Genomic DNA, 115,343 nt, shown 5'->3' on the forward strand with positions numbered 1-115,343 from the left:
GCGGCGCTGCGCACGGCGGCCGGCGACCCCTCCGTCCGGGCCGTCGCCTCGATCGCCGGGTTCGACCTGGGGATCGCGGCCGGGGAGTGCGCGGCGGACCCGGCGGCGCGCGCGGGATACGTGGAGGCGTTCGGCGATGAGCTGCTGCCGCTCGCGGGCACCAGCGGCGAGGCCCTGATCGCCGAACTGGAGGCCGCCGGGGACGAGTGGCGGCTGCGCCGGCTGGCCCCGCGGCTGGCCGACCGCCCGGTGCTGCTGGTGGCCGGCGAACGCGACGACGTGGCCAGGCCCGAGATCCACCACCACCCGCTCGTGGCCGAGTACGCCGCCCATCCGGTGCCCCTCCTGGAGCACCGCCTCCTCTCCTCCGACCACGCCCTCTCCGGCGACCGCGTCACCCTCGCCCGCACCCTCCTGACCTTCCTGACCCCCCACCTCAACCCCACCCCCTGACCCCGCGTCGCCTTGGGCTCTCCCCGAAACGTGACCAAGGGGAGAGCCCAAGGCTCGTCCCGCCGCCCATCGTTCTCGCCGCCGCGTCCCGAGACCCCCACCTCATGACGCGCTCGCGCAAGCCGCGGGCCGAGCGAGAACACGCCTGAGGGGCCTCCCCGAAGAAGAGGCGGAGGCCGGAGAAGAGCCGCCCATGACACTCCCCGTCCTCGCACCGGCCCCCGCCGACCCCGTCAGAAGCTGACTCTGGAAGGTGTCCGGCGCTCTTCCGGCGCCGCCGATGGCCTATACCTCGAATTCCCCCCGGTGCACTCCATTGACGAACGCGACCCATTCCTCCTTGGTGAAACGGAGCATGGCGCCCTCCGGATGGCGTGAGTTGCGAACCAGCACATGATTCGATGAGATCGCGACCTCGACGCAGGCCGAGGGGCCGCTTGCGCTGCTCTTGCGCCAGGCGGTGTTGGACTGCCTCTTACGAGTTGTGGTCACGATGGCCTCCTACGTAGGAGGATCGCCCGGGCATGTCTTCGGAGCAAGGGTGAATACGGTGATGCCGATCCGGATCGGCTTCAGCCTTTGATTTCGGGTCGGGTCACCGTATCGAATCAGCGATCTCCTGGATCATTTCGACCGACCGTTCGGGTGCTAACGCCTGTTCTCCGAGTGCGTCGAAAGCCTCGCCGTAGTCTCGGATACTCGGATCATCGCCGGTGATCGTGAGATCCGCGAAGAGGCCCGGGCGTTGATTCTCCAGAAAGAGCACCTCGTCGAAGCCGGACCGGAATCCCAGCAGGGTGAATGGGCCCCGCATGCCGAAATGCACTCCGGCCGCGAAGGGAATGACCTTGATCGTCACCCTCCTGCTCCGCGAAGCCAATCGGACGAGGTGGTGAAGTTGGCGCTTCATGACCCCGGGGTCGTGCGGGCCCCCCACGTGCCGTCGTATCACGGCTTCGTCGAGTATGTACGTGGCGTGCGGTGGGGTGGGTCTGTCGAGGATCGACTGGCGGCGCATGCGGATGCGCACGGCCTTGTCGATTTCGTGATCCTGCCCGGCGTACTGCCCGGCGACGCAGCGGGCGTACTCGCTGGTCTGGAGCAGGCCGGGAACGAACATGGATTCGAACTGCCGGATCCGCGACGCCGACCATTCGTAGCCGATGTACGTCAGATACGCGGCGTCGATGTCGTTTCTGTAGTCGTCCCACCATTCTCGCGATCGAGAGCCCCGGGCGAGATCCAGGAGGTGCTTCACCTGCCGCTGATCGGTGACCTTGTAGAGCGCCAGGAGGGCCTTGAGGTCGTTGGAGGAGATGCCGACGCTTCCGCGTTCGATGCGAATGATCTTGGAGATGGACCACTCCATCTCCTCTGCGACCTGTTCCTGGGTCAGTTCGGCTGCCCGCCGCGCGCTCCGTAACTCGGACAGGAGGCGTTGGCGAAGCAGGACGGGGGCTGTGTCGACCATGAGGTTCCCGCTCACTCACACTGTGTGATCAAGGATGTGACTGCCAGGTGGCGTCTTGCCGCCTGGCCATCCTATTTACACGGTCCGAGTGATCTTGATCAAGAGGGGAGAACGCTGAGTAGCTATGCCCGCTCTGTTGGGGAAAGTGTGGTTGGAGTCGATCGTGTGTGTTGGGGGGCGGCGGTACACTATGGGCCAGATAGCAGACTGCCACCTGGCGGATCTGGCGGCGGTGGAGGGTGGTGGAGCGTGGGCGTCCCGAAGATCGATTCGCGGCGTGGCGGGGCGGCCTCCTGGTGAGGTCCGCCGTCGGCGGATCACAGACCGTGGAAGAACAGAGACGTTCCGCTTCGCGTGGAGCGATCCAGGGTGATCGGGAATGAATCCCCGCCTGCCGCATCGCTCCTAATGGGCGGATCTGGCCAGGATGTCCAAGGACGACCATGAGTCCGGCCATCTCGAGCCGTCGTTCGTGGAGCCGCCTCCCGGGATCCCCGATCCCACCTGGCAGTGACTGTCGGAGCCTCGAGAGGCGGCTCCCTCGGAAACCCACTCGGGAGTTCCCGTGTGTTCCTTTTCGACTTTGGTCGTGCCTATGCCCTTTGGCAAGGGCGGTCGTCGATTTCGCGGGTCACAAATACTCATAGCGCATCGATCGCCTCGTGCCTCTCCCGCCTCTGCCGGGTGCGTCCTGGGGGGCGAGTGACGTGGCCGGCAAGCTGTCCCTGGCGGCGAAAGGCGGGCTCGGCGTCGCCGTCTTGACGCCGATCGGTTATCTCCTCCAACGCCACTCGCACCTCGGGCTGAGCGGCAACGAATTCCTCATCGTCGTCGTGTTCCTCGGCGTGGTCGGCATGGTGTGCGTGTTCCTCGACCATCGGCTCAAGATGGAGCGTCAGCGGCAACAGCACTGCGCGGAGACCATGGGCGCGGATCGGGATCACCGCCTGGAGGTCATGCGCGCGGCACAGGCCCACTGCGAGACGATGGCGCGACTGGAGGAGCGGGAGAGGCTGGACATCGCGGTCATCGAGGGCAAACTCACGGCGGAGCAGGCCCAAGCCCTTCATCTCTCCCATGCGGTCCAGGACGCGATCATGGCCAAGCGCAGCGGGTTCGTGAAGGAGATGCGGCTTCTACGAGAAGCGCCCGCTGATCACCTGCAACCATCGCGTCTCCGGCCTCGGCTTGCCCGGGGCCGGGACGACGCGGGTTAGGCGCGGGGTGGGGTCAGGGGGTGGGGAGGGCGTGGGCGTGGGCCAGGAGTTCGATGGAGCGGAGCCAGGCTTTGCGGTCGGGGGCGGAGGAGACGACGATGAGCTCGTCGGCCCGGGCCTCCTGGGCGAAGCGGTGCAGGTGGTCGGAGACCTTGTCCGGGGTGCCCACGGCGGTGTGCTTCATCATGTGGGCGATCTGGCCGCCCGCGGGGGCGGCGAGGATGGCGTCGGCCTCCTCCGGGGTGAAGGTGCGGCCGCGGCCGAGGAAGAGGCTGACCCGCTTGCGCTTGGCGGCGAGGAGCTGCTCCTGGGCCTCCTCGTCGGTGTCGGCGGCGATCACGTTGATCCCCGCGATGACGTACGGCTCCGCGAGCTGCGCCGAGGGGCGGAACTCCCGCCGGTAGAGGGACACGGCGTCGTGGAGCTGGTCGGGCGCGAAGTGCGAGGCGAAGGCGTACGGCAGGCCCAGCGCGGCGGCGAGCTTGGCGCCGAACAGGGACGAGCCCAGGATGTACAGCGGGACGTTCGTGCCCTTGCCCGGGGTGGCGTCGACGCCCGGGATGCGGGTCTGGCCGGTCAGGTACCCCTGCAGCTCCAGGACGTCCTCGGGGAACGCGTCGGCGGAGGAGGGGTCGCGGCGCAGGGCGCGCATGGTCGGCTGGTCGCTGCCCGGGGCGCGGCCGAGGCCCAGGTCGATGCGGCCGGGGTGCAGCGTCTCCAGGGTGCCGAACTGCTCGGCGATGGTCAGCGGCGAGTGGTTCGGCAGCATCACGCCGCCCGCGCCCAGGCGGATCGTGCTCGTGTGGGCGGCGACGTGCGCGATCAGCACGCTCGTGGCGGAGGAGGCGATCGTCGGCATGTTGTGGTGCTCGGCGTACCAGATCCGCCGGTAACCCAGTTCCTCGGCCCGGCGGGCCAGGGTCACACTGGCGTTCAGACTGTCACGCGCGCTCTCCCCGTCGCCGATGTGGGCCAGATCGAGGATGGACAGCGGGAGGACCACGGCGGGCACACCTTTCACGGGGCGACATCGACGAGCCGGACGCTGAGTCGTCGACCGGACACAAGTTCTGCCAACACGGGGGAGGCCCCGGTTATTTCGGCCGCCGCCTCGCCCCGGACCCTTCGCGCCGGCCGGTGGCGGCGGCCCCCGGCGACGCCGGCGCGGGTGATCACAACCTGACCCGCCGGGAGGACCGCCCGCCGCCGCAAGCACAAGGAACGCCTGGCCCAGCTCGAACTGGAGCGCGAGCAGGAGATCACCCGCCGCCGCCAGATCGAGCTGGAACACGAGTACCGCGAGCGGGCCCTGACGGAACGCCTCTTCACCCACGCCCTGGAGGACCAGGACCGCCGGCTCGACGCCGGCCTCCCCACCCCCAAGAACGAGGACACCGCCTCCTGATCCCGCGGGCTCGGGCCCGGCGCCGCCTCGCCGCCGCTCCGGCACCGGGCCGGGTCGTCAGGGGCGGGGCGGGAAGCGGAGGGCGTTGGCCCACAGGCGGGTGAGGGTGGTGACGAGGGTGTCGAAGTCGATGGGATCGGCGTCCTCGTCCGCGAAGGCGGTGTAGGCGACGCGGCTGACCATGCCGGACAGGGCGCGGGAGGTCAGCAGGGGGTCGAGGGCGGGGTCGGCCGCGCCGCGGGCCTGGAGGTCGGCGATGCCGCGGGCGTTGCGGCGGATGAAGGCGTCGGCGCGGGCGCGGCGCAGGCGGCGGAACGCCGGGTCGATGTGGGAGACCTGTTCCAGGAGGGCCATCAGCCGGGCGTTGCGGCGGTAGGCCTCCAGGTAGGCGCGGTTGGCCGCCTCCAGCACGGCGTACGGGTCGCCGTCGCCGGGCACCCGGCCCATGCCCGGGTGCATCATGTCCTCCTGCGCCTCCCGCAGCACCGCGGCGAAGATCTCCTCCTTGTTCGTGAAATAGGTGTAGAAGGAGCCCGTCGAGCAGTTCGCCTCGCGCGTGATGTCGGTGAGCTTGGCGTCGAGGTACCCCTGCCGCTCGAACACCGCCCGCGCCGCCCGCACCAGCGCCTCCCTGGTCCGGACCCCGCGCTTGGTCACGGGCAGCTCCCGCGCCGGGACCTCCGGCGCCATCGACGGCGGGGGAGCGTCCCCCCATTCATCCTCGGCCATCCGCCACTTATAGGTGAACGTGGATTCGGATTCAAGTTGGCGCCGGTCCTCGCGCGCTCCTGCCCGATCCCCCCGCCCCGCCCACGGCCATCCCGCCCGGCCGTCGTGTCCAGAGGGTGGCCGGGTGGGGGATGGGTGTTCGAAATGGGGATTCTTACCCATAGGTACGGCATGGCCGCACGCCCGAGCCTGGTGGCATGTCCGAAGCCACCCCAGACCCCGGCGCGCGTCCAGAGGCGGACGCCGCGAGCGGCCCCCGCTCCGGTCCCGGTCCCGATACCAGCCCCGCTTGCGGCGAGAGCGGTCCCGGCTCGCCCATGAGCGCGGACGGCCCGGCCGAGGGCGATGACGGCTGGGTCGACGCCTGACGCGGCCGCCCCTTCGCGCGGGCCCTCCCGGCGTCAGCGCCGCGTGTCCCGCGCCAGCGAACCACCCCCGCCTCTCCCCGAGGAGTTCCATGCCACGCCCGAAGCGTCTGCCATCGCACGCCGCGGCCGCCGCGCTCGCGCTCGCGGCGATGATGCCCGGCGCCGCCTTCGCGGACCCCGCGGCCACGGCGTCCGCGGCGCCGACCCCGTCCGCGCCGGCCGCCCCGCCACCCGGCACCCCGACCTCGCCGAGCACCCCGACCCCGCCGAGCACGCCGGCCCTATCCGGCACGCTGACCCCATCCGGTACGCCGCCGGCCCCGCCCTCGGCAGCGCCGTCCCCGCCGGGCACGCCGCCTGCCCCGCCCGCGCCGTCCGCCCCCGGCCAGGGCCGGAAAGCGGCGCCCGATCCCGGCGAGCCCCGGGCCCAGGGCCGTACGCTGCTGGACGGCGCGCCCTCGGGCCGCCACGAGATCACCCTGATCACCGGTGACAAGGTGACGCTGACCGACCTGGGCGGACGGCACGCCGTCGACATCCGCCCCGGTCGCCGGCCGGACGGCACCCGCCCCACCTTCGTCAGCCGCGCGGATCCCCGCGGCCTGTACGTGTACCCGGCGGACGCGCTGCCCGCGGTGGACTCGGGCCTGGTGGACCGGGAGCTGTTCAACGTCCGGTACCTGGCCGCGAACGGCTACTCCGACAAACGCGCCAGGCGGATCCCGGTGCTGGTGCAGTACCCCGAGGGGCAGCGCGCGGCGCGCGCCACCGCCGAGAAGCTGCCGGCGAGCACGGCCACGGCGGACCTGCCGAGCATCCGCGGCGCCGGGCTGGGCGTGGACAAGGCCGGGGCCGGGGCGTTCTGGGCGGCGGTGCGCCCCGCCGAGGTCGCGCCGGGGCCGGCGGCGCGCGCCCTCGGCCAGGGCGTCTCGCGGCTCTGGCTGGACCGGAAGGTGCGCGCGAACCTGGCCGAGAGCGTGCCGCTGATCGGCGCGCCGCAGGCGTGGTCGGCGGGCCTGGACGGAAAGGGCGTCAAGGTCGCGGTGCTGGACACCGGCGCCGACCTGAAGCACCCCGACCTGGCCGGCAAGGTCGCCGAGGCGCGGTCGTTCGTCGCGGGTGAGGAGGTGCGTGACGGGCACGGGCACGGCACGCACGTCGCCGCGACGATCGCCGGCACCGGGGGTTCCTCCGGAGGCGGGCACAAGGGCGTCGCGCCCGGCGCCACGCTGCTCGTGGGCAAGGTGCTCGCCGACAACGGCTCGGGCAGTGAATCCGAGGTCATCGCGGGCATGCAGTGGGCCGCGTCCTCCGGCGCCAAGGTCGTGAGCATGAGCATCGGCGCGTCGCCCACCGACGGCGGCGACCCGATGAGCCAGGCGGTGAACACGCTGAGCGCGAGCACGGGCGCCCTGTTCGTGATCGCCGCGGGCAACGACGGCCCGGACCGGCACCGGATCAACTCCCCGGGGACGGCGGACGCGGCCCTGACGGTCGCCGCCACCACCAAGGCCGACGAGATGGCCGGCTTCTCCAGCCGCGGTCCCCGCCTGGACAGCGGCCTCAAACCGGACATCGCCGCGCCGGGCGTCGGCATCGTGGCGGCCCGGGCCGCGGGCACCTCCATGGGCACGCCGGTGGACGACCACCTCACCTCGGCCTCGGGCACCTCGATGGCCACCCCGCACGTGGCGGGCGTCGCGGCGATCCTGGCCCAGAAGTACCCGGACTGGAAGGCCCCGCAGTACAAGGCGGCCCTGATGAGCACGGCCAAGGACGCCGGGCACTCCCTCCAGGACCAGGGCGCGGGCCGCGTGGACACCGTCGCGGTCACCACGCGCACGGTGTTCGCCACCACGCCCGTCGTGGACTTCGGCACGGGGGACGAGGGGTCGCGCACGCGCGAGCTGACCTACGCCAACCTGGGCGACCGGCCCGTGACGCTCACGCTCACGCCCGCGCTGCGCCGTACCGGATCGGAGCCCGCGGAGGGGGCGCTGTCGGCCGACCGGACGCTGACGGTGCCCGCGCGCGGCACGGCCACCGCGCGGGTCACGCTGAACCCCGAGGGGCTGGCCAGGACGTGGTACTCCGGCTCGGTCGTCGCCGAGGCGGGCGGGGCGCGGCTCGTCACCCCGGTCGGGCTGAACAACGAGGGCCGCAAGTTCACGCTGACGGTGCGGAGCATCGGCAGGGACGGCGCTCCCATCGACCCGATCACCATGGAGACCATCGACGTGAGCGGCGAGAAGGGCTTCGTCGGCCCGGGCTTCCGCGTCGACACGGGCGTCGTCGCCGTGCGCGTGCCCGCCGGGACCTACAGCGTCTCCCAGATCGCCGACTGGGTGGACGAGGACGACAAGCACAACTGGGGCCGGCTGATCGACCCCGAGATCGAGGTCACGGGGGACACCGAGATCACGCTGGACCTGCGCGAGGCGGACCGCCCGCGCTACACCACGCCCGAGCCCGGGCAGCCGCTGAACAACACCCCCTACGACGGCTACCAGCGGACCACCGCGGGAGGCACTCGCCTGGCGTCCACGCACCTGGCCTGGAGCGCGTGGGACGTGAAGTGGGTCACCCGGACCGAGCGGGTGACCAAGGGCCGGTTCCGGTACATCCACCAGGCCGTCCTCGGCCGGGCCGAGACCGCCATGACCGTCCTCGGCGAGAAGCGGTGGGACCTGCTGCCCACCACCGGGTGGCACTACACCTACGTGGACGCCGACGGCCGGCTGGTCGAGGAGCAGGGCGGGCACCCGGGCTGGACGCCGTTCCGGGGCGTGCGGGACCTGCCGGTGGTGGACGTCGGCCGCGCGCTGCCCGCGGACCTGGCCGGGCGCGACCTCAAGGGCCGGCTGGCGCTGGTCGAGACCGGCCGGACCGAGGGGTCGAACCTGCCCGAGTGTTTCCTGTGGATCGACCGGGTGCGGGCGCTGCGCGACGCGGGCGCCGCGGGGATCGTGGGCTTCGCCCCGGCCCCCGGGAAGCCGGAGCAGCGCTGCGTCCTGCCGCTGGGGTACGGCCAGCCGCCGTTCACCGGCCCGCTCCGGGAGATCGGCGTCCCGGTCGTGTCGGTCTCCACGAAGGAGGGCCTGGCCCTGCGCGCCCAGGCCGCGGGGGGAACGCTGAAGGTCCGGGTCACCGGCACCCCCGACACCCCGTACGCCTACTTCATCAAGGAGTACGAGGAGGGCCGCGTCCCCGCGTCGCTGCGCCACTCCTACCGGCGCTCCCAGTTCGCCCGCGTCGACGTGGAGCACGTGACGTCCGATCCCGCGCTGCGGTTCGTGGACTTCCGGTACTCCTGGAAACAGGACGAGGAGATCCCGCACGGCGAGCCCGTCGAGGAAGGCGCGGCGGCCACCGGGCACAGCACGCGCCGCGACTACGTGATGGTGTCCAGGGACCGGCTGCAGACGAACACCAGCAAGCCGGTGGGCCTCGGCGACCGGCACCTGGGCGAGATGACCACCTCGATGAACGTCTACGACAGGCCCACGCACACCACCGAGCGCGTGTGGTCGGGCCCGCTCACGCCGGGCGGGTACGTGCCGCCGGACAAGGTGACCCGGATCATGGACCCGGACCGGCCGTGGCCCGCGACGCCGGGGCTCAACCTGGCGTGCGACCTGTGCCGCAGGGGCGACTCGCTGATGCCGTTCTTCTCGACGGTCCGGCAGAGCGACGGCGTCATGCAGCACGACTACGTGAACCGGCTGATCGGGGACTACTACGAGTACCGGCTGACCCGCGACGGGGTGGAGATCCCGCTGTCGAACCCGTACGCGGCCCCGGCCTGGCGGCTCCCGCCCGAGCGGGCCATCTACCAACTGCGCGCCAAGGACGACGCGAACGAGGTGACCTGGACGTTCGCCTCCGAGCGGCCGGCCGCGGACACCTCCGCGCCGGGCATGATCTGCCCCGCCATCGGCAGCGGCGCGTGCGGACCGGAGCCGCTGGTGTACGTCGCCTACGACCTCGGGGACACCCTGAGCAAGGGCGGCGGCGCGGTGCGGGCCGGGCGCCCGCACACGTTCACCGTCAACGTCCACCACGCGGCCTCGACGGAGCGGATGCCGCGCATCGCCGGGCTGAGGCTGTGGGCGAGCACCGACGGCGGCGAGCGGTGGACGCCGGTCCGGGTCGAGCGGGACCGGGACGGCCTGTTCCGGGCCACGGCCGTCCACGAGCTCCAGGGCCGCCCGGGCGGCGTGGTCAGCCTCAAGGCCGAGGCCTGGGACGCCGCGGGGAACCGGATCGAGCAGCGGACGTTCAGGGCGTTCGAGGTGCGCGCCCGCTGACGCCGGCCCGGCCGCCGGGCGCGTGAAGGCGATGCCCGGGCGGCGGGGGCGAGAAGGGAGCGGAGAGGCGGCGGGTTCCGGGAGGACCCGCCGCCAAGCCGCGCCCGGGTCCCGGCGTGATCAGGAGAACCCGGATTCCCGTGACAATCGGTGCGTCAGTGGCTTAAATGGTCTTCCTGACGCGGTGACGGCGCGGGATCGGGGGGCGTGGCCACGGAACGCATGACCTCTCCGGTGCTGGTCGGCCGGGACGAGGAGCTCGACCGCCTGGTGGCCGCGGCGACCTCCCCTCCCTCGGTGACCGTGGTCGAGGGCGAGGCCGGGATCGGCAAGACCCGGCTGGTGACCGAGCTGACCCGAAGGCCCGAACTGGCCGGGCGCCGCGTCCTCACCGGCGGGTGCGCCCGCATCCGCGAGCCGTTCCCGCTCGGCCCGCTGCTGGACGCGCTGCGCGCCGCCGGCGGGCATCTGCGGGCCGTGCCGTTGTCCCCGGTCGCCGGGGCGCTCAGGCCGCTGATGCCCGAGCTCGCCGACCTGCTGCCGCCCGCCCCCGACCGGCTCGACGACAAGATCGCCGAGCGGCACCGCGTGTTCCGCGGCCTGGCCTGCCTGATCGGCTCGCTCGGCCCCGCCGTCCTGGTCCTGGAGGACATGCACTGGGCCGACGAGCAGAGCGTCGAGTTCCTCGGCTACCTGCTGTCCGACCCGCCGCCGGGGCTCGGCGTGGTCCTGACGTTCCGCGGCGAGGAGGTCGGCCCCGCCGTACGCGCGCTCACGGCCCGGCTGCCCGGCGGGACCGCGCGCGAGCACCTGGTCCTGCGGCCGTTCGGCACCGCCGCGACCCGTGAGCTCGCGGCCTCGGTCCTGGACGCCGAGCGGGTGTCCGAGGACTTCGCGGCCTACCTGTGCGAGCGCACGTCGGGGCTGCCCTTCGCCATCCAGGAACTGCTGGCCCTGCTGCGGGCGCGGGGCACCCTGGTACGGCGGGGCGGCGGCTGGTCGCGCAAGGCCATCGACGAGCTCGACGTGCCCAGCGGGGTGCGCGACTCGGTCCTGGAACGGGTGAGCCGGCTATCGCCCGCGGCCCGGGAGGTCGCGGAGGCCGCGTCCGTGCTCCAGGTCATGGCGACGATCCCCGTGCTGACCGCCGTGTGCCGCGCCGGCGGGGAGGACGCCCTGCGGGGGCTGGACGAGGCGCTGGAGCGGGGGCTGCTGATCGAGCGCGCGGGCCGGGTCGGCTACCGGCACCTGCTGGCGGTGCAGGCCGTCTACGACGACGTCCCGCTGCCCCGCCGCCAGGAACTGCACCGGCGCGCGGCCTCGGCTTTGGAGGGGCTCGACCCGGTGCCGCTCGGCCAGGTGGCCCACCACCTGCGCCACGCCGGCCTGACGGGCGCGTGGGTGGACGCGGCCGAGCGGGCCGCCGACCGGGCCGCCGCGCTGGGCGACGACTCGGAGGTGATCAGGCTGCTGGCGGACGTGCTCCGCGACGCCCGCCTCGACCCCGCCCGCCGCGCCCGGCTCTCGGCGAAGCTGGGGTGGGCCTGCGTGGACACCCCGGGGAAGGTGGACGCGGCGGCGCTGCTCGACGCGGCGCTGGAGCACGACCTGCCCCGGCCGCTGCGCGGGGAACTGCTCTTCCTGCTCGCCCTCAACCTGGAGACGGCGGGCCGGGACCCGCACCGCCAGTGGCGCGCCTACGCCGAGGCGGTGGAGCACCTCGGCTCCCGGCCCGAGCTGGCCGTACGCGCGATGCTGGGCCTGAGCATGCCGCTGGCGCCCGGCGTGCCGCCGGCGGAGCACGTGGCGTGGCTGGACCGGGCGCTGCGGACGCTGCCCGAGGTCGGCGACCGCGCGCTGCGGACCCTGGTGTACGGCAAGGCCGCCATGGTGCTGACCACCATGGGAGACCCGCGCTGGGCGGAGCTGTCCGGGCGGATGCTGGAGCTGACCGGGGAACCCACCGTGTCGCAGGAGGTCAACGCCTTCCGCTCGGCCGGGGTGAACGCCTGCTACCCCGGCCACCACGCGCGGTCCGAACGCCTCCTGACCTCCGCGCTGCGGGCGGTGACAGAGCACGACCTCGGGCGCGTGCCCGAGATGACGTGCCGCGCCTGCCTCGCGGTGCTCTCCTACGCGCGCGGGCGATGGGACGGGCTGCCCGAGGAGACCGCCTTCCTCATCGGCCGGTTCGCCGACTCCCCGCGCCACCGCCTGCTCCCCGAGGCCGTCGCCGCCTGCCTGGCCCTCCACCGGGGCGAGCCGGACGCCGCCCGGCGCGCGCTCGACGAGGCGGTGGACGCCTGCCTGGACATGGGGGCCATCGACCTGCTGCCCCTGCCGCTCGGCGCCCTCGCCCGCCTCGCGGCGGCCCAGGGAGACGCCGGCGCGGTCCTGGAGAAGGCGGACCGGGCCCGCGCCGCGTGGGAGGCCAAGCGCCTGTGGCCCGCGGCGGTGCGCGCGCTCCCCGCCCTCGCCGCGGCCCTGATCGCCGGCGGCGGCGCCGGCGCGGCGGCGGCGCTGGCGGCTCGGGTGGAGGAACGCCTGCGCGGCCTGGACGCTCCGCTCGGCCCCGCCGCCCTGGCCCACGCCCGGGGCCTGATCGCCCTGGCCGCGGGGAGGCGCCACGCCGCGGCCGACCATCTCCTGGCCGCCGCCGACGCGTACGACGCCCTGCTCAGCCCGTACGAGGCCGCCCAGGCGAGGGAGGCCGCCGCCGACTGCCTGTCCCGCCTGGCCGGCCCCGCCGCCGCGGCCCACCTCCAGCGGGCCCTGGCGGCGTACGCCGGGCTGGGGGCCCGCTGGGACCTGGACCGCGCCTCCCGGCTGGCCCGCGCCCAAGGGGTCGCGCCCCCCGCGCGCCACAGGTCCGGTCCCCGGGGCTACGGATCGGCCCTCTCCCCTCGGGAGTCCGAGGTCGCCGGGCTCGCCGCCGGCGGTCTCACCAACAAGGAGATCGCCCGCGCCCTGTTCCTTTCGACCAAGACCGTGGACAAGCACCTCAGCGCCGCCCTCCGCAAGCTGGGCCTGCGCTCACGCACCGCCCTCGCCCGCCGCCTGCCGGACTGAGACCGCCGGGCTGCGCCCGAGACGGCCGGGATCGCCCTCGCGCACGTCCCCGATTCGTCCGGGCCACCCGGTCATGGCCCGCCATCCGAGGGAGCTGAACATGGATTCGGATTCAAGTTGTTGCTAGCATCGCCGCAACGCACCGGCGTCACCCGGAGGCCCGTATGCCGTCCCCCGCGTTCCGCTTCTTCCGTCTCGTTCCGGCTTTTCCCGGATGACGGCCGCGCACGGCCGGCGTCCCGCGCGGGCCGGGGAGGGCGAGGTGCGGGCGGAGCTGGCCGGGACGGTGGTGGAGATCGCCGAGCCCGGCGCCCGGGTGGCGGCGGGGGGCGAGCTCGCCGTGCTGGAGTCCATGAAGATGGAGCACGCGGTCACCGCCGCGGGCCCGGTCGTGGTGATCCGGGCGGCGCGGAAGGCCGGTGACACCGTGGCGGCGGGCGACCTGCTGCTGGTGACGGCCCCCGCCGACGCCGATGGCCACGTACGGCCGGAGGCCGCCGCGGCGGAGGCGCCGGGGGCGCGCGGTGTCCGGGCCGACCTCGCCGAGGTGCTCGAACGGCACCGGGTGACGACCGACGCGGCGCGGCCGGAGGCGATGGCGAAGCTGCGCGCCCGGGGGCGGCGGAGCGCGCGCGAGAACCTGGCCGACCTGGTGGACGAGGGGAGCCTGGCGGAGTACGCCCCACTGGCGATCGCGGCGCAGCGCCGGCGGCGCCCGCTGGCGGAGCTGATCGCCCAGACCCCGGCGGACGGGCTGGTCGGCGGCCTGGCCACGGTGAACGGGCACGAGACCGTGGTCATGTCCTACGACTACACCGTGCTCGCCGGGACGCAGGGGTACGTCAACCACGCCAAGACCGACCGCCTGATCGCCCTGGCCGCGCGCCGCCGCGTACCCCTGGTGATCTTCCCCGAGGGAGGCGGGGGGCGGCCCGGGGACACCGACCACCCGGTCACCGCCGGGCTCAGCGTGCCCACCTTCCGCGAGCTCGCCGCGCTGCGCGGCACGGTGCCGCTGGTCGCCGTGGTCTCCGGCCGCTGCTTCGCCGGGAACGCCGCCCTCGCCGGCACCTGCGACGTGATCATCGCGACCCCCGACGCCAACCTCGGCATGGGCGGCCCGGCCATGATCGAGGGCGGCGGCCTGGGGGTGGTCCGGCCCGAGGAGATCGGCCCGGCCGACGTGCAGACCCGCAACGGCGTCATCGACGTGCTCGCCGCCGACGAGGCCGAGGCCGTCGCGCTGGCCCGCCGCTACCTGTCGTACTTCCAGGGGCCGCGGGACGGCTGGCGCGCGCCCGACGCCGCGCGGGCCCGGGACGTGGTCCCCGAGAACCGGCTGCGCGCCTACGACGTCCACGACGCCATCGACGCGATCTTCGATGTCGGCTCGGTGCTCGAACTCCGCCCCCGGTACGGCCCCGGCGTGGTCACCGCGCTGGCCCGCGTCGAGGGCCGCCCCTGCGGCGTGATCGCCAACAACGCCCTGCACCTCGGCGGGGCGATCGACGCCGAGGCCGCCCAGAAGGCCCGCGAGTTCCTGCGGATCGTCGGCGACTTCGGGCTGCCCCTGGTCTCGCTGTGCGACACCCCCGGCTTCATGGTCGGCCCCGCGGCCGAGGAGCAGGCGTCCGTACGGCGGTTCGCCGAGCTGTTCGCCGCGGGCGCCGCGCTCCCCTCGCGCACCGGGGTGATCGTGCTCCGCAAGGCGTACGGCCTGGGCGCCATGGCGATGGCGACGGGCTCGTTCCGCGCGCCCGACTTCACCGTCTCCTGGCCCACCGGCGAGTTCGGCGGCATGGGGCTGGAGGGCGCCGTCAAGCTGGGCTTCCGGCGGGAGCTGGACGCCGAGCCGGATCCGGCGCGGCGGCGGGAGCTGTACGACGGGCTGCTCGCCGCGGCGTACGAGCAGGGCAGGGCGCTGAACGCCGCGAGCGCCTTCGAGATCGACGACGTCATCGATCCGGCGGACTCGCGGCGCTGGATCTCCCGGCTGTTCGCGCCGGAGTCCCGATGAGACCCGCGAACACTGTCGAAGTGGTGGAAAGGGAATCGTGTGAGTAGCGACGAACAGGACATAGCCGCCGGCCTGAGCGCCCGGGTGCGGGCGCTGCTCGCCGAGCACGACGTGGCGGACGAGCGCGCGTTCCTCGGGGCGCGGTTCGACGCCGGGCTCGCCTGGGTGCACTTCCCCGAAGGGCACGGCGGGCTGGGGCTGCCCCAGGTGTGGCAGCGGCAGGTGGAGGCCGAGCTGGCCGAGGCGGGCGCGCCGTACCCGGATCCGGGAAGGAACCCGATCGGGCTGGGGATGGCCGCGCCGACGATCGCCGCGTTCGGGACCGAGGAGCAGAAGCGGCGGTTCCTGCGCCCGCTGTGGACCGGCGAGGAGCTGTGGTGCCAGCTCTTCAGCGAGCCCGGCGCGGGGTCGGACCTGGCGGCCGTGGCGACCCGCGCGGTGCGGGACGGCGACTCCTGGATCGTCAACGGGCAGAAGGTGTGGACGTCCGGCGCGGAGAAGGCCCGGCTCGCGATCCTCGTCGCGCGGACCGACCCGGACGTGCCCAAGCACGCGGGCCTGACGTACTTCGTCTGCGACATGACCGCGCCCGGCGTCGAGGTGCGCCCGCTGCGGCAGATCACCGGGGAGGCGGAGTTCAACGAGGTCTTCCTCACCGACGTGCGCCTGCCCGACTTCTACCGCCTCGGCGAGGAGGGGCAGGGCTGGCGCGTCGCCACCGCCACCCTCAACAACGAGCGCGTCGCGATCGGCGGGGCCCCGTCGGCGCGCGAGACCGGCATGATCGCCAAGGTGGCGCGGGCCTGGCGCGACCACCCCGAACTGCGCGAGCCCGCGATGCACGACGAGCTGATGCGGCTGTGGGTGGAGGTCGAGGCCAACCGCCTGACGCGGGTACGGCTGCGCCAGCAGCTCGCGGCCGGGCAGCCGGGGCCGGAGGGCTCGGCGATGAAGCTGGCGTTCGCCCGGCTCGCGCAGCGGATCTCCGGCTTCGAGATCGAGCTGCGCGGCGAGGACGGCCTGCGGTACGACGACTGGACCATGCGCCAGCCCGACTACGTGGACATGACCGGGCGCGGCCCCGGCTACCGCTACCTGCGCGCCAAGGGCAACTCCATCGAGGGCGGCACCTCGGAGATCCTGCGCAACGTCATCGCCGAGCGGGTGCTGGGCCTGCCCCCCGAGCACCGCGTGGACAAGAGCATTCCGTGGAAGGACCTGCCCCGATGACCCTGCTGTACTCCGAGACCGAGGAGTTCCTCCGCGACAGCGTCCGCCGGCTGTTCGCCGACCGCTGCCCGCCCGGGGCCGTCGCCGCCGCCTACGACGGTGCGGCCGACTTCTCCGGCCTGTGGAAGTCCCTGGCCGGGGACCTCGGCGTCGCCGGGCTGATCGTCCCCGAGTCCCTCGGCGGGGCCGGCGCGAGCGCGCGGGAGGCCGCGGTGGTCCTGGAGGAGATCGGCCGCGCCGTCGCGCCCGTCCCGTTCCTGTCCAGCGCCGTGCTCGCCACCACCGCCCTGCTGGAGGCGGGCGACACCGCGCTGCTGCCCGCCCTCGCCTCGGGCGAGCGCACCGCCGCGCTCGCCGTGCCGCTGACCTCCGGGCCGCCGACCTCTGGGCCGCCGACCTCCGGCCCGGCCCGGCACGCGGCGGCCGTACGCCACGGGGACGGCGGCCTGACCGGCCGCGTGACCAGCGTCGCCGGGGCGGCCGAGGCGGACGTGCTGGTGGTGCCGGTGGCCGGGGACGACGGGCTGGAACTGCGCACGGTCGCGCGGGACGCGCCGGGGCTCACGGTCACGCCGGTCCTGGCCCTGGACATGACCCGGCCGCTGGCCGACGTCGAGTTCGCGGGCACGCCCTCCGCCCGCGTCGGCCCGGGGGAGGACGCCGTGGCGCGGGCGCTGCTCGCCGGGGCCGCGCTGCTCGCCTCCGAGCAGGTCGGCCTGGCGCGCTGGTGCCTGGAGACGACCCTCGCGTACGTCAAGGAGCGCCGCCAGTTCGGCCGCCAGATCGGGTCGTACCAGGCGATCAAGCACCGGCTCGCGGACCTGTGGCTGGAGGTCGGCCAGGCCACCGCCGCCGCCCGGTACGCCGCCGACACGATCGCCCGGGGCGACGAGGACGCGGAGATCGCCGCGGCGGTCGCCCAGGCGTACTGCTCCGACGTCGCCGTCCACGCGGCCGAGGAGTGCGTCCAGCTCCACGGCGGCATCGGCATGACGTGGGAGCACCCGGCCCACCTCTACCTCAAGCGCGCCAAGGCCGACCAGCTCGCCCTCGGCACGCCGTACCACCACCGCGCCCGCCTGGGCGACCTGGTGGACCTCCCCGCCTCCTGACCGCCCCGCCCGCCGTACGGCCAGGGTGGCGGCCCCGGCCGTACGACGGGAAAACCTGTTGGAGCGCGACCGGGGGGTCGCGCTTCAATGGGCGCCTATGACGGCGAAGCAGTACGACAAATCAGGTAAAACGGACAGAGTGGGTGAGGCGGATCGGGCGGTGCCCGGCGGCCCGCGAGGGAGGGTGTGACGGGCGTGGGCGATGCCCTCGCGTAAGCGAGTACGGCCCTCGGCCAGGCGCGACGAGGGGGACGACCTGAAGCTGCACCGGCGGGCGGTGCGCGCGGACGGCCGCGACCTCACGGTGGTGACGTTGCGCCCCGGCCACGCGGCGCGCTTCTCCACGAACCGGTACCACGGGACCTGGCACGTCCTGACCTGCCCGCGCGGCGCGCGGCTCCTCGGCCGGCTGCTGTGGGGGCTGTCGTTCCAGCGGGTCCCCGGCACGGTCGTCGTGATCGGCGCTCCGCACCTGGAGCCGAACCCCTTCGACGCCGAGCCGTCGGACCCGATCGTGCTCGTCCCGGCCGGGCTCACGATCCTGACCCCGAGGGCGGCCCGGGTGCTCCGGGCGAAGGCGTTCGCGCCCCCGCCCTCGGAGGGGACCGTGCGCTGGCGGACCTGGGGCCTGGACGCCGCCCTCGACCGCCGCCGCGAGGAGCAGTCCCGGCCGCGCTGGTGGACGACGCGCTGGGAGCGCCCCGCCGACGAACGCCTCACCGCCGTCGAGCGGGCGGGCGGCACGCTGGTCCTGCGCGGCTCCGCGGCCCAGTTGCGGACCTGGGCGACGTGGGTGTGGGAGCTCTCCGAGCGGATGTACGACGGCTCGAACCACGTCTACCTCGACGGCTGGAACCACGGGCACGAGGGCGAGGTGCAGGTCTTCACCGACTACCGGCGGCGGGCGGACGCCGCGGCCGTCGCCCGCCGCGAGATCCTCGCCCGGCACTCCGCCCCGCCGCTCCCCGCCGACCTCAACCCGCTGGTCTGGGAACACGGCGCCGCCGTGCGCGCCCGGGCCCGCCGGGGCGCGGGAGCGGTCCCGGCCGCGTCCGAGCCGGCGTAGACCGGGCCCGGCCCCCGAACGCGCCCCGGCCCGGAACACGCCCCGGCCCGGGAGCCCGCCCCGGCCCCCGGAGCCCGCCCCGGCCCGGGCGGGCTCCCGCCGTCCCGGTCAGGAGACCAGGGTCTCGACCGTGCGCGAGAAGCCGTCGGTGGCGTGGCCGGCGTCGATCGCGCGCTGGGCGACGGCGCGGAGGGCGCGCATGGCGCCGGAGTCGATGCCGTGGTGCTCCGCCGCGTGGATGATGTGGTCCATGGTCGCGACGTTGGAGGAGATGCCGGAGGTCTCGCCCGGGTAGTCGCGCTCGTCCACGTCCCTGGCCTCCTGCGGGATCAGGTCGCCCACCAGGGCGGCGATGCCCTGCGCGAACGGGGCCAGGTCGCGCGCGGTGACGCCCTCGGCGCGGGCCAGCGCGAACGCGTGGATCAGCCCGCCCATCGACGTCCAGAAGACGTCCAGGAGGGCCAGGTCGTACGCCGCCGCCCGGCCCGGGTCCTCGCCCAGGTGCGTGCCCGTGCCGCCCAGGCTCTCCAGGGCCCCGGCGACCCGGTCGTACACCTCCTTGGGGCCGCTGTAGAGGAAGACCGCGCCGGGGCCGCCGATGGTGATCGTGGGCGTCATGATCGCGCCGTCGAGGTAGCCGACGCCGTTGTCCGCGGCCCAGGAGGCCATCGCGCGCGACCGCTCGGGCACGTCCGCGGTGAGGTTCACCAGGGTGCGGCCCTTGAGCTCGGCGGCGGCCGGCCGGACGATCGCCTCGGCGGCGTCGTAGTCGAGGACGCAGAGGACCGTCAGCGGGCTCGCCGCGACCGCCTCGGCCGGGGTGGCCGCCAGGACCGCGCCCTGGGCGACGAGCTCGTCGGCGCGGCTCGCCGTACGGTTCCACACGGTGGTGGGGTGGCCGGCCCGCAGGAACGCGCCGGCGAGCGCCTGGCCCATCGGGCCGAGGCCGAGGACGGTCACGGGAGTGCGGTTGTCCGTCATGGTGGGCTCCAGAAGTCAGTCAGTGGTGGTCGGGGACGTCACCACTGTCGCCGGGCCCGCTCGCGGATCGCTGCGGATCCGCTGCGGGTCCCGGAGCCCGGGCCCGCGGGCCGTCAGGAGCCGAAGCGATCCCGCAGCGCGGGCAGGAACTCCCGCTTCGCCCAGTCGTGGAAGGCCCGCTGGCGGTCCGGCCCGATCTGGCAGAACGACATGTGCGTGAAGCCCATGTCCACCCACTGCTGGACCGTGTCCAGGTAGGTGCCGAGGTCCGGCCCGTGCGGCACCATCTGGGCGACGTCGTCCGGCCGCACGGTCTTGGCGCTGGCCTCGAAGTTCACCGGGCCCGGCAGCTCGGACATGACCTTCCAGCCCGCGGTGCCCCAGTTCCACATCTTGTACGCGAACTGCTTGCACTCCTCGGCGTCCGGGCCGTACGACACCGGGATCTGCCCGTACACCGGCTTGGACGCGCCGCCGTTCGCCTTGAACCTGGCCACGACCTCGCCCACCGGCTGGTCGGAGACCAGGCCGTCGCCGTACTTGATGGCCAGGTCACAGGCGCGCGGCCCGGACGCGGCGACGCCGATCGGGACCCCCTGCTCGGGCATCTCGTAGAGGCGGGCGGAGTCCACGGTGAAGTACTGGCCCTGGTAGTTGAAGTAGTTCCCGGCGAAGAGCTCCCGGATGATCTCCAGGGCCTCGGCGAGCATCTCGTGCCGGACGTCCACCGAGGGCCAGCCCTGCCCGACGATGTGCTCGTTGAGCCGCTCGCCCGCCCCGACGCCCAGCGTGAACCGCCCGTCCGACATCAGCCCCACGGTCGCCGCCTTCTGCGCGACCACGGCCGGGTGGTACCGGAACGTCGGGCAGGTCACGAACGTCATGAGGCCGATCCGCTCGGTGGCCTGCGCGATCCCGCCGAGCACCGACCACGCGTACGCCGAGTGCCCCAGCGTCTCGGTCCACGGGAAGTAGTGGTCGGAGATCACCGCGAAGTCGAACCCGGCCTCCTCGATCCCCACGGCGTCCCCGACGAGCTGCTTGGTCGGCGTCTGCTCGCACAACAAACTGCATCCGAACTTGGTCATGCCTCCCCGCTAACCCCCCGGCCCCCGCCGAAACCCCCGCGAGCCGCCTCCAGACCGAACGCATACGCCCTCTTAGCGGCCGATCGTGTACGGCCTGAGCCCGGCCGGACCCCGGAGTCTCTGGTGCCCGCGCGGACCCCTTCGGGCAGTCCGCGCCGACGTGGAGCGGCCCCGGCCCGCCGGGCTCCGTGGCTCCGGCGCCGGCCGGAGACCTCGGGACCGGTGCCACCCGCGGCCCCCTCCGGAAGGTCAGCGGCTGACGAGGCGCCCGGCGGGCGAGGCGCCCAGGCCGCCGGGAGACGTGCCCAGATCGCCGGGGGAGGCGGCGAGGTCGCCGAGGTCGCCGAGGTCGGCGAGGTCGGCGGGGGCGGTGGCGAGGCCGGCGGGCACGAGGTCCTCGTGCGGGGTCCGGCCGCCGCGCCGGTGGGCCGCCGCGAACTCCTCCTCCGTCATGCGGGTCAGCAGGCCCGCCGTGATGCGGTCGACGTCGCCGCGCTCGCCGGAGGGCAGGGGCGCGAGCACGGAGGCGCGGGCCGCCGCGGCGGCGCCGAGCAGCGCGGCCGCGCGGGCGTCGTCGCCCAGGAGCGCCGTCGCCCCGGCCAGGCCCTCCAGCGCCAGGGCGATGGCGCGGGGGTCGCCGGTGCGGCGGGCCGCGGTGTATCCCTCCAGGTGGAGCGTGAGGGCGCGGGCGGAGTCGCCGCGGAGCTGCGCGACGAAGCCGAGCTCGGCGAGGAACAGCGCCATGCCGGGGCTCCCCTTGATCCGGCGGAGCCAGTCGAGCCAGCGGCGCAGGTAGCGCTCGGCCTCGTCCAGGCGGCCCTGCCGGCGGGCCAGCATCGCCAGGCCGAGCTCGGCGAACTCTTGGGTGGGCAGGTGGGACTGCTCCACGGCCACCCGCCTGCCGCGCTCGTGGAGCTCCTCGGCCTCGGCGTAGTCGCCGGTCAGCATGGCGATGCGGCCGAGGCCGGTCAGCTCCCGCGACACCTCCAGCCACAGCCCGAGGTCCTCGGCGATCGACAGGCCCTCGGCGTGCAGGGCGCGGGCGCGCGGGTAGTCGCCCCGGACCTGCGCCAGCATGGCCAGCGGCTCCAGCGCCCGCAGCCTGCCCCACCGGTCGCCCAGGTCGGCGAACAGCGCGGCCGCGCGCTCGCCGTCGCGCTCGGCCGAGGCGAAGTCGCTGCGCATCATCGCGTGGATCATGACGGTGGTGAGCGCGGCCGCCTCGCCCCAGGCGTCGCCGAGCGCGCGGAAGGTCGCGAGCGCGCGGGCCGCCAGCGCCTCGACGGCGGCCAGGTCGTCCAGGCCGTACTGCGCGAACGCCAGGAACCACTCGGCGTGCGCCCGCCGCGCCGGGTCCTCCACCCCGTCGAACATCGCCAGCGCCTCCCGGGCCCGTGCCACCGGGTCGCCGTGCCCCTCGCCGGCCAGCAGGCCCAGCCCGGCGCGCCACGCCGCCGCCTCCGCCCGGTCGGCCGCGGGCGCGTCGCCTGGGATGCCCAGCGCCAGGTCCAGCAGGCGGCAGCCCTCGTCGAGCCGCCCGCGCAGCATCCAGTACCACGCCAGGCCGTTCACCAGCCGCAGGGCCGGCCCCGCCGCGCGCAGTCCGGCGGCGCCCTCGACGGCGGCGCGCGCGTTGGCGCTCTCGGCGTCCAGCAGCCGCAGCCAGCGCCGCTGCTCCGGCCCGCGCAGCCGCGCCCGCGAGGCCAGGTCCGCGTAGTAGTCCAGGTGGCGCAGGCGCACCCGGTCCAGCTCGCCGGCCTCGGCCAGCCGTTCGTCGCAGTAGGCCGCCACCGACTCCAGCAGCCGGTATCGCGGGCCCTCCGCGCCGTCACCGCCGTCCGAGCGCAGCACCAGCGATCGGTCCACCAGCCGCGCGAGCAGGTCCAGCACCTGGCCGGGGGCCACGCCGCCGCCCGCGCACACCGCCTCGGCGGCCTCCAGCGTGCAGCCGTCGGCGTGCACGGCCAGGCGGCGCAGGACGACGCGCTCCTCCTCGGAGCACAGCTCCCAGCTCCAGTCGATCATCGCGCGCAGCGTCTGCTGCCGGGCCGGCGCGCCCCGCGTGCCCCCGGCCAGCAGCGCGAACCGGTCGTCCAGCCGCGCCGCGAGCTGCCGCGGGGTCAGCGCGCGCATCCGGGTCGCGGCCAGCTCCAGCGCCAGCGGCAGCCCGTCCAGCCGCCGGCAGATGGCGGCGATCGCCTCGGCGTTGTCCGGGCCGAGCGCGAACCCGCGCGACACCGCCGCCGCCCGCTCGGTGAACAGCCGCACCGCGCTCGCCCGCCGCGACTCGGCGAGGCCGGCGCCCTCCGGGGGCAGCTCCAGCGGGGGCACCGCCCAGGAGACCTCGCCCGGCACGTTCAGCGGCTCCTGGCTGGTCGCCAGGATGGTGAGCCCCGGCGCGGCCTGCAGCAGCGATCCGGCCAGCCGCGCGACCGGCTCCACCAGGTGCTCGCAGTTGTCCAGCACGAGCAGCGTGCGCCGGGGGCGCAGCATGTCGGCCAGGGTCGCGCCCGTCTCCCCGCGCAGTCCCAGCGTGCTCGTCACCATGTCGGAGACGCTGTCCTCGCACGGCCACTCGACCGCGCCCAGCTCCACCAGCCACACCCCGTCGGGGTACGGCTCGCGCAGCCCGGCGGCCGTCTCGCGGGCGAGCCGCGTCTTGCCGACCCCGCCCGGGCCGGTGAGCGTGACGAGCCGGTGGGCGCCGAGCAGCGCGCGCACCTCGGCCACCGCCTCCTCGCGCCCGATCAGCCGGGTCAGCGGGACGGGCAGGTTGGTGCGGGCGGGCGGCGCGGGCTCCTCGGCGAGCAGGTCCCGGTGGACGGCGGTCAGCTCCGGCCCCGGGTCCACCCCCAGCTCCTCGCGCAGCCGCTCGCGGACCTCGGCGTAGGCGCTCAGCGCCTCGCCCCGGCGGCCCGACCCGCGCAGCGCCCGCAGGTGGGCGGCGCGCAGCCGCTCGCGCAGCGGATGCTCGGCGACGGGCCCGGCCAGCTCGGACGCGACGAGGGCGTGCTCGCCCAGCTCCAGCCGCGCCTCCGCGAGATCCTCCAGCGCGGTCAGCCGCCGCTCCTCCAGCCGTGTCGTCACCGCCCGCGCGAAGCCCTCGTCGGCGAACTCGGCGAACGCCGGGCCCCGCCACAGCCCGAGCGCCTCGGCGAGCACGGCCGCCCGCTCCCGCGCGCCCGGAGCCCGCCGCGCGAGGTCGAGCAGCTCCTCGAACCGCGCCACGTCGGTGCCCGCGCCTACCAGGGCGTATCCGGGCGCGCGGTGGACGACCAGCTCGCGCCCGCCCGGCTCGGCCTCCTCCAGCACCCGCCGCAGTTGTGAGATCTTGCCGCGCAGCGTGCCCAGCGCCCGCGCGGGCGGGTCGCCGTCCCACAGGTCCTCGATCAGCCGGTCGGCCGGCACGACCGAGCCGGCGTTCGCGAGCAGCATCGCCAGCACCGCGCGCACCTTGACCTCGGGCACCCGGACGTCCTCGCCCTCCTCCGTCCACACGGCCAGTGGCCCGAGCACGCCGAATCTCATGCGGCCACGGTAGCGACCCCCACCGACAATCCGCCCCGCCCCTCCCTCCCGCCCGCCGGGCCGCGCCCCGCCGCCGCCCGCGCCGTACGGCTCGCGCGGCGTCCCCCGCGGCGCCGTACCCGCCCCGCGCCCCGCCGTACGGCTCTCGCCGGGCCCGGGGCGGGTGCGGCGGCGGCGGGGCGGGAGCCGCCGGTTGGGCCGGGGGAAAGGGGGCGAAGCGGACCGGGCGGGAGGCTCTAGGCGAGGGGGATTTTTAGGGTTACCTTCAAGGGCGCGTACTACGGGGGATCTTGTCACCTTTGGTCCCGCTGGAGGAACCATGCGTGTCTCCATCCGGCGGGCGTGGGCGCGAGGCGTCACCCTCGCCGCGGCCCTCGTCCTGCCGATCGCCCTGGCCGTACCCGCCGACGCCGGGCCCGCCGACGACCTCTTCGCCCGGCTCCTGGTGAAGAAGGTCAAGGGCGAGAACGTCAAGAAGCACCTGGAAGCCTTCCAGGCCATCGCCACCGCCAACGGGGGCAACCGCGCGGCCGGGACCCCCGGCTACGACGCGTCCCGCGACTACGTCGCCGGCAAGCTGCGGAAGGCGGGCTACAAGGTCACCCTGCAGCCGATCAACTTCGTGGAGGGCTGGAGCGAGAAGAGCCCGCCGGTCCTGAGCGTCACCGCCCCCACGCCCAAGACGTACGTCCCGAACGAGGACTTCCTCACCTTCAGGCCCTCCCCGCCCGGAGACGTGACGGCCCAGGTCCAGGCCGTGGACCTGGTGCTGCCGCCCACGCCCACGCCGACCTCCACCAGCGGCTGCGAGGCGTCGGACTTCGCCGGGTTCGTGGCCGGCCGTATCGCGCTGATCCAGCGCGGGACCTGCGGCTTCGCCACCAAGATCCGTAACGCGGGCCGGGCCGGGGCCTCCGGCGTCATCGTCTTCAACGAGGGCCAGCCGGGCCGCACCGACGCGTACCCGCTGGACATCGGCGAGTGGCGGGCCGGGATCCCGATGGTGTTCGCCGACTTCGCCGTGGGCAACGAGCTGGCGAGCACGCCCGGCGCGACCGTCCGCCTGAAGGTGGACAGCGACCTGGTCCTCGGCGTCAACCACAACGTGATCGCCGAGACCCGCGCCGGCGACCCGCGCAACGTCGTCATGGTCGGCGCGCACCTGGACAGCGTCCCGGCAGGCCCCGGCATCAACGACAACGCCTCGGGCAGCGCCGCGATCCTGGAGACCGCGATCCAGCTCGGCCGCCTCCCGGTCAAGAACAAGGTCCGCTTCGCGTTCTGGGCCGCCGAGGAGATCGGGCTGCTCGGCTCCGACCAGTACGTCGACAAGCTCTCCGCGGCCGACCGCGCCCGCATCCGGGTCTACCTCAACTTCGACATGGTCGCCTCGCCCAACTACGCCTACAAGCTGTACGACGGCGACAACTCCGACGGCGTCGGCTCCCCGGCCGGCCCGCCCGGCTCCGCCGAGATCGAGCAGCAGCTCGAACGCTTCTACAAGAGCCGGAACCTGCCCACGGTCGGCACCGACTTCGACGGCCGCAGCGACTACGGCCCCTTCATCGCGGTCGGCATCCCGGCCGGCGGCATCTTCACCGGCGCCGAGGGCATCAAGACGCCCGCCGAGGCCGCGCTGTTCGGCGGCCAGGCCGGCGTCGCCTACGACGTCTGCTACCACCAGGCCTGCGACACGATGGCCAACGTCAACCTCACCGCCCTGGACGTCGACAGCGACGCCATCGCCGACTCCACGGCCCGATTCGCGCTGAACCTGCGCGCCATCCCGCCCCGCCCCGCCGCCACCGCCAAGACGGCGGCGGCCCCCGCGGAGCACGACCACGCGGCCCGCTGACCCACCGGAGTCGGCCCGCCGGCACCACGGGAAGGGGCGGCCCCGCGCCGCCCCTTCCCCCTGTCCGCCCCTGTCCGCCCCTGCCGGCCCCGTCCCGGGCCGCGCCCGCCGTACGGCGTGAGCGCGGCCGGGGTCAGGCGGGGTGGATGCGGCGGCCGGTTATGTGGGTGGGTGAGACGCGGATGTAGAGGCCGCGGTCGCCGCCGGGCCAGGGTTCCACGTGGGCCGATTCGAGGTCGGCCAGTTCCTCCCGCTCCGCCAGGTGGGCGGGGCCCTGGATGAGGACGCTCCAGCCGGCGTGCATGGCCTCGTCGAGGCGGTCCACCTCGAAGGCGACCGTGATCTCGGCGCCCTTGATGCCCGAGTGCAGCTCCTCGTCGAGGAGGCCGCCGTAGCGGGTGCGGAAGACGACGGCGCCCTCATGCAGGCGGTAGTTGACCGGGAGGATGGTCGGGCCGTTGAGGGCGTCGAAGGCGACCCGGCCCACGCCGCCGGGGGCGATCAGGCGCAGGCACTCCTCCGGGTCCAGGTGTTCGAGCTCGGGCTTGAGGGCGCGGCCGGAGCCGCCCGGCGGGCGTTCGACGGTGCCGCCGAGGAGCGCCTCGGGGGAGGTGCCGAGGGCGTCGGCGAGGCGCAGGAGGGCGCCCGGGCGCGGGTTGGCGGCGCGTTCCTCCAGGTACTCCAGGTAGCCGGGGTCCATGTCGGCGCGGCGGGCGACCTCCTGGCGGCTCAGGCCCAGTTCCTCGCGCCGGTGCGCGACACGCCTGCCCAGGTCGCCCGGCATGGGTCCGGTCTCGGTCATCGCTGGCCCCCTCGTCGATCCCCTGAGCGCGGCCGGCTCGCGCGGCGCGCCTGGTCATCCGTACCCGCGGCGGTCAGGGAGCGCTCAGGGGAAGCGGGGGCAACACGCGGAATTTGATTACTCTTACATGTTCTTTGCCCGATATAGAATTGATTCAGAGCAACCCGGCGTGCTCCTCCGGGTGCGGAGCGCGCCTTCCCGGCCTCGTTGAATCGTCCCGAAAGCTGTGTGTCGTCATGCGGTTTTCCCTCGGTTTCCTCGGCCGTGACATGGCGGTCGACCTCGGCACGGCCAACACGCTCGTCTACGTCCGCGACCGGGGCATCGTGCTCGACGAGCCCTCGGTCGTGGCGGTGAACACCCGCACGGAGAAGATCGTCGCGGTGGGCAGCGAGGCCAAACGGATGATAGGGCGCACTCCCGGGCACATCGTGGCCATCCGTCCGCTCGCCGACGGGGTGATCACCGAGCTGGAGGTGGCCGAGCGCATGCTCCGCTACTTCATACAGAAGGTGCACCGGCAGCGGCTGCTCGCCCAGCCCCGGGTCGTGGTCGCGGTGCCCAGCGGCACGACCGGGGTCGAGCAGCGCGCCGTGAAGGAGGCGGGCTACCACGCGGGCGCGCGCCAGGTCTACATCATCGAGGAGCCGATGGCCGCGGCGATCGGGGCCGGCCTGCCGGTCAACGAGCCGGTCGGCAGCATGGTCGTGGACATCGGGGGCGGCACGACCGAGGTGGCCGTGGTCGCGCTCGGCGGCATCGTGACGGCGCGGTCGGTGCGCATCGGCGGCGACGAGATCGACGAGGCGATCATCGCGCACGTCAAGAAGGAGCACGGGCTGCTGCTGGGGGAGCGCACGGCCGAGGAGATCAAGATGGCGATCGGCTCGGCCTGGCCGTCCGAGGACGAGCCCGAGACCGAGATCCGGGGCCGCGACCTCGTGAGCGGCCTGCCCCAGACCGTGCGGATCACCGCCGGGGAGATCCGCGAGGCGATCCAGGAGCCGATCAACGCGATCATCGACGCGGTGCAGACGACCCTGGACCAGTGCCCGCCGGAGCTGTCCGGCGACCTGATCGAGAGCGGCATCGCGCTGACCGGGGGCGGCGCCCTCATGCGCGGCCTGGACCGGCGGCTGGCCGAGGTGACCGGCATGCCGATCCGCGTCGTCGAGAATCCGCTCCACTCGGTGGTCCTCGGCGGGGGCCGCTGCGTGGAGGAGTTCGACCAGCTCCAGGGCGTCCTGGTGCCCGAACCCCGGCACTGACCCCCTGAGCCCGTACGGCGGCCCGCCACCTGGCCGCCGCGCATCCGGCGGACCGGCCGGTCCCCGGGAGGAGCACGGCATCCGCGATGCCGCGCGCGCGTGAGGCGCGGCGTCCGGGCCGCCGGTCGTGAAGGGAGGGGAGATTGCATCGCGCGCATCGTGCCCGGCTCGTCCTCGGCGTGCTGATGGCCCTGTCCACCGCCCTGATCACGCTGGACGTGCGGGGGGACGCCTCGGCCCTGCGGGCCGCGGGGGCGACGGTGGCCGGGCCGGCGCAGGAACTGCTCGCCGCGGCGGCACGCCCGCTTGCGGACGCCTCCGGGGCGGGGGAGGCCCGGGAACGCGTGCGCGAGCTGGAGCGCGACAGGGCTCGTCTCGCGGCCGAGCTGTGGAGTGAGCGCGCGGCCCGCGAACGCCTCGCCCAGCGGGAGAGGATCGCCGCCGCCGCGCCCCGCCGCGCCCTGGTCATGGCCGGCGTGGTCGCCGCGGGCAGGCACCAGGGCTACGGGCACACCATCACCATCGACGCGGGGAGCGCGGACGGCGTCCGCCCCGACATGGCCGTGATCAGCGGCGACGGGCTCGTCGGCCGGGTCGTGGCGGCGGGGGCGGGCTCGGCCACCGTGCTGCTGGCCGCCGACCCCGGCGCGAGCACCGGCGTGCGGGTGTCCGGGCTCGGGGAGATCGGCGTGGTCACCGGCACCGGGCTGCGCGGCGGCGGGCCGCTGCGGCTGCGCCTGCTCGACGCCGACGCGAGGCTGGAGGCCGGGCAGCGGCTGGAGACGTTCGGGTCGGCGGGGACCCGCCCCTATCCGCCGGGCATCCCCGTCGGGATCGTCGAGCGGGTCGATCCGCCGGGCGACCAGCTCACCCGGACCGCCCTGGTGCGGCCGTTCGCCAGGTTCACGGCGCTGGACACGGTCGCGGTCGTCACCGGGGAGGCGCGCGATGGCGATTAGGCTCGCGCTCGCCGTGCTGCTCGCGCCGCTGCTCCAGGCCGCCGTGGCCGACCGGCTGCCCTGGCCGGGAGGCGCCGGGCCCGACCTCGTGCTCGCCGTGGCGGTCGTCGCCGGGGCCGTCCACGGCCCGCTCACGGGCACGGTCGCCGGGTTCTGCGGCGGGCTCGCCCTGGACCTGTCCCCGCCCTCCGACCACGTCGCCGGCCGCACGGCGCTCGTGCTGTGCGTGCTGGGATACGCCTGCGGCGCCGTACGCCGCCCGCCCCGGCCGGCGGTCGCGGCCGCGGGGGCGCTCGCCGGGACGCTCGCGCTGCCCGGCCTGGACGCGCTCCTCGGCGACCCCCGGATCACCTGGTCCGCGCTGGCGCACACCGCGCCGCCGGCCGTGGCGTACACCCTGGCCATGATCGTGCCGGTGTGGCTCGCGCTCGCCGGCCGTACGGCAACGAGGATGACCGATGCGACGTCCCTCCCGCTCTCGCCTGTTCGTGGTGCATCTGCTCGTGGCCTCGCTCTTTCTCGTCTTGTTCGGCCGCCTGTGGCAGGTGCAGGTTCTGGACGGGGGCCGCTACGCCCGCGCCGCCGTCGAGGATCACGTGCGCCAGATCACCGTGCCGGCGGTGCGCGGCCGCATCGTCGATGACCGGGGCCGCCCGCTCGTCCGCAACCGCACGGCCATGGTCGTGTCGGTGGACCTGATCCAGCTCGGCCGCCTGCCCGGCCGGGGCCGCGACGTGCTGCGCCGCCTCGCGTCGGCGCTCGGCAGGCCGTACGGCGAGATCGCCGGGCGGGCGCGGCTGTGCTCGCCGACGGTGGGGAGGCCGTGCTGGCCGGGCTCGCCGTACCAGCCGGTCCCGGTCGCGGACGGCGTGGAGGAGCGGGTCGCGCTGCAGATCGTGGAGCGGCCCGAGGTCTTCCCCGGCGTGACGGCCGAGGCGCGGCCGGTGCGGGAGTATCCCGGCGGGCCCCTGGCCGCGCACGTGCTCGGTTACCTCGCGCCCGACGACGTGTCGGGCGGCGGGGACCCGAGCGGCACGCGCCTGGTCGGCCGCGACGGGCTGGAGGCGACCTACGACGCGGACCTGCGGGGCACGCCGGGCCGCCGCGAGGTGGTCGTGGACAGCGCCGGGCAGGTGCTGCGCGTCGCGCGCGAGCAGCCCCCGAGGGCCGGCGCCACCCTGGTGACCAGCATCGACGCCAAGGTCCAGGAGGTCGTGGAGAAGGCCCTGGCCAAGGCCGTACGGCGGGCGCCCGGCGCGTCCACGGGCGCGGCGGTCGTGCTCGACGCGAGGACGGGGCGGGTCGTGGCGATGGCCGGGTACCCGTCGTACGACCCGCGGGTGTGGACCGGCGGGATCTCCCCGGCGGACTACAGGCGCCTGACCTCGGGGGACCGGCCGCTGGTGCCGCGGGCGATCCAGGGGCAGTGGCCCCCCGCCTCCACCTGGAAGATCACGTCCACGGTCGCGGCCGTGAAGGCGGGCAAGGACCCGCGCGGCGGCTACGACTGCTCGGGGTCCTACCGGGTGGGCGACCGGTCGTTCCGGAACTTCGGCGGGATCGGGCACGGGACGATGGACCTGCGCCGCGCCCTCGTGGTCTCCTGCGACACGATCTACTACAGGTTCGCGCACGAGATGTGGCGGAAGGACCAGAAGGCGAAGAATCCCGCCGACCCGATGCAGAAGACCGCCCGCGCGTTCGGCTTCGGCCGGCGGACCGGCGTGGACCTGCCGGGCGAGGCCGCCGGGCGCGTCCCCGACCGGGCCTGGAAGCGGGCGTACTGGGAGAGCACGCGCGAGGCGGCGTGCGCGGAGGCGCGGCGCGGGCACCCGGAGCTGGCGCGCAGGGACCCGGCGCGGGCGAGGTACCTGACGGCCGTGGCCGCCGAGAGCTGCACCCACGGGTACCTGTGGACCGCCGGGGACGCCGCCAACTTCTCGATCGGCCAGGGCGACGTGCTCGTCACGCCGCTCCAGCTCGCCCGCGCCTACGCGGCCCTGGCCAACGGCGGCACGCTGTTCGGCCCGCGCGTCGCCAGGGCGGTGGTCGCCGCCGACGGGCGGGTCCTGCGCGAGATCACCCCGCCCGCCGAGGGCCGCCTGCCCGTGGGGAAGAAGACGCTGAAGTACATCCGCGACGCGCTCGCCGAGGTACCCAGGTCCGGCACGGCCGCCGCCGCGTTCGCCGGATTCCCCTGGGAGAGGGTGGCGGTGGCCGGGAAGACGGGGACGGCCGAGTCGTTCGGGGCCAGGGACACCTCGTGGTTCGCCTCCTACGCCCCGGCGGGCAGGCCCCGCCTGGTCACGGTCGTGGTGATCGGCAACGGCGGGACCGGGGCCGACGCCGCGGCGCCCGCCGTCCGCGAGATCTGGGAGGGGATCTACGGCCTGGGCGGGCGCGAGGCGGCGCTGCCGGGCGGCGTGCCCGCCGATGACCTGCCCCGCCTGGACGCCGCCGGGGCCGAGGCCCCGGCCGCGCGGGGCGAGGCGCGGGCCGCGCGCGGCGAGACCGCCGTGAAGGGGGCCGGGCCGGGGAAGGCCGCGCCCGAGGGGGACTCCGAATGAGGTTCGGGGAGCGGTCGCCGCACCTGCGCCGCGCCCTCGGCGAGGGCGACCTGTCGCGGGTGCGCTGGGTGCGGCACTCGGCGCTGCGCGGCACCGACTGGTGGCTGCTCGCCGCCGTGTCCGCGCTGGCCGGGCTCGGCGTGCTGCTGGTCTGGTCGTCCACCCGTCCCCGGCTGATCGCGGCCGGGGAGGACCCGCAGGCGTACCTCAAACGGCAGATCGTCAACGTCGCGCTCGGGCTCGCGCTGCTGCTGGTGATCGCGTTCGCCGGGCGCGGGACGCTGCGGGCGTGGACGCCCCCGGCGTACCTGCTGGGCTGCCTGGGGCTGGCCGCCGTGCTCACGCCGCTCGGGATGACCGTGAATGGCTCGCGTTCGTGGCTGGGCGTGGGCGGGTTCCAGTTCCAGCCCTCGGAGATCGTCAAGGTCACGGTGGTGCTGGGGCTGGCCTCGCTGTTCGGCGACCACGGGGAGCGGCGGCCCCCCGCGGCCCGGTTCGGGCTGGCGCTGCTGCTGGCCGCCGTGCCGTTCGGGCTCGTGATGCTCCAGCCCGACCTCGGCACCGGCATGATCCTCGCGGTGACCGTGCTCGGCGTGCTGGTCGTGGCCCGGGTACGGCTGGGCTGGCTGGCCCTGCTCGCCGGAGCGGGGGTCGCGGCGGGCGCGCTGGCGTGGTGGCTGGACCTGCTCCAGCCGCATCAGGTGGACCGGCTGCTGGCGTTCGCCGACCCCGGGGCGGACCCGCGCGGCGCGGGCTACAACGCGGCGCGGGCCCTGGTCACGGTGGGCTCGGGCGGGCTGCTCGGGCGCGGGCTGTTCCACGGCGACCAGACCGGCGGCCGGTTCGTGCCCGAGCAGCACACCGACTTCGTGTTCACGGTCGCGGGGGAGGAGCTGGGGTTCGCCGGGTCCGCGCTGATCCTGATCCTGCTGTGGGCGGTGATCTGGCGCGGCCTGCGCATCGCGGCGCACGCCGCCTCGCCGTACGGCACGATCGCGGCGGCGGGCATCGTGTGCTGGCTCGCGGTGCAGACCTTCGTCAACGTCGGGATGGTGCTGGGCGTGGTCCCGGTCGTCGGCGTCCCGCTCCCGTTCGTCTCGTACGGCGGGAGCGCGGTGGTCGCCTCGATGGCCGCGGTCGGCGTCCTGATCTCCATCGGCCGCGAGGCCGCCCGGCCGTACTAGGGCCACGCGGCCGGGACCGGTCCGCCCCGCCGGGACCCGCGCGCGACGAGCCGCGCCTCAGCCGGCGATTGACAGGAATCTCTGAAGGTTCTTCTCTGGAGGAGAAGGAGGCGGCCATGGTGGCGTACGCGTACCGGTGCGGCGACTGCGGCCCCTTCGACGTGACGCGACCCATGGGGGAGGCCGCGGCCGAGGAGGACTGCCCGGAGTGCGGCGGCCCGGCGCGGCGCGTCTTCACCGGCCCGTCGTTCGCGCGCACCCCCCGGGCGCTCGCGCGGGCGCTGGCGGCGCAGGAGAAGAGCGCGCACGAGCCGGAGGTCGTCACCCGCGCGCCCGCGGCCCGGCCGCCCGCACCGCCGGCCGACCCCCGCCACGCCCGGCTGCCCCGGCCCTGACCCCTCCGGCGGCGGCCCGCCGTGCCCGCCGCCCGGCGCTCCGAGACCATCCCGCCGATCCCCTCGCGGAGGCATCCATGCCCGAAGTCGTCTTCAGCGTCGACCAGGCCCGGTCGATGGCGGACCAGGCCGTCCCCGGCCACAACCGGTGGCACCCCGACATCCCGCCCGCGGCCGTCGTACGGCCCGGCCAGGAGTTCCGCGTGGAGTGCCGGGAGTGGACCGACGGGCAGATCGGGAACGACGACTCGGCGAACGACGTGCGGGACGTGGACCTGAGCCGGTGCCACATGCTGAGCGGGCCGATCGCGGTCGAGGGCGCGGAGCCGGGGGACCTGCTCGTCGTGGACATCCTCGACCTGGGCCCGGTGCCCCAGGAGACCGGCCCGGTCCCGGGTCAGGGCTGGGGCTACACCGGGATCTTCGCGCGGACCAACGGGGGCGGGTTCCTCACCGACCGGTTCCCGGACGCGTACAAGGCCGTCTGGGACTTCCACGGCCAGCAGGCGACCTCCCGGCACCTGCCCGGCGTGCGGTTCACCGGGATCACCCACCCGGGCCTGTTCGGCACCGCGCCGTCGGCGGACCTGCTGGCCCGGTGGAACGCCCGCGAGCGCGCCCTGATCGCCACGGACCCGGACCGGGTGCCGCCGCTGGCCCTGCCCCCGCTGGAGGAGAACACCCTCGCCGGGACGCTGACCGGGGACGCGCTGGCGGCCGTGGCGCGCGAGGGCGCCCGCACGGTCCCGGCCCGCGAGAACGGCGGCAACCACGACATCAAGAACTTCAGCCGCGGCTCCCGCGTCTTCTACCCCGTGCACGTGCCCGGCGCGCTCCTGTCCGGCGGCGACCTGCACTTCAGCCAGGGCGACGGGGAGATCACCTTCTGCGGCGCGATCGAGATGGGCGGGTTCATCGACTTCCACGTCGACCTGATCAAGGGCGGCATGGAGAAGTACGGCGTGACCACGAACCCCGTCTTCATGCCGGGCGACGTCGAGCCGAGGCACACCGAGTTCGTCTCGTTCATCGGCATCTCGGTGGACCACGACACGGACACCAACCACTACAACGACGCCACCCTGGCGTACCGCAACGCCTGCCTGAACGCGATCGCCTACCTGACGACGTTCGGCTACAGCCCCGAGCAGGCGTACCTCCTGCTCGGCGCGGCCCCCATCGAGGGCCGGATCAGCGGCGTCGTGGACATCCCCAACGCCTGCTGCTCCCTCTACCTGCCCACCTCGATCTTCGACTTCGACATCCGCCCGGGCGCCGAGGGCCCCCGCCGGGCCGACCGCGGCCGGTGCGCGACGTCCTCCTGACCCCGCGTCCTGCTGACGTGGCGTCCTGCTGACCTGGTGTCCTGCTGACGTGGCGTCCTGCTGGCCTGGTGTCCTGCTGATCCGGTGTCCTGCTGACCCCGGCCGGGGTGCCGGGCTCGCCGGAGGAAACGGGACGGCCCGGGACCCGATCGGGGTCCCGGGCCGCCACGCGCCCGCCGTACGGCCGCCGGCCGCGGATCGGCCGTGCTCCAGCCGCGGGCCGGCCGCGGCTCAGCCGCAGGTCAGCCGGGCGTCGCCCCAGGAGGCGTGGTCGTTGCCGTTGCCGTCGCCGCCGTCCGCGACCCGCAGCTCGACGTGCCGGGCCCCGCTGACGTCGGCGCGCAGGTCCCACGCCGGGTCGGTGTTCTTCAGCACCGGGCTCTGCGCCACGGTCCTGCCGTCGGCCACGACCGAGAACTGCACGGTGCCGCGCGTCCCCTGCGAGTCGTCCACGCCGACGGAGGCCGTGAGCGCGGTGCAGCGCCCGCCGAGGAAGTACCGCACCGAGCCGGGGGCGTGCATGCCCAGGCCCTTGGCGAAGACCTTGCCGCCGATCGTGAGCGGCGTGCCGTCGCCCTGGCCCTGCGGGCCGTTCGACATGTCCCGCTCGACCGGCCCCCAGCCGTTCGACGACGACACCCAGTCGATGTCGCTCACCCACGTGTCCTTCGCGGGCGGCGGGGGCAGCGTCCGCACGGACGTCTCGGCGGCCAGCGTCCTGGCCGCCCCGCCGACCCGGTACGACACCGTGGCCTTGAGCGGGTACGACCGGTACGGCGCGTCGATCGGCGGCGTGACCTTCCAGGTGACCGCGCGCCGCGCGCCCGGCTCGACCGTGACGGCCGATCCGTCGCCCGTGACCGTCCAGCCCTCCGGCACGGCGAGCCGGACCTCGACGTCCTGCGCCGCCACGTCCTCGGCGTTGGTGAACGTGGTGGTCACCTCGTTGGCCGCGCCCGGCTCCACGGTCTCGCCCGCCCTGACGTCCAGCGAGGCGCAGGCGAGCTGCTCGCCCGACGGCCCGAGGTCCTTGACCGCGAAGTCGTCGAGGATGAAGTCCGCCCCGGCCTTCTGGGCCTGGAGCGAGCGCAGGCCGACCCACACGTCGCCGCACCCGGCGACCACCCGCTCGGTGAACCGCGTCGTCGCGCGCCGCTCGGGGATCGGGGTTCGCCGGATCTCCACGCTCTGGCCGTTCTTGTCGTAGGCGGTGACCCAGGAGTACGTCCCGGCCAGCGCGTTCTGGTAGCTGAACGACACCTCGTAGGCGTGGCCGGGCCGGAAGCGCACGGTGTGCGGCACGGTCCGGTACACGATGCCCTGCCGCTCCTCGTGGACCTTCAGCGACTCCTCGCCGGAGATCACGTCGTCCACGGTCTTGCCGTTCCAGCCCGCCTGGGTGTACGGCGCGTGCTTCTGCGCGATGTGGGTGCGGGGGTCGGACGGCGGGCCGTTGTCGCCCTTGACGAACGGTCCCCAGCCCTGGTCCACGTGCTCGAAGTCCTCGACGTCCCGGGGGGCGGGGTTCCGCACGAGCCGGACGTCGTCCACGCGCACCGCCGCGTCGCCCTCGCCGGCGCGGACGCGCAGGGTGACGGCGTCCCGGGGCGAGGTGAACGCGACCTTCACGCGCTGGAAGTACGTGCCGCGCTTCTCGTCGGCGTTGATGAAGTTCTTCGCCGTGGACCGCTCGACGACGTTCTCGGCCTTGAGCTTCGGCGCGCCGCCGACCTCGATCGCGGTGCGCCGGGTCTTGCCGGGCTCGACCTCGATGTGCGCCGAGGCGACGTAGCTCGCGCCCGGCGTCAGGCCCTTGATCCGCTGCTCCAGGACGGCCTCGCCGCCGCCGCCGAGGAGGGCGACCCGGTGGCCCTTGTCGTTGACCTCGACGCGGACGTCGCCCTCGGTGCTCCACTTGTCCAGCGCGTCGCCGTTGAAGCCGGGGTCGTGGACGCCGGTGCCCTGACCCCAGCCGGGCTTGTCCTGCTTGGGGGCCTTGCCGGCCGGGTAGAGCACGTACGGCACGCCGGCCTCGGCCTGGAGCGTGATCTTCCCGTCGGCCGGGGTCACGGTGGCGACCCGGACGCGGCCCTGGTCGGTGAGCCTGAAGACGTCCATGGGGCCGGAGGCGGACCAGGTGGTCGCGCCGCCGCCGGGGTTGAAGTGGTAGAACTTGCCGCCGTCCCACGGGATCAGGTAGCTGCCGCCGTCGATGACCTTGGCGTCGCCGGCCCACACCTCGCGCTTGCCGTTCCTGGCGGTGCCGCGGACGCCGTCCGCGAAGACGATCTCGTCGTCGGTCCACTTCATGATCGGGTGGTGCTGGAGGTACTTCGCCGGGAGGTTGTGCTCCCAGACGTTCCGGGTGAACGCGGTGAAGTCCACCTCGCCGGTCCAGCCCTCGAACTCCTCGATCCGGGCGTTGCCCAGGACCGGGTGGGCGTTCCAGACGTCCTTCTCGTGGTTGCGGATGAACCGGATGATCTGGGAGTTCAGCCCCTTGTTGGTGGCGCCGCCGTAGCTCATGTCGTTGGCCCAGTGGGACCACAGCGAGGAGCGCTCCAGCTTGTCCGACCACTCGGTCGTCACCTGGAAGCCCAGCTTGCGCAGCTCGGCCAGGGTCCGGTCGGCGATCCAGCCGTGCGAGTAGTAGACGTCCACGTAGAGCGCGGCCAGGTTGCGGTCCGTCTCGTCGCGCAGTCGCTTGAACCGCCGGGCCAGCTCACCGCTGTTCAGGTCGCGGCGCTGGTCGATGTAGTACGACTGGTCGAGCCAGTTCCAGCCCTTGGCGGCGGGGTCGACCAGCTTGTCGTGGAACGTCTTGGCCACCGGGTACGCCTCGGTCGCGTTGACGTGCACGCCGAACGTGGCGTTCCACTCCTTGCCCTCGCGCAGCAGCGTGTTCAGGTCGTCCAGGCCGCCGGCGCGCTTGTTGTAGTTGCCGCCGTAGTCCGGGTGCGCCGAGTCGTGGCCCTCCGAGGCGTACCCCTTGAGCAGGGCGAGCTGCCCGAGGCCGTCGGTGGCCAGCGCGACGCGCTTCACGTCGTCCAGGGTGCGCAGGAACGGGTGCGTGGCCTGGCTGGCGAAGTTGAACGGGATGTGGATGACCGGGCGGCTCTTCGTCAGCTCCGAGCCGAGGGCCTTGACCCCGATCTCGCGGAAGGCGATCGCGCCGTCCTGCCAGTCCACCTTCCGGTCGGCGTTCGCGTCCGGGGTCACCACGACCTTGGCCCAGGGCGCTTCCTCGATGACGGGGGAGCCCTCGCCGCGGTGGGTCCACTGGCCGCTCCACACGCCCACCCGGACGGTCCCCGACGGGTCCTTGCGGGCCTGGTGCCAGAACCTGGCCGCGTCCCGGCCGGTCGCGCCGGACGGCTTGTCGTACGTCGAGTTCGACTCCACCGCCGCCGCGAGGCCGCTCGTGTTCACGATGGCGTACGTCGCGCCGACTGGGGCCGCCTCGACCGGCGTCTGCGCGGTGACCTGGGCGAACACGTCGGCGGTGCGGGTGGAGTCGGGGTCCAGGCGGGTGAACGCGGTCGCCGCGCCCTCCTGGTCGGCGCCGACGGACACCAGGTCGTGGCCCGGGATGTCGATCGTGCCGACGCGGAACGCCTCGGTGTCGGTCACCTTGTCGATCCGGAACGTCGTCACCCGGCCGGACAGGCCGATGCTCGCCTCCAGCTCGACCCCCGAAAGGCCCTCGAAGGCCAGCCGGTAGCGGGCGGTCGTGTCGTCGCCGCCGGTGAGGGCGGCCTTGACCGGGTAGGCGCGGCCGTTCAGCGTCACAGCGGTGACGGGGGAGGTGCTGCCGGTCAGCTCGGCCCCGCCCTGGTTCGCGCGGTAGCGCAGGACGCGGGGGAAGTCGGCGGCCACCGTGACGGTGAGCTCGGCCGACCGCAGCGTCCGGCCCTCGGCCGAGGGGGTCGCGGCGGGGGACGGCGTGGGGGTGGGCGCGGGGCCGGCGGTGGGGGTGGCCGGCGGCTCGCCGGCCGGGCCGGGGGTCTCCGCCGGGGCGGCCGAGGGGCCGGGGGCGGTCGTGCTGGGATCGGGGCCCGGGACGGGCTGGTCGGTGGCCGCCGTGGGAGGCGGCGCGGGGACGGGTTCGGCCGTGGCCGCGGGTGCGGCGGCCAGGGAACCGGAGAGTGCCAGAACGCCGATCACGGCGGCTGCGGTACGCCGGCGCATGTACTTCCCTTCGGGGAGACAGGGTTCGGCCCCACATTGATCCACGAGCCCACCGGGACACAATGGACAAAACATCGCGCGCTCTTGCACTTATCTGCGCGCCCGGCGCAGCCCGCGCACACCAACGATCATCGGGCGGACCCGCTCGCCTGATCTCGTGATCCGGTCCCGTCCGCTGCTGGCGCGAGGCCCGGGGAGGGAGGCCCCGGGAGGGAGGGCCGGAGGGCGGGATGGCCGGAGGGCGGGATCACGAGAGCCCGGCCGGTCCGAGGGCGGGCGCCGCCGGGGCGGGGTGCGGTGGGGGGAGGTCCGGAGAGGGGCGGGCGAGATCGCGGCGTCGTTCCGGCTCCGCGGCCGGAGGATACGGTGACCTATCCGAAGCGATCGGTGACGGAGAGTTATGACGGCCTTCTGACCTGGGTAAGTCTTCTACGTCATCACGGGATCGGCGGGCTCGCGGGGGCGGGCGACGGGGGTGGCCAGGTGATCCGGGGGTACGCCGAGCAGCCCAGCCCGCGCGCCGGGGGACGGGTGACGTTGCGGGTGGCGACGGACGCGCCCGAGTTCCGGGTGGAGTTCCACCGCTGCGGCGACGGGCTGACGCGGCACGGCGGCTCCGGCTGGCTGCCGGGGCGGGACGCGCCGCACCACCCGCCCTACGCCGACTGGGGGAGGCCGGGGACGAGCCTGGCGGGGGAGCCGCTGGCCCCCTGGCCCGAGCACTCCTTCGAGGTCCCCGCCGGCTGGCCCCCGGGCGTCTACGTCGCGATCCTCGTCGAGGGTGACGGCCGGGGCCGGGACCGGTCGGACCCCGACCGCTCGACGGCGGACGGCCGGTCGGCCCGGGCGCTGTTCGTCGTACGGCCCGCGCCCGACCGCGCCCCCGCGCCCATCCTCTACAAGCTCCCGCTCCTGACGTACCACGCCTACAACACGGTGGACGGCGAGCCGTACGACGCCGGGGCGGGGCGGGGCCAGTGGTGCCTGTACAACCACCCGGAGGACCCCGCGCTGCCGACCGGCGTGTCCGTCCACCGCCCCGGCGGGGGCACGGGCGGGACGCCGTACGACGTGGACAACTTCGACCCGTTCGACCCGACGCCGCGCCAGACCTACGTCCACTGGGACGGCCGCTTCGCCGCGTGGCTGGAGCGCGAGGGCTACGAGGCGGACTTCTGCACCGACGTGGACCTGCACCGCGAGGGCCGCGCCCTGCTCCGGCCGTACCGGCTGATGGTGAGCGCGGGGCACGACGAGTACTGGAGCGAGGCCATGCGCGACGCCGCCGAGGGGTACGTCGGGGACGGCGGCAACATCGCGTTCTTCGGCGGGAACACCTGCTGGTGGCGCGTGGTCTTCCACGACGACGTGACGTACTCGCGGGTGGGCTTCTGGCACGAGGAGGGCCGCCCGGAGAACCACCTGACCGGCGTGAGCTTCCGCAACGGCGGCGAACGCGACCGGGACGAGCATCCGGTCCGCGTCGGCTACCGGGTCCAGCACGCCGGCCACTGGGTCTACGAGGGCACCGGGCTGCGCGACGGTGATGTGTTCGGCGAGGAGGAGTACGTCGTCGGCTACGAGTGCGACGGCGCGGACTTCCGCCGCACGAGGTCGCCCGCCGTTCCCACCTGCGAGGACGGTACCCCGCGCACGTTCACGATCCTCGCCGTGGGCGACGCGAAGGCGAGCGGCTGGGGCTTCGGGAACGCCGCCGCCACCCTGGGCGTCTACGAGCGGGGCGGCACGGTCTTCAACGCCGCGACCACGGACTGGCCCCGGGCGCTGGGCAACCGTCACGTCGCGCGGGTGACGAGGAACGTCCTGACCCGCCTCTCCGGCGGGAACCCGCCGCGCTGACGCCCACGACGGGCTCACGGGCAGACCCCCCGGCAGGCCCCCGGCCCGGGGAACACGGCGCGAGGGCACGGTGCGAGGGCGCGGTGCGAGGGCGCGGCGCGAGGGCGCGGTGCGAGGGCGCGGCGCGAGGGCGCGGCGGAAGGGCGCGGCGGAAGGGCGCCCGCGATGTCCGCGGGCGCCCTTCCCGGATGAGGACGATCACACCGGGGGCGGCGGGGCCTTCCAGTCCTCGCCCGGGATCGGCGGCTCCTCGCGCTTGCGGATGAGGTACGGCGGGAGCGCCAGGGCGTGCATGCCGGTGTTCCGCAGGGTCTCTATGGACTGCTCCGGCGTCTCCGTCAGGGGGTCGCCGGGGCCGTTCAGGGACGTGTTGATGAGGACCGGCGAACCTGTGCGCTCGTTCCAGGCGGTGAGGAGGGCGTGGAGGAAGGGCGTGTTCTCCGGCTCGACCGTCTGGAGGCGGGCGGTGCCGTCCACGTGGGTGATGCCGGGGAGCCGGTCGCGGTACTCGGGCCGGACGTCCGCCGCGTACTGCATGAACGGCGCGGGCCGGTCCACGTCGAAGATGCGCTCGGCGTGGTCGGACAGGACGAGCGGGGCCAGCGGCCGGAACCACTCGCGGCCCTTCACCTCGAAGTTGATGTAGTCCCGCATGTCCGGCCGCCGCGGGTCGCCGATGATGCTGCGGTTGCCCAGGGCGCGCGGGCCGGACTCGCTGCGGCCCTGGTGCAGCGCGACGACCCGGCCGCTCTCCAGGAGGCCGACCATCGCCGCCACCAGGTCGTCCGGCTCCTCGGCCACCAGGTCGTCCGGGAGCGCCCGCACCGCGGCCGCGATCTCGTCCGGGTCCGGGTCCGGGCCGAGGAAGTCGTTCGTCCAGCGGAATCCCGTCTCCAGGCCGAGGCATTCGGTGAGCCCGTACAGCGCGCAGCCGACCGCGGTGCCGCCGTCGTGGGGGCTGGGCGGGATGAAGACGCCCCGGAACGGCGACTCGCGGATGAGGATGCCGTTGGCCGAGCAGTTCAGCGCGGTGCCGCCCGCGAAGACCAGGTCGTCCAGGCCGGTGCGGGCGTGGAGCCAGTCCGCCAGGCGCGACAGGGCACGCTCGAACGCGCGCTGACCCGCCGCGGCGAGGTTCGCGCTCTCGGCGAACGCCGCCTCGCCGTACACGAAGTCCTCCGTGCGGGCGAAGACGTCCATCCAGGCGGACGGGATGAAGACCTCGTGCTCGCGGACGTCGAGGTCGGGCAGGCCGAGCGCGTCGGGGTCGCCGAGGGGCGCAAGACCCATCACCTTGCCCTCGTTGCCCTCGCCGGTCGGCCACAGCATGCGCGTCAGGAGCGAGTAGAAGCAGCCGAGCCCGGCCGGCTCGGCCCAGTCGCCGCTCCAGAGCTGCTTGGCCAGGCACTCCACCGGCCTGCCGCGCTCGCACCGGTAGAACGAGCTGATCTCCAGCAGGTCCCCGGGCGTGCCCGGCGGCAGCGTGACCGGCTCGGTGAAGTCGCGCACGCGGCTGCCCTGCGCGTCCACGACCATGCCCGCCGCCAGGTCGAACGGCGAGGGCGGGAACGCGCTGTACAGGTGCGTGAGGTGGTGCGACACCAGGACGACCGGCGCGTCGTCCTTCAGGTTGAGCGTCTCGCGCAGCTCCGCCCGGTAGTCCTCCAGCTTCCCGATCTCGTCGTCCGACGAGAACCCCTCGACGACGAGATCGACCGGCTCCTTGAGCGCGGGGAGGTGCGGGAGGTACTTGTCCGGCAGGTCGCCGAGCCGCCCCCAGTGGTGTTTGCGGCGGCTGATCCGCTCCTTCTGGAGGCTGTAGACGGTCGAATCGCCGACGGCGACGGCGATGGACCCGTCCTGGGTCCGGTTGATTCCCACGACAACAGGAACGTCGGTCATTTCGGGCCCCCCGCTCACGAGACATCAGAAGAAGCTCGCGCACCCCCTACCCGTCAGACGCCGCCAATCACCTCCAACCCCCTCTTCACCAGCGAAAACCCCGTAAAGGTGAATCGGTGCCCGCGAAGGGGCGGCGGGGCGGCTCCATGATCGATGCGAGCGGGCTCCGCGCGCCTTAGGGTTGAGCGCGACGGGAGCGGCAGCGGATCGGCGGACGGCGCGAGGGGCACATGACGGCAGGCTCCGGGGGCAGGGAGCGGGCGGCGCGGCCGCCGGTGCTGAGCGACGTCGCCGCGCTGGCGGGCGTCTCGATGATGACCGTGTCGCGCGCGCTCAACGACCCCGCCCGGGTGCACCCCGACACCCGCGCCCGGGTCCTCGCGGCCGTCAGGAAGCTCGGCTACCGGCCCAACTCGGCCGCCCGGCGGCTCGTGACCGGCCGCTCGGGGGCGCTCGGCGTGGTCAGCTTCGACACCACCCTGTACGGCCCGGCCTCCACGCTGCACGCCATCGAGCAGGCGGCCCGGCGGCGCGACTACGTCCTCAACATCGCCAGCCTCGACACGCTGAACCGGCTCTCCATCGAGGACGCCGTGGACCGGCTGCGGGCCCAGTCCGTGGACGGCGTGATCGTCGTCGCCCCGCACGAGTCCGCCGCCGAGGGCCTGAACCACCTGCCCGCCGAGCTGCCGGTCGTCGCGGTGGACGCCGGGGACTCGCCGTCCGTGCCCGTCGTCATGGTGGACCAGTACGGCGGGGCCGTCCGCGCGACGCGGCACCTGCTGAGCCTGGGCCACGAGACGGTGTGGCACATCACGGGCCCGGACGACTGGGTGGACGCCCGCGGCCGGGCCGAGGGCTGGAAGGCCGCCCTGGAGGCGGCCGGCCGCCAGGCGCCCGAGCCGCTCGCGGGGGACTGGACCGCCCGCTCCGGCTACCGGGCGGGCCGCCGCCTGGCCGCCGACCCCGCGGTCACCGCGGTCTTCGCCGCCAACGACCAGATGGCGCTGGGCCTCCTGCGCGCCCTGCGCGAGGCCGGGCGAAGGGTCCCCGAGGACGTCAGCGTCGTGGGCTTCGACGACATCCCCGAGGCCGCCTACCTGTGGCCGCCCCTGACCACGGTCCGCCAGGACTTCCACGAGGTCGGCGCCCAGGCCGTGGACCTCCTCCTGTCCCGCCTCGCCGGCGCCCCGGCCCCCGGCGCCCGCACCGTGGAACCCGAGCTCATAGTCCGGGAGAGCGCCACCCCACCCCGGTCCTGACCCCCTGCCCGCCCGCCTCCGTGCGCGGCCCTTCTCCCGCTGCGCCCGCGCGGTGCTCGTGCCTCGCCGGGCCGCTGCTCCGTTCCTCGCCGTGATCGTGCGATTCCGCGTCCGCGGTGACACCGGCCGAGGTCGCGGGAGACGCCGGCGCCGGTGCGGAATCGCGAGATCCCGGCAGGGGCTGGGGGCGCGGGCCGGGAACGCGGTGTCGCGCCACGGTGCGGGGGTCATGGGGTGACGTGACGGTCACGAGGTGAGGGTCACGCGTGTGGCGGTCGTGCGGCGGTGGCCACGTGGTGGCGGGCATGTGGCGGCGGCCAGGGGTGGCCGGGGGTGGCCGGGGGTGGCCGCGGGTGGCGAGCACGGGCGGGGGACGGGGCATGGCTCCTCACGGAAGGGTTGTTAGCGCTAACAAGAGCGGGTGTGTCCGGGGTCGGCGACGGGGGGTCGGGGGGAGTCGCCGGCGGCGCTGTGAACGATTCACCAGTTAAGGACCGGATGTCGCGCGCGTCAAGAGAGCGTTAACACTGCGTTTCGCGTGACGTGACCGTTACCTGCCGAGAGCTTGACGAGAGGTGATGTTAACGCTCACAGTGTTCGTCACCGGAAAGGAGGACCCGTGCGACGGACACGTGATCGGCCCCCCGTCATGGCCGACGTGGCAAGGATGGCGGGCGTCTCGCACCAGACGGTCTCGCGGGTGCTCAACGACCATCCCAACGTCCGCGCCGAGACCCGGACCCGGGTCATGGAGGCGATCGACAGGCTCGGCTACCGCCGGAACCTGGCCGCCCGCACCCTCGTCACGCGGCACTCCCGGATGCTGGGCGTGGTCAGCTTCGACACCACCCTGTACGGCCCGGCCAGCACGGTCTACGGGATCGAGCAGGCGGCCAGGGCGGCCGGTTACTTCATCAGCATCGTGAGCCTGAAGTCCATCGACCGGGCCGGCGTGCGCGACGCGATCGACTACCTCGCCGACCACGGCGCGGACGGGATCGTGGTGGTCGCGCCGCAGCGTTCGGCGGCCGCGGCGCTGGAGGACCTGCCCCCGGGCATGCCGGCGGTGGCCGTGGAGGGCGGGCACGCGGGCGAGGTGCCGGTGGTCTGCGTGGACCAGTTCACCGGCGCGCGGCTGGCGACCGAGCACCTGCTCGCGCTGGGCCACCGTACGGTCTGGCACGTGAGCGGGCCGCCGGACTGGCTGGAGGCCGAGGGCCGGGTCGGCGGCTGGCGCGCGGCGCTCGCCGCCGCGGGCCGCGAGGCGCCCGAGCCGCTGGCCGGGGACTGGAGTCCCCGCTCCGGCTACGAGGCCGGGCGGCGGCTCGCCCGCGAACCGGACGTGACGGCGGTGTTCGTGGCGAACGACCAGATGGCGCTCGGCGTGCTGCGGGCGCTGGCGGAGGCCGGCGTGCGGGTGCCCGAGCGGATCAGCGTGGTGGGCTTCGACGACATCCCGGAGTCGGCGTACTTCTCGCCCCCGCTCACCACGGTCAGGCAGGACTTCGGAGCCGTGGGCAGGCACAGCATCGAGCTGTTGCTCCGGCAGATGGCGGGCGGCGCGCGCGGGGGCGAGCGCCTCGTCGTGCCGCCGGAACTGGTGGTCAGAAGCAGCGCCGTACGGCGCTGAGCGGGCGTGGACGATCCGGGGGGATCGGGCAAGCGGCTCTGTTAACGCTCACAGTCAATTCGGGGGCTTACGAGAAAGGACCCCTGCGGTGTTCAAGAGGATCACGGCGTTCAAGAGGATCTCGGCCCTGGCGGCCGCGGGCGTGGCGGCCATGGCGCTGACGGCCTGCGGCGGTGGAGGCGGCGGCTCCGCCAGCGCCGCGGACGGCACCATCACGATGGGCTTCTCCCAGGTGGGCGCGGAGAGCGGCTGGCGCACCGCCAACACCAAGTCCGTGCAGGAGTCGGCCAAGGCCGCCGGCATCCAGCTCAAGTTCTCCGACGCGCAGCAGAAGCAGGAGAACCAGATCAAGGCGATCCGCTCGTTCATCCAGCAGAAGGTGGACGTCATCGCGTTCTCCCCGGTCGTCGAGAGCGGCTGGGACACGGTGCTCAAGGAGGCCAAGAACGCCAAGATCCCGGTCATCCTCACCGACCGGGCGGTGGACTCCAAGGACACCAGCCTCTACAAGACCTTCCTGGGCTCGGACTTCGTCGAGGAGGGCCGCAAGGCCGGCAACTGGCTCGTCGAGCAGTACAAGGACGCCAAGGACCCGGTCAACATCGTCGAGCTGCAGGGCACCACGGGCTCGGCGCCCGCCAACGACCGCAAGGCCGGCTTCGCCGAGGTCATCGGCAAGGACGCCAAGTTCAAGGTGATCGCGTCGCAGAGCGGCGACTTCACCCGGGCCAAGGGCAAGGAGGTCATGGAGGCGTTCCTCAAGGCGCACCCGGACATCGACGTGCTCTACGCCCACAACGACGACATGGGGCTCGGCGCCATCGAGGCGATCGAGGGCGCGGGCAAGAAGCCCGGCGTGGACATCAAGATCATCACGGTCGACGCCGTCAGGGACGGCATGCAGGCCCTGGCCGACGGCAAGATCAACTTCATCGTCGAGTGCTCCCCGCTGCTCGGCGGCCAGCTCATGGACCTGGCCAAGAAGGTCGTCAAGGGCGAGAGCGTGCCTGCCCGGGTGGTCACCGAGGAGACCACCTTCACCCAGGAGCAGGCCAAGCAGGCCCTGCCCACCCGCCAGTACTGATCCCGCCGGACCCCCGTGCGGTACGGCTCGCGCGAGCCGTACCGCACGGGACCGGCCCGGACGCGGCGCGAGGCGGCTCGCTGGCGCCTCGCGTGGCACCGGCGAGAACCCGCCCTGACGGGACCGCCCTGATGAGACGGCGCTGACGGGACCCGCGCTGACGGGACCCGCGCCGATGAGAGCGGCGCCGGAGCGGACGGCGCCGGAGAAAGACAGCGCCGATGAGAGCAGCGCCGACCAGAGGAAGAGGAGGGGGCCGCATGGCCGCACCCGCGCCGATCCTGCGGATGACCGGGATCGGCAAGCAGTTCCCCGGAGTGAGGGCGCTGGACGGCGTCGACTTCCGGCTGATGCCCGGTGAGGTGCACGCCCTGATGGGCGAGAACGGCGCCGGCAAGTCCACCCTGATCAAGGTGCTGACCGGTGTGTACGGCATCGACGCCGGGGAGATCGAGCTGGCGGGGGAGAAGGTCGCCTTCAGCGGCCCCCTGGCCGCGCAGCGGGCGGGCATCAGCACCGTCTACCAGGAGGTCAACCTCTGCGCCAACCTGTCGGTCGCGGAGAACATCTTCATCGGCAGGGAGCCCCGCCGCCTGGGCCGCATCCACTGGAAGGAGATGCGCCGCAGGGCCGCCGCGCTGCTGGCCGGGCTGGACCTGGACATCGACGTCAGCGCCCCGCTGTCGGCGTACTCCCTGGCCGTGCAGCAGATGGTGGCGATCGCGCGGGCGGTGGACGTCGAGGCCCGGGTGCTGATCCTGGACGAGCCCACCTCCAGCCTGGACGCCGACGAGGTGGCCCAGCTCTTCCGGGTGATGCGGCGGCTCAAGGAGCAGGGCATCGCCATCCTGTTCGTGTCGCACTTCCTCGACCAGATCTACGAGATCGCCGACCGGATGACGATCCTGCGCAACGGCGCGCTGGTGGGGGAGTACCACATCAGCGAGCTGAGCCAGGTCGAGCTGGTGGCCAAGATGATCGGCCGCGAGATCGTCGAGCTGGAGCGGCTGGAGGGCAAGCCCCCGGCGCCCAGCGGCGGGCCGCTGATCGAGGCCGAGGGCCTGGGCCGCCCCGGCGCGATCGAGCCGTTCTCGCTCACCATCCGCGAGGGCGAGGTGACGGGCCTGGCCGGGCTGCTCGGCTCGGGCCGCACCGAGCTGGCCCGGCTGCTGTTCGGCGCCGACCACGCCGGCTCGGGCAGCCTGAGGATCAAGGGTGCCCCCGCCTCGCTGCGCACCCCGCGCGCCGCGATCGCGCACGGCGTCGCCTTCTGCTCGGAGAACCGCCGGGCCGAGGGGCTGATCCCCGACCTGTCGGTGCGGGAGAACCTCGTGCTGGCGATGCAGGCCCGGCGCGGCTGGACCCGCCCGATCCCGCGAAGGACGCAGGACGAGCTGGTCGCCAAGTACGTCGAGGCGCTGGGCATCCGCCCGGCCGACCCGGAGATCCCGATCCGCAACCTCAGCGGCGGCAACCAGCAGAAGGTGCTGCTGGCCCGCTGGCTGATCCTGGAGCCGAGGTTGCTGATCCTGGACGAGCCCACCCGCGGCATCGACGTCGGCGCCAAGGCCGAGATCCAGCGCCTGGTCGCCGAGCTGTCCGACGGCGGCATGGCCGTGCTGTACGTCTCCGCCGAGCTGGAGGAGGTGCTGCGGCTCAGCCACAAGGTCGAGGTGCTGCGCGACCGCCGCCTGGTGGCGGAGCTGCCCAACGACGAGGCGCTGACGACCGACGCCCTCATGGAGGCGATCGCGAAGGGAGGACGCTCATGAGCGCCCTGCTCCGCCACCGGCTCGTGTGGCCGGCGGCCGTGCTCGCCGGGCTGCTGCTGGTCAACGTGATCTTCACGGACGGGTTCCTGTCCGTCCAGATCCGCGACGGGCACCTGTACGGCAGCCTGATCGACATCCTGCGCTTCGGCGCACCGCTGATCCTGGTCGCGCTGGGCATGACGCTCGTCATCGCGACCGGCGGCATCGACCTGTCCGTCGGCTCGGTCGTGGCGATCTCCGGCGCGCTCGCGTGCCTGCAGATCAGCGGCCTCGGCGACCAGGGCTCGGTCGGCGGCGTGCTCGCGGCGGTGGCCGTCGCGCTCGCGCTGTCGCTGGCCCTCGGCGTCTGGAACGGCCTGCTGGTGTCGGCCATCGGCATCCAGCCGATCATCGCCACGCTCATCCTCATGGTGGCCGGGCGCGGCCTGGCCCAGCTCATCACCGACGGCCAGATCATCACGGTCAACAGCGCGCCGTACAAGCTCATCGGCGGCGGCTACTGGCTGACACTGCCGTTCGGGATCATCATCGTCGCGGCGGTGCTGACGCTGACCGCGTTCCTCACCCGGCGCCTGGCGCTCGGCCTGCTCATCGAGGCCGTCGGCGGCAACGCCGAGGCGAGCCGGCTCGCGGGCATCCGTTCCCGGGGCGTACTGATCATGGTCTACACGTTCGCCGGGCTCTGCGCCGGGATCGCCGGGCTGATGATCAGCTCGAACGTGTCCAGCGCCGACGGCAACAACGCCGGCCTGTGGATCGAGCTGGACGCCATCCTCGCCGTCGTCATCGGCGGCACCTCCCTGTCCGGGGGCCGGTTCTCGCTCGCCGGGACCGTGCTCGGCGCGCTGATCATCCAGACGCTGACCACCACGATCTACTCGATCGGGGTGCCGCCGGAGACCACGCTGCTGTTCAAGGCGCTCGTCGTGACCATCGTCTGCCTGCTCCAGTCGCAGGCGTTCCGCGCCAAGGTGTTCCGCCGCCGCGCCGCGCCGCCGGCCGGCCGTCCGGCGGCCGAGGAGAAGAAGGTCGGGGTGCCGGCATGAGCGTCGAGAGCACCGCGGGCGGCCGCCTGAAGGCCCCCGTCAGGATCCCCCAGAAGTTCGTGCCGGTGCTCGTCACGGCCGCCCTCTTCGTCGCGATGTTCGCGGCGGGCGGGGTCCGCTACGAGGGCTTCGCCACCGGCCAGATCGTGCTGAACGTCTTCATCGACAACGCGTTCCTGCTCGTCGTCGCCGTGGGCATGACGTTCGTGATCCTCGCCGGCGGCATCGACCTGTCGGTGGGGTCGGTCGTGGCGCTGTCCACGATGATCGCGGCCACCCTGCTCAAGGACGGCTGGCCGTCCCCGCCGGTGATCGGCCTGGTGCTGCTGATCGGCACCCTGCTCGGCACGGGGATGGGCGCGATCATCCACTACTTCGAGATCCAGCCGTTCATCGTGACCCTGGGCGGCATGTTCCTGGCCCGCGGCCTGAGCTACACGATCGGCACCGAGTCGATCCCCATCGAGCAGCCGACGTTCACCGCGTTCGCGCAGACCCGGATCGACCTGTTCGCCGACCTGTGGATCTCGCCCAGCGTGCTGATCGCCGCCGTCGTGGTGGCCGTCGCGGCCTACGTGCTGCACTACACCCGGCTCGGCCGCAACGTGTACGCCGTGGGCGGCGGCGAGCAGTCGGCCCTCCTGATGGGCCTCCCGCTGGCCCGCACGAAGATCGCCGTCTACGGGATCAGCGGGTTCTGCTCGGCGCTGGGCGGCGTGCTGATGTCGTTCTACATGCTGTCCGGGTACGGCATGCACGCCGTCGGCATGGAGCTGGACGCGATCGCCGCGGTGGTCATCGGCGGCACGCTGCTCACGGGAGGCTCGGGCTACCTGCTGGGCACGGTGCTCGGCGTGCTCGTGCTCGGGCTGATCCAGACGGTCATCAGCTTCGAGGGCACCCTGAGCCCCTGGTGGACCCGGATCGTGATCGGCCTGCTGCTGTTCGTCTTCATCCTGCTGCAGCGCCTCATCACCGCCCGCAGGCGGTAGCCCCCGCGGCCGGACACGGTGCGGCCCGGCCCGCTGGGGCCGGGCGTGGAGTGGCCGGCCCCCATGGCCCGCGTCGCCGTGCGGCGGCGCGGCCGTACCCCCGAGATTTCCGCATGGAGTTGATGTGAGCGCTAACAGATACGTGGTCGGCGTGGATTTCGGCACCCTGTCCGGCCGCGCGCTGGTGGTGAGGGTCGGCGACGGCGCCGAGGTGGGCGCCGCCGTGCACGAGTACGCCCACGGCGTGATCGACGAGCGGCTGCCCGGCGGCGGGCCCGAGCTGGGGCCCGACTGGGCGCTGCAGTCGCCCGCCGACTGGATCGACGTGCTGCGGACCGCCGTTCCCGAGGCGCTGGCGGCCGCCGGGGTGGACCCGGCCGACGTGATCGGGATCGGCACCGACTTCACCGCCTGCACGGTCATGCCCGTCACCGCGGACGGCACCCCGCTCTGCGAGCCGTACCCCGACCGGCCGCACGCCTGGCCCAAGCTGTGGAAGCACCACGCGGCGCAGCGGCACGCCGACCGGATCAACGAGCTGGCCGCCGAGCGCGGCGAGCCCTGGCTCGCCCGTTACGGCGGCAAGATCTCCTCGGAGTGGGAGTGGGCCAAGGGCCTGCAGGTGCTCACCGAGGACCCCGCGACGTACGCCGCGGCGGAGCGCTGGATCGAGGCCGCGGACTGGATCGTCTGGCGGCTGACGGGCGTGGAGACCCGCAACGTCTGCACCGCCGGGTACAAGGGCATCCACCAGGACGGGGCCTACCCCTCGAAGGAGTTCGCCGCCGCGCTCGACCCCGGATTCGCGGACTTCACCGGCAAGCTCGGGCACGACCTGGCCCCGCTCGGCGGCCTGGCCGGGCGGCTCACGGCCGAGGCCGCGAGGTGGACCGGGCTGCCCGAGGGGATCGCCGTCGCCGTCGGCAACGTGGACGCGCACGTCACGGCCGCCGCCGCGGACGCCGTACGGCCCGGCCAGATGGTGGCGATCATGGGCACCTCGACGTGCCACGTGATGCCGTCGGACCGGCTCGCCGAGGTGCCGGGCATGTGCGGGGTGGTGCGCGACGGCATCGTGCCCGGCCTGTGGGGATACGAGGCGGGCCAGTCGGGCGTGGGCGACATCTTCGGGTGGTTCGTCGAGACCTCCGTGCCCGCCGGGTACGCCCGGGCGGCGGCCGAGCGCGGGATGGGCGTGCACGAGTACCTCACCTCGCTGGCCGAGCGGCAGAAGGTGGGCGAGCACGGCCTGGTCGCCCTCGACTGGCACAACGGCAACCGGTCCGTGCTGGTGGACCACGACCTCTCCGGGGTGATCGCGGGGCAGACCCTCGCCACCCGGCCCGAGGACGTCTACCGGGCGCTCATCGAGGCGACCGCGTTCGGCGCCCGCGTGATCGTCGAGGCGTTCGAGGCGGCCGGGGTGCCGGTGGAGGAGTTCGTCGTGGCCGGGGGCCTGCTGAAGAACCGGTTCCTCATGCAGGTGTACGCCGACGTGCTGCGCAGGCCGCTGTCGGCGATCGGCTCCGAGCAGGGGCCCGCGCTCGGGTCCGCCATCCACGCCGCCGTCGCCGCCGGGGCCTACCCCGACATCACGGCCGCCGCCGCGGCCATGGGCTCGCGGGTCCCGGCCGCGTTCACGCCCGACCGGGACCGGGCCGACGCCTACGACCGGCTGTACGCCGAGTACCGCCGGCTGCACGACCACTTCGCGGACGGCGGCCTGCTGCACCGCCTCCGCGCGATCAGGAACGACGCCGTCAGGGGCGACGCGATCAGGAACGAGGCGAGCGCATGATCGAGCAGTTGCGGAGGACCGTCTGCGATCTCCACGCGGAGCTGGTCAGGAACAACCTGGTGGCGTGGACCGCCGGCAACGTCTCCGGGCGGCTGCCCGGCGGCGACCTCTTCGTCATCAAGCCCAGCGGCGTCTCCTACGACGACCTGACGCCCGAGTCGATGGTGGTGTGCGACCTGGACGGCAAGCCCGTCGAGGAGGGCCTGGCCCCCTCCAGCGACACCGCCGCGCACGCGTACGTCTACCGCCACATGCCCGAGGTGAACGGGGTCGTCCACACCCACTCGACGTACGCCTCGGCGTGGGCGGCGCGCGGCGAGGCGATCCCGTGCGTGCTCACCGCGATGGCCGACGAGTTCGGCGGCGAGATCCCGGTGGGCCCGTTCGCCCTGATCGGCGGCGACGACATCGGCCGGGGCGTGGTCGAGACCCTGGCCGGGCACCGCTCGCCCGCCGTGCTCATGCGCAACCACGGGGTGTTCAGCATCGGCGCCTCGCCGAAGGCCGCGGTCAAGGCCGCGGTGATGTGCGAGGACGTGGCGCGCACCGTGCACGTCGCCCGCCAGCTCGGTGAGCCGGTCCCGATCGCCCAGGCCGACGTGGACAGCTTGTACGACCGCTATCAGAACGTTTACGGGCAGAGGAGCTCGCGATGAGGGTGTGGTTTCTGACGGGCAGCCAGGGCCTGTACGGCGAGGACACGCTGCGCCAGGTGGCCGAGCAGTCCCGGCGGATCGCCGCGGCGCTGCCGATCGAGGTGGAGTGGAAGCCGGTGCTGACGGACGCCGCGGCCATCCGGCGGGTGTTCCTCGCGGCGAACGCCGACGACGACTGCGCGGGCGTGATCGCCTGGATGCACACGTTCTCCCCGGCCAAGATGTGGATCGCCGGGCTGGACGCGCTGCGCAAGCCGCTGCTGCACCTGCACACGCAGGCCGACGCGGAGCTGCCGTGGAGCACCATCGACATGGACTTCATGAACCTGAACCAGGCCGCGCACGGCGATCGCGAGTTCGGCCACATCCAGACCCGGCTCGGGGTGCCGCGCAAGACCGTCATGGGCCACGTCTCCGACCCCTCGGTCGGGGCGCGGGTCGAGGCGTGGACGCGGGCGGCCGCCGGGTTCGCCGAGATGCGCACGATGCGGCTGGCCCGCTTCGGCGACAACATGCGCGACGTCGCGGTGACCGAGGGGGACAAGGTCGAGGCGCAGCTCCGCTTCGGCGTCTCGGTCAACACCTACGGCGTGAACGACCTGGTGGCGGCCGTGGACGACGCCGCCGACGCCGAGGTCACGACGCTCGTGAAGGAGTACGAGGACCTCTACCGGGTCGCGCCGGAGCTGCGCGCGGGCGGGGACCGGCACGAGTCCCTGCGCTACGCCGCCCGCATCGAGCTGGGGCTGCGCGCCTTCCTCGGGGACGGCGGGTTCACGGCCTTCACCACCAGCTTCGAGGACCTGGGCGGGCTGCGGCAGCTCCCCGGCCTGGCCGTGCAGCGCCTGATGGGCGAGGGGTACGGCTTCGGCGGCGAGGGCGACTGGAAGACCGCCGTCCTGCTGCGCGCGCTGAAGGCGATGGCGCCCGGCGGGGGCACCTCGTTCATGGAGGACTACACCTACCACCTGGTGCCGGGCGAGCAGCTCGTGCTGGGCGCCCACATGCTGGAGGTGTGCCCGTCCATCGCGGCCGGCACGCCGTCCTGCGAGATCCACCCGCTGTCCATCGGCGGGCGCGAGGACCCGGTCCGCCTGGTCTTCGACGCCGAGCCCGGCCCCGCCGTCGTCGTCGGCCTGGCCGACCTGGGCGACCGCTTCCGCCTGGTCGCCAACGAGATCGACGTCGTCACGCCGCCCCACCCGCTGCCCCGCCTCCCGGTGGCCCGCGCGGTCTGGCGGCCCCGCCCCGACCTGCCGACCTCGGCCGAGTCCTGGCTGACGGCCGGCGCGCCCCACCACACGGTGCTGTCCAGCGCCGTCGGCACCGAGGAGCTGACGGACCTCGCCGAGATGCTGGGCGTGGAGCTGCTGGTGATCGACGCCGACACGACCACGGCGCGCTTCGCCAAGGAGATGCGCTGGAACCAGGCGTACTACCGCCTCGCCCAGGGCTTCTGACCGGCCGCCGGGCCCCCTTCCCCGGGCACCCCCGGGGAAGGGGGCCCGGCCACGCCGTCCACCGGGACCGGAGGCCCGCCGGGCCGGCGCCGGCCGTGCCGGGGCCCGCCGAGGTCAGAGGCCGGTCGTCTCCAGGCCGGTCCTGAGCCCGGTGGCCTCCACGCCGGACGTCCCGAGCCCGGTCTGGCCGCCGCCGGGCTGCGGGCACCCGGGCCCGGACGGCTCCCCGGCGGGGGAGAGCTCGCGGACCGCGCGCAGGCACTCGGCCGCGTCGGCCCGCCCGTGGCCGTACCGGGGGTCCCACACCACGGGCGGCGGGTCCACGCGGGCCGTCTCGGTCAGGACGCTCCGCAGGGCGCCGGCCGGGAGGGACACGCCGCGGGCGCGGGCCTCGGCGAGCACCAGCGCGGCCAGGCCCGCCACGGCCGGGGCCGCCATGCTGGTGCCGGACTTGCGGACCACCCCGGTGCCGGTGCGGGAGTGGGCCGCGAAGACGTCGTGGCCGGGGGCGCTGAGCTCGGGCTTGGCGCGGCCGTCACGGGTCGGGCCGGAAGCGGTGAAGCGGGACAGCGGGCGGCCCGGCACGTGCGCGTCGTACGAGCCGACGGCCAGGGCGAGGCGGCCGCAGGAGATGGACCCGATGGTGTGGCTGTCGTCCCTGGGCTCCCCGGCGAAGGACGCCTGAGAGCTGTCGTTGCGCTCGATCCAGGCGTGGTACCCGCCGGACACGACCCGCTCGCCGTGCAGGCGCACCGTCCACACCCCGGGCGGGACCCGCTCGTCCAGGAACAGCCCGAGCACGTTGTCGCCGTTGCCCGGGTCGTTCGCGCGGTGGCTCACGAACAGCAGGGTGGTCCCGTCGTCCGCGCGCACGCGGGCGTTCGAGCCGAGCGCGACCGGGCCCAGCACGTCGCCGCCGGGGCTGATCAGCTCGGCGCGGAAGACGTCGCCCCCGGCGTACCAGAGCTCGACCTCGCACTGGGCGGTCAGCAGTTCGGGGACCGCCACCCGCACGTCCGCGCGGCCTCCCGGCGGGACCGTGCCGGCGGCGTGGACCCCGCGCTCGAAGGAGTTGCCCGCCGAGATCACCACCGCGCGGCCGGGCCGCTCGGCGATCATCGCGTCGATGCCGCGCTCGGCCAGGCTGGAGCCGTCGTGCGGGCCGCCGTGCGTGCCCAGGCTGATGTTGACCACGCAGGGCCGCTCGCCCGCCTCGTTGAACAGGAAGCGCACGGCCTCCAGCAGTTGCACCGAGTCGCCGAAGAACTGGCCCACGACCTCCTGCCCCTGCCAGGCGACGTCGGAGACCGCGGGCTCGGCGAAGGCGATGTCGGCCTCCGGCGCCACGCCCGCCACGCCCGAGCCGAGGCCGTTGCCCGCCGCGATGTCGCACACGTGGGTGCCGTGCGTGCCCTTGGGCCGGCCGGGCTGGTCGGGGACGGGGCCGTACCCCAGCGCCTCGTAGGGGTCGGCCTGGCCCAGCGCGCGGTCGATGTCGGCCGCGCCGTGCCTGCGGCCGTACCCGAAGGGGCTGCCGGGGGTGGACGCGCCGCTCTGGTCCCAGATGGCGACGACGCGGGTGGAGCCGTCGGCCCGGCGGAAGTTGCGGTGGGCGAAGTCCAGGCCGGTGTCCACGACGCCGACGAGCACGCCCGCGCCGCCGCCGGCGAGGGAGCCGGGGGGAGCGGAGGCGCGGTCGGCGCGGATCTCCGGGACGGTGGCCTGGAGGGTGGGCCGCAGCGGCTGCGCGCACTTCATGCTGCGCACGCCGGGGGCGCGGCGGACCTCCTCGACCCGGGACAGCGGGACGCGGGCGGTGACCAGGAGGCGCCCGTCCACCTCGCCGATGACGGCGCCGAGCCGTACGCCGTCGCGGTCGGCGAAGCGGTCCACGTCGTCCACCAGGGCCAGCACGCCGATCTCGTCCTCCTCGCTCGAGGCGGTGGCGACCGTGGTGTCGCCGCGCTCGCGCCGGTCGAGCGCGCGCTGGAGGCGCGGGTCCATGTCCGGGTAGATGTCGGTGGTCTCGATGTACATCGGCTGGCCCTCCGCCCTCCTCGGTGCCGCGCGGCTGACGCCCTCGGCCTGGCCTCAGCAGACCAGCCGGAATCGCGGGCCCGCATGAGTAGGGCCTACTCAGATGCGCGGAGGAACGCCCCGTTCCGCCCGGTCCGGGCCCGCGCGCAATCCCGGTCTTTACGGGGTCCGCCCGGCTTGCCGGTGCAATCTCCGCAGGCTTGACCAGCGAAAACACTCAGGGTTAAGCATGATTACGCTGGGTAGGCAAACTGCGGCGTCGCCTTGACCCCTCCCACGCCGCAGCCAGATGAGGTGATCATGCACGGCCCGACCGGGACCACGGCGGACGACCGCGACACGGGGACCCGCCGCACCGTCACCGACGTCCTCGCCGAGACCCGGCGCGTCGTCGAGCCCGCCCACCGCGCCGCCCTCGGGCGGCTGCCGGAGGAGGTGCGGCACGTCGCCGGCTATCACGCGGGCTGGTGGGACGCCGACGGGCGCCCCCAGGACAACACGGGCAAGGCCGTACGGCCCGCGCTCGTGCTCGCCTGCGCCCGCGCGATCGCGGGGGACCTGCCGGCGGCGGCGGTGCCGGCGGCGGTCGCGGTGGAGCTGGTGCACGACTTCTCACTGCTGCACGACGACGTCATGGACGGCGACCCGGTGCGAAGACATCGCCCCTCGGCCTGGGCCGTCTTCGGCGTCGGGCGCGCGGTGCTGGCCGGGGACGCCCTGGTCAGCCTGGCGCTCGACGTGCTCGCCGGGTCGGCCGCCGAGGTCCGGGTGCTCACCGGCGCCCTGCTGCGGCTGTGCGGCGGGCAGAGCGCCGACCTGGAGTTCGCCGAACGCGCCGACGTCACCCTCGCCGAATGCCTGGCGATGGAGGCGGGCAAGACCGGCGCGCTGCTCGGCTGCGCCTGCGAACTGGGCGCGCTCGCCGCGGGGGCGGAGCGCGACCGGGCCGCCGCGCTGAGCGAGTTCGGCGAGCACCTGGGCCTCGCGTACCAGCTCGTGGACGACCTGCTCGGCATCTGGGGAGACCCCCGGATCACCGGCAAGCCCGTCTACAGCGACCTGACCGCCCGCAAGAAGTCCCTGCCCGTCGTGGCCGCGCTGTCCTCCGGCACCCCCGCCGGGGAGAAGCTCGCCCGCGTCTACGCGGGCTCGGACCGGCCGCGCGACCCCGAGCGGGTCGCCAGCCTGGTCGAGGCCGCGGGCGCCCGCTCCTGGGCCAGGCGGCAGGCCGACCGTCACCTCGCGGCCGCGCTGGAGTGCCTGGGGCGGGCCCGTCCCGACCCCCGCGCGGCGGCGGACCTGCGGGCCATCGCCCATCTCATCATCCGGAGGGATCACTGACATGCCCACCCCCGACGGCGCCCGCACCGTGCTGCTGGCGTCCCCCCGGTCCCTGTGCGCGGGCGTCGAACGCGCCATCGAGACCGTCGAGCTCGCCCTCGCGAACCGCCCCGACCCTACGCGGCCGATCTACGTCCGCAAGCAGATCGTGCACAACACCCACGTCGTGGCCGACCTGGAGGAACGCGGCGCGGTCTTCGTGGACGAGCTCGGCGACATCCCCGCCGACGCGCCCCCCGGCACCGTCGTGGTGTTCTCCGCCCACGGCGTCTCGCCCGCCGTACGGCGCGACGCCGACGCGCGCGGATTCACGGTCATCGACGCCACCTGCCCGCTGGTGACCAAGGTGCACGCCGAGGCGCGGCGGTTCGCCGGGCGCGGGGACACCGTCGTGCTGATCGGGCACGCCGGGCACGAGGAGGTCGAGGGCACGCTCGGCGAGGCCCCGGACCGCACGCTGCTGCTGGAGGACGCCGCGGGGGTGGACGACCTGCCGATCGGGGACGGCGAGCCGGTGTCCTACCTGACGCAGACCACCCTGGCGCTGGACGAGACCGCCGAGATCGTCGAGGCGCTGCGGGCGCGGTTCCCCAACCTGCGCGGGCCGGCGGGGGAGGACATCTGCTACGCCACCACCAACCGGCAGCGGGCCGTGGAACAGGTCGCCCGCGAGTCCGACGTCGTGCTGGTCGTGGGGTCGGGCAACTCCTCCAACTCCCGCCGCATGGTCGAGGTCGCCCGGCGGCAGGGTACCCCGGCGCATCTCATCGACGACGCCGGGCGCATCGACCCCGAGTGGCTGCGCGGCGCCTCCGTGATCGGCCTGTCCGCCGGGGCCTCGGCCCCGCAGCGCCTGGTGGACGAGGTGATCGACCGTCTGCGCGCCGAGGGGCCGGTGCGCGTCCTGGAGCGCGAGGTCACGACCGAGGACGTGTCCTTCGCGCTTCCCAAGGAGGTCAGGCCCGGGTCCCGCCGGGCTCCCGCCCGCCCCCCGGCCGCCGAGTCGCCCGCCGTACGGCGTGAGCGCGCCGCCGAGCCGCCCGGCCCCGCTCTCCGGTCGGAGGAGCCCGGGCGCGTCGCCGTGCCCCGGCCGCGGATGTGGAACGACGAGCCGGAGCCGGGCGCGCGGGAGCCGGAGGAAGGGTCCCGGGGCGCGGCGGAGGGGGCCCGGGGACCGGAGGAGACGGCGCGGTCGCGGGAGGAGGAGGCGCGGTCGCCGCACACCGGGACGGCCTCCCTCGTCCCGCGGCACACCCCGGCAGGGCCGGAGGAGTCCGGCATGCCCCGGTACTCCCCCTGGTCCCGCGATCCCGAGCGGCGCGAACCGCCGGGCCACGCCCATTCCCCCTGGGAGAGCGGCGGCCCCGAGCCGGCCTGAGCCCGGTCCCGGCGCTCGCGACCCGGCGCTTGGGACCCGGCGCTCGGGTCCAGGCGCTCGGGGCCCGGCCTCGCCGGGTCCCCGTGTGCCGCCGGGTCCTGTGCCGCCGATCCCCCCGCCGTCCGATCCCCCCCGCCGTCCGATCCCCCCCGCCGTCCGATCCCCGTGCGGCCCGATCCCCGTGCGGCCCGATCCCCGTGCGGCCCGATCCCCGTGCGGCCCGATTCTCCGAGTCCTCCGATCCCGAACAGGAGTTGCGATGCCCCCTGTGAACCTCGGCCTGCCCGCACCGCCCGCCCGCCGCCGCCGCAGCCGCGCCCTCACCCTGGGCAAGGGGCCGGACGCCGTCATCGTCGGCGGCGACGCGCCCGTGAGCGTCCAGTCGATGACCACCACGCCCACCGCCGACGTCGACGCCACCCTCCAGCAGATCGCCGAGCTCACCGCCGCCGGCTGCGAGATCGTCCGGGTCGCCGTGCCCTCCCAGGACGACGCCGACGTGCTGCCGACCATCGTCGCCAGGTCCGGCATCCCCGTCATCGCCGACATCCACTTCCAGCCCAGGTACGTCTTCGCGGCGATCGAGGCCGGATGCGCCGCCGTACGCGTGAACCCCGGCAACATCAAGAGGTTCGACGACCGGGTGGCCGAGATCGCCCGCGCGGCGGCGGAGTACGGCACGCCCATCCGGATCGGGGTGAACGCCGGGTCCCTGGACGCGCGGCTGCTGGCCAAGCACGGCAGGGCCACGCCCGAGGCGCTGGTGGAGTCGGCGCTGTGGGAGTGCTCGCTGTTCGAGGAGCACGGGTTCACCGACCTGAAGATCTCCGTCAAGCACCACGACCCGCTGACCATGATCCGCGCGTACGAGCTGCTCGCGGAGGCCTGCGACTACCCGCTGCACCTGGGCGTGACCGAGGCGGGCCCGCCCCCGCAGGGCGTGGTCAAGTCGGCGGTGGCGTTCGGGATCCTGCTGCGGCAGGGCATCGGCGACACGATCAGGGTGTCGCTGTCGGCGCCGCCGGTGGAGGAGGTCAAGGTCGGGCTGTCCATCCTGGCGTCGCTGGGGCTGCGCGAGCCCCGGCTGGAGATCGTCTCCTGCCCCTCCTGCGGGCGCGCCCAGGTGGACGTGTACACGCTCACCCAGAAGGTGCAGGCCGCCTTCGAGGGGTTCCCCCGGCCGCTGCGCGTGGCCGTCATGGGCTGCGTGGTCAACGGGCCGGGCGAGGCGCGGGAGGCGGACATCGGCGTGTCCAGCGGCAACGGCAAGGGGCAGATCTTCGTCCGCGGCCGGGTCGTGGCGACGGTGCCCGAGTCCCGCATCGTCGAGGCCCTGATCGAGGAGGCCCTCAAGCTGGACGGCGAGGACGCGGAGACCGCGGAGGACACGGAGACCGCGGAGGACACGGAGACCGCGGAGGACACGGAGGACGTCGCGGGCGCGGAGGGCGCCGGGCCGGCCGGGGCGGGCGCCGCCGTACCGCGCGGGCGCGAACCGGCGGAAGCCGACACGCGGGCGGTGCCCGGCGCCGCGGGGGCGGGATGACCGGGGCGTGGGAGGCGCGCGGGACGGGGGAGTGCGCCGTGGACGTGGACGAGGTCGAGCTGCCGCCGATCTACTGCCCGCTGGAGCCGGGCCTGAACCCGGCCAGGGACCGGGTGGAACGGCGCGCGATCGCGTGGATCGAGGGGTCGGGCATGTGCGCGGACCGGCGGGAACGGGCGTGGGTGATCGGCACGCGCAGCGCCGACTTCTACGCGCGCTTCGCGCCCCACGCGGACGAGGAGCGCCTCCTGCCCGCCGCCCTGTGGGTCTACTGGGGCTTCGCCTTCGACGACGCCCGCTGCGACGCCGGGCGGTTCAGCGGGCGGCCGGCGGAGTTCCTGCCCATGGCCCAGCGGATCCAGCGGGCGCTGGAGCTGCCCGGGCCGTCCGGCGACGATCCGTACGGCAGGGCGCTGGCCGACATCGCCGGCCGGTTCCGCGCGCTGGCCACGAGCGCGCAGGTGTGGCGGTTCCGGGTCGCGCACCAGGCGTGGCTGACCGGCGTGGCCTGGCAGATCGCCAACGAGGCCCGGGGACGGCTCCCGGACCTGGACGACTACATCACCATGCGGCTGCACTCGGCGGGCGGGGAGCCCACCTTCGCCATGCTGGAGATCGCCGACGGCGAGGAGGTGCCGGACGCGGAGATGACCTCGCCGGCCGTGCGGGCGCTGACCGAGATGGCCATCCTGGTCGCCGCGCTGGACAACGACCGGCATTCGCTGGCCAAGGAGCTGGGGCGCGGGCACACGGACCAGAACGTCTACACCGTGCTCATGCGGTGGGAGGGGCTGTCGCTCGCCGAGGCCGCGCGGCGCGCCTCCGGCCTGCGCGACCGCGTCTTCGTCCGGTTCCTGCGGCTGCGTGAGGCGACCCGGCCCCGGCTCAGCGCGCCCGGCCGCCGCTACCTGGACGGCCTGGCGTACGGCATCCGCGGCAACGCCGAGTGGGGGCTGCGGGTGCCGAGGTACGTCAGCCGCGGCGCCGACCCGGGGGCGGACGACGACGGCGCGATCACCTGGGCGGACCGGCCGGCCGACGACCGCGACGAGCCCCTGCCGGTGGCCACGGCCGCCTGGTGGTGGGACCGCGACCTGTGAGGCGGGAGCGGCTGACAGGCGACATGACACACGGTGACACAGCGTGACATGGCACGGGCCCGGCGACGGAACGCCGGGCCCGTGCTGTGGTGCCCCCAAGGATGTTTCCGGCCCGCCCGGAAGTTCGCTGAGCTGGACCGTAAACTGAGAGTAATCTATCAGCTACAATCAGTACTGGTAATGGAAGCGGCAGGTAAAACGGCGTGCGCCGCCACCGGTGAAGACGCCCGGTGACGGCACGGCCGGTCCGGAGAGCGAGGGAGAGGCACATGAACCCGCGTGGGACACGCACCCGGAGGATCGTGGCGACGGCGCTTCTGGCCGTGACGGGGGCGGCCCTGCCGGCCGTTCCCGCCGCCGCCGACATCTGGGACGGCGAGGACGGCCACTGGCGCTACGTCGCGAGCTACAAGAACCGCTTCCTGTGCAAGGGCGCGGGGACCGCGCTGGTCTTCTCCGGCGGCGCCGACGACTACTCCTGCGTCGGCCGGCGCGGGCGGCTCCTGCTCTTCATCAGGTAGCCGGCTCCGCGCCGGGCGGCCGGCGGGCCCGCCCCGGCCTGGACGGGCCCGGCCGCGTCGGGCGGGCCGGGCGGGCCGGGCGGATCGGCACGTGGATCGGCACGTGGATCGCGGTGGGGAAGCGGGGGGAAGATGCGGCCGGCACGACGAGATCCACTGGGCGCCTACGCCCGCTGGTCGGTGCGCTCCCAGGGCCTCGTCCTGGGCCTGGCCGCCGCGGCCACGCTGCTCCTCGGCGTCTTCGCCGGCGGCCTCACCGACCGGCTCTCGAACGGTCACTTCAGCGCCACCGGCACCCAGTCCGGCGAGGCCGACCGGCTGCTCGCCGAGCGGTTCCGCGCCCAGACCCCCGACCTCGTCCTGTACGCCAGGGCGCGCGAGCCCGTGGACGCCCCGGCGATCGCGGCGGCGGGCCGCGACCTCACCCGCCGCGTCGAGCGGGACCCCGGGGTCGCCTCGGTGCGGTCGCTCTGGACCGGCGGCTCCGCGGACCTGCGCTCCAAGGACGGGCGCGGAGCCCTGATCACCGTGGACCTGAAGGGGGACGCGCGAGCGACCGCGCGGCACGCCGAGCGGCTGGTGCCCCGCGTCGCCCGCGAGCGCGGGCCCTTCACGATCTCCGCGACCGGGCCCGTGTGGGCCATGGTCCAGATGATCGAGCGCGGCAAGGAGGACCAGCGCCTCGCCGAGGTGGTCATCGCCCCGCTCACCGTGCTGATCCTGCTCATCGCCTTCCGCTCGGTGTTCGCCGCGATCGTCCCCGCCGTGATCGGGGCGCTCGCCGTCGTCGGCACCCTCGCCGCGCTGCGCCTGCTCACCCACGCGATCCCGGTCTGGGCGATGGCGCCCAACCTGGCCACCGCGCTCGGGTTCGGCCTGGCCATCGACTACAGCCTGTTCATGGTCACCCGCTTCCGCGAGGAGCTCGCGCGCGGCCGCACCGTGCCCGCCGCCGTCGAGGAGAGCATGCGCGTCGCCGGGCGCACCGTCCTGTTCTCCGCCGCGACGGTCGCGCTGGCCCTGTCCGGCCTGCTCGTCTTCCCCGTCGAGGCCATGCGCTCCCTGGCCTGGACCTCGATCACCCTGGTCGTGCTCGCGGCGGCGGCCACCGTCCTGGTCCTCCCCGCCCTCCTCGCCGTCATCGGCACCCGCGTCAACCGGCTGGACCCCTTCGCCCGCCTGCGCCGCACCCCGCCGCCGTCCGTCCCCGCGGCCGGCGGCGCCGTGCCCCTTCGCCCGTTCGCCCGCCGCCCGGGCGCGGTGGGCCTGGCCGGCGTGCTGACCTTCGCCGCCGTGGCCCTGACCCGGCTCGCCCCCTCACCGGCCCCCCGCCCCCGGACCGGGCTCGGGGACCGCCTCCTCACCGCCCTCCGCCGCCCCCGCCCGGCCCGGGCCGCCGCCCCGCGTCCCGCCGTACGGCCGCGCCCGGGGGTCGCCGGGGCGTCCCCGAACGGCGCCGCCCGCCCGCCACGGGCCGCCCCCCGGCCGGCCCCGGCCGTCTCCCTGGCCCGCTCCTCCTGGCCCCTCGCGCTGCTCACCCTGGTGGGCCCCGCCTCCCGCCCCCATGTCCGGGCCCCGCGCGCCGCGCACCCCGGGGGGAGGCAGTCCCCGCCCCGCCCCCTCGGCCCTCCCCGTGGCCTTCCCCGTGGCCTTCTCCGCGCCCTGCTCGCGCCGGGCCCCCGGCCGAGGCCGCCCGCGACGCCGCCCCGCACCCTCCGGCCCGCCCTCCCGGGCCCGCCGCCCGCCCACGGCCTGCCGGGGGCCGCGACGCCCCGGGCACCCCGGCCACGCGTCCCCCTCCGCGCCGCGCTGGCCGCCCTCGTCCCCGGCGGCCTCGTCCCCGGTGCGCGCCTTCCCGGTGTGCGCGTTCCCGGACCGCGTGTCCCCGGTGTGCGCGTTCCCGGTGTGCGCGTTCCCGGTGTGCGCGTTCCCGGACCGCGCGTCCCCGGCGCCGCCGCGACGGGGATCCCCTCCGCCGCGCGCGGCCCCCGGCCGGCCCCCGCGCCGCCGTACCCGGACGGTCCCCGGCACGGCCCGATCCCGCCGGCCTGGCGGCGCGGCACGCCGCTCTCCGCTCCGGTCGCGGACCTCGCGCCGCGCCGCCCGCGATCGCCGGGCCTCCTGGGCGCCCTGCTCAGGCCGTACGGCACGGCGGCGGGTGGCGGGGCGGCGGCCCTGTCGCGTGCCGTCCCGGAATCGTCGGCGGGCGCGTCCGCCAGGGGCGTTCCCGGGGCGCTCCGGCGCCCTCCCGCGCGCGGCCCCGTCCGCGCCGCGCTGGCCGCCCTCGTCCCCCGGGCCCCCGTGCCCGTCACCGCCGCGACGGCCGCCACCGCCGGCCCGCGGCGCGCCGTGTCGTACGCCGGGGGCCCGGGCGCGCTCCCGGCGAGGGCGGCCGCCGCCGGGCGGGGCGGCGCGGACGGGCCGCGCCCCGCGAGGGTGCCCGCGGCGCGGGAGGCGAGGGCGGGCCGTTCCGCCTGGGCGCGGGAGGTGCTCGGCGGGCTGTGGCGGGACGCGCTCGGGGCGGATCGTCGGATCGTCGCCGCGGGCGGGGCGTGCGCGGCGTCGGTGCTGGCGTTCGAGCTGGTACGGCGGGCGCGGCGGAGGAGGGGGCACGCCCTCGCCGGCCGGCCCGGGCGGCGGCGCGGGGACGGCGTGGAGGAGAGCCCCGTCTGGCGGCGGATCGCGGTCGAGGTCGTGGGGCGGCCGGCGGCCTACGGCGGGGCGTGCGCGGTGGTGCTGGTGCTGCTGGCGCTGCCGTTCGGCCACGCGAGGTTCGGGGTCGCCGACGAGCGGGTGCTGCCGGCCGACATGGAGGCCCACACGACGGCCCAGCGGCTGCGGCACGACTTCGAGCGGCCCGTGGACCGGGAGCTGACCGTGGTGCTGCCGAAGGGCGGGACGGACGCGCGGGTGGAGGGGTACGCCCGCTGGCTGTCGGCCGTGCCGGACGTGCACTCCGTGCGGACGGTGACCGGCACCTACGTGCGCGGCGCGCGCACGGCGGGGCCCGCGGCGGAGAGCCGGGGGTTCGCCGCGCGCGGCTCGACGATGATCAAGGTGGCGGCGGCGGTCGACCCGCAGACAACCGCGGCGGCCCGGCTGGTGGAGAACCTGCGCGAGCTGCCCGCACCCGGGCGGCGGCTGATCACCGGGCGCGCCGCGCAGGTCGCGGACACGCTGTCGGCGCTGTCGGGCGCGCTGCCCTACGCGCTGGCGATCGTGGCCGGCGGGACGCTGGTGATGCTGTTCCTGTTCACCGGCGGGGTGCTGGTGTCGCTGAAGGCGCTGGCGCTCGGCGTCCTCAGCCTGTCCGCGAGCCTCGGCGCCGTGGTGTTCATCTTCCAGGACGGCAACCTGCGCGGCCTGGTGGGGGACTTCACGGTGACCGGGCACCTGGAGGCCGCGACCCTGCTGCTCGCCATGACCATCGCGTTCGGGCTCTCCGTGGACTACGAGGTGTTCCTGCTGGCCCGCATCCGCGAGGCGTACCACCGCACCCGCGACCACGCGCGGGCGGTGGTCGCGGGCATCGCCGGGACCGGGCGGCTGGTGACGGCGGCGGCGCTGATCGTGGCCGTCACGACCGGCTCGCTGACCGCCTCCTCCAACCTCCTCCTCAAGATGAACGGCCTGGCCCTGGCGCTGGCCGTGCTCGTGGACGCCACGCTCGTGCGCGGCGTGCTCGTGCCGGCGTTCATGCGGCTGACCGGGGCGGCCAACTGGTGGGCCCCCGAGCCGCTGGCCCGGCTGCGCCGCCGCGCCGGAGTGACGGAGGTGCGCCACTGACCACTCCCCGTTTTACCGTTCCCCGGCGTGTTCATGGACCTCACCTGGGAATGTAACTGTCCGAAGTCAAGATGTAACAGAAAGGGTCGATCATGGAATCCCGTTCACTCCGCCTGGCCCGCCGCGTCGCCGGCGTGCTCGCGCTGACCGTCCTGATCGTCGCGGGAGGGGCCACGGCCGCCTCCGCGGGCACGGGCGACGGCTTCTTCGACATGGTCGAGGACGTGCTCAACGGGGCGGACGCCCCCCGCAACTTCTTCTTCTTCAGTCCCTGAGAGCCGGGGCCGGGCGCGCTCCGGGGCATGGCCGCGCCCGGCCCCACCTCCCCGCCCCCGATCGATGATCGGATCCGGCCGGTGATCCGGGGTACGCTCGCGGCAACGCGCGGAGCGGAGGAGGGAGCACGGCATGGCGGCGTCGCGGGAGCGGGAGTTCCAGGGGACGCGAGGCGGGATCACGGTGCGGGAGTGGCCGCTCGAACACCCTCGCATGCTGGCGATCCTGGTCCACGGGTACGGCGAGCACATCGGGCGCTACGAGCACGTCGCCGACGCGCTGATCAAGGCGGGCGCGGCGGTGTTCGGGCCCGACCACATGGGCCACGGCAGGTCGGCGGGCGACCGGGTGCTCATCGAGGACTTCGAGGACGTGGTCACCGACGTCCACGCCGTGGAGGAGCTGGCCAGGGCCGAGCACCCTGGCGTGCCGGTGGTGATGATCGGCCACTCGATGGGCGGCATGATCGCGGCCCGCTACGCCCAGCGGTACGGCGACGGCCTGTCCGCGCTCGTCCTGTCCGGCCCGGTCCTGGGCGACTGGACGGTGATCGGCACGCTGCTCGCCCTCGACGAGATCCCCGACATCCCCATCGACCCCGGCACCCTGTCCCGCGACCCGTCCGTGGGCGCGGCGTACGCCCAGGACCCCCTGGTCTGGCACGGCCCGTTCAAGCGTCCCACGGTGGAGGCGTTCGCCCGCGCCCTGGAGGCGATCGCCAAGGGCGGCTCGCTGGGCGCGCTGCCCACGCTGTGGATCCACGGCGAGGAGGACGCCCTCGTCCCCCTCGGCGGCACCCGCACGGGCATCGCCGCGCTGCGGGGCGCGGGCCTGACCGAGCGGATCCGCCCCGGCGCCCGTCACGAGGTCTTCAACGAGATCGACAGGGACGAGGTCCTGGCCGAGGTCACCGCCTTCCTCGACCGGGCGCTGAGCCGCTGAGCAGCGACTCCGCCGGCGGGTCGGGGAAGAGCCTGCGGAGCACCGGGAGCCAGGGCGCGGCGGTCACCGAGGGGCGCAGGACCGCCACCGCCACGCAGTACTTGCTCAGGCTCAGCGGGCGCACCCCGAGCCGGCGCAGCAGCCGGTCCACCGGGGTCTCCGGCCCCGGCGACTTGGACTCCAGCAGCATGTGCCCGTTTCCTGCGGCGGCCCGGCGCGTCCCGTCCGCGCAGACCAGGCCGGTGTCGCAGGTGACGCGCCCGGTCCCGGCCAGGTGGACGAGCGTGGCGCGCGCGTAGGTCGTCGTCGCGACCGGCCCGAGGTCCTCCGGCGGCGGCTCGCCGTACCCCTTCCGCAGGGTGGCGGCCAGGAAGGCGCGCGCCCGCGGGGTCAGCTCGGCCCGGCGCTCGATGTCGTACGGCATGCGGTGCTTGTCCGTGGAATCCCGCGCGCCGTTCAGCTTCACCTCGAACATGCACGCGCCGGAGTCCAGGTAGGACCGGGTGCGGACCTTGAACCGGCGCCGCCGGCCCTGGACGTGGCCGCGGTAGGTGAGCAGGCCGGGGGTGTCGAAGTACGTCGAGGAGTACCGGAACCGGCGCAGCCCGCCGATCTCCAGCACGCCGTACTCGCGGCCGGCCAGCCCGATCAGCTCGGCGAACGCGCCGACCGGCACCAGGTACTTCCGGTCCAGCCGGGTCTGCAGCTCGGCGCGCTCGCGCACCCGCGCCAGGCTCACTGGCGGCAGCCCGTCCAGCAGCCGGTCCAGCGGCCGGTCCAGCGGGTCGTCCAGCGGCCGGTCCAGCGGGTCGTCCAGCGGCTCGTCCGGGGCGCTCACGCGGCCACCCCGCGCGCCCCGGCGGCCGGCCGGGGGGTCCCGGCGGGCTCGTCCGGGACGCGGTACCGGACGTCCACCACCATGACGTCCCGCACGTAGTCGATCTCGGAGACGATCTGCCGCAGCACGGTCCCGCCGAGACGGCGTTCCAGGTCCTCGCGGAGCGCGGCCGGGTCCCGGTGCACCACGTCCAGCGTCACGACCTGCCGCCGCACCCGCGACCGGAGGCGCGGATGGTCCCCGACGTACATCACCAGGAGCAGGACCGGGTTGAGGATCGCGGTCAGCCAGGGGGACTCCGCCGCGACGCCGTTGACCAGCCCCAGCGACAGCGCCACGAAGTAGTAGCCCACCTCCTCCTGGGTGATCTTGCTGGAGCGCAGCCGGATGATGGACAGCACCGCGAACAGCCCGAAGCCCACGGCGAGGTCGGCGCGCTGGGCCAGCAGCAGCGAGCTGACCGTGAACACGCCGACGTTCACCGCGACGAACGCGAGCTGCAGGTCCCGCCGGTGGTGGCGCCGGAAGTAGATGACGCCCGCCAGCAGGATGATCGCGATCAGGTCGGCCGCCAGGCCGTACAGGATCCGGGAAACCATCCGTTCCTCCCGTCGAATGCTCCGCTTCCGGCGCGCCGGGACCGGCCCGCCGCGCCCTCCATCCGGACTCTCGCGGCGGCGGATGGGAGCGGGATGAGGCGGAGATGAGAGGGTCCTCATCAGCCGCGCATGAGAGGTTTCTCATCCGGCTCCAACCTCCGTCTCCGCGGGGACGGGGGAGGATCGCGGTATGCGTGCGCGAAACGTGCTCACGGCGGTCGCGGCGGGCGGCCTCCTGGCGCTGGCGCTGGGGCTGGTCGTGGCGCGGGCCACCGAGGACCCCCGGCCCGACCTCGGCGGGGTCGTCGAGGTCACCGCGGGTCCCGCGCGGGGCCCCGGCCCGGCCGCGACGGCCCGCGCGACCCCCTCGCCCACGGCGTCGCCCCGCGCGGCCCCGTCCCGTGAGGCGCGGCACCCCGGCGGCCGGCCCGTCCCGCCGCCGCCCCCGCCGTACAGCGGGGACGATGACGACGGCGAGGCCGACGACGATGACCCCGAGTGACCTCCGGGCGCGTGCCGACGCCCGGGATGAGCGCGGGGACGGCGCGGGGCGGCGGGGGCCCGCGGGGGAACGGCCGCGCCGGGCGGTCAGCGCGCGTGCGCGCATCGTGGGCTGGATGACGCTGCTGGTCGGGTCCGCGCTGGCCGGGTCGGTGTTCGTGACCTGGTCGGTCCTGTCGGCCCGGCTGGACGCGCGCCTCACCGGCGAGCTGACGCACGAGGCGGGCAAGCTGCGGGAGTACGCCCGCCGCGCCACCGGGCCCGACCTGTCGGAGTTCCTGAGCGGCTACCTCGCGCAGAACGTGCCGGACACGCACGAGACGTTCTTCTCGATCGTGGATGGCCGCGCCGAGCGCCGGAGCGCGCCCGACCCGCCCGCCCGGCTCGACCGCGACCCCGGCTTCGTCGCCACGGCCGCCGCCGCCACCGAGCCCGCGTACGGCTGGACCGAGAGCCGGGCGGGGCCGGTGCGCTACGCCGTGCTGCCGGTGCGGGTCTCCGGGGACGGGCGGCGGGGCGCGCTGGTGGTGCTGGAGTTCCGCGACCCGCTGCGCGCCGAGGTGACCGAGGCGACGCGGGTGCTGGCGCTGACCGCCTTCGGCGCGCTGGCCGTGGCCGGGCTGGCGGGCTGGCTGGTCGCCGGGCGGGTGCTGGCCCCCATCCGGCTCGTGCGGCAGACCGCCGACCAGATCGGGGAGTCCGACCTGACCCGGCGCCTGGAGGTGCGCGGGAACGACGACGTGGCCGCCCTCGCCACGACGTTCAACCGCATGCTCGACCGGCTGGAGTCGGCGTTCGCGGCGCAGCGCACCTTCCTCGACGACGCCGCCCACGAGCTGCGCACCCCCATCACCGTGATCCGGGGGCACCTGGAACTCCTCGGCGGCGACCCCGGGGAGCTGGCCGAGACGCGCGCGCTGCTCATGGACGAGCTGGACCGGATGAACCGCATGGTGGACGATCTGCTCGTGCTGGCGAAGGCGGACCGGCCCGACTTCCTGACGCCCGGCGAGGTGGACCTCGCCGACCTGGTGGTGGAGGTCGTGGCCAAGGCGCGCGGGCTCGGGCAGCGGCGCTGGCGGGTGGGCGCGGTCGCCGAGGCGTCCGTGCCCGGCGACGGCCAGCGGCTCACCCAGGCGCTCATGCAGCTCGCCGCGAACGCCGTACGGCACACCGGCCCGGGTGACACCATCGAGGTCGGGTCGGCGGTGCGCGGCCGGACCGCGTCGCTCTGGGTGCGCGACACGGGCCCCGGCGTGGCCCCGGAGGACGCCGAGCGCGTCTTCGGCCGTTTCGTGCGCGGGAGCGCCGTGCCCCGCGCGCAGGACGGCGCCGGCCTCGGGCTGGCCATCGTGGCCTCGATCGCGCGGGCGCACGGCGGGACGGCCCGCGTCGAGAGCCCGCCGGGCGGGGGCGCCCGGTTCGTCCTGGATCTGCCCGCACGCCCGGAGGTGGCCCGGTGAACAGGATTCTCATCGCGGAGGACGAACGGCGCATCGCCGCCTTCATCGAGAAGGGGCTGCGCGCGAACGGCCTGATCCCCACGGTCGTGGAGGACGGGCTCGCGGCGTACGAGCACGCGCGCGGGGGGCGGTACGACCTGATGATCCTGGACCTGGGCCTGCCGTGCCAGGACGGCTTCACGGTGCTGCGGCGGCTGCGCGAGGAGCGCGTGGTCACCCCGGTGATCATCCTGACCGCGCGGGACGGCGTGGCCGACACCGTGGCCGGGCTCGAGGGCGGCGCTGACGACTACATCTCCAAGCCCTTCGCGTTCGAGGAGCTGCTGGCCCGGGTACGGCTGCGCCTGCGCGCCGACCGGACCGTGGAGCCGACGGTGCTGCGCGCGGGCGGGCTGACCCTGGACCTGCGCACGCGGCGGGCGCGGGTGGGGGAGACCACGGTGGAGCTGACGGCGCGGGAGTTCGCGCTGGCCGAGGTGCTGTGCCGTCACCCGGACCAGGTGCTCACGCGCGAGCAGCTCCTCAGCCACGTGTGGGGGTTCGACTTCGACCCCGGCTCCAACATCGTGGACGTCTACGTGCGCTACCTGCGCCGCAAGCTCGGCCCCGGCCGGATCGAGACCGTGCGCGGCGCGGGCTACCGCCTCCGGCCGGTCTGACCCGGCCGGCTTCTCCCGCGCCTCCGTCCCCCCGGCCCCTAAGCGTTCGCTTAGTATTTCGGGGTGGACGACGACCTGTGGGACCTGATCGAGCCGGCCGCCGCGCGCCGCCTGCTCGCGGGCGCCGTCGCGCTGTTCGCCGAGCGCGGGTACGGCGGGGCCTCCACCCGCGACATCGCCGAGCGGGCCGGGATGAGCCCCGCGGCCATGTACGTCCACTACGCCACCAAGGCCGAACTGCTCTTCACGATCGTCCGCGCCGTCCACGAGGCGGCCCACGCGGCCGTCGTCACCGCCCGCGACGCCGCTCCGGGCCACGCCGCCCGGGTCCGCGCCGCGACCTACGCCCTGGCCCGCTTCCACGCCCGTCACCAGCAGGCCGCGCGCGTCACCCAGATCGAGCTGGCCGGGCTGGACGCCGACCGGCGGGCGTTCATCCAGGAGCTGCGCGACGGCACGGACGCGGTCTTCCACGAGGAGGTCAGGGCGGGCGCGGAGGCGGGCGTCTTCGACGTCGCGGACCCGCCGGGGACCGCCCGCGCCGTCGTCTCGCTCTGCGTGGACGTGGCCCGGTGGTACCGCCCCGGTGGTCCCCGCACGCCCGAGGAGGTCGGGAGCCTGTACGCCCACCTGGCCGCGCGCATGCTCGCCGTACAATAAGCGAACGCTTAATCAGGGAAGGGCGGACATGCGGCGCACCATCTACGGACCCGATCACGAGGCATTCCGCGAATCCGTGCGGGAGTTCGTCACGCGCACGGTCGAGCCGCGCGCGGAGGAGTTCATCGAACGGCGGCTCATCGACCGCGAGGTCTGGCGCGAGGCGGGCCGGCAGGGCCTGCTCGGCCTGGAGGTCCCCGAGGAGTACGGCGGCGGCGCGGCGGGCGACTACCGCTTCAACGCGGTGCTCACCGAGGAACTGGCCGGGCAGAGCATGGCCCTGGCCTCCAGCCTGGGCATCCACTTCGACGTATGCGCGCCCTACCTCGTCGAGCTGACCACCGAGGAGCAGCGGAAACGCTGGCTGCCCCGGTTCTGCGCGGGCGAGCTGATCACCGCGATCGGGATGACCGAGCCCGGCGGAGGCTCCGACCTCGCGGCGCTGCGCACCACCGCGACCCGGGACCGCGGCGACTGGATCGTCACCGGGTCCAAGACCTTCATCACCAACGGCTACCAGGCCGACCTGGTCATCGTCGCCGCGCGGACCAGCCCCGAGAAGCGCGCCAAGGGCATCACGCTGTTCGCCGTCGAGTCCGGGATGCCGGGCTTCGAGCGGGGCCGCAAACTGGACAAGGTGGGGCAGCCCGAGGCCGACACCGCCGAGCTGTTCTTCGAGGACGTCCGCGTGCCCGCCGAGAACGTCATCGGCGAGGTGGACCGGGGTTTCGTCGCCATGATGGAACGGCTGCCGCAGGAACGCCTCGGCTCCGCCGTCACCAACGTCGCCCACGCGGCCGCCGTCCTTTCCGAGACCCTGGCGTACGCCCGGGAACGGAAGGCGTTCGGGCAGGCCATCGGGTCGTTCCAGCACAACAAGTTCACCCTCGCCGACCTGGTCACCAAGATCGACGTGACCCGGGCCTTCGTGGACCAGTGCGTCGCCGCGCACGCCGGCGGTGAGCTGTCGGCGGTGGACGCGGCCAAGGCCAAGATGTGGACCGCCGACGTGCAGAACGACGTGATCGACGCCTGCGTCCAGCTCTACGGCGGCTACGGCTACATGCGGGAGTACCGCGTGGCCCGCGCCTGGGCCGACGCCCGGGTCACCCGGATCTGGGCCGGGTCCAACGAGATCATGCGCGAGATCGTCGGACGGGACCTGGGCCTGTGACCGCCGCGACCCCGCCGAACGGCGACTACGCCCACTGGCACGACGTGCCCACCCGCTGGAACGACAACGACTCCTACGGCCACGTCAACAACGTGATCCACTACGCCGCCATGGACACGGCGATCAACACCTGGCTGATCACCGAGGCGGGCCTGGACATTCACCGCGGCCCCGCCGTCGGCATGTGCGTGGAGTCCCGCTGCACCTACAAGGCCGAGGCGACCTTCCCCGAGGTGATCCGGGTGGGACTGCGCGTCGGCCGGCTGGGCCGCTCCAGCGTGCGCTGGGAACTGGGCCTCCACCGCTCCTCGGACGGCGTCCTGATCGCCGAGGGCGACTTCACCCACGTGTTCTGCGACCGCGTGACCCGCCGCCCGGTGCCCATCGAGGGGCCGATGCGGGCCGCGATGGAGAGGCTGGTGATCTCATGACCCCCACCCGCGCCGCCGTCCTGACGGAGTCGGGCCGCCCCGCGCCGTACGCCGGCTCCCGCCCGCTGGAGATCCGCGAGCTGGAACTGGCCCCGCCCGGCCCCGGCGAACTGCTGGTCCGGGTCCGCGCCGCCGGCCTGTGCCACTCCGACCTGTCGGTGATCGACGGCTCCCGGCCCCGCCCGCTGCCCATGGCGCTGGGGCACGAGGCCGCCGGCGAGGTCGTGGCGGCGGGCGAGGGCGCGGAGTTCGGCCCCGGCGACCACGTCGTGCTCACCTTCGTCCCCGCGTGCGGCGACTGCCCCGGCTGCGCCGCCGGGCGTCCCGCGCTGTGCGCCCCGGGCGCCGCCGCGAACCGGGCCGGGACCCTGCTCGGCGGTGCCCGCCGCTGGCCCGAGGGGGTCGCCCACCACCTCGGCGTGTCCGCCTTCTCCGAGTACGTCGTGGTGTCCTCCCGCTCCGCCGTACGCGTCGATCCGTCCCTGCCCCCGGAGATCGCCGCGCTGTTCGGCTGCGCGGTGCTCACCGGGGCGGGCGCGGTCGTCCACAGCGCGGCCGTCACCCCGCACGACTCGGTCGCCGTGTTCGGCCTGGGCGGCGTGGGCCTGTCGGCGCTGCTGGCCGCCCGGGCGGCCGGGGTCTCGGAGCTGGTGGCCGTGGACCTGGTCCCGGAGAAGCTGGCCCTGGCCCGCGACCTCGGCGCCACCCAGGCGATCGAGGGCGGCCCGGACGTGGCCGAGCGGGTGCGCGAGGCCACCGGCGGCGGCGCGGACAAGGTGATCGAGACCACCGGCGTCGTCCCGGTCCTCGCGCAGGCCTACGCCGCCACCGCCCCCGGCGGCACCACGGTCACCGTCGGCCTGCCCGGCCCGGACCGCGAGCTCACCCTGCCCGCCCTCTCGCTCGTCGCCGAGGAGCGCACCCTGCGCGGCAGCTACCTCGGCTCCTGCGTCCCGCGCCGCGACGTCCCCCGCTTCGTCGAGATGTACGCCGCGGGCCTGCTCCCCGTGGACCGCCTCCTCTCCCACCGCCTCACCCTCGACGAGGTCAACACCGGCTTCGACCGCCTCCGCACCGGGGAGGCCGTGCGCCAGGTGATCGTCTTCTAACGCCCTGCGCGCCGTCGGGGGCCCGGGAAAACGGGTTGGCGGGCCCCGGCGGCGGCTGGCACCCTGCGTAGATGAGTGAGACCGCTGAGCAGGACGGCACCGCCTACGCTCCGGCGCGCGGGGAGCGGCTGCCCTGGGAACGGGTGCCGGCCCGGATCCGCGAGGCCGTGGAGGCCCACCTGGGAAGCCCCGTGGCCGCCGCCGCCACGCAGCCCGGCGGCTTCTCACCCGGCGCCGCCGTACGACTGCGCCTGGAGGACGGGCGGCGCGCGTTCGCCAAGGCCGTCGGGCCGGAGCTCAACCCGGACTCGCCGGACATCTACCGCTCCGAGGCGAGGATCGCGGCCGCGCTGCCGGCGTCGGCGCCCGCGCCCCGGCTGCTCGCGTCGTTCGACCTGGACGGATGGGTCGCGCTGCTCTTCGAGGACGTCGAGGGCCACGAGCCCGCCGACCCCTGGGAGCCCGGCGAGCTGGACCGGGTCCTGGACGCCCTCGCCGGCCTGGCCGAGTCCCTCACGCCGTCCCCGGTGGACGCGCCCACCATCGGCGAGCGGATGGGCGGCGAGTTCCGGGGCTGGCGGCGGCTCGTGGCCGCGCGCGACGCGGGCGAGGACGACCTGGCCGGGCTGGACCCGTGGGCCCGCGACCACCTCGACGAGCTGGCCGCGCGGGAGTCGCTGTGGGCGGAGGCGGCGGCCGGCGACACCCTGGCCCACTGCGATGTGCGCGGCGACAACATCCTCCTCACGCCCGACCGCGTGGTGTTCGTGGACTGGCCCTGGGCCGCGCTGGCCGCGCCCTGGGCGGACCTCCTGCTCATGCTGCCGAGCGTCGCGATGCAGGGCGGCCCGGCTCCCGCGCCGGTCTTCGACTCCCACCCGGTGGCCCGGGGCGCCGACCCCGGGAGCGTCACCACGGTCCTGACGGCGATGGCCGGCTTCCTCGTCCGGCAGAGCCGGCAGCCCGCCCCGCCAGGCCTGTCCACGGTCCGCGCCTTCCAGGCGGCCCAGGGCGTCCACGCGCTCCGCTGGCTCCGCGAACGGTGGTGACCCGCCCCCGCCGCTCTTCCGGCACGGCTCGCGCCCGCGTCCCGCGGGAGGCGCGGGCGCCGGCCGTACGGCCGCCGGAGGGGGCGGCCGGGTCAGCGGGAGACGGTGAGGCGGGCGACGCGGCCCTGCTCGCCGGAGGCCCAGCAGCCGTAGGCGGCGGCGCAGGAGACCGTGTCGAAGGAGCCGGTGTCGAAGGTGCGCCAGGTGCGCCCGCCGGTGAAGGTGATGTCGCTGCCGGACGGGCCCACCGCGATCGCGGCGAAGGGCCCGAAGGGGAGCCAGGACACACCCGACCGGTACGCCGGGGGCGGCGTCTCCGACGGGGTCCAGGTGGCCCCGCCGTCGGTGGTGTACGCCCCGGCGCGCGGCGACGGCTCCTCCGGGCGGTAGTCGCCGCCGACGGCGACGCCGTGCCGGACGCCGTGGAAGGCGGTGGCGAAGACGCCGCGGGCGGGGTCGCCCGCCGGGATCGGGGTGTCGGAGACCGTCCAGGTCAGGCCCCGGTCGCGCGAGTGGAAGACGCGCGAGCGCTCGGCCCCGCCGGTGGCCATCCACACGTCGCGCCCGCCGGAGGTGACCAGGCACTGGCCGCTCGCGGCGAACCCGGCCTCGCCGGGCAGGGCCGCGGGCATGCCCCCGGACGGCAGCACGCGCCAGCTCCGCCCGCCGTCGTCGGTGGACAGGATGCGGAACCTCCCGTCCACCGGGTCGCTCATCGCCAGCCCGTGCCGGCGGTCGAAGAACGCCATGCAGTCGTAGAAGGCGCGGGGATCGTCGTTGCGGAACGTCTCGGCCCAGGTGCGGCCGCCGTCGTCGGTCCGGTACACCCGCGAGGCCGCGCCCTCACCGATCGACAGGATCACCGCGCTGTCCGGCCCGAACGCGTGAATGTCCCGGAACTGGCGGTCGGACGCCCCCTGCGGCGACACGTTCTGCCAGCTCCGCCCGCCGTCCACCGTACGGACGACCGTCCCGGCGCTCCCCGAGGCCCACGCGGCCCGCCGGCTGACGGGCGCCAGCCCCCGCAGCCGCGCCGTGGTCCCCGACTCCAGCACCCTCCACCGCAACGGCGAGTCCTGGCCGATCGCCGTGTCGGCCGACACGGGCACCTCCGGCGACGCGGCGGCGGGCGTGGCGACGCCCAGCAGCGCGGCGGCCGACAGAACCGCGACAAAGAGCCTCATGCCGCGCAACCTATTCCTTTCTTCAGGAAAGGATCAAGACCGAACTCGGAGAAGGGGGCCGCGTCGGCGGGAGGACGGCCGGGTTCACAGGAGGGCGGCGACGAGTTTCGCGAATTCTTCGGGGGTGGTCACCTGGACGCCCAGTTTGTCGGCCTTGGCCTTCTTGGAGCCGGCCTTCTCGCCCGCGACGAGGAGGGAGGTGGAGGCGGAGACGCTGGAGGAGGCGCGGCCGCCGGCCTTCTCGATCAGCTCGTTCATCTGGTTGCGGGAGTACTCCGCGAGGGGGCCGGTCATGGCGCCCGTGACGACGACGGACATGCCCGCCAGCGGCAGGGCTGGGGTCCCGGCGGACCCGGCGGATTCGGAGGGCCCGGCGGCCTCGCCCGGCGGGGTGAAGCCGGGCTCGGTCATGGTGACGCCGGCGGCCACGAGCTTGTCGATGAGCGGGGCGATCTGGGCCAGCTCGGGGACGATGAGCCTGGCCTTCTCCGGGCCGATGCCCTCGACCTCCTGCAGCGCCTCGGCGTCGGCGGCGCGGATGGCCTCCATGGTGCCGAAGTGCCGGGCGATGCGGCGGGACATCGAGCGGCCGGTGCCCTGGACCCCGAGGGCGCACAGGACGCGGCTGAGCGGCTGCGCCTTGGCCCGCTCGATCGCGGCGAGCAGGTTGTCGGTGCTGGTCTCGCCCATGCGCTCCAGCGACAGGAGCTGGTCGCGGGTGAGGGAGAACAGGTCGCCGAAGTCGGCGACGAAGCCGGCCTCCATCATCTGGACGATGCGGTTGCGGCCCAGGCCCTCGATGTCGAGCTGGTCGCGGCCCACGGCGTACTCGATCGAGGCCAGCGCCTTGCAGTCGCGCCCGCGCACGCAGCGCCAGCGCTCCTGGGACTTGTCGATCTCGCTGCCGCAGGAGGGGCACACGTCCGGGAAGACGATCTCCTCCTCCTCGCCGGTGCGCAGGTGCGTGACCGGGGCCTCGACGCGCGGGATCACGTCGCCGGCCTTGTAGACCGTGACGGAGTCGCCGAGCATGAGCCCGCGCCGGGCGATGTCGGCGGGGTTGTGGAGGGTGGCGTACTTGACCACGCTGCCGTCGAGCTCCACCGGCTCCAGCTCGGCGCGCGGGGCGATGACGCCGGTGCGGCCGACGTTCCACTCCACCCGCAGGAGCCTGGTGATCTTCTCGGTGGCGGGCAGCTTGTAGGCGACGGCCCAGCGCGGGGCGCGGGTGCCGAACCCCGCCTCGGCCTGGTCCGCCGCCGAGTCCGCCTTGATCACGATGCCGTCGATGCCGAACGGCAGCTCGGCGCGGGCCGCGGCGATCTCCTCGACGCGGGAGAGGATCCGCTCGGCCGAGTCGGCGACGATCCCCGCGACCGGGGTGGCCGCCGTGGTCCGCACGCCCAGCTCCGCCACCAGCTCCATGATCGCGCTGTGCGGGAGCTCGCGCAGCCGTACGGCGAGCTCGCCCCGGTCGTCGGGCGGCAGCGGGAGCGCGCCGTACCCGAAGAAGGTGGTCTCGCAGACGTACGGCCGGTCCTTGGCGCGCAGGGTGCCGGCGGCGGCGCTGCGCGGGTTGGCGAAGGTGGTGCCGTCGTGCGCCCTGCGCTTGTCGCAGGCGGCGCCGAACTGGGCGGCGGTCATCATGACCTCGCCGCGGATCTCGACGGTGACCGGCTCGGCCAGCCGCTCGGGGAGGCCGAGCACGGTGCCGATGGCGTGGGAGACGTCCTCGCCGGCGGTGCCGTCGCCGCGCGTGACGAGCTGGGCCAGCCGCCCGTTGCGGTACCGGGCGGAGACCGCCAGGCCGTCCAGCTTGGGCTCGACGCTCCAGTGCTCGACGGGACGGCCCAGGCGGCGCTCGACGCCCGCGATCCAGGTGGTCAGGCCCTCGGCGGAGAAGACGTTGTCCAGGCTCAGCATCGGGACGGTGTGCGGCACGTCCCCGGTCACCGCGCCGCCGGCGACCTTGCCGGTGGGGGACTCGGGCAGGACGTGCTCGGGGTGAGCCGCCTCGTAGGCCTCGATGCCCCGCACCAGCCTGTCGTAGGCGTCGTCGTCGAGCGTGGAGTCGCCGGCGCCGTAGTAGGCCGCGGCGGCGGAGACCGCGAGCTGCACGGCCTCGGCGTATTCGCCCTGGTCGGCGAGGGCGGTGAGGGGAGCGTCCGTCATGACTTCATCTTGCCGTCGCGGACCGACAAAACCGACAAGTCATGTCATGTGAACTTTCTCGGGGTGAGGCGTTGACCCCCGCCCATCCTGTGTGAGTAACTTCCGAACAAGGCGCCGACTTTGCATGGAATTTACCTACTCGGGAACCTCGGTAGGAGGGCTGCATGCGATACCGGAAATGGGCGGCCGTCACCACGGCCGTCCTGCTCAGCGCGGCCTTGGCGCCGCACGCCCAGGCCGACGCCGGGGGCGACCGGCAGATCGCGGAGAAGATCCGGCGCATGACGCTGGAGGAGAAGGTCGGCCAGCTCTTCCTGGCCAACGTGTACGGCGAGACCGCCGACACGACGAACCCCGCCGACGTCACCGCCAACCAGACGCTGTACGGGCCGGACGTGCGCAACGGGAACGACCTGATCGCCAAGTACAAGCTCGGCGGCCTCGTCTACTTCCGCTGGAGCAACAACCTCAACGAGCCCGCCAAGATCGCCCGCCTGTCGAACGGGCTCCAGCGGGCCGCCCTGGCCCAGCCCGCGAAGATCCCGCTGTTCATCTCCACCGACCAGGAGAACGGGGTCGTCTACCGGCTCGGCGACCCGGCCACGCAGCTCCCGGGCGCGATGGCGCTGGGCGCGACCCGCCGCCCCGCCGACGCGTTCGCCTCCTACGCCGTCACGGGCCGAGAACTGCGGGCCCTGGGCGTCAACCAGGACTACGCGCCCGTCGCCGACGTCAACGTGGACCCCTCCAACCCGGTCATCGGCGTCCGCTCGTTCGGCGAGGACCCGAAGCTGGTGTCGGACATGACCGCCGCCGCCGTGCGCGGCATCAGGTCCACCGGGCTCGCCTCGGCGATCAAGCACTTCCCCGGCCACGGCGACACGGTCAACGACAGCCACAACCAGGTGCCCTGGATCCACCACACCCGGGAGGAGTGGCGCGAGATCGACGCCCCGCCGTTCGCCGCGGGGATCAGGGCCGGGACCGACATGGTGATGACCGCGCACGTGGTCATGCCCAAGCTCCAGTCCGACTGCGACGAGGTCACCAAGGCGGGCTGCGACCCGGCCACCCTGGACCCGGAGATCCTCACCGGCCTCCTGCGCGGCGAGCTGGGGTACGACGGGGTGGTGGTCACCGACGCGCTCAACATGAAGGGCGTGCGGGAGCAGTACGGCGACGAGCGCGTCCCCGTGCTCGCGCTCAAGGCGGGCGTGGACCTGCTCATGATGATCGACACGACCACGGACACCGTGTCCCTCGACGTGGCCTACAACGCCGTGCTCAAGGCCGTGCGGTCGGGCGAGCTGACCGAGCGCCGCATCGACGAGTCGGTGCGGCGGGTGCTCAAGCTGAAGAAGGACCGCGGCCTGTTCCGCGGCGACCCGTACGTCGACGAGGGCCGCGCGGCGCAGCGCCTGGGCACCCGCGCGCACGTGGCCGTGGCCGACCACGTGTCCGGCCACTCGGTCACCCTGGTCCGCGACGACGCCAAGGCCCTCCCGCTGGCCGCCGCCGGCAAGAAGTTCCTGGTCACCGGGTACCGCAACGTCGTCAACCCGACCGTGCTGGCCACCCCGGCGCTGCACCTGGCCGAGGCGCTGAAGGAGCAGGGGGCCGCGGCCGACCTGCACGAGACCGGGACGACGCCGGCGCGGGCCGACATCGACGCGGCGGTGGCCAAGGCGAACGCGAGCGACGCCGTCGTGGTCACGACCGTGAACGCCACGGGCACGGGCGCCTCGGCGACCCAGCAGCGCGCGCTGGTCGAGGCGCTGATCGCCACCGGCAAGCCGGTGATCGTGGTCGGCTCCCGCAACCCCTACGACATCAACGCCCTCCCCGGCGCGCGGACCTTCCTCGCGTCCTACGACTGGAGCCGGTCGCAGATGCGCGCGACCGCCCGCGTGATCACCGGGAAGACCCGTCCCACCGGCAAACTTCCGGTCACGATCCCGGCGGCCGGCGGCGGCGTGCTCTATCCCTACGGGCACGGCCTCACGTACTGACGGCCCGGGTCCCCGCGACCCGGCGAGATCACACCCTGAGCACCGGGCGCCCGGAGACCGATCCCCGGCTCCGGGCGCCCGCGGACCCGCGGAGAACCCGATGCGCACTCTCCTGTCCCGTCTGACCGCGTTGTCCACCGTCGCGGCGCTGGCCTTCGGCCTCGGCGCCGCCTCCCCCGAACCGCAGGACCACCAGCAGCGCCGCCGCGACGTGCAGACCGGCGTCCAGGTGCTGATGGCCGACCGCTACGCGACGCTGCGCGGGCAGAAGGTCGGCGTCATCACGAACCCGACCGGCGTCCTGCCCGACCTGTCCCACGAGGTGGACGTCATGGCCCGCAGCGACGAGGTGGACCTCGTCGCCGTCTTCGGCCCCGAGCACGGCTTCCGGGGCACGGCCCAGGCGGGCGGCTCCGAGGGCTACTACAAGGACGAGCAGACCGGGCTGCCGGTCTACGACACCTACCTCAAGAGCGGGCAGGCCCTCGCCGACATCTTCACCAGGTCCGGCGTGGACACCATCCTGTTCGACATCCAGGATGCGGGAACCCGCTTCTACACCTACGTCTGGACCATGTTCGACTCCATGGTCGCCGCCGCGATGGCCGGCAAGCGGTTCGTGGTCCTGGACCGGCCCAACCCGATCATGTCCGAGCGGGCGTACGGGCCGGTGATGACGCCGGAGTTCGCCACGTTCGTGGGCCGCGAGGCGATCTCCCAGGCGCACGGCATGACCGTGGGCGAGCTGGCCCGCCTGTTCAACGCCGAGTTCCTGCCCCGCCACGGCTCCGGCAAGAAGGTCGACCTCGCGGTGGTCGAGATGCGCGGCTGGCGGCGCGGCATGCCGTACGAGGAGACGGGGCTGCCCTGGGTGCCGCCGTCGCCGAACATGCCGACCGTGGACACGGCCGTCGTCTACCCCGGCACGGGCATGTTCGAGGGCACCAACCTGTCCGAGGGGCGCGGCACCACGCGCCCGTTCGAGCTGGTCGGCGCGCCGTACGTCGATCACCGGTGGGGGGCCGAGCTGAACGCGCTGCGGCTGCCCGGCGTGCGGTTCCGGCAGGCGTACTTCACCCCGACCTTCTCCAAGCACGTGGGCAAGGTGTGCGGGGGCGTGCAGGTGTACGTCACGGACCGGGACAGGTTCGACCCGATCAGGACCGGCGTGGCGATGCTCGTCACCGCCAAGCGGCTCTACCCGGCCGACTTCCAGTGGCGGTACGACTCGAACGACCCGGCGCGGCCGTACTGGATCGACAAGCTGACCGGATCGCCGCGGGTGCGCGCGGACATCGACGCGGGCAAGAGCCCCGACGAGGTGGCCGCGGGCTGGGCCGCGCAGCTCAGGGCCTTCGCGGACCTGCGCGCCAAGCACCTGATCTACCGGGGAGGCCGCCGATGAGGGGACCGGTGAGAGGACCGGTGAGGACGCTCGTGAGCCTGCTGGCCGGGACGGCCGCCGCCCTGGCGGTCGCCGCCCCGGCCCGGGCCGGGACCGCGCCCGATCCCGCGCCGCCCCACGAGACGCCGGGGGAGAAGCCCGTGACCCTGACGACGCCGGAGCGGCGGCCCGCGCCCTCCGGGCCGCCGACGGTGCGCATCGAGGACGTGCGCTTCGGCCACGACCGGCTGCGGTACGGCGACGCGCGCGCCGCGGGCCTGACGCCGGAGCACGTGGCCAAGATCGCGCCGGACGTGGCGAGGTACCTCGCGCCCTCGCCGTCGCGGCCGCTGTACGCGGGGGCGGTGGTGATCGCCGGGCGGAACGGCGTGATCGCGGTCCACGAGGCCGCGGGGCACGCCGTGCGGTACGCCGACGCCTCCACCGAGCTGCCCGAGGACCGCCGGGTGCCGACGCGCCGGGACACGATCTTCGACCTGGCCTCGGTGTCCAAGCTGTTCACCTCGATCGCGGCGGTGCGCCAGACGGAGCGCGGGCTGATCCGGCTGGACGAGCCGGTGGCGACGTACGTGCCGGAGTTCGCGGCGAACGGCAAGGCCGCGATCACCGTGCGGCAGCTCCTCACCCACACCTCCGGCCTGCCGGCGTGGCTGCCGCTGTACTCCAGGCCGCCGGCGGAACGGCTGCCCACGGTGTGGGCGGCCACCCCGACCGACCCGCCGGACAAGGTCTACCGGTACTCCGACCTGAACCTGATCACCCTCGGCGTGATCGTGGAGCGGGTGACCGGGCTGCGGCTGGACGCCGTGGTGGCGCGGGACGTCACCGGCCCGCTGGGCATGCGCGACACCGGTTACAACCCCCGCGACACCGCGCGCGTGGCGGCGACGGAGTACCAGACCACGACGAACCCGCCCCGGGGCATGATCAGGGGCGAGGTGCACGACGAGAACGCCTGGTCCCTCGGCGGCGTCGCCGGGCACGCGGGAGTCTTCTCCACGGCCCACGACCTGGCGATCCTGGCCCAGGCGCTGCTCAACGGCGGCCGCCACGGGAACGCCAGGATCCTGTCGGAGGACTCGGTCCGGCTGCTGCTGACCAACTTCACCCCCGCCTTCCCGGCGAACGCGCACGGTCTCGGCTTCGAGCTCGACCAGCGGTGGTACATGGACGCCATGTCCTCGCCGGTCACGGGCGGGCACACCGGGTACACCGGCACGTCGTTCGTGATCGACCCGCTGTCGCGCTCGTTCGCGATCCTGCTCACCAACCGGGTCCACCCCAGCCGCGACTGGGGTTCCAACAACCCCGCCCGCCGGGCCGTCGCCCGGAACCTGGCGCTGGCCGTGCCCGTACGGCCCGCCGAGGGGCGCGACGCGTGGTTCTCGGGGGCCGGCGACGCCCGCACGGCCACGCTCACGCTCCCGCTGGCCGCGCCGCGCGGGGGACGGCTCTCGTTCGCGCTCTGGTACGACACCGAGGCCGGCGGCGACGTCGCGTACCTGGAGGCGAGCGCGGACGGCGGCGCGACGTGGGCGAAGGTCCCGGCCGAGCTGTGGTCGGGGGCGTCGCGGTGGTCCTCGGACGGGTCGTTCTCCGGGTTCTCGGCCCGCCGCTGGTCCCGGGTGACCGCCGACCTGCCCGCCGGGACCACGGCGCTGCGGTGGCGGTACGCCACGGACCCGCTCTACCAGGGGCGCGGCGTGTACGTGGACGACGTGCGGGTGACCGGGCCCGGGGTGTTCTTCGAGGACTCGCGGCCGGGGGACCGGGACGCCTTCCGGGCGGAGGGATGGAGCCGGTCCAGAACGTGAAGGTTTTTTATTGACCTTGAAAGGGCGATGTAAGAAACTTTCGAACATGTCGGGTGGCGAGGCGCGAGTGTCCAACATCGAGACCGTGCGGGTGGCGGCGCCGACCGAGCGGGCCAACCCCCGCACGGCCGGGATCGACCTGCTTCCCACGATCGACGTGCTGCGGCTGATCAACGACGAGGACGCCCTCGTCGCACCGGCCGTCCGCGCGGTGCTCCCGGAGCTGGCCAAGGCGGTGGACCTCGGGGTGGACGCCCTGTCGGCGGGGCGCTCGGTGCACTACTTCGGCGCGGGCAGCTCCGGGCGCATCGCCGTCCTGGACGCCGCCGAGCTCGTCCCGACGTACACGCTCGAACCCGGCCGGGTGGTCGCCCACCAGGCCGGGGGCATCGCCGCGTTCGAGCAGGCCGTCGAGAACGTCGAGGACGACGAGGCCACCGGGGCCGCCGCCGCGGCCGGGCTCGGCCCCGGGGACCTGGCGATCGGGCTGTCGGCGAGCGGCCGCACGCCGTACGTCGCGGGGGCGCTCGGGGCGGCGCGCGCGGCGGGGGCGGCGACCGTGCTCGTGTCGGCCAACCCGAGCGCCGCGCTCGGCGACGAGGTGGACGTGCACGTCGGCGTGGACACCGGGCCGGAGGTGGTCGCCGGCTCGACCCGGATGAAGGCCGGGACCGCGCAGAAGCTCGTGCTCAACACGTTCTCCACGGCCGTCATGATCCGGCTCGGCCGCACCTACTCGAACCTGATGATCGACGTGACCGCGACCAACGCCAAGCTGCGCGGGCGGCTGGTCACGATCCTGGAGGAGGCCACCGGGCTCCCCGAGGAGCGGTGCGCCGACGCGCTCGCCGCCGCCGAGGGGGACCTGAAGGCCGCGCTCGTCTGCCTGCTGGCGGACACGACGGTCCCGCGGGCGCGGACCGCCCTCGCCGCCGCGGGCGGGCGGGTGCGCGCCGCCCTCGCCGCCCTGGCCGGCGGGGCGCCGGACGGGCCCGCGGATCCGGGCGGTCCCGTCCCCGACCTCTGACCCGTAACCCCTATCCCCTGACCCCAACCGACCCGAGGGAAGAATCATGACGAGAAGATGGCTCGCGGGGGTGATCGGCGGGCTGACGCTCGGCGCGCTCGCCCTGACCGCGTGCGCGCCCGGAGGCGGGGGCTCCACGGGCGGCGAGGGCGGCAAGCCCGGCCAGGTCACACTGACCGTGTGGTCGTGGCGGGTCGAGGACGCCCAGGCGTACAAGAAGATCTTCGGCAAGTTCGAGGCGGCCCACCCGAACATCAAGGTGGACTTCAAGCCGTTCCAGGCCACCGAGTACAACAACATCCTCGGCACCGGCCTGTCCGGCGGCTCCGGCCCCGACGTCGCCCAGATCCGGTCGTACGGCGGGCCTCAGGCGCTCATCGAGGCGGGCCGGCTCGTCCCCCTCGACGGCAAGGTCGCGGCGCTGTCCGGGTTCGACGCCAAGCTGCTCCAGGGCTCCAAGGGCCACAAGGACGGCAAGGTGTACGGCGTGCCGCTGGCCTACCAGACGCTCCAGGTCCTCTACAACAAGAAGCTCTTCGCCGAGAAGGGCGTCTCGGTCCCGACGACCTGGGACGAGCTGATCGCGGCGGCCAAGAAGCTCAAGGACGGCGGCGTCACCCCGTTCGCCGTCGCGGCGGGTCCTGACGCGACCTGGACGCTGCCGATGGTCCACGAGATCTTCGGCAACGCGCGGTACGGCGGGGCGGCGTTCCGCGAGGCGCTGCTCAAGGGCGAGAAGAAGTTCACCGACCCGGACTTCGTGGCCTCGATCAAGCTCCTCAAGGACCTCCAGCCGTACTTCCCCAAGGACGTGGTGGGCGTCTCGGTGCCCGAGGTGCAGGCGCTGTTCGCCTCCGGCAAGGCGGCGATGTACCCGACCGGCTCCTTCGACCTGGCCCCCGTGCTCAAGGCCGACCCCTCCCTGGAGATCGGCGTCTTCCAGGCCCCGCCGGCGCCCGGCTCGGCCGAGGCCAAGCCCGTGACCGTGGGCTGGGCGGACGGCGCGTTCGGGATCAACGCCAAGTCCCCGCGCCAGAAGGAGGCGCTGGAGCTGCTGAACTGGATGGCCACGCCGGAGTTCGGCAACCTGGTCGTCAGCGAGCTCAAGCAGCTCTCGGCCGTCCCCGGCGCCACCCCGGCCGACCCGCTGCTCGTGGAGATGTCCAAGAACTACGCCGCGGGCGGCGTGCCGTACCTGCTGCTCGTGGACTTCCGGTACGGCCAGCCGAACGGCGACGCGGTCTTCCGCGACGAGGTGCAGAAGATGCTCTCGGGCCAGACCGACGCGGCCGCCGTCGCGGCGAGCGTGCAGAAGGGCGTCGAGCAGTGGTTCAAGCCGGGAAGCTGATCGCCCGGCGCCGCGCGGCGCGTACCGGTCGCCGGTACGTGCCGCGGTGGCGCGTCCTCGCCGTCTTCATCCTGCCCGCGCTGGTGCTCTACACGATCTTCATCGTGTATCCGCTGGTCAGCGCCTTCCGGTTCAGCTTCTCGGAGTGGAAGGGCACGCTGGAGGTCGGGTTCGCCGGGCTCGGCAACTACCGGGACCTGCTGACGATCTACCCGTACGACGAGCAGTTGTGGCGGGCGTTCGGGCACAACGCGGTGTTCTTCGTCGGCACCATGCTGATCCAGAACACCGTGGGCCTGCTGTTCGCGGTGCTGCTGTTCCGCTACACCCGGGGCAAGCGCACGCTGCAGGCGGCGTTCACCACGCCGTACCTCGTGGACCCGCTGGTCGTCGGGTACCTGTGGAGCCTGCTGCTGTCGCCGACGTTCGGGCCGGTCAACGCGGCGCTGGAGGCCGCCGGGCTGGAGTCGTGGGCGCTGCCGTGGCTGGGGGACACCCGCACGGCGCTGCCGATCATCATCCTGGTCAACGCCTGGCAGTGGGTCGGGTTCCCGATGCTGCTGTTCAGCGCCGCCCTCGCCGGCATCCCCGCGGAGTACCACGAGGCGGCGCGGGTGGACGGGGCCTCGTCCTGGCAGGCGTTCCGGCGGGTGACGCTGCCGCTGCTCACCCCGGCGATCGGGGTGGTGAGCGTGCTGACGTTCATCGGCAACTTCAACGCCTTCGGGCTGGTGTACGCCATGGCGGGCTCGACCGGGTCCCCGGCGGGGTCCACCGACGTGCTCGGCCTGCTGTTCTACCGGGTCGCGTTCCGCGAGGGCGGCCTGGAGGCCATCGGCCGCTCGTCGGCCCTGGCGGTGCTCATGTTCGTGTTCATCTTCGGGGTGTCGATGCTGGCCAGCTCGTACTTCCGCCGCAAGGAAAGGGCGCTGCTGTGAGCATGGCGGTGGCGGACGTCAGGCGCCGCGCGGGCGGCGGGGACGCGGCGGGCCGCGGGCGGGAGGGATCGCCGTGACCTCGACCGTGACCGCGCCGCCCGTCCAGGCCCGCACCGAGGCCGTACGGCCGCGCCGGCCCCGGCGGCCCGGGCGCGTCGCCGTGCACGTGCTGCTGTGGGGGTACGCCGCCGGGGCGCTCCTGCCGTTCGTCGTGATGGTGGCGAACTCGCTCCGGCCCACCTCGGAGATCTTCACCGAGCCGCTGCGGCCCCCGCTGTCGCCGTCCTTCGACAGCTACGTGCGGGTGTGGACGGAGGCGTCGTTCTCGACGTACTTCCTGAACTCCCTCATCGTGACCTGCGGGGCGGTGCTGATCGGGACGGCGGTGTCGGCGCTGGCCGCCTACCCGCTGGCGCGCTACGACTTCTTCGGCAACCGGTTCCTGTCGGCGTACTTCCTGGCCGGGCTGATGCTGCCGATCCGGCTGGGGCTCGTGCCGATCTTCTACCTGATGGAGTCGATGGGGCTGATCGACTCGCTGCTCGGGCTGACCCTGCTGTACGCCGCGTCGGGCGTGCCGTTCGGGGTGTTCGTGCTCGGGGCGTTCTACCGGTCGCTGCCGCTGGAACTGGACGAGGCCGCGCGGATCGACGGGGCCGGGGAGTTCCGGATCTTCGGGCGGATCATGCTGCCGCTGGTCCGGCCGGCGCTGGCGTCGGTGGCGTTGTTCCAGTTCGTGCCGCTGTGGCATGAGTTCCTGTATCCGCTGGTGCTGCTGCGCACCGACGACCGGTTCACGATCCCGCGCGGGCTGGCGCAGTTCTTCGGGGAATACCAGACCGACTGGTCGGCCCTGTTCGCCGGGCTCGTCCTGGCCACGCTGCCGCTGTTCGTGCTGTTCGTGGTGGCCACCAAGCAGATCATCGCGGGCCTGACGGCGGGCATGAGCAAGTAGTCCCCGTGTTGAATGGACGCGACACGCGGAACGAAGGGGGCGACGTGGCCGGAAACCAGGCCGGGGACGAGGCGAGGGAGTGGTACTCCAGCGGGATCTTGGTCCGGCTGCGCGGCATGGTCCAGTCGCTGCGGCCGGCCGAGCGGCGGGTCGCGCTGGCGGTCCTGGCCGACCCCCAGGGCGTGGCCGACCGGCCGATCGGGCAGCTCGCGCGCGAGTGCGGGACCTCGGAGACCACCGTCCTGCGCTTCTGCCGCTCGATCGGCCTGCGCGGCTACCCCGAGCTGCGGATCGCGCTGGCGCGGGAGGCCACGCTGGAGGCGAGCCGGGCCGGCGGGGAACCCCCCGCCGACGGTGACATCAGCGCCGACGACTCCCTGGAGCAGATGGTCGCCAAGATCGGCTTCAGCGGCGCGCGGGCGGTCGCCGAGACCGCCGAGCACCTCGACGTCGAGGCGCTGGAGAAGGCGGTGGCCGCCGTGGTCGCCGCCCACCGCGTGGACCTGTACGGCGCGTCCGCCAGCGGCATCGTGGCCGCCGACCTGCACCAGAAGCTGCACCGCATCGGCCTGCTCGCGTTCACCTGGCCGGACTTCCACGGCGCCCTGACCTCGGCCGCCCTGCTCCGGGAGGGCGACGTCGCCATCGGCATCTCCCACTCCGGCACCACCGTGGACGTCGTGGAGGCGCTGCGCGTGGCCGCCGACCACGGCGCGACGACGATCGCCATCACCAACTTCGACCCCTCGCCGATCACCGCGCTGGCCGACATCGTGCTCAAGACGGCCGCCAGGGAGACCGTCTTCCGCCCCGGGGCGATGGGCAGCCGGCTGGCCCAGCTCACCGTCGTGGACAGCCTCTTCGTCGGCGTCGCGTCCCGCCGGGCCTACACCGACACCCTCACCGCGCTGGAGGACACCTTCCGCGCGGCGAACATCCGCCACGCCGCCGCCACCCCCAAGCGCCGCCGCTGACGCCGCGCCGTCCACCCCCCGCCGTCCACCCCCCGCCGTCCACCCCCCGCCGTACACGCCGGGCCGCACGCCCCGGCCGTACTGCCTCAAGGCGTACTGCCTCAAGGCGTACGTCCCCAAGGCGTACGTCCCCAAGGCGTACGGCCTCGGCCCGCCCCGGGCCGCCGGAGCGGGGTGGGCGGGTCAGCGCGGGTCGGAGACGCAGGGGCGGGGGCCGCAGACGTCGGCGACGACCCCGGTCTTGAGGAAGATCGCCTTCTGGAGCTGCGCGGCTGGGGTGCGGCGCGGGTCCTCGTGCGGGTCCGTGCCCTCCGCCGGCGGGGTGTTGGTCACCGGCGGCGGGGGAGTCCCGCTGTCCCAGACGACCAGCGCCGAGCCGGGCCACGCCGGGCCGTGGACGGCCGGGACGCCCCAGTACGGCACGCGGTCGGGCGAGCGGCCGGACGCCAGGGCGGGCGCCATGAGACGGGCGCCGATCGTGCGGGCCTCGACGTCGGCCGTGACCGTCGCCACCTGGTGGTCCCCGAACGCCACGTGCATGAGGACCCGGTGCCGGGGCGTGCCGGGGTAGGGGTCGCCGGTCATGTGGGCGGCGTACCCGTTCGCCTCGCCGCGGTCCCAGAGCATCTGCATCAGCGCGAGGATGAGCTGCTGGTCCAGCTTGTCGGGGTAGTTGCGGTCGAAGGCGGCCTGGAACGGGGCCGAGTCCGCGCTGCGGTTGAACAGCGTGCTGTAGTTCATCCCCGTCACCCCGAGCACGCCGCGCCGGATGTCGGGGGACAGGGCGACCAGCGCGCCGCCGAGGATGCCGCCCTGGCTGTTCCCGTCGAAGACCAGGCCGTGCCGTACGTCGATGAGAGGGCGGCCCCCGGCCGCGCGGAAGGCGGGGTGGGAGGTGAAGCCGTCCTCCTCGATCATCGCGCGGCCGAGGAAGACGAAGCCGAGGAATGCCTGCTGCGTCCGGTCCGGGATCGCGTGGAACCGCGACATGTCGCTGAACGTCGCGATGACGCTGGGGATGTCCTCGTCGGACATGCCGATCCACTTGGTCGCGCAGAACGCGAAGCCGTGCCGCTCGGCCATGGTGGCCACGTTCCCCGCGCCGACCTCCGCGTGCCGCCCGAGCAGGCCGTGGCCGTACAGCGCGGCGCGGGCGGGACGGGTGAAGGCGGCGCGCGGCAGCTCGCAGCGGAACGGGGCGGCCTGCGTGTTCCCGGGCAGCCGCGCGGGCAGCCCGTCGGGCCCGTAGTTGAGCCCGGAGCCGGGCGGGCCGCCGGGCCGGTCCAGGTAGCTGGGCACCCGGACGGTCCCCTCGACGCGGCGCGCGATCTGGGCGTTCTGCTCGGGCGTGAAGTCGGTGACGGACGTGACCTCGAAGGACGGCGAGCGGCCGGCCAGCTCGCGCAGCGCCTCGTCGCGCATCCTCAGCGCGCGTTCCGCGAGCCCGCGCTCGCTGGCGACCGTGAAGTCCCAGGCCAGGTACAGCCCGTCGCGGCCCACCCCGTGCCGGCGCAGCGCCTCCAGCGCCGGCCGCAGCCGCCGCTGCCGGTCGCGCAGTTCGTGCCCCGGCGGCAGCGGGTCCCCGGCGACGGCCGCGAACGCCGGATTCGCCGGGATCGCGTTCCCGGCGGCGTCCCGCAGGTTCCGCAGCGCGATCGCGTACCGGTGCCCTTCGCGCAGGTTGCGGGCGGGCCGCACGATCAGCGCCCGCCGTTCCGGTGGCGCGCCGGCGTCGAGCTCGGCCCAGTACGGCCGGCGCTCGCCGCTCGTCAGGTCCAGCAGCACGATCGGGGCGCGGCGGTCCAGCGACCGGCCGATGTCGGTGATCGGCGCGGCCCCGGTCCGCGCGAGGTCCACCCCCGGCACCAGCGCCAGCATCATCGACCCCGGCGAGAACCCGTCGCTCCGGTTCCACTCGCCCGGCGCGATCGGCGTCCCGGCCGCCGACCTGGGCATGGCCCGCTCCGCGAACGCCACCCGCCGCCCGGTCGCCGTCGCCGGGTCGGCCACGGTGAAGTGGTCGTTGGGGAACGGCAGCAGGCACGCCCCCGGGTCGATCGGGTCGCACCCCTCGGCCGCCCGGCCGGTGGCGGCCGCCGTACCCGCGGGGGAGACGGCGGGCGCCGCACCGGCCTGCGGCGAGGCGGGGGAAGCGGCGGCCAGGGCGGTGAGGAGGGCCGTGACGAGCGCGGCGGCGGCCGGCGCGGCGAGGAGGCGGGGGAGGGGGCGCAATCGGCACCTCGCAGGGGGCGGGACGGCGGCCAGCCAATCGTCGGCCCCGCGCCGCGCCCCGTCAATGCCGGCGGGCGGTCTCGACAGGAACGGCAATAACCTGAAAAACCGGGCATTCCCAACGGGGCGGGGAAGGCCCATAGTGGTGGGCGCGGGGGGACGTCGCCTCACCCGGAGGTCGCCATGCGGCGCCGCACCTTCATGCTGAACGTCTCGGCCGGACTGGGGGCGGTCGCCGTCTCCGGAACCCTCTGGAGGGACGCCACCGCCCCGTCCGTCACCGCCGGCGCGAGCCCGTACGGCCCGCTCGGCCCGCCGGACGCGAACGGGATGGCGCTGCCCGCCGGGTTCCGGGGGCGGATCGTGGCCCGGACCGGGCAGACGGTCGGCGGGCTGCGGTGGCATCCGGCGCCGGACGGCGGGGCGTGCTTCGCCGCGGGGACCGGCTGGATCTACGTCTCCAACTCCGAGGTGCCGCTGACCGGCGGCGTCTCGGCGATCCGGTTCCGCGCCGACGGCTCGGTCGAGCGGGCGTACCGGATCCTGGACGGCACCAATCTGAACTGCGCGGGCGGGGCCACCCCCTGGGGCACCTGGCTGTCCTGCGAGGAGACGTTCCGCGGCCGGGTCTACGAGACCGACCCGCAGGGCGTGCGCGCGGCCGTCTACCGGGCGGCGATGGGCCGGTTCAAGCACGAGGCGGCGGCCTGCGACCCCGACCGCCGGTGCGTCTACCTCACCGAGGACGAGAGCGACGGCTGCTTCTACCGGTTCACCCCGAACACCTGGGGCGACCTGTCGAGCGGGCGGCTCGACGTGCTGTGCGGGACCGGCGAGGCCGTGGAGTGGCGGCCGGTGCCCGACCCCAACCCGACCGCGATCCAGCGCCAGACCCGCCACCAGGTCGGCGCGGCCCGGCACTTCAGCGGCGGCGAGGGCTGCCACTACGCCGCCGGCGTCTGCTACTTCACGGCCAAGGGCGACCGCAAGGTCTGGGCGTACGACGCGGTGCGGCAGCGCCTCACCTCGGTCTACGACGGCGGCGGCACCCTGGACGGGGTGGACAACATCACCGGCACCGCCGCGGGCGACCTGTACGTCGCCGAGGACGGCGGCAACATGGAGATCAACGTCATCACGCCGGACGGCGTGGTCGCCCCGATCATGCGCCTGAGCGGCCAGGACGGTTCGGAGATCACCGGCCCGGCGTTCTCCCCCGACGGCACGCGCCTGTACTTCTCCTCCCAGCGGGGCACGTCCGGCTCCGTCACCGGCGGCATCACCTACGAGGTCACCGGCCCCTTCCGCCGGTGAGCCGCGCGGCGCCCGCCGTACGGCCCGGCGGTCAGGCCAGCGGGTGCGCCAGGACCAGGGAGTGGGGCAGGTCGCGCAGCTCCTCGAAGCCGAGGCGGCGGTAGAAGGCGATCGCGCCCGGGTTCTCCTTGGACACGCCCAGGTGCACGCCCGGCGAGCCCGCCTCGGCCAGCGCCGCGAACAGCGCGCGCATCAGCCGGCGGCCCCAGCCCGCCCCCTGGGCTTCGGGGAGCAGGTCGATGTGCAGGTGGGACGGGTAGGCCTCGACGATCTCGGCGGGCGTGCGCGGCGGGTTGTGGATGTGCTCGACGAGCCACCGCTCCGGGGCGTCCGCAGGAGTGCCGTCCAGCGGGTACTCCTCCCGCAGCCGCGGCCACCAGGTCCGCTCGCACGCGTCCTCGAACTCCCGCGTGTCGGACGCCCCCAGGACGTACCCCCGGGGGCGCTCCCCGTCGTCCACCACGAACGCGAACCGCGGCTGCAGCTCCAGGTAGGGCCCCACGTAGACGTTCCCGAGCAGCCGCGGGTCGGAGTACAGCCCCGACGCGTCCAGCCCGTGCAGCCCCGTCCGCAGGCACACGTCGTACAGCGCCGCCTCGTCCCCGGGCCGGTACGGCCTGATCGTGATCATTCGCCCCCGCTCCGCTCGCTCCCCGTGCACCGTACCAACCTCGCGCGGGGCGCCCGCCGCGCCGTACGGCCGCGCGGGCCGTACGGCGCGGGCCGGGGCCGGCGGGCGCCGGGGCCGGCGGGCGCGGGGTCAGCGGGCGGCGGGAAGACGGGACGCGTAGTCGCGGACGGGCATGGAGTCGTGCAGCCGCAGGCCCCCGCCCCTGAGCCGGGCCAGGGCGCGGGTGAGGCCGGCGGGCAGCGCGGAGACCAGGCTCGCCCCCCGCACCAGCCCCCAGACGCCCGCCCGGGAGGTGGGGACGAGGGTCTTCGCGGCGCGCAGGGCGAACGCACGGCTGGCGTGAACCAGGGGCAGCATCTCGCGCTCGTACGCGGCGAACGCCCGCTCGTGGTCGCCCCCGGCGGCGGCCAGCTCCCCGGCCAGGACGTACGCGCCGCAGACGGCCAGGCTGGTGCTGCCGCCCACGGCCGGGCCGGGGCTGTACCCGGCGTCGCCGACGAGCGTGACGCGGCCCCGCGACCAGGTCTCCATGCGGAGCTGGGTGATCGAGTCGAAGTAGAACGCGGGCGAGCGGTCCAGCTCGGCCAGCCAGGCGTCCACCTGGGGGTGCATCCCGGCGAACGCCTCGCGCACCAGCTCCTTCTGCCGCGGCGCGTCGCGGTGGTGGTAGTCCAGGCGGGCGGCGCGCCGGACGATGAACAGGGCCCGGGCGTCGTCCATGTGGGCGGCGGAGTAGACCCCGGCGGTGCGGCCCACGTCGAGGTGGCCGACGTACTCCCCGTCCGCCGCCAGTTCCTTGGGCACGGACGCGACGGCCAGGTACGCCCCGATGTACGCCGAGAACGCCGACTCCTCGCCGAAGACGAGCCGCCGCACGTTCGAGTGCAGGCCGTCGGCCCCGACGACCAGGTCGAAGCGGCGGGGCGCGCCGTTCTCGAAGGAGACCTCGCCGTCCGGGCCGATCCCGGTGATGGAGTCGCCGAAGACGTATTCCACGTCGTCCCTGGTGGTGTCGTAGTAGATCTCGCTCAGGTCGTCGCGCATGATCTCGACGTGCCGGTCCGAGGCCGCGCCGAAGATCTTGCCGAGGTCCACGCGGGCGGGGCGCGGCGAGCCCTTCCGGTACATGGTCATCCGGTCGGTGCCGGTGGCGGCCTTCTCGATGCGCGCCGCCGCGCCCATCCGCTCGGAGATCTCCATGGCCGGGCGGAACAGGTCCACCGCGTGCCCGCCGGTCTTGCGGAGGGCGGGGGCCCGCTCCACGACGGTGACCTCGAAGCCGTACCGCGTGAGCCAGTGGGCGAGGACGGGACCGGAGACGCTGGCGCCGGAGATGAGGATCCGCATGAGCTGCTCCTTACTTATCGTTAAGTAAAAGCTAGCACGAGACTTACCTATCGTTAAGTCAGATATCCTGGGAGCGTGGCCAGGCCCTCCGACACCAGACAGCGCATCCAGGCGGCCGCCCGGGAGCTCTTCGCGAGCCAGGGCGTGCGGAAGACGAGCCTCCAGGAGATCGCCGACCGCCTCGGCATCACCAAGCCGGCGCTCTACTACCACTTCTCCTCGCGCGAGGACCTGGTGCGCAGCATCGTCCAGCCGCTGATCGACGAGGGGGAGGCGTTCCTGCGCCGGCAGGAGGCCAAGGGCGAGGTGGACGCCCGCGCGATGCTGGGGGAGTACTTCGACTTCCACCTCCGGCACCGCGAGGAGCTCATGCTGATCCTCACGGAGCTGACCACGCTCGCCGAGCTCGGCCTGGTGCAGGTGGTGCTGTCCTGGCGCGAACGGCTGGCCGCCCTGCTCATCGGGCCCGAGCCCACGCTCGTCATGGCCGCCCGCGCGACCATGGCCCTCGGCGGCGTCCAGGACTGCGTCGTGCAGTTCCCCCACGCGCCGGCGGACGAGCTGCGCGAGGCGACCGTGGGCGCCGCCCTCGCCGTACTGGGAATCCCGGGATGACCATGTAATCTGTCCTGCATGCCAGGACAGCGTGTGACAGGGGCGAGCGGCTATCGCGAGCGGAACTCGACCGCGGACCGGGCCCTCGACATCCTGGCGCTCTTCGACGACCGCCGCCTGGTGCTCGGCGGCCAGGAGGTCGCCGACGCCCTCGGCGTGGCGCGCTCGACCGCCTACCGCTACCTCCAGAGCCTGGTGTCGTCCGGGTTCGTCGAGGAGCAGCAGCCCGCGGGCTACCGGCTGGGACCGCGCGTGTTCGAGCTGGCCCGGCTGGCGCGCAAGGGCGTGGGGCTGTCGGAGGCGGCCCGCCCGGTGATGCGCGACCTGGCCGACGCGGTGGGCGAGGCCGTGCTGCTGACCCGGCGCACCGGGACGTCGGTGGTCTGCCTGGAGCGCGAGGAGGCCGCGCACCCGATCCGGCTGTCCTACGAGCGCGGCCACGTGGTCCCGGTGAACGCCGGCTCGGCCGGGCTCGTCCTGCTCGCGTGGGCCCCCGGCAAGGAGGTGGACCGCATCGTGGAGGCGGGGCTGCCCAGGCTGACCGGGGCGACGCTGACCGACGTGACGACCCTGCGCGCGCGGCTGGCCGCGATCCGCGAGGAGGGCGTCGCGGTCTCCCGGGGCGAGCTGGACCCCGACGTGATGGGCGTGGCCGCCCCGATCAGGGACGGGGGCGGGAACGTCGTCGCGGCCGTGAGCATCGCCGCCCTGTCGCACCGCGTCCCCGACTCGCGCGTCCCCGGCATCGCCCGCGCCGTGGTCTCCGCCGCCGGCGAGATCACCTCGCGCCTCACGCTCATGACCTCCTGACCTCCCGATCTCCCGTCCCGGGGGCCGGCCCGGGCAGCCGTACGGCCTGAGCCCGCCGTACGGCTCAGCCGCGTCACCGTGCCGGGGCTTCCGCGTCGATCCCGCCGTGCCGTACGAGCGGGCCGATCCGGCGTGCCGTACGGCGTCAGCGGCGTGGGCCGGGACGGGGGCGGTGCGGGCCGGAAGGTTTTCGCGGTGTCGCGAAGAACAGGACTGGATCGCCGATATTCAGGACGGCGGGCCGGGAGTGGTCAGGCGCAGGCGGTGTCGTGGTCGTCGCCGCCGGGGGCGGAGGTCAGGGCGGCGCGCAGCGCCTCCTCGACGGTGGGGTGGACCCGCAGGTAGACGCACGCCTGGGTGAGCTCCATGATGTGGGCGGGCAGCGGCTGCAGGGCGGCCAGGTGGACCACGCCGCCGTGCCGGGTGACGTACAGGTGGGTGTTGAGCAGCACGCGCAGCCCCGTGCTGTCGATGAAGGTCAGCTCGCCCAGGTCGAAGACCAGGCTGTCGTCCCGCCGCCGCGCTTGGTGGACGTAGGCGTCGAACTCGGCCGCGGACGCGGCGTCCAGCTCCCCGACGACGCTGATCAGCGTCACCCCGGGCAGGTGCTGGTGGAAGATGCCGAGCGCCCGCACGACCCATCACCCCTTCGAGGGGACCGAAGCCGTCGCCTCGTTGATAGCCCACGGACGCGCGTTCGGGAACACCGCCCGGGCTGATCGTTCTCGCACCCCGCGCCGCGCCGGGGCCCGGCGGGCGTGGAAGGGGGGCCTGTTGCGGGAAAAGGCATCCGGCCGGCGCGGCCGTCGGGAAGGGTTGGGTCGGGCCCAGCCAGAGGTGGAGGATCATGGACGAGATCGTGGAACGGTACCGCGCGCACGCCGGCGCCTTCGAGCGGAAGGTGGCCGGCGTGGTGCCGGGGCGGTGGGACGCCTCCTCGCCGTGCCCCCTGTGGACGGCGCGGGACGTGGTCGGCCACGTCGTGGACATGCACGGGGTCATGCTGCGGCCGTTCGGGCGCGGGCTGAGCCCCGCCCCGCCGGTCAAGGAGGACCCGCTGGGGGCCTTCCGCGCCGCGCGGGCCGACGTGGAGGCGGTGCTCGCCGACCCCGCGCGGGCGGCGGCCGCGGTCGAGACGCCGGGCGGCCGGATGACCTTCGCCGAGCACGTGGACCAGGTGGTCAGCGACGACATGGTGATCCACGGATGGGACCTGGCGCGCGCCACCGGCCAGGACGAGACGATCGACCCCGCCGACGTCGAGCGCATGTGGGCCGACGCCCGGTCCATCCCCGCCGACCTGGTCGAACGCCTCCGCACCCCCGGCGCCTTCGGCCCCGGCGTCGAGATCCTGGGTCCCGAGGTCCCCCTCCCCCCGGACGCCCCGCTCCAGCACCGCCTCCTCGCCTTCTTCGGCCGCGACCCCCGCTGAGCCGTACTGCCCGCCGGGGTCCGTCCCGTACGGCCCGCCGCGGTCCGTCCCGCGCGGTCCCTTGCCTCGCCCCCGAGCCGGGCGGGCCGCTCGGGCGTCAGCGGTGGGAGCCGGGGGTGTGGCCGAAGGCGCGGCGGAAGGCGTCGATGAACGCGCTGGCCGAGGACCAGCCGCAGGCGTGCGCGACGGCGGTGACCGGGACGCCGTCGGACAGGAGGGGCAGGGCGTGGGAGAGGCGCAGCCGGGTGCGCCATTCCGGGAACGTCATGCCGAGGTCGGCGCGGAACAGCCGGGTCAGGGTGCGGTCGCTCGCCCCGACCTGGCGGCCCAGCTCGGCGAGCGTCCGGCCGTCGGCGGGGTCCGCGGCGAGGATCCCGCACAGCGCGCGCAGCCGGGGGTCGGCGGGCGCGGGGAGGTGCACGGGCGCGCGGGGCGCGGCGCGGAGCCGGTCCACCAGGACGGCGCGCAGGCGCTCGTGCTCGGGCGTCGCGGCGGCCTCGCGCGTGCAGGCGAGGATCAGTTCGCGCAGCAGCGGCTCGACGCTCAGGACGGCCGGTTCCCCCGTGCTCAGCGGATCGTCGCCCCCCGGGGCGGCGCGGGGGACGCCGACCAGGTGGAGTTCCAGGTCGCCGTGGGAGCGGTGCGCGTGCACGGTCCCGGCGGGGACCCAGATCGCGCAGCTCGCCGGGGCCACCCACGAGCCCGCGCCGGTCGTGATCGCGAGGACGCCGCGGGCGGCGTACACCACCTGGTGATCGTCGTGGCGGTGGGCGTCGATGGCCTCGCCGGGCGCGAGCCGCTGCGCGCGCGTCGGCGCGACGGGAGTGTGGCGGATTTCCGGCATCGGTTGTCACTTTATCGGAAGCACGACAAAAGGCTCGTCAGCCACCATGACCGGGTGTTCCGCAACAAACCCATCGTCCTGTTGTCCGCCGGTCACGCCTGCGTGGACGTCTACCAGGGGGCCGTGGCCGCGCTCGTCCCGTTCTTCGCCGCCGAGCGGGAGTACGGCTACGCGGCGGTCTCCGGGCTCGTGCTCGCGGCGTCGCTGGCGTCCTCGGTGGTGCAGCCCCTGTTCGGCGTGCTGACCGACCGATGGGCGATGCCCTGGCTGCTGCCGGTGAGCACGTTCCTGGGCGGCGCCGGCGTCGCGCTCAGCGGCCTGTCCGGGTCGTACGCGCTGACCCTCGCGTTCGCCGCCCTGTCCGGGATCGGCGTCGCCGCCTACCACCCCGAGGCCGCCCGCGTCGCCAAGATCGCCTCCCGGGGGAGCCACACCGCCATGGGCTGGTTCTCCCTCGGCGGCAACCTCGGCTTCGCCGCCGCGCCGCTCCTGGTCGCCGCCGTCGTGTCGGCGGGCGGCCTCCGGCTGTCGCCGCTGCTGGTCGTGCCCGCCCTCGCCGGGAGCGCGCTGTGCCTGCCGGTCCTGCGCGCCCTGGCCCCGGCCGGCCGTACCCGGTCCGCCGGCGCCGTCGGCGCGGACGACTGGCCGTCGTTCCTGCGGCTGTCGCTGGTGGTGGTCTCCCGGTCGATCGTCTTCCTCGGCCTGAGCACGTTCATCTCGCTCCACGCGCAGGACCGCGCCGGGGGCGTCCACGCGGGCACCGCCGCCCTGTTCGTCCTCTACCTGGGCGGGGCGGCCGGCACCGTCCTCGGCGGAGCCCTGGCCGACCGGTGGGGGCGGGTGGCCGTGGCCCGCCGTTCCTGCCTGCTGACCGCCGTGGCCGTCGCGGGCGTCGTGTTCGTCCCCGGCCCCGCGTTCTACCTGTTCACGGCCCTGGCCTCGGCCGGTCTGTACATCCCCTTCTCGCTCCAGGTCACCCTCGCCCAGGACTACCTGCCCACCCGCGCCGGCACCGCCGCGGGCGTCACCCTGGGGCTGACCGTCAGCGTCGGCGGCCTGACGGCCCCCGTCCTCGGCGCCCTCGCCGACGCCACCACCCTCCAGACCGCCCTGGCCCCCCTCATCCTCCTCCCCGTGGCCTCCCGCCTCCTCTTCACCGCCCTCAGGGAGCCCGTCGCGGCCCCCGCCTGAGCGGGGGATCCTCACCCGCCCGGTCATCCGTACGGCCTGAGCCCGTCCCCCTGACGGTGAACCGGACGACCGGGATCCGCCGGCCGACCCCGGCGTATCCCTCCTCGGTGCCGTCCACGCGAGCGCCCGCTTCCACCCCGCCCGCTTCCACCTCTCCGGCCTCGCCCCGCGCCCGCGCGTCCCCATGCCGCGACCCTGGATCGCCACCCTCCCGCACGGGGCTCCCGGGCCGCACCCGCCGGTGACGCGCCGTCACCAGGGCGGCCCCGCGGGGGCGTGATGATCTTGCCGGAAAGGGCCGGGTTTGTCGGCGGGGGTCGCTAGATTCCGGGGATCATGAGCGGGCGCGACGGGCGGCCCGCCGTGCCGGGATTCCAGGAGGTCATGGGTGGAGGATGGGCTGTGGGCGCGGGGGAGCCTGGTCGGGGTGGGCCCGCCGGTGCGGGCCAGGAAGCTGGCCAAGGTGCCGTTCGTGGAGCTGGCCGACGGGCGGCTGCAGGGGGTGGTGTCCAGCGGGTCGGACATCGCGCGGGTCTACGTCTCGTCGATCTCGGCGGGTGAGCACGGGCTGAACTGCAGCACGAACAACAACCGGCCGTGCGGCGGGCTGCACGGCTCGGCGTGCAAGCACCTGCACGCGCTCATGGACGAGGCGGTCGCGCAGTACGGCGCGGCGCGCGTCGCGCGGTACCTCAGGGTCGAGGGCGGGGAGGCCGCCTCCTCGGGGGCCGAGCTCATGCGGATGCTGGACGGGTCCGTGGAGCGGGAGTCGGCGGCGGTCGTGTTCAACCGCTTCCTGCGGCACCTGCGCTACCTGGAGACGCCGGTCACCACCGCGCCGCTGCCGGAGATGCAGTGGTTCCCGGGGGCGGTGGCCTGATGCCGCTCACGCATGACGCGCCCGGCGGCGTGGAGGCCGCGCTGGAGCTGGTGGCGGGGTTCGACGACGCGCTCGGGCACGGGTTCGCCCGGGTCGGGGAGGAGCAGGCGGCGGCGCTGCGGGCCTTCGGCGGCGCGCTGGCGGCGACGCCGCTGGGGAGCCGCGCGGGAGAGGCGGCCGAGAAGGTCGCGGCCGGGTCCGTCTCCGGCGACCACCTGACCGCGCTCGCCGCCGGGCGGGCGGCGCTGACCGGCGCCGTCCACGACGCGCTGCTCGCCGGACTGGACGCCGCGCTCGGACGGGACCGGGCGGAGTGGACCGCCGCGACCGGGACCGGGGAGGCGGAGAACCTGCTCGGCGGGGCCCTCGCCTGGCTGCACGAACTGGCGATCACCGGGTGGCGCGGCGTCGGGCAGGACCTCGTCTCCGCGTCCGACCAGGTGATCGAGGCGCTGCTGGCCGACCCCGGGAAGCGGCGGCTCGCCGTGCTGCTCGACGGGCTCGCCGCCGAGCTGCGCGCGGTGTGCCCGCTCGCCCCGGCCGTGGAACCGCCCGCCCGCCGCTGGGCGGACCTGTGGACCCGGGCCGTGCTGCTCTCGCGGGGCATCCCGGAGGCCGGTCCCGCCGAGGAGGTGACCGGGCGGCTGCTGGTGCTCGGGGCGGACGTCCACGAGCACGGCACCGCCGTGCAGGTCCGCGTCCACGGCGTGCTGGAGCGCGGCGAGGGGACGCCGGACCTGCTGGTGCGCACGAGCGTGGCCGCCGCCAAGGTGGACACGATCATCGGCCCGGCCGTGTGGAAGCTGCTGGCCGGCTTCCCGGTGCTGCTGACCGCGCTGGCCGAGCGGCGCGCCCTGGAGGTCACGGGCATGCCGTTGCTGCCGGGAGGCGACCTCGTGTGGCACGAGGACCGCGCCAGGACCGGCGAGGAGGCCGACCCGTTCACGGTCGCGCGGGTACGGCTCGCGACGGCGGCCGCCCCCGCCGTGCCCCCGCTGGACCGGCACCCGGTGGCGATCGCCGAACCCATCCTGCTGGAGGGGTACACGGCGCGGGCCGGGGACGGCGGGACGGTCTTCGAGCTGGGCGACCTGACGCTGGACGTCATGTCCGGGGCCCCGTGCGGGCCGATCACGGCGGACCTCGCCGGCCGGTCCACCGCGTGCGTCGGCCTGGTCCTGTGGGACGCCGGCCGGTGGCGCCTGCGCCCGCTCGCCGTCCAGGCGACGGTCAAGCGCGCCACGGTCACCGCGTGCACCGGGGACTGGGCGCTGGGCCCGACCGACCCCAAGGTCGCCAAGGCCGAGGCCAAGTCGGACGCGGTCGCGGTGCTGCGCGAGCGGGCGGGACGGTTGCTGCGGAAATGACCGACATCTCCCCTGACGAGAACCGCCGTCAGCTCCTCTACTGGCGGCTGCTGGCGCGCCTGTTCGACCACGAGGAGCACGCGTCGCTGGAGCGGGCGAGCCTGGCGGTGGTCGAGGATCTCGGCCTGCCCCCGGCGCTGCTCGACCCCGCCGTGTCCCTGGACAACCTCGTGCAGCGCTTCCCCGACCTGGGCGACGAGCTGCGCGGCCTGATGGTCGCCGACGAGCGGGACCCGGGGACGCGCGTACGGCGGGCCGCCCTCGTCTCCAAGCTGATGCTCAACCTGTTCGCGACGGGCGCCGGCAACGTGACCGCGGCCCAGCTCGCCACCTGGCAGCAGGACGCCGCCTGGTTCGAGTGCGCGATGGGCCGGGCCCCCGGCGGCCTGCGCGGCCGTACGGCGGGCGGCGGCCTGCCGGCGGGCCCCGGCGACGGGGCCGGTGATGGGGCCGGTGATGGGGCCGGTGAGGGGTCCGGCGGCGGCCAGGACCAGGGACGGGGCCCGGGCGGCCCCGGCGGCGAGGCCACCCGCGGCGCCGGCCCGGGCAGCGGCTTCGACCTCGGCCCCGGGGTCGAGGAGGAGCTGCGCAGGCTGCTCGCCGGCCTGGAGGGCGACCTCGTGCGGCGGATGCGCCTGCGCGAGGTCCTGGCCGACCCCGCCCTCGCGCGGCAGCTCACCCCCAGCATGTCCCTGGTCGAGCAGCTCCTGCGCGACAAGTCCAACCTGTCCGGGGTCGCGCTGGCCAACGCCAAGGCGCTGATCCGCAGGTTCGTGGACGAGGTCGCGGAGGTCCTCAAGACGCAGGTGGAGAAGACCAGCGTGGGACAGCTCGACCGGTCGGTGCCGCCCAAGCGGGTGTTCCGCAACCTCGACCTGGACCGGACGATCTGGAAGAACCTCACCAACTGGAGCCCCGAGGACCAGCGGCTCTACGTGGACCGGCTCTTCTACCGGCACACCGCCCGCCGTACGACCCCGGCGAAGCTGATCGTGGTCGTGGACCAGTCCGGGTCGATGGTGGACGCGATGGTCAACTGCACCATCCTCGCGTCGATCTTCGCCGGCCTGCCCAAGGTGGACGTGCACCTCGTGGCGTACGACACGCGGGCGCTGGACCTGACGCCGTGGGTGCACGACCCGTTCGAGGTGCTGCTGCGCACGACGCTGGGCGGCGGCACCGACGGCACGGTGGCGATGGCGCTGGCCAGGCCCAAGATCTCCGATCCGCGCAACACCGTGCTCGTGTGGATCTCCGACTTCTACGACAACCGCGAGCTGTACCGCGACTTCGAGGCCGTGCACCGCTCCGGGGTGAAGTTCATCCCGGTCGGCTCCGTGAACAGCTCGGGCCACCAGAGCGTGGACCCGTGGTTCCGGCAGCGCCTCAAGGACCTCGGCACGCCCGTGATCTCGGGCCACATCCGCAAGCTCGTGGCCGAGCTCAAGAACTTCCTGACCTGACCCCCCGCGCCCGGCCGGCCCGCGAGCCGGCCCGGCCCTCCGACAACCGGGAGACCCCTGTGCTTCGCGCCCCCGCAGAGATCAAGTTCGCCGACGAGCTCGACTACCTGGAGTCGATCGACGACGGCGCCAAGCCGTTCTCGTGGCGGCTCAGCCCCCGCATGGTGCGGCTGTTCATCCTGGGCTCCGAGCCCTCCGACGGCCTGGACCGCGAGATCGGCCAGAAGTGGTTCGGCGACCGTACCTTCGTCGAGCGGTCCATCGTGACGCTGGCCTCCGACCGCGGCCTGCTGCTGATCGGCGACCCCGGCACCGGCAAGAGCTGGCTGGCCGAACTGCTGGCCGCCGCGATCTGCCGCAACTCCACCCTGGTCGTGCAGGGCACGGCGGGCACGACCGAGGACCACATCAAGTACTCCTGGAACGTCTCCATGGTCATCGCCAAGGGCCAGTCCCGCGAGTCCATGATCCCCTCGCCGATCATGACGGCGATGGAGCGGGGCGTGATCGGCCGCTTCGAGGAGCTGACCCGCTCGACGAGCGACGTGCAGGACGCGCTGATCTCCATCCTGTCCGAGAAGTACGTGTCCATCCCCGAGCTGGACGACGACAACATCGTGTTCGCCCAGCCCGGCTTCTCGATCATCGCCACCGCCAACAGCCGCGACCGGGGCGTCAATGACCTGTCCTCGGCGCTGAAGCGGCGCTTCAACTTCGTCCGCATCCCCGTCGTGACCAGCAAGAAGAGCGAGGCGGAGATCGTGCGGTTCCGCACCGAGGAACTGCTGCGCCGCCACCGCATCGAGCTGGACGTGCCGCCGACCCTGCTGGACATCCTGCTGCAGAGCTTCGCCGACCTGCGCGCGGCCGCGGCCTCGGCGAACAGCGACGACGAGCGCCTGGAGTCCGCGCTGTCCACCGCCGAGCAGATCGGCGTGCTGGAGGACGCCATCCTGCACAGCAACTTCTTCGGCGACAGCACGCTGCGGGCCGGGACCCTCGCCGGGTCGCTGGTCGGCTCGCTGGCCCGCCGCAGCCCGGAGGACCTGGCCATCCTCAACAAGTACTGGCACGGCGTGGTCGAGCCGCGCGCCCGCGAGGGCGGGGACTGGCAGGAGTTCCTCGACGGCGGCCGCCAGGCGATCGCGACCCTGTCGTGAGCGGGTTCGGCGCGCTCCGCGACCGGCTCACCGACGCCGCGGCCGCCTTCGCCGGCGGCCCCGGCCAGGTCGCGGACATCCTCACCGGCATGGTGGACGACGTGGACCGGGCCCTGCGCGAGAACCTGGAGATCTTCCCGGTCTGCCACCACTCGCCCGCCTCGGCGCTGGCCATGGCGCGGCGGCTGCGGGAGAAGCGGCCGAAGGTCGTCTACCTGGAGTTGTGCGAGGACCTGCGGCCCCTCCTGGACGAGCTGGCCAACTGCCGCCTGCCGGTGGCGCTCCAGGCGTTCGCGACCGACCTGGACGGGTTCCCCGCGGGCGCGGGCCCGCTGAGCGTGGTCGCCCCGATCACCGAGTCGTCGGCGGAGTACCAGGCCATCGCGTACGCCCTCACCGAGCCCGGAGTCGAGCTGGTGCTCGTGGACCGCTCGTCCGACCACGTCTTCCAGTGGATGCCGAAGGACGGGCCCGGTACGGCGGGCGGGGACGGTGACACCGGCCACGCCACGGCGGACCCGGCGGGCGAGGACGCGGGGCTGCACGGCGACGCGGTCGGGGTGGAGATCGGCGACCTGCGCCCGCGCTTCGCCGAGCTGGAGGCGTACCTGCTGCACCACGGCAAGGTGCGGCACTGGTCCGAGTGGTGGGACCAGTACGTCGAGCAGCCCCTCGCCGACGCCGACTACGCCACGTACCGGCAGGTCATGGTCATGATCGGCAGCCTGTTCCGGCGGCTGCGGCCGGCGGGCGCGGACCGGCTGGACCGCGACGAGGACCGCGAGCGGTACATGTGGACCCGGATGCGGGAGCACCTGGCCTCCTCCGGCGCCGACCCGGCGGACTGCCTCTACGTCTGCGGCGCCTTCCACGCCGCCAGCCGCGTCGAGGAGTTCGGCCTGCGCGGCTCCGGCGGCTTCGAGATCACCCCGCGCACCGCGACCCGCTGGTCGTACGGCCTGATCCCGTCCAGCCACTCGGCCATCGAGGCGCAGTTCTCGCTGGCCCCCGGCTCGGTCTCCATCGCGGCGGCCACCTGGCGCAAGGCGCTGCGGCGCGGCGGCGTGACGCCGTACACGCTGGACGGGAAGAAGGGCCGGAAGGGCGGGGCGGGGCGGGCCGCGCCGGAGGCGGGCGTCACGGACCGGCTGTCGGGGTTCCTGGCGCGGCCGCCGGAGCCGGGCGGGCTGGACGAGGACGAGCTGCGGAGCTGGTGCGTGGACATCGTCCGGCTGGCCCGCCGCCACGGCTACCTGGCCAGCACGGCCGACGCGATCGCGGTCTTCGAGACGTCCGTGCTGCTGGCGGGCATGCGCGGCAGGGCCAGGCCGACGCCGTACGACTTCCAGGACGCGGCGGTCACGTGCATCGAGAAGGACGCGGTGCCGGGCAAGCGCGACGTGGCCCGGCTGTGCGAGATCCTGCTCGGCGGCGACCGGATCGGGCAGGTCGGGTACGAGTCGCTGCCGCCGCTGGCGCGCGACGTGTACGACCGGCTGGAGCCGCTCGGCCTCGACCCGGGCAGGCGCACGGTGCAGCGGGCGCTGCTGAACCTGGACGCCGAACCGCACCTCGCGCCGTGCTCGAAGGTGCTGTGGATGCTGCGGTACCTGCTGCCGGACGGCGCCGTGCGGCCGATCATGGGCTCGAAGCGGCTGGGCGAGCGCTCCATCCAGGAGAGCTGGGACGTCGCGCTCGGGAAGTACCAGCGCGAGCTGATCGAGCTGGGCTACGAGGGCGTCACGGTCGAGCAGGTGCTCGAACAGCGGCTCCGCCGCGCCGCCTGGGACCCCAAGGCCACGGCGGCGGGCGCGCTGGCGGCCGTGGAGGACTCGATCGTCTTCCTGGGCGGCCGGCGGTTCACCGACGAGCTGGGCGCGCGGGCCGTGGAGCTGCTGTCGGCCGAGCGCACGGTGGACGACGCGCCCGAGGTGCTGCGGCGGATGCGGCGGCTGCTGGCGTACTACCGGGCCTCCGAGCCCGCGCTGCCGGCGTGGTGCGAGGCGTTCGTGACCACCGGGTACGCCCACTACTGCACGCTGCTGCCGTCGGCCTTCACCGACGAGGACACCGGGGTGCGCCAGGTGGGCGCGATGCTGGGGTTCCTGTTCGGCATGGAGAGCCTGGCGCTGTCCCTCGGCTGCGACCGGGCGCAGCTTGAGCTGGCCGTACGGCAGTCGCATCCGGAGCGGCCGGCCAAGGTCGCGCTGCTGTGGGCGGCGCAGTCGCAGCTCGGCCTGATCGGCCGGGACGACCTGCGGCGGCGGTGGGACGAGCTGCTGGTCAACCCGCTGGTGGTGCCGTCGTGCCCGCAGTACATCGGCGGGTTCGTGCAGGCGCTGGAGCTCGCCCCGGCGCTCACGTCCTTCGTGGTCGAGGTGATCTCCAAGGCGTTCGCGCGGCTGCCCGACCCGGTGCTGCTGCCGTGGCTGCCCACGCTGATCACCACGCTGCGGGAGCAGGCGGGGGACCTGGTTCCCGCGCTGGTCAAGGAGGCCGCCCGCACCTATCCGGCGGACCTGGCCGGCCTCGACGCGTGGACGCCGCCCTGGGAGGCCGCGCCGGGGCGGGCCCCCGCGACCGCGGCGCCGGCGGCGTCCGGGCCGGTGGCGGACCTGCTCCGCGCCCACCCGGCCTCCTGCGACGCGCTCGCGGCCCTGCTCGGCTGCGACCCCGCGTGGCCCGACGCGCCCGACGCGCCCGGCGCGCCCGGCGCGGCCGGGGGCGGCTCGCCGGGGCACGGCGAGGCGGCGGCGCTCCTCGGCCGTCATCCCGCGGCGGCCGAGGCGCTGGCGGGACTGCTCGCGCGCTGACGGAGGGCCCGGGCGCGGCCCGCCCGGGCCCTCCCGGCGGTGGTCCCCCGGTCCGGCAGGGCCGGGGGACAGCCGGACAGCCGGACCGCCGGACAGCCGGACCGCCGGACAGCCGGACCGGCGCGGCAGGTCGGTCCGGGGCGGCGGGTCGGCCCGGGGTGACGGTCAGCGCGGGGGGACGGTCATCTCAGGGGAGCGGGCTCGCCCAGGGCCTCGGTCAGCGGCGCGGGCAGGGGGATGGACCCGGACCCGTCCCTGGCGACGGCGACGTAGACGACCTGCCCGGTGCAGGTCGCCGTCCCGTCCCGCCGGAACGCGAAGTCCAGCGCGAAGCTCTTCCCCCCGATCCGGGCCGTGCCGATCAGGATCTCGGGCCGGTCGTCCACCGTGATCCCGTCCTTCCAGTCCAGCTCGGCGTGCACCACGTGCACGTCGAACCCCAGCTCGGGCCACCGTTCGTACGGCAGCCCCCGCGCCTCGAAGAACCCGGTGACGGCGTCGTCCACGTAGGCCAGGTACCACATGTTGAACATCACGCCCTGGCTGTCGATCTCGAAGAACCGGGGCCGGATCGGCTGCGCGTAGACCCCGTCGTGGCCGCCCGGCGATGCGATCTGCGTCATCGCCGCATCCTCATCCCGCGGGTCCCGCGCCGTCCACCCCGCGGCCCCGGGCCGCCTCGCGGCCGCGCCTCCGCGGCCTCCCGCCGGCCACGGCCCCGGGCCGCCTCCGAGGGCGGCGGCCCGGGGGCCGGGGGCTCACCAGCCGGTGACGGTGTTGACGAGGTAGGGAGAGGTGAAGGCGGTCCGGTCGCCGGAGATGGTCCCGGGCACCGGGAACAGGCGGGCGGACAGCGGCTTGCGCAGGCGTACGGCCAGCGTGGCCACGTCGAGGAGGAGGCGGGCGAGCTGGTCCCGGGTGGCGTCGCCGGGCAGGGGGACGGTGTCGAGGCCGGTGCCGCAGACGGCGGAGTACGCCAGGAGCTGCTGCGCGTTGACGTGGCGCTCGGCCCAGCGGCGGGCCAGCAGGACGTCCTCCATGACCGGGAGCATCAGGCCGTTGTAGCCCCGCGTGGGCAGGCCGGTGGTCTGGATCCCGCGAGTGAGGGCGGCGGCGGCCGTCAGCGTGCCCGGCGACCCGATCGGCGCGCCGACGCACGACTCCAGGGCCGCCGCGATGCTGTCCTCTCCGGCGGGGGCGGGGGAGAGGTCGATGCCGCCGAACGGCGTGCCGATCCGCTCCGCGAGCTCCCCCGCCAGGGCGATGACGGGGGTCGCCGCCCGCGTCAGGGCGTCCCGCGTCCTGGTGGTGATCTCCTCCGGGGCCGGGGCTTCCGAACTCCCCGGGCCGTCCAGACCTTCCAGGGCCGCGCGGGCGACCGAGGCGCCCTGGAGCCCGATCGTGAACGTCTCGGGCCCGTCGTGGTAGGCCGCGGGGAAGAACGGCCCGCCGGGCTCCACGCAGGCCAGCCCGGCGAAGTTGAAGTTCCCGAACCCCTCGGGGGTCTCGTCGGCCAGGCGCCGGATCACGAGCGCGGCGTACGGCGCGGCCTCGGCGCGCACCCCGTGCTCGGCCGTGCCGAGCTGGACCGTGCAGATGATCGAGGGGGCGCCGACGAGCAGGTCCGCGATCGCGTCCAGCCGGTCGAGCGGGAACCCCGGATCGGCCGCCGGGGCGGGCCCCAGCGAGCAGAACGCGACCCCGAGGTCGTCCAGCACGCGCTGCAGGGAATGCGCGTAGGACACGATCTCGTCCGGCTTCCGGTCGGCCATGTCGGCGAACACCGCCCGCGTGGACAGCCGCACCGTCTGCACCTCGTACCCGGCGTTCCGGAACCCCGCCTCGGCCCGCCGCAACCGCGCCACGGCCTCGGAGACGACCCGCGGCGCGATCGGATGGGGCTCGGCGACCCCCAGGGTGATCGTGCGAATCGGAGGTGAACCCACAATCCTCTCCTTCCTGACAGCCCTCTTCTAGCAGCCCCCGCGCGGCCCCCGCACCGGGTTCCGGCACGGCTCGCCCGTGGGACCGGTCCCAAGGGTGTCCGCCCCGCGCCGCGGCCGGGGAGCCGGGGCCGCTCGCCGGGCTGGCCGCTTGCCGGGGGCGCGACCGCGGGCGCGGACCGCGGGCGGCGCGGGTCCGTGCGGCCGGCCCCGGCGTTGGCCGTACGGACCCGAAAGGGAGAGGCGCGGGTGGGCCGGGGGCGGAGCGGGCGGGGAATTGATTGGGGTCTGGGGAGATATGCGTGCTTGCGTGGGGTTGCTGGTGATGTTCAGATGAAAAGAGGAAGTCGTCCCACGGCCGTCGCAAACCGCGTGTCGGAGCCCCCCTCGCGGCGTGATCGCTCCGGCGGAGAGGACGGGGCACAGTGGCGCTGGTGCTCGACCGGGTGTGTGTGCGGCAGCGCGGGGAGAACCGGCTGGACGAGGTCGGCCTGGAGGCGGCCGGCGGGCTGACGACGGTCATCGGGCCGCTGGGCGCGGGCAAGACGACGCTGTTGCGGGTGGTCGCCGGGCTGACGCCGCCGACGTCGGGGCGCGTGATCGTGAACGGGCGGGACGTCACCGGCGTCTCGGTGCGCAAGCGGTCGGTGTCCTTCGTCTACCAGCGGTTCGTCAACTACCCCTCCCTGTCGGTGTACGAGAACATCGCCTCGCCGCTGCGCCAGGACCGGGCGTTCCCGAAGAACGGGATCGACCGGCGGGTGCGCGAGGTGGCCGCGCTGATGGGCCTCACGGACCTGCTCGGGCGGCGGCCGGCGGAGCTGTCGGGCGGGCAGCAGCAGCGCACGGCGATCGCGCGGGCGCTGGCCCGGCCCGCCGACGTGCTCCTGCTGGACGAGCCGCTGGCCAACCTGGACTACAAGCTCAGGGAACAGCTCAGGGACGACCTGCGGGCGATGTTCCGCGACTCGCCGGGGGTGGTGCTGTACGCGACCGCCGACCCGGCCGAGGCGCTGGGCTTCGGGGCGCCCGCGGTGGTGCTGGGCGGGGGACGCGTGCGGCACGCGGGCGACGTGGCGGAGATGTACGACCGGCCGCCGTCGCTGGACGTCGCCGCCACGCTCAGCGACCCGCCGCTGAACCTGCTGCCCGGCGTGGTGCGCGACGGGCGGATCGAGTGCCTGGGCGCGTCGTTCCCCGCGCCCGGCGCGCACCAGCCGGGGCGGGGCGTGGTGCTCGGGGTCCGGCCGCACCAGGTCACGATCGAGCGGACCGGGCCCGGCGACCTGGCGTTCCCGGCCGAGATCCGGCTCGCCGAGGTGACCGGCAGCGAGACCTTCCTGCACCTGCTGCTGCCGGGGCCGCGGCACCTGGTCGCCCACCTGCCGGGGACGCGGCGGTTCGACCCGGGAGAGCCCGCGACGGCGTACGTCGATCCGGCGCGGGTGTTCGTGTTCGACGAGCGGGACGGGCGGCTGCTCGCGGAGTCCGCGGCGGAGGTCGATCTGCATGGCTGACATCCGGCTTGAGGGCGTGGGCCACAGCTACGACGGCGGGCGCACGTGGGCGCTGCGGCCGATGACGTGGACGTGGCGCTCGTCCCGGGCGTACGCCCTGCTGGGGCCGAGCGGCTGCGGCAAGACCACGCTGCTGAACATCATCTCCGGGCTGATCACGCCGACGGAGGGGCGTGTACTGCTCGGCGACCGCGACGTGACCGGGGTGCCCACGGCGGGGCGGAACATCGCGCAGGTCTTCCAGTTCCCCGTGCTGTACGGCGACATGACGGTGTACGACAACCTGGCGTTCCCGCTGCGCAACCGGAAGTACCCGCGCGACGAGATCGACCGGCGGGTCCGCCAGGTCTCGGAACTGCTGGGGCTGGACGCGCACCTGCGCACGCGCTCGCGGCGGCTGGACCCGGGCCGGCAGCAGATCGTCTGCCTGGGCCGCGGGCTCGTGCGCCCGGACGTGGCCGCCGTGCTGCTGGACGAACCGCTCACCGTGGTGGATCCGGCGCTGAAGTGGACGCTGCGCAGCAAGCTCAAGGAGATCCACCGCGACACCGGCCACACCCTGATCTACGTCACGCACGACCAGACCGAGGCGCTGACCTTCGCCGACGAGGTGGTGGTGCTCAAGGACGGCGCGATCGTGCAGGCCGGGGAGCCGGGCGAGCTGTTCCTGTCGCCCGCGCACGAGTTCGTCGGCCACTTCATCGGCTCCCCGGGGATGAACGTGCTTCCCGCCTCGGTCCGCGACGGCGTGGTCCGCGTGGGTGAGGTCGCCGTCGGCCGCGCCACCGGAGACCTCCCGCCCGGGCCGGTCAACGTCGGCGTGCGCCCCGAGTTCGTGCGCGTCGGCGCCGCGCCCTCCCTGCCCGGGATCGAGGCGCGCGTCACGGCGGTGGACCGCATGGGGCCGTACGAGCTGGTCCGCGCCCGCGTGCACGACCGCGACGTGCTCGCCAAGGTCGAGTCCGGCTCCGGCCACCGGCCCGGCGAGGTCGTCTACCTCGGCTTCGACCGCGCCTACCTCTTCCGCGACTCGGTCCGCCGCGCCGCCCTCGCCCGCCTCGGCCCCGGTACGGCCGGGGGCGGCGCCGACCGGCCGCCGGACGCGGGCCGTACCGGACCGCCCGGGGCGCCCGGCACGGCGGGGCCGGGCGGCGCGGCGGGGCCGGGCGGCGCGGGCCACGGGCGGGGCGGTCCGGGCGAGGCGGGGCCCGGGTCCACCGGGTCCACCGGGTCCGCCGGGCCCGCGGCGGGGCCGGGCGGAGGGGGGAGCGGGGCGTGAGCGAGACGGTCGCGGGCGGCGCAGCCGTCGCGGGGGAGCGGGTGGGGCCCGGAGGCGTGGCCGCGAGCCCCGCGCCGGAGGAGGCGGCGGCGCGGCCCGCGGACCCGCGGCCGAAGAACAACCGGGCGTGGTTCCTGGTGCTGCCGGTCGTGGTCTCGGTGGCCTTCACGGCGGTGATCCCGCTGATGACCGTCGTGAACTTCTCGGTGCAGGACATCTTCAGCCCCAGCGACCGGATCTTCGTCGGGCTGGAGTGGTTCCGGAGCGTGACGCGCGACCCCGAGGTGCGGTCGGCGTTCGTGCGGACGCTGCTGTTCTCCGCGCAGGTCCTGCTGATCGAGATCCCGCTCGGGGTGGCGCTGGCGCTCGCGATGCCCAAACGCGGGCTCGGGGTGCCGGCGGCGCTCGTGGTGATGGCGCTGCCGCTGCTCATCCCGTGGAACGTCGTGGGCACGATCTGGCAGATCTTCGCGCGCGGCGACATCGGGCTCGGCGGCTGGCTGATCAACAACGTGCTCGGGATCAACTTCAACTACACCCTCGACCGTGCCGACGCCTGGATCACGGTCCTGGTCATGGACGTGTGGCACTGGACGCCGCTGGTGGCGCTGCTGGCGTACGCGGGGCTCCGGTCGATCCCCGGCCCGTACTTCCAGGCGGCGCAGATCGACGGCGCGTCGGCGTGGGCGACCTTCCGGCACATCCAGCTCCCGCGCCTGCGGGGCGTGCTCACGATCGCGATCCTGCTGCGGTTCATGGACAGCTTCATGATCTTCACGGAGCCGTTCGTGGTGACCGGCGGCGGGCCGGGCAACGCCACGTCGTTCCTGTCGATCCTGCTGTCGAAGATCGCCGTCGGCCAGTTCGACCTGGGTCCCGCGGGCGCGTTCTCGCTCCTGTACTTCCTGATCGTGCAGATCGCCTGCTACGTCTTCTTCACCGTCCTGACCAGGGCCGGGAGGTGAGCGCCATGAAGCGGCGACCCCGCGCCGGCGGGCCCGCGCGAGCCGTACGGCATGAGCGCGCGGCGGCGGGGCGGGTCCGGCTGCCGTGGGCGCGGACGGTCTTCTGGCTCTACGCGGCCACGCTGATGCTGCCGCTGCTGTGGATGTTCGGCATGTCCATCCGGCCGAACGAGGACATCCTCGGCGGCTTCTCGCTGATCCCCGAGCGGGTCACGTTCGAGAACTACCGCACGTTCTTCGAGGACCAGGCGTGGTATTCGAGTTACCTCAACTCGATCGCGTACACCACGCTGAACACGGTCCTGTCGCTCGTCGTCGCGCTCCCGGCGGCCTACGCGTTCTCGCGGTTCCGTTTCGCCGGGGACAAGCACCTGTTCTTCTGGCTGCTCACGAACCGCATGGCGCCCCCGGCGGTGTTCCTGCTGCCGTTCTTCCAGATCTACCAGGCGGTCGGGCTGTTCGACACGCACCTGGGCGTCGCGATCGCGCACATGCTGTTCAACGTGCCGCTCGCCGTGTGGATCCTGGAGGGCTTCATGTCGGGGATCCCGCGCGAGATCGACGAGACGGCCGCCATCGACGGGTACTCCCTGCCGCGGTTCTTCATCCGGATCTTCCTGCCGCTGATCCGGTCGGCGCTCGGCGTCACCGCGTTCTTCTGCTTCATGTTCTCCTGGGTCGAGCTGCTCATCGCCAGGACCATCACCTCGGTGAACGCCAAGCCGATCGCCGCCACCATGACCCGGACCGTCAGCGCCGCCGGCGTGGACTGGGGACTCCTCGCCACGGCGGGCGTCCTCACGATGATCCCCGGCGCGGTCGTCATCTGGTTCGTCCGCAACTACATAGCCAAGGGATTCGCCCTCGGGAGGGTGTGACCGCGATGCAGTGGATGGTGTGGACCCTTCCCACGGCGCTCGTGTTCGCCGGCCTCGCCGTACTGCTCGCGGGGATGGCGATCTGGGGCCATCTGTCGCCGCCGGTCGCCCGGCGCGGATTCCTGCGGATGGAGACCGACCGCGGGGACCGCCTCTACATCGGCCTGCTGACCGCGGCGGCCGTCCTCGCGCTCTGGATCGCCGTGACGGACCTGTCGATGTGGCTGGCGCTGGCGTGCGCCGTACTGGCGGCCCTGGTCGTCCTCATCTGGGGGTGACCCGCGAATGGCCCGGGACTGAGAGGAGCGGGACATGCCGTTGACGCGAAACCGCGGGGGATTGCGGCGGGGCGGGGTGGCGGCGGCCGTCCTCGCCGCGCTCAGCCTCCTGCTGGCCGCCTGCCCGGGGGACGGCGGCGAGAACCGCGAGACCGACTACCGGCCCGAGCAGGGCAGGGCCGCCGCGCAGCGCTGGATCGCGAGCGAGTTCACCCCGAGCACGCTCTCGCGGGAGCAGCAGACGGCCGAGATGGAGTGGTTCATCAAGGCCGCCGAGCCGTACCGCGGCATGCAGATCAACGTGGTGTCCGAGACGATCACGACGCATGAGTACGAGTCGCGGACGCTCGCGCGGGCGTTCTCCGAGATCACCGGGATCAGGCTCAAGCACGACCTGATCCAGGAGGGCGACGTCGTCGAGAAGCTCCAGACCCAGATCCAGGGCGACCAGAACATCTACGACGCGTACGTCAACGACTCCGACCTCATCGGCACCCACTCGCGGGGGAACTACGTGTTCCCGCTGTCCGACTACATGGCGGGCGAGGGCAAGGCGGTCACCTCGCCCACCCTCGACCTGAACGACTTCATCGGCGTCAGCTTCACGACCGGCCCGGACAAGAAGATCTACCAGCTCCCCGACCAGCAGTTCGCGAACCTGTACTGGTTCCGGCACGACTGGTTCAGCGACCCGGACATCAAGCGCCAGTTCCGCCAGGCGTACGGCTACGAGCTGGGCGTCCCGGTGAACTGGGCCGCCTACGAGGACATCGCCGACTTCTTCACCAACAAGGTCAACGGCAACGGCACCATCGACGGGAAGAAGGTCTACGGCCACATGGACTACGGCCGCAAGGACCCGTCGCTGGGCTGGCGGTTCACCGACTCCTGGCTCTCCATGGCCGGCAACGGCGACCCCGGCATCCCCAACGGCCTGCCGGTGGACGACTGGGGCATCCGGGTGGAGAACTGCCGCCCGGTCGGTTCCTCGGTCGCCCGCGGCGGCGACACCAACGGCCCCGCCGCCGTCTACGCCCTGACCAAGTACGTCGAGTGGCTCAAGAAGTACGCCCCCAGGCAGGCGGCCGGCATGAACTTCAGC

The 115,343-nt window shown here is 74.4% G+C and carries 87 protein-coding genes and 1 pseudogene (2 of these 88 running past the window's edge); 66 read left to right on the forward strand and 22 right to left on the reverse strand.

Translation table 11 applies throughout. The annotated features are described in order from the left end of the window. Positions 1 to 453 carry the 3' portion of an alpha/beta hydrolase family protein gene (locus tag D5H75_RS14555; protein ID WP_242454238.1) on the forward strand. 408 nt of this gene lie to the left of the window's left edge, so 453 of the gene's 861 nt are visible here — the last part of the coding sequence; the start codon falls outside the window, past its left edge; it ends in the stop codon at positions 451 to 453. 285 nt (positions 454 to 738) lie between these two features. Here D5H75_RS14555 and D5H75_RS14560 read toward each other — a convergent pair whose 3' ends face one another. Continuing rightward, entirely contained in the window at positions 739 to 945 is a 207-nt protein-coding gene (locus D5H75_RS14560) for a DUF397 domain-containing protein (RefSeq protein WP_119926955.1), read from the reverse strand. Positions 946 to 1,048: 103 nt separating this feature from the next. Beyond that, the gene (locus tag D5H75_RS14565; protein ID WP_147425147.1) at positions 1,049 to 1,924 is read right to left on the reverse strand and encodes a helix-turn-helix domain-containing protein; all 876 of its coding nucleotides are present in this window, start codon (positions 1,922 to 1,924) and stop codon (positions 1,049 to 1,051) included. 707 nt (positions 1,925 to 2,631) lie between these two features. Here D5H75_RS14565 and D5H75_RS14570 point away from each other — a divergent pair. After that, positions 2,632 to 3,141, forward strand: a complete 510-nt coding sequence (locus tag D5H75_RS14570; protein ID WP_119926957.1) for a hypothetical protein — start codon at positions 2,632 to 2,634, stop codon at positions 3,139 to 3,141. A 13-nt stretch (positions 3,142 to 3,154) separates the two neighbouring features. Here the strand turns inward: D5H75_RS14570 and D5H75_RS14575 are convergent, their stop codons facing one another. Together D5H75_RS14575 and D5H75_RS14580 are read right to left on the reverse strand one after the other, a co-directional pair. Then, positions 3,155 to 4,144, reverse strand: a complete 990-nt coding sequence (locus D5H75_RS14575; RefSeq protein WP_119927138.1) for an LLM class flavin-dependent oxidoreductase — start codon at positions 4,142 to 4,144, stop codon at positions 3,155 to 3,157. A gap of 459 nt (positions 4,145 to 4,603) precedes the next feature. Beyond that, positions 4,604 to 5,275, reverse strand: coding sequence for a TetR/AcrR family transcriptional regulator (locus D5H75_RS14580; RefSeq protein ID WP_119926958.1), 672 nt, complete (start codon positions 5,273 to 5,275; stop codon positions 4,604 to 4,606). A 457-nt stretch (positions 5,276 to 5,732) separates the two neighbouring features. Between D5H75_RS14580 and D5H75_RS41540 the strand changes: the two genes are divergently transcribed. The 6 genes from D5H75_RS41540 (at position 5,733) to D5H75_RS14620 (ending at position 18,444) form a co-directional block, all read left to right on the forward strand. After that, the gene (locus D5H75_RS41540; RefSeq protein ID WP_202638144.1) at positions 5,733 to 9,950 is read left to right on the forward strand and encodes a S8 family peptidase; all 4,218 of its coding nucleotides are present in this window, start codon (positions 5,733 to 5,735) and stop codon (positions 9,948 to 9,950) included. Positions 9,951 to 10,157: 207 nt separating this feature from the next. Then, positions 10,158 to 13,019, forward strand: a complete 2,862-nt coding sequence (locus D5H75_RS14600; protein WP_242454239.1) for an ATP-binding protein — start codon at positions 10,158 to 10,160, stop codon at positions 13,017 to 13,019. A gap of 214 nt (positions 13,020 to 13,233) precedes the next feature. Then, positions 13,234 to 15,036, forward strand: a complete 1,803-nt coding sequence (locus tag D5H75_RS14605) for a carboxyl transferase domain-containing protein (protein WP_119926959.1) — start codon at positions 13,234 to 13,236, stop codon at positions 15,034 to 15,036. A gap of 39 nt (positions 15,037 to 15,075) precedes the next feature. Next, on the forward strand, positions 15,076 to 16,266 hold the full coding sequence (locus D5H75_RS14610) for an acyl-CoA dehydrogenase family protein (RefSeq protein WP_119926960.1): 1,191 nt from the start codon (positions 15,076 to 15,078) through the stop codon (positions 16,264 to 16,266). Continuing rightward, positions 16,263 to 17,378, forward strand: a complete 1,116-nt coding sequence (locus D5H75_RS14615; protein WP_119926961.1) for an acyl-CoA dehydrogenase family protein — start codon at positions 16,263 to 16,265, stop codon at positions 17,376 to 17,378. Before D5H75_RS14610 ends, D5H75_RS14615 begins: the two co-directional genes overlap by 4 nt. A gap of 202 nt (positions 17,379 to 17,580) precedes the next feature. Then, positions 17,581 to 18,444, forward strand: a complete 864-nt coding sequence (locus tag D5H75_RS14620) for a hypothetical protein (RefSeq protein ID WP_119926962.1) — start codon at positions 17,581 to 17,583, stop codon at positions 18,442 to 18,444. Between the two features lie 108 nt (positions 18,445 to 18,552). Here the strand turns inward: D5H75_RS14620 and D5H75_RS14625 are convergent, their stop codons facing one another. From D5H75_RS14625 to D5H75_RS14635, 3 genes are all read right to left on the reverse strand, one after another. Beyond that, positions 18,553 to 19,425, reverse strand: coding sequence for an NAD(P)-dependent oxidoreductase (locus tag D5H75_RS14625; protein WP_119926963.1), 873 nt, complete (start codon positions 19,423 to 19,425; stop codon positions 18,553 to 18,555). A gap of 113 nt (positions 19,426 to 19,538) precedes the next feature. Beyond that, positions 19,539 to 20,513: a TIGR03557 family F420-dependent LLM class oxidoreductase gene (locus D5H75_RS14630; RefSeq protein WP_119926964.1), complete on the reverse strand. Its 975-nt coding sequence runs from the start codon at positions 20,511 to 20,513 to the stop codon at positions 19,539 to 19,541. Positions 20,514 to 20,762: 249 nt separating this feature from the next. Next, the gene (locus D5H75_RS14635; RefSeq protein ID WP_119926965.1) at positions 20,763 to 24,041 is read right to left on the reverse strand and encodes an AfsR/SARP family transcriptional regulator; all 3,279 of its coding nucleotides are present in this window, start codon (positions 24,039 to 24,041) and stop codon (positions 20,763 to 20,765) included. 319 nt (positions 24,042 to 24,360) lie between these two features. On the opposite strand from D5H75_RS14635, the gene D5H75_RS14640 reads away from it, so the two are divergent. Continuing rightward, complete coding sequence (locus tag D5H75_RS14640; protein WP_119926966.1) at positions 24,361 to 25,896, forward strand: M28 family metallopeptidase; 1,536 nt, start codon at positions 24,361 to 24,363, stop codon at positions 25,894 to 25,896. Positions 25,897 to 26,029: 133 nt separating this feature from the next. Here D5H75_RS14640 and D5H75_RS14645 read toward each other — a convergent pair whose 3' ends face one another. Further along, complete coding sequence (locus D5H75_RS14645; RefSeq protein ID WP_119926967.1) at positions 26,030 to 26,698, reverse strand: helix-turn-helix domain-containing protein; 669 nt, start codon at positions 26,696 to 26,698, stop codon at positions 26,030 to 26,032. A 236-nt stretch (positions 26,699 to 26,934) separates the two neighbouring features. Between D5H75_RS14645 and D5H75_RS14650 the strand changes: the two genes are divergently transcribed. From D5H75_RS14650 to fmdA, 7 genes are all read left to right on the forward strand, one after another. Continuing rightward, on the forward strand, positions 26,935 to 27,966 hold the full coding sequence (locus D5H75_RS14650) for a rod shape-determining protein (protein ID WP_119926968.1): 1,032 nt from the start codon (positions 26,935 to 26,937) through the stop codon (positions 27,964 to 27,966). A gap of 143 nt (positions 27,967 to 28,109) precedes the next feature. Next, a complete protein-coding gene (gene mreC / locus D5H75_RS14655) occupies positions 28,110 to 28,925 on the forward strand; it encodes a rod shape-determining protein MreC (protein ID WP_119926969.1) in 816 nt (271 codons plus the stop codon). Continuing rightward, positions 28,915 to 29,568 carry a rod shape-determining protein MreD gene (locus D5H75_RS43035; protein ID WP_242454240.1) on the forward strand — a complete coding sequence of 218 codons (654 nt, stop codon included), beginning with the start codon at positions 28,915 to 28,917 and terminating at the stop codon, positions 29,566 to 29,568. The genes mreC and D5H75_RS43035 overlap by 11 nt, the downstream gene beginning before the upstream one ends. Next, on the forward strand, positions 29,450 to 31,492 hold the full coding sequence (gene mrdA / locus D5H75_RS14660) for a penicillin-binding protein 2 (RefSeq protein ID WP_242454256.1): 2,043 nt from the start codon (positions 29,450 to 29,452) through the stop codon (positions 31,490 to 31,492). The genes D5H75_RS43035 and mrdA overlap by 119 nt, the downstream gene beginning before the upstream one ends. Further along, complete coding sequence (gene rodA / locus D5H75_RS14665) at positions 31,489 to 32,676, forward strand: rod shape-determining protein RodA (protein WP_119926971.1); 1,188 nt, start codon at positions 31,489 to 31,491, stop codon at positions 32,674 to 32,676. The genes mrdA and rodA overlap by 4 nt, the downstream gene beginning before the upstream one ends. 116 nt (positions 32,677 to 32,792) lie before the next feature. Beyond that, positions 32,793 to 33,071: an FmdB family zinc ribbon protein gene (locus D5H75_RS14670; protein WP_119926972.1), complete on the forward strand. Its 279-nt coding sequence runs from the start codon at positions 32,793 to 32,795 to the stop codon at positions 33,069 to 33,071. A gap of 77 nt (positions 33,072 to 33,148) precedes the next feature. Then, entirely contained in the window at positions 33,149 to 34,396 is a 1,248-nt protein-coding gene (fmdA, locus tag D5H75_RS14675; RefSeq protein WP_119926973.1) for a formamidase, read from the forward strand. Between the two features lie 231 nt (positions 34,397 to 34,627). Here the strand turns inward: fmdA and D5H75_RS14680 are convergent, their stop codons facing one another. After that, positions 34,628 to 38,560 (reverse strand): endo-alpha-N-acetylgalactosaminidase family protein, encoded by a 3,933-nt coding sequence (locus D5H75_RS14680; protein ID WP_202638145.1) that lies wholly within the window; start codon positions 38,558 to 38,560, stop codon positions 34,628 to 34,630. Between the two features lie 507 nt (positions 38,561 to 39,067). Here D5H75_RS14680 and D5H75_RS14685 point away from each other — a divergent pair. Beyond that, positions 39,068 to 40,444 (forward strand): N,N-dimethylformamidase beta subunit family domain-containing protein, encoded by a 1,377-nt coding sequence (locus D5H75_RS14685; RefSeq protein ID WP_119926975.1) that lies wholly within the window; start codon positions 39,068 to 39,070, stop codon positions 40,442 to 40,444. Between the two features lie 198 nt (positions 40,445 to 40,642). Here D5H75_RS14685 and D5H75_RS14690 read toward each other — a convergent pair whose 3' ends face one another. After that, positions 40,643 to 42,325 carry a carbamoyltransferase family protein gene (locus D5H75_RS14690; protein ID WP_242454241.1) on the reverse strand — a complete coding sequence of 561 codons (1,683 nt, stop codon included), beginning with the start codon at positions 42,323 to 42,325 and terminating at the stop codon, positions 40,643 to 40,645. A 251-nt stretch (positions 42,326 to 42,576) separates the two neighbouring features. Here D5H75_RS14690 and D5H75_RS14695 point away from each other — a divergent pair, with 251 nt between their 5' ends. The 9 genes from D5H75_RS14695 (at position 42,577) to araA (ending at position 54,046) form a co-directional block, all read left to right on the forward strand. Beyond that, the gene (locus D5H75_RS14695) at positions 42,577 to 43,608 is read left to right on the forward strand and encodes a LacI family DNA-binding transcriptional regulator (RefSeq protein ID WP_119926977.1); all 1,032 of its coding nucleotides are present in this window, start codon (positions 42,577 to 42,579) and stop codon (positions 43,606 to 43,608) included. A gap of 649 nt (positions 43,609 to 44,257) precedes the next feature. Beyond that, positions 44,258 to 45,238, forward strand: a complete 981-nt coding sequence (locus D5H75_RS14700; RefSeq protein ID WP_119926978.1) for a LacI family DNA-binding transcriptional regulator — start codon at positions 44,258 to 44,260, stop codon at positions 45,236 to 45,238. Between the two features lie 88 nt (positions 45,239 to 45,326). Then, on the forward strand, positions 45,327 to 46,322 hold the full coding sequence (locus D5H75_RS14705; RefSeq protein ID WP_202638146.1) for an ABC transporter substrate-binding protein: 996 nt from the start codon (positions 45,327 to 45,329) through the stop codon (positions 46,320 to 46,322). A gap of 260 nt (positions 46,323 to 46,582) precedes the next feature. Next, on the forward strand, positions 46,583 to 48,094 hold the full coding sequence (locus D5H75_RS14710; RefSeq protein ID WP_119926979.1) for a sugar ABC transporter ATP-binding protein: 1,512 nt from the start codon (positions 46,583 to 46,585) through the stop codon (positions 48,092 to 48,094). Next, positions 48,091 to 49,140, forward strand: coding sequence for an ABC transporter permease (locus tag D5H75_RS14715; RefSeq protein WP_119926980.1), 1,050 nt, complete (start codon positions 48,091 to 48,093; stop codon positions 49,138 to 49,140). Before D5H75_RS14710 ends, D5H75_RS14715 begins: the two co-directional genes overlap by 4 nt. Beyond that, positions 49,137 to 50,132, forward strand: a complete 996-nt coding sequence (gene yjfF / locus D5H75_RS14720) for a galactofuranose ABC transporter, permease protein YjfF (RefSeq protein WP_119926981.1) — start codon at positions 49,137 to 49,139, stop codon at positions 50,130 to 50,132. The genes D5H75_RS14715 and yjfF overlap by 4 nt, the downstream gene beginning before the upstream one ends. A 142-nt stretch (positions 50,133 to 50,274) precedes the next feature. Continuing rightward, the gene (gene araB / locus D5H75_RS14725; RefSeq protein ID WP_119926982.1) at positions 50,275 to 51,930 is read left to right on the forward strand and encodes a ribulokinase; all 1,656 of its coding nucleotides are present in this window, start codon (positions 50,275 to 50,277) and stop codon (positions 51,928 to 51,930) included. Beyond that, complete coding sequence (locus D5H75_RS14730; RefSeq protein ID WP_119926983.1) at positions 51,927 to 52,586, forward strand: L-ribulose-5-phosphate 4-epimerase; 660 nt, start codon at positions 51,927 to 51,929, stop codon at positions 52,584 to 52,586. Before araB ends, D5H75_RS14730 begins: the two co-directional genes overlap by 4 nt. Further along, a complete protein-coding gene (araA, locus tag D5H75_RS14735) occupies positions 52,583 to 54,046 on the forward strand; it encodes an L-arabinose isomerase (protein ID WP_119926984.1) in 1,464 nt (487 codons plus the stop codon). The genes D5H75_RS14730 and araA overlap by 4 nt, the downstream gene beginning before the upstream one ends. A gap of 114 nt (positions 54,047 to 54,160) precedes the next feature. On the opposite strand, the gene D5H75_RS14740 is transcribed toward araA, so the two are convergent. Next, positions 54,161 to 56,083, reverse strand: coding sequence for a S8 family serine peptidase (locus tag D5H75_RS14740; RefSeq protein ID WP_119926985.1), 1,923 nt, complete (start codon positions 56,081 to 56,083; stop codon positions 54,161 to 54,163). A gap of 300 nt (positions 56,084 to 56,383) precedes the next feature. On the opposite strand from D5H75_RS14740, the gene D5H75_RS14745 reads away from it, so the two are divergent. The 8 genes and pseudogenes from D5H75_RS14745 (at position 56,384) to D5H75_RS14780 (ending at position 66,973) form a co-directional block, all read left to right on the forward strand. Beyond that, the gene (locus tag D5H75_RS14745) at positions 56,384 to 57,424 is read left to right on the forward strand and encodes a polyprenyl synthetase family protein (protein ID WP_119926986.1); all 1,041 of its coding nucleotides are present in this window, start codon (positions 56,384 to 56,386) and stop codon (positions 57,422 to 57,424) included. Position 57,425: 1 nt separating this feature from the next. After that, positions 57,426 to 58,802: a 4-hydroxy-3-methylbut-2-enyl diphosphate reductase gene (gene ispH / locus D5H75_RS14750; protein WP_277949940.1), complete on the forward strand. Its 1,377-nt coding sequence runs from the start codon at positions 57,426 to 57,428 to the stop codon at positions 58,800 to 58,802. 259 nt (positions 58,803 to 59,061) lie between these two features. Beyond that, positions 59,062 to 60,243, forward strand: a pseudogene (gene ispG / locus D5H75_RS14755) (flavodoxin-dependent (E)-4-hydroxy-3-methylbut-2-enyl-diphosphate synthase); the annotation flags it as partial. A 101-nt stretch (positions 60,244 to 60,344) separates the two neighbouring features. Beyond that, positions 60,345 to 61,448, forward strand: coding sequence for a terpene synthase family protein (locus D5H75_RS14760; RefSeq protein ID WP_202638147.1), 1,104 nt, complete (start codon positions 60,345 to 60,347; stop codon positions 61,446 to 61,448). A gap of 302 nt (positions 61,449 to 61,750) precedes the next feature. Next, a complete protein-coding gene (locus D5H75_RS14765) occupies positions 61,751 to 61,969 on the forward strand; it encodes a hypothetical protein (RefSeq protein WP_147425148.1) in 219 nt (72 codons plus the stop codon). 132 nt (positions 61,970 to 62,101) lie between these two features. Further along, complete coding sequence (locus tag D5H75_RS14770) at positions 62,102 to 65,755, forward strand: MMPL family transporter (RefSeq protein WP_119926988.1); 3,654 nt, start codon at positions 62,102 to 62,104, stop codon at positions 65,753 to 65,755. A gap of 92 nt (positions 65,756 to 65,847) precedes the next feature. Continuing rightward, positions 65,848 to 66,030 carry a hypothetical protein gene (locus D5H75_RS14775; protein WP_119926989.1) on the forward strand — a complete coding sequence of 61 codons (183 nt, stop codon included), beginning with the start codon at positions 65,848 to 65,850 and terminating at the stop codon, positions 66,028 to 66,030. A gap of 133 nt (positions 66,031 to 66,163) precedes the next feature. Next, positions 66,164 to 66,973, forward strand: coding sequence for an alpha/beta hydrolase (locus D5H75_RS14780; protein ID WP_119926990.1), 810 nt, complete (start codon positions 66,164 to 66,166; stop codon positions 66,971 to 66,973). On the opposite strand, the gene D5H75_RS41545 is transcribed toward D5H75_RS14780, so the two are convergent. Both D5H75_RS41545 and D5H75_RS41550 read right to left on the reverse strand, forming a co-directional pair. Beyond that, positions 66,939 to 67,811, reverse strand: coding sequence for a polyphosphate polymerase domain-containing protein (locus D5H75_RS41545; RefSeq protein ID WP_242454242.1), 873 nt, complete (start codon positions 67,809 to 67,811; stop codon positions 66,939 to 66,941). The two genes, D5H75_RS14780 and D5H75_RS41545, sit on opposite strands and share 35 nt — an antisense overlap. Then, complete coding sequence (locus D5H75_RS41550) at positions 67,808 to 68,410, reverse strand: DUF4956 domain-containing protein (RefSeq protein ID WP_202638148.1); 603 nt, start codon at positions 68,408 to 68,410, stop codon at positions 67,808 to 67,810. The genes D5H75_RS41545 and D5H75_RS41550 overlap by 4 nt, the downstream gene beginning before the upstream one ends. A 190-nt stretch (positions 68,411 to 68,600) precedes the next feature. On the opposite strand from D5H75_RS41550, the gene D5H75_RS14790 reads away from it, so the two are divergent. The 8 genes from D5H75_RS14790 (at position 68,601) to D5H75_RS14825 (ending at position 75,456) form a co-directional block, all read left to right on the forward strand. Then, the gene (locus D5H75_RS14790) at positions 68,601 to 68,912 is read left to right on the forward strand and encodes a hypothetical protein (protein WP_147425149.1); all 312 of its coding nucleotides are present in this window, start codon (positions 68,601 to 68,603) and stop codon (positions 68,910 to 68,912) included. Between the two features lie 115 nt (positions 68,913 to 69,027). Continuing rightward, positions 69,028 to 70,374 (forward strand): sensor histidine kinase, encoded by a 1,347-nt coding sequence (locus D5H75_RS14795; RefSeq protein ID WP_119927143.1) that lies wholly within the window; start codon positions 69,028 to 69,030, stop codon positions 70,372 to 70,374. Further along, on the forward strand, positions 70,371 to 71,033 hold the full coding sequence (locus D5H75_RS14800) for a response regulator transcription factor (protein WP_119926992.1): 663 nt from the start codon (positions 70,371 to 70,373) through the stop codon (positions 71,031 to 71,033). The genes D5H75_RS14795 and D5H75_RS14800 overlap by 4 nt, the downstream gene beginning before the upstream one ends. A 63-nt stretch (positions 71,034 to 71,096) precedes the next feature. Continuing rightward, entirely contained in the window at positions 71,097 to 71,693 is a 597-nt protein-coding gene (locus D5H75_RS14805) for a TetR/AcrR family transcriptional regulator (protein WP_242454243.1), read from the forward strand. A gap of 28 nt (positions 71,694 to 71,721) precedes the next feature. After that, the gene (locus D5H75_RS14810) at positions 71,722 to 72,867 is read left to right on the forward strand and encodes an acyl-CoA dehydrogenase family protein (protein ID WP_119926993.1); all 1,146 of its coding nucleotides are present in this window, start codon (positions 71,722 to 71,724) and stop codon (positions 72,865 to 72,867) included. Then, on the forward strand, positions 72,864 to 73,298 hold the full coding sequence (locus tag D5H75_RS14815) for an acyl-CoA thioesterase (protein WP_119926994.1): 435 nt from the start codon (positions 72,864 to 72,866) through the stop codon (positions 73,296 to 73,298). The genes D5H75_RS14810 and D5H75_RS14815 overlap by 4 nt, the downstream gene beginning before the upstream one ends. Next, complete coding sequence (locus D5H75_RS14820; protein ID WP_119926995.1) at positions 73,295 to 74,407, forward strand: zinc-dependent alcohol dehydrogenase family protein; 1,113 nt, start codon at positions 73,295 to 73,297, stop codon at positions 74,405 to 74,407. Before D5H75_RS14815 ends, D5H75_RS14820 begins: the two co-directional genes overlap by 4 nt. Positions 74,408 to 74,478: 71 nt before the next feature. After that, entirely contained in the window at positions 74,479 to 75,456 is a 978-nt protein-coding gene (locus tag D5H75_RS14825; RefSeq protein ID WP_119926996.1) for an aminoglycoside phosphotransferase family protein, read from the forward strand. A 92-nt stretch (positions 75,457 to 75,548) separates the two neighbouring features. Here the strand turns inward: D5H75_RS14825 and D5H75_RS14830 are convergent, their stop codons facing one another. Together D5H75_RS14830 and ligA are read right to left on the reverse strand one after the other, a co-directional pair. Continuing rightward, the gene (locus tag D5H75_RS14830; RefSeq protein ID WP_119926997.1) at positions 75,549 to 76,640 is read right to left on the reverse strand and encodes a WD40/YVTN/BNR-like repeat-containing protein; all 1,092 of its coding nucleotides are present in this window, start codon (positions 76,638 to 76,640) and stop codon (positions 75,549 to 75,551) included. An 84-nt stretch (positions 76,641 to 76,724) separates the two neighbouring features. Beyond that, the gene (gene ligA, locus D5H75_RS14835; protein ID WP_119926998.1) at positions 76,725 to 78,812 is read right to left on the reverse strand and encodes an NAD-dependent DNA ligase LigA; all 2,088 of its coding nucleotides are present in this window, start codon (positions 78,810 to 78,812) and stop codon (positions 76,725 to 76,727) included. A gap of 164 nt (positions 78,813 to 78,976) precedes the next feature. On the opposite strand from ligA, the gene D5H75_RS14840 reads away from it, so the two are divergent. From D5H75_RS14840 to D5H75_RS14875, 8 genes are all read left to right on the forward strand, one after another. Next, complete coding sequence (locus D5H75_RS14840; RefSeq protein WP_119926999.1) at positions 78,977 to 80,821, forward strand: glycoside hydrolase family 3 protein; 1,845 nt, start codon at positions 78,977 to 78,979, stop codon at positions 80,819 to 80,821. A 100-nt stretch (positions 80,822 to 80,921) separates the two neighbouring features. Continuing rightward, positions 80,922 to 82,226, forward strand: a complete 1,305-nt coding sequence (locus D5H75_RS14845; RefSeq protein ID WP_119927000.1) for an exo-beta-N-acetylmuramidase NamZ family protein — start codon at positions 80,922 to 80,924, stop codon at positions 82,224 to 82,226. Positions 82,227 to 82,246: 20 nt separating this feature from the next. Then, positions 82,247 to 84,040 (forward strand): serine hydrolase domain-containing protein, encoded by a 1,794-nt coding sequence (locus tag D5H75_RS14850; protein WP_202638149.1) that lies wholly within the window; start codon positions 82,247 to 82,249, stop codon positions 84,038 to 84,040. A gap of 46 nt (positions 84,041 to 84,086) precedes the next feature. Continuing rightward, the gene (locus D5H75_RS14855) at positions 84,087 to 85,067 is read left to right on the forward strand and encodes an N-acetylmuramic acid 6-phosphate etherase (protein ID WP_119927002.1); all 981 of its coding nucleotides are present in this window, start codon (positions 84,087 to 84,089) and stop codon (positions 85,065 to 85,067) included. 46 nt (positions 85,068 to 85,113) lie between these two features. Further along, complete coding sequence (locus D5H75_RS14860) at positions 85,114 to 86,415, forward strand: ABC transporter substrate-binding protein (RefSeq protein ID WP_119927003.1); 1,302 nt, start codon at positions 85,114 to 85,116, stop codon at positions 86,413 to 86,415. A 38-nt stretch (positions 86,416 to 86,453) separates the two neighbouring features. Then, on the forward strand, positions 86,454 to 87,353 hold the full coding sequence (locus D5H75_RS14865) for a carbohydrate ABC transporter permease (RefSeq protein ID WP_119927145.1): 900 nt from the start codon (positions 86,454 to 86,456) through the stop codon (positions 87,351 to 87,353). Positions 87,354 to 87,426: 73 nt separating this feature from the next. Next, on the forward strand, positions 87,427 to 88,308 hold the full coding sequence (locus tag D5H75_RS14870; protein ID WP_202638150.1) for a carbohydrate ABC transporter permease: 882 nt from the start codon (positions 87,427 to 87,429) through the stop codon (positions 88,306 to 88,308). 44 nt (positions 88,309 to 88,352) lie between these two features. Then, positions 88,353 to 89,282: a MurR/RpiR family transcriptional regulator gene (locus D5H75_RS14875; protein ID WP_242454244.1), complete on the forward strand. Its 930-nt coding sequence runs from the start codon at positions 88,353 to 88,355 to the stop codon at positions 89,280 to 89,282. A gap of 183 nt (positions 89,283 to 89,465) precedes the next feature. On the opposite strand, the gene D5H75_RS14880 is transcribed toward D5H75_RS14875, so the two are convergent. Continuing rightward, entirely contained in the window at positions 89,466 to 91,514 is a 2,049-nt protein-coding gene (locus tag D5H75_RS14880; RefSeq protein WP_202638151.1) for a hypothetical protein, read from the reverse strand. Between the two features lie 183 nt (positions 91,515 to 91,697). On the opposite strand from D5H75_RS14880, the gene D5H75_RS14885 reads away from it, so the two are divergent. Next, positions 91,698 to 92,828, forward strand: a complete 1,131-nt coding sequence (locus tag D5H75_RS14885; protein WP_119927004.1) for an alkaline phosphatase PhoX — start codon at positions 91,698 to 91,700, stop codon at positions 92,826 to 92,828. Between the two features lie 31 nt (positions 92,829 to 92,859). Here D5H75_RS14885 and D5H75_RS14890 read toward each other — a convergent pair whose 3' ends face one another. Next, positions 92,860 to 93,459: a GNAT family N-acetyltransferase gene (locus D5H75_RS14890; protein ID WP_119927005.1), complete on the reverse strand. Its 600-nt coding sequence runs from the start codon at positions 93,457 to 93,459 to the stop codon at positions 92,860 to 92,862. Positions 93,460 to 93,588: 129 nt separating this feature from the next. Next, the gene (locus D5H75_RS14895) at positions 93,589 to 94,806 is read right to left on the reverse strand and encodes an FAD-dependent monooxygenase (RefSeq protein WP_119927006.1); all 1,218 of its coding nucleotides are present in this window, start codon (positions 94,804 to 94,806) and stop codon (positions 93,589 to 93,591) included. A 75-nt stretch (positions 94,807 to 94,881) separates the two neighbouring features. On the opposite strand from D5H75_RS14895, the gene D5H75_RS14900 reads away from it, so the two are divergent. Together D5H75_RS14900 and D5H75_RS44095 are read left to right on the forward strand one after the other, a co-directional pair. Beyond that, positions 94,882 to 95,421 (forward strand): TetR/AcrR family transcriptional regulator, encoded by a 540-nt coding sequence (locus tag D5H75_RS14900; protein ID WP_119927007.1) that lies wholly within the window; start codon positions 94,882 to 94,884, stop codon positions 95,419 to 95,421. An 18-nt stretch (positions 95,422 to 95,439) separates the two neighbouring features. After that, complete coding sequence (locus tag D5H75_RS44095; protein ID WP_202638152.1) at positions 95,440 to 96,231, forward strand: IclR family transcriptional regulator; 792 nt, start codon at positions 95,440 to 95,442, stop codon at positions 96,229 to 96,231. Positions 96,232 to 96,482: 251 nt separating this feature from the next. On the opposite strand, the gene D5H75_RS14910 is transcribed toward D5H75_RS44095, so the two are convergent. After that, positions 96,483 to 96,866: an STAS domain-containing protein gene (locus D5H75_RS14910; RefSeq protein WP_119927009.1), complete on the reverse strand. Its 384-nt coding sequence runs from the start codon at positions 96,864 to 96,866 to the stop codon at positions 96,483 to 96,485. Positions 96,867 to 97,078: 212 nt separating this feature from the next. Between D5H75_RS14910 and D5H75_RS14915 the strand changes: the two genes are divergently transcribed. Next, positions 97,079 to 97,663, forward strand: a complete 585-nt coding sequence (locus tag D5H75_RS14915; protein ID WP_119927010.1) for a TIGR03086 family metal-binding protein — start codon at positions 97,079 to 97,081, stop codon at positions 97,661 to 97,663. 97 nt (positions 97,664 to 97,760) lie between these two features. Here the strand turns inward: D5H75_RS14915 and D5H75_RS14920 are convergent, their stop codons facing one another. Then, positions 97,761 to 98,507, reverse strand: coding sequence for a helix-turn-helix transcriptional regulator (locus tag D5H75_RS14920; protein WP_119927011.1), 747 nt, complete (start codon positions 98,505 to 98,507; stop codon positions 97,761 to 97,763). Positions 98,508 to 98,561: 54 nt separating this feature from the next. On the opposite strand from D5H75_RS14920, the gene D5H75_RS14925 reads away from it, so the two are divergent. From D5H75_RS14925 to D5H75_RS14955, 6 genes are all read left to right on the forward strand, one after another. Continuing rightward, positions 98,562 to 99,698 (forward strand): MFS transporter, encoded by a 1,137-nt coding sequence (locus D5H75_RS14925; protein WP_119927012.1) that lies wholly within the window; start codon positions 98,562 to 98,564, stop codon positions 99,696 to 99,698. A gap of 388 nt (positions 99,699 to 100,086) precedes the next feature. After that, positions 100,087 to 100,578, forward strand: a complete 492-nt coding sequence (locus D5H75_RS14935; protein ID WP_119927013.1) for a hypothetical protein — start codon at positions 100,087 to 100,089, stop codon at positions 100,576 to 100,578. Next, the gene (locus D5H75_RS14940) at positions 100,578 to 101,945 is read left to right on the forward strand and encodes a hypothetical protein (RefSeq protein ID WP_119927149.1); all 1,368 of its coding nucleotides are present in this window, start codon (positions 100,578 to 100,580) and stop codon (positions 101,943 to 101,945) included. The genes D5H75_RS14935 and D5H75_RS14940 overlap by 1 nt, the downstream gene beginning before the upstream one ends. Then, positions 101,942 to 103,408, forward strand: coding sequence for a VWA domain-containing protein (locus D5H75_RS14945; protein ID WP_119927014.1), 1,467 nt, complete (start codon positions 101,942 to 101,944; stop codon positions 103,406 to 103,408). The genes D5H75_RS14940 and D5H75_RS14945 overlap by 4 nt, the downstream gene beginning before the upstream one ends. 59 nt (positions 103,409 to 103,467) lie before the next feature. After that, a complete protein-coding gene (locus D5H75_RS14950) occupies positions 103,468 to 104,568 on the forward strand; it encodes an ATP-binding protein (RefSeq protein WP_119927015.1) in 1,101 nt (366 codons plus the stop codon). Further along, positions 104,565 to 107,381, forward strand: a complete 2,817-nt coding sequence (locus D5H75_RS14955) for a DUF5682 family protein (RefSeq protein WP_119927016.1) — start codon at positions 104,565 to 104,567, stop codon at positions 107,379 to 107,381. The genes D5H75_RS14950 and D5H75_RS14955 overlap by 4 nt, the downstream gene beginning before the upstream one ends. A 182-nt stretch (positions 107,382 to 107,563) precedes the next feature. Here D5H75_RS14955 and D5H75_RS14960 read toward each other — a convergent pair whose 3' ends face one another. After that, positions 107,564 to 108,004: an acyl-CoA thioesterase gene (locus tag D5H75_RS14960; RefSeq protein ID WP_119927017.1), complete on the reverse strand. Its 441-nt coding sequence runs from the start codon at positions 108,002 to 108,004 to the stop codon at positions 107,564 to 107,566. 135 nt (positions 108,005 to 108,139) lie between these two features. After that, complete coding sequence (locus D5H75_RS14965) at positions 108,140 to 109,327, reverse strand: DUF711 family protein (RefSeq protein ID WP_119927018.1); 1,188 nt, start codon at positions 109,325 to 109,327, stop codon at positions 108,140 to 108,142. Between the two features lie 431 nt (positions 109,328 to 109,758). Between D5H75_RS14965 and D5H75_RS14970 the strand changes: the two genes are divergently transcribed. The 6 genes in view from D5H75_RS14970 to D5H75_RS14995 are tightly spaced (at most 34 nt apart) and all read left to right on the forward strand, a layout consistent with a single transcriptional unit that may run on beyond the window. Further along, positions 109,759 to 110,841: an ABC transporter ATP-binding protein gene (locus tag D5H75_RS14970; protein ID WP_202638153.1), complete on the forward strand. Its 1,083-nt coding sequence runs from the start codon at positions 109,759 to 109,761 to the stop codon at positions 110,839 to 110,841. After that, the gene (locus D5H75_RS14975) at positions 110,834 to 112,120 is read left to right on the forward strand and encodes an ABC transporter ATP-binding protein (RefSeq protein WP_119927020.1); all 1,287 of its coding nucleotides are present in this window, start codon (positions 110,834 to 110,836) and stop codon (positions 112,118 to 112,120) included. Before D5H75_RS14970 ends, D5H75_RS14975 begins: the two co-directional genes overlap by 8 nt. Beyond that, a complete protein-coding gene (locus D5H75_RS14980; protein ID WP_202638154.1) occupies positions 112,117 to 113,085 on the forward strand; it encodes a carbohydrate ABC transporter permease in 969 nt (322 codons plus the stop codon). Before D5H75_RS14975 ends, D5H75_RS14980 begins: the two co-directional genes overlap by 4 nt. A gap of 5 nt (positions 113,086 to 113,090) precedes the next feature. Continuing rightward, the gene (locus tag D5H75_RS14985) at positions 113,091 to 113,963 is read left to right on the forward strand and encodes a carbohydrate ABC transporter permease (RefSeq protein ID WP_119927021.1); all 873 of its coding nucleotides are present in this window, start codon (positions 113,091 to 113,093) and stop codon (positions 113,961 to 113,963) included. Between the two features lie 5 nt (positions 113,964 to 113,968). Continuing rightward, positions 113,969 to 114,241, forward strand: a complete 273-nt coding sequence (locus tag D5H75_RS14990) for a DUF2160 domain-containing protein (RefSeq protein ID WP_119927151.1) — start codon at positions 113,969 to 113,971, stop codon at positions 114,239 to 114,241. A gap of 34 nt (positions 114,242 to 114,275) precedes the next feature. Then, positions 114,276 to 115,343 carry the 5' portion of an ABC transporter substrate-binding protein gene (locus D5H75_RS14995; RefSeq protein WP_119927022.1) on the forward strand. The gene runs 720 nt beyond the window's last position, so the window shows 1,068 of its 1,788 coding nt (coding positions 1-1,068); it begins with the start codon at positions 114,276 to 114,278; its stop codon lies beyond the right edge, outside the window.

Origin of the sequence: Bailinhaonella thermotolerans (assembly GCF_003594875.1) — a bacterium.
Lineage (GTDB): Bacteria > Actinomycetota > Actinomycetes > Streptosporangiales > Streptosporangiaceae > Bailinhaonella > Bailinhaonella thermotolerans.

Bases quoted from the DNA above. Each gene is read 5' to 3' on its own strand.
- fmdA (WP_119926973.1), top strand. From the start codon at position 33,149: ATGCCCGAAGTCGTCTTCAGCGTCGACCAGGCCCGGTCGATGGCGGAC.
- rodA (WP_119926971.1), top strand. From the start codon at position 31,489: ATGAGGTTCGGGGAGCGGTCGCCGCACCTGCGCCGCGCCCTCGGCGAG.
- D5H75_RS14845 (WP_119927000.1), top strand. From the start codon at position 80,922: ATGCGCACTCTCCTGTCCCGTCTGACCGCGTTGTCCACCGTCGCGGCG.
- D5H75_RS14715 (WP_119926980.1), top strand. From the start codon at position 48,091: ATGAGCGCCCTGCTCCGCCACCGGCTCGTGTGGCCGGCGGCCGTGCTC.
- D5H75_RS14780 (WP_119926990.1), top strand. From the start codon at position 66,164: ATGGCGGCGTCGCGGGAGCGGGAGTTCCAGGGGACGCGAGGCGGGATC.
- D5H75_RS14615 (WP_119926961.1), top strand. From the start codon at position 16,263: ATGACCCTGCTGTACTCCGAGACCGAGGAGTTCCTCCGCGACAGCGTC.
- D5H75_RS14885 (WP_119927004.1), top strand. From the start codon at position 91,698: ATGCGGCGCCGCACCTTCATGCTGAACGTCTCGGCCGGACTGGGGGCG.
- D5H75_RS14745 (WP_119926986.1), top strand. From the start codon at position 56,384: ATGCACGGCCCGACCGGGACCACGGCGGACGACCGCGACACGGGGACC.
- D5H75_RS43035 (WP_242454240.1), top strand. From the start codon at position 28,915: ATGGCGATTAGGCTCGCGCTCGCCGTGCTGCTCGCGCCGCTGCTCCAG.
- D5H75_RS14645 (WP_119926967.1), bottom strand. From the start codon at position 26,698: ATGACCGAGACCGGACCCATGCCGGGCGACCTGGGCAGGCGTGTCGCG.
- D5H75_RS14855 (WP_119927002.1), top strand. From the start codon at position 84,087: ATGTCGGGTGGCGAGGCGCGAGTGTCCAACATCGAGACCGTGCGGGTG.
- ispH (WP_277949940.1), top strand. From the start codon at position 57,426: ATGCCCACCCCCGACGGCGCCCGCACCGTGCTGCTGGCGTCCCCCCGG.
- D5H75_RS14840 (WP_119926999.1), top strand. From the start codon at position 78,977: ATGCGATACCGGAAATGGGCGGCCGTCACCACGGCCGTCCTGCTCAGC.
- D5H75_RS14740 (WP_119926985.1), bottom strand. From the start codon at position 56,083: ATGTACATCGAGACCACCGACATCTACCCGGACATGGACCCGCGCCTC.
- D5H75_RS41550 (WP_202638148.1), bottom strand. From the start codon at position 68,410: ATGGTTTCCCGGATCCTGTACGGCCTGGCGGCCGACCTGATCGCGATC.
- D5H75_RS14795 (WP_119927143.1), top strand. From the start codon at position 69,028: ATGACGCTGCTGGTCGGGTCCGCGCTGGCCGGGTCGGTGTTCGTGACC.
- D5H75_RS14920 (WP_119927011.1), bottom strand. From the start codon at position 98,507: ATGCCGGAAATCCGCCACACTCCCGTCGCGCCGACGCGCGCGCAGCGG.
- D5H75_RS14810 (WP_119926993.1), top strand. From the start codon at position 71,722: ATGCGGCGCACCATCTACGGACCCGATCACGAGGCATTCCGCGAATCC.
- D5H75_RS14770 (WP_119926988.1), top strand. From the start codon at position 62,102: ATGCGGCCGGCACGACGAGATCCACTGGGCGCCTACGCCCGCTGGTCG.
- D5H75_RS14915 (WP_119927010.1), top strand. From the start codon at position 97,079: ATGGACGAGATCGTGGAACGGTACCGCGCGCACGCCGGCGCCTTCGAG.
- D5H75_RS14790 (WP_147425149.1), top strand. From the start codon at position 68,601: ATGCGTGCGCGAAACGTGCTCACGGCGGTCGCGGCGGGCGGCCTCCTG.
- D5H75_RS14565 (WP_147425147.1), bottom strand. From the start codon at position 1,924: ATGGTCGACACAGCCCCCGTCCTGCTTCGCCAACGCCTCCTGTCCGAG.
- D5H75_RS14605 (WP_119926959.1), top strand. From the start codon at position 13,234: ATGACGGCCGCGCACGGCCGGCGTCCCGCGCGGGCCGGGGAGGGCGAG.
- D5H75_RS14775 (WP_119926989.1), top strand. From the start codon at position 65,848: ATGGAATCCCGTTCACTCCGCCTGGCCCGCCGCGTCGCCGGCGTGCTC.
- D5H75_RS14985 (WP_119927021.1), top strand. From the start codon at position 113,091: ATGAAGCGGCGACCCCGCGCCGGCGGGCCCGCGCGAGCCGTACGGCAT.
- D5H75_RS14990 (WP_119927151.1), top strand. From the start codon at position 113,969: ATGCAGTGGATGGTGTGGACCCTTCCCACGGCGCTCGTGTTCGCCGGC.
- D5H75_RS41540 (WP_202638144.1), top strand. From the start codon at position 5,733: ATGCCACGCCCGAAGCGTCTGCCATCGCACGCCGCGGCCGCCGCGCTC.
- D5H75_RS14710 (WP_119926979.1), top strand. From the start codon at position 46,583: ATGGCCGCACCCGCGCCGATCCTGCGGATGACCGGGATCGGCAAGCAG.
- D5H75_RS14940 (WP_119927149.1), top strand. From the start codon at position 100,578: ATGCCGCTCACGCATGACGCGCCCGGCGGCGTGGAGGCCGCGCTGGAG.
- D5H75_RS14625 (WP_119926963.1), bottom strand. From the start codon at position 19,425: ATGACGGACAACCGCACTCCCGTGACCGTCCTCGGCCTCGGCCCGATG.
- D5H75_RS14820 (WP_119926995.1), top strand. From the start codon at position 73,295: ATGACCCCCACCCGCGCCGCCGTCCTGACGGAGTCGGGCCGCCCCGCG.
- yjfF (WP_119926981.1), top strand. From the start codon at position 49,137: ATGAGCGTCGAGAGCACCGCGGGCGGCCGCCTGAAGGCCCCCGTCAGG.
- D5H75_RS14760 (WP_202638147.1), top strand. From the start codon at position 60,345: ATGACCGGGGCGTGGGAGGCGCGCGGGACGGGGGAGTGCGCCGTGGAC.
- D5H75_RS14860 (WP_119927003.1), top strand. From the start codon at position 85,114: ATGACGAGAAGATGGCTCGCGGGGGTGATCGGCGGGCTGACGCTCGGC.
- D5H75_RS14640 (WP_119926966.1), top strand. From the start codon at position 24,361: ATGCGTGTCTCCATCCGGCGGGCGTGGGCGCGAGGCGTCACCCTCGCC.
- D5H75_RS14960 (WP_119927017.1), bottom strand. From the start codon at position 108,004: ATGACGCAGATCGCATCGCCGGGCGGCCACGACGGGGTCTACGCGCAG.
- D5H75_RS14635 (WP_119926965.1), bottom strand. From the start codon at position 24,041: ATGAGATTCGGCGTGCTCGGGCCACTGGCCGTGTGGACGGAGGAGGGC.
- D5H75_RS14975 (WP_119927020.1), top strand. From the start codon at position 110,834: ATGGCTGACATCCGGCTTGAGGGCGTGGGCCACAGCTACGACGGCGGG.
- D5H75_RS14650 (WP_119926968.1), top strand. From the start codon at position 26,935: ATGCGGTTTTCCCTCGGTTTCCTCGGCCGTGACATGGCGGTCGACCTC.
- D5H75_RS14945 (WP_119927014.1), top strand. From the start codon at position 101,942: ATGACCGACATCTCCCCTGACGAGAACCGCCGTCAGCTCCTCTACTGG.
- D5H75_RS14620 (WP_119926962.1), top strand. From the start codon at position 17,581: ATGCCCTCGCGTAAGCGAGTACGGCCCTCGGCCAGGCGCGACGAGGGG.
- D5H75_RS14700 (WP_119926978.1), top strand. From the start codon at position 44,258: ATGGCCGACGTGGCAAGGATGGCGGGCGTCTCGCACCAGACGGTCTCG.
- D5H75_RS44095 (WP_202638152.1), top strand. From the start codon at position 95,440: ATGCCAGGACAGCGTGTGACAGGGGCGAGCGGCTATCGCGAGCGGAAC.
- D5H75_RS14630 (WP_119926964.1), bottom strand. From the start codon at position 20,513: ATGACCAAGTTCGGATGCAGTTTGTTGTGCGAGCAGACGCCGACCAAG.
- D5H75_RS14670 (WP_119926972.1), top strand. From the start codon at position 32,793: ATGGTGGCGTACGCGTACCGGTGCGGCGACTGCGGCCCCTTCGACGTG.
- D5H75_RS14730 (WP_119926983.1), top strand. From the start codon at position 51,927: ATGATCGAGCAGTTGCGGAGGACCGTCTGCGATCTCCACGCGGAGCTG.
- ligA (WP_119926998.1), bottom strand. From the start codon at position 78,812: ATGACGGACGCTCCCCTCACCGCCCTCGCCGACCAGGGCGAATACGCC.
- araA (WP_119926984.1), top strand. From the start codon at position 52,583: ATGAGGGTGTGGTTTCTGACGGGCAGCCAGGGCCTGTACGGCGAGGAC.
- D5H75_RS14825 (WP_119926996.1), top strand. From the start codon at position 74,479: ATGAGTGAGACCGCTGAGCAGGACGGCACCGCCTACGCTCCGGCGCGC.
- D5H75_RS14580 (WP_119926958.1), bottom strand. From the start codon at position 5,275: ATGGCCGAGGATGAATGGGGGGACGCTCCCCCGCCGTCGATGGCGCCG.
- D5H75_RS14695 (WP_119926977.1), top strand. From the start codon at position 42,577: ATGACGGCAGGCTCCGGGGGCAGGGAGCGGGCGGCGCGGCCGCCGGTG.
- D5H75_RS14895 (WP_119927006.1), bottom strand. From the start codon at position 94,806: ATGCGGATCCTCATCTCCGGCGCCAGCGTCTCCGGTCCCGTCCTCGCC.
- D5H75_RS14890 (WP_119927005.1), bottom strand. From the start codon at position 93,459: ATGATCACGATCAGGCCGTACCGGCCCGGGGACGAGGCGGCGCTGTAC.
- D5H75_RS14830 (WP_119926997.1), bottom strand. From the start codon at position 76,640: ATGAGGCTCTTTGTCGCGGTTCTGTCGGCCGCCGCGCTGCTGGGCGTC.